This is a genomic window from Burkholderia sp. Bp8991 (assembly GCF_003853795.1).
GTDB lineage: Bacteria > Pseudomonadota > Gammaproteobacteria > Burkholderiales > Burkholderiaceae > Burkholderia.
Window position 1 is genome coordinate 1 of the sequence record NZ_QTQJ01000029.1, and the last position, 87,090, is coordinate 87,090.

Annotated in this window: 75 protein-coding genes, 2 tRNA genes and 2 pseudogenes; 25 read left to right on the forward strand and 54 right to left on the reverse strand. The window is 65.1% G+C overall.

Annotated features, from left to right (window positions below; all coding sequences use genetic code 11):
• Positions 1–260: 260 nt before the first annotated feature.
• Positions 261–376: pseudogene (locus tag DIE02_RS36155) on the forward strand (carbohydrate kinase); the annotation flags it as partial.
• Between the two features lie 50 nt (positions 377–426).
• On the opposite strand, the gene DIE02_RS26970 reads toward DIE02_RS36155, so the two are convergent.
• From DIE02_RS26970 to DIE02_RS26980, 3 genes are all read right to left on the reverse strand, one after another.
• Entirely contained in the window at positions 427–2,145 is a 1,719-nt protein-coding gene (locus DIE02_RS26970; protein ID WP_124488927.1) for a SulP family inorganic anion transporter, read from the reverse strand.
• 25 nt (positions 2,146–2,170) lie between these two features.
• Positions 2,171–2,797, reverse strand: coding sequence for a ParB-like protein (locus tag DIE02_RS26975; RefSeq protein WP_124488926.1), 627 nt, complete (start codon positions 2,795–2,797; stop codon positions 2,171–2,173).
• Between the two features lie 125 nt (positions 2,798–2,922).
• Positions 2,923–3,465, reverse strand: a complete 543-nt coding sequence (locus DIE02_RS26980) for a GNAT family N-acetyltransferase (RefSeq protein ID WP_124488925.1) — start codon at positions 3,463–3,465, stop codon at positions 2,923–2,925.
• 279 nt (positions 3,466–3,744) lie between these two features.
• Here DIE02_RS26980 and DIE02_RS26985 point away from each other — a divergent pair, with 279 nt between their 5' ends.
• The 4 genes from DIE02_RS26985 to DIE02_RS27000 all read left to right on the forward strand — a co-directional run bounded on the left by DIE02_RS26985 (position 3,745) and on the right by DIE02_RS27000 (position 9,028).
• Positions 3,745–4,965, forward strand: coding sequence for an MFS transporter (locus DIE02_RS26985; RefSeq protein ID WP_124488924.1), 1,221 nt, complete (start codon positions 3,745–3,747; stop codon positions 4,963–4,965).
• A gap of 216 nt (positions 4,966–5,181) precedes the next feature.
• On the forward strand, positions 5,182–6,000 hold the full coding sequence (locus tag DIE02_RS26990) for a TetR/AcrR family transcriptional regulator (RefSeq protein WP_044849270.1): 819 nt from the start codon (positions 5,182–5,184) through the stop codon (positions 5,998–6,000).
• Between the two features lie 329 nt (positions 6,001–6,329).
• Positions 6,330–8,084, forward strand: a complete 1,755-nt coding sequence (locus DIE02_RS26995) for an AMP-binding protein (protein WP_124488923.1) — start codon at positions 6,330–6,332, stop codon at positions 8,082–8,084.
• Between the two features lie 29 nt (positions 8,085–8,113).
• Complete coding sequence (locus tag DIE02_RS27000) at positions 8,114–9,028, forward strand: DUF1571 domain-containing protein (RefSeq protein ID WP_124488922.1); 915 nt, start codon at positions 8,114–8,116, stop codon at positions 9,026–9,028.
• 33 nt (positions 9,029–9,061) lie between these two features.
• On the opposite strand, the gene DIE02_RS27005 is transcribed toward DIE02_RS27000, so the two are convergent.
• A complete protein-coding gene (locus DIE02_RS27005) occupies positions 9,062–9,367 on the reverse strand; it encodes a hypothetical protein (protein ID WP_124529836.1) in 306 nt (101 codons plus the stop codon).
• Between the two features lie 293 nt (positions 9,368–9,660).
• On the opposite strand from DIE02_RS27005, the gene hfq reads away from it, so the two are divergent.
• Positions 9,661–10,227 carry an RNA chaperone Hfq gene (gene hfq, locus DIE02_RS27010; RefSeq protein WP_124488931.1) on the forward strand — a complete coding sequence of 189 codons (567 nt, stop codon included), beginning with the start codon at positions 9,661–9,663 and terminating at the stop codon, positions 10,225–10,227.
• Positions 10,228–10,310: 83 nt separating this feature from the next.
• On the opposite strand, the gene DIE02_RS27015 is transcribed toward hfq, so the two are convergent.
• The 14 genes from DIE02_RS27015 to DIE02_RS27080 all read right to left on the reverse strand — a co-directional run bounded on the left by DIE02_RS27015 (position 10,311) and on the right by DIE02_RS27080 (position 24,073).
• The gene (locus DIE02_RS27015; protein WP_124488921.1) at positions 10,311–11,018 is read right to left on the reverse strand and encodes a DUF2968 domain-containing protein; all 708 of its coding nucleotides are present in this window, start codon (positions 11,016–11,018) and stop codon (positions 10,311–10,313) included.
• Between the two features lie 54 nt (positions 11,019–11,072).
• Positions 11,073–12,464 carry a sigma 54-interacting transcriptional regulator gene (locus DIE02_RS27020; protein WP_124488920.1) on the reverse strand — a complete coding sequence of 464 codons (1,392 nt, stop codon included), beginning with the start codon at positions 12,462–12,464 and terminating at the stop codon, positions 11,073–11,075.
• An 11-nt stretch (positions 12,465–12,475) separates the two neighbouring features.
• On the reverse strand, positions 12,476–14,521 hold the full coding sequence (locus DIE02_RS27025; RefSeq protein ID WP_124488919.1) for a pilus assembly protein TadG-related protein: 2,046 nt from the start codon (positions 14,519–14,521) through the stop codon (positions 12,476–12,478).
• A gap of 5 nt (positions 14,522–14,526) precedes the next feature.
• Positions 14,527–14,853: a DUF3613 domain-containing protein gene (locus DIE02_RS27030; protein WP_124488918.1), complete on the reverse strand. Its 327-nt coding sequence runs from the start codon at positions 14,851–14,853 to the stop codon at positions 14,527–14,529.
• Positions 14,854–14,873: 20 nt separating this feature from the next.
• Complete coding sequence (locus DIE02_RS27035; RefSeq protein ID WP_124488917.1) at positions 14,874–15,716, reverse strand: tetratricopeptide repeat protein; 843 nt, start codon at positions 15,714–15,716, stop codon at positions 14,874–14,876.
• A gap of 18 nt (positions 15,717–15,734) precedes the next feature.
• The gene (locus DIE02_RS27040) at positions 15,735–16,727 is read right to left on the reverse strand and encodes a type II secretion system F family protein (RefSeq protein ID WP_124488916.1); all 993 of its coding nucleotides are present in this window, start codon (positions 16,725–16,727) and stop codon (positions 15,735–15,737) included.
• 4 nt (positions 16,728–16,731) lie between these two features.
• Positions 16,732–17,724, reverse strand: a complete 993-nt coding sequence (locus tag DIE02_RS27045; RefSeq protein WP_124488915.1) for a type II secretion system F family protein — start codon at positions 17,722–17,724, stop codon at positions 16,732–16,734.
• Complete coding sequence (locus DIE02_RS27050; RefSeq protein ID WP_124488914.1) at positions 17,717–19,063, reverse strand: CpaF family protein; 1,347 nt, start codon at positions 19,061–19,063, stop codon at positions 17,717–17,719. Before DIE02_RS27050 ends, DIE02_RS27045 begins: the two co-directional genes overlap by 8 nt.
• A gap of 3 nt (positions 19,064–19,066) precedes the next feature.
• Entirely contained in the window at positions 19,067–20,338 is a 1,272-nt protein-coding gene (locus tag DIE02_RS27055; protein ID WP_124488913.1) for a fimbrial protein, read from the reverse strand.
• Positions 20,339–20,398: 60 nt separating this feature from the next.
• Positions 20,399–21,730: a type II and III secretion system protein family protein gene (locus DIE02_RS27060; protein ID WP_124488912.1), complete on the reverse strand. Its 1,332-nt coding sequence runs from the start codon at positions 21,728–21,730 to the stop codon at positions 20,399–20,401.
• Positions 21,731–21,794: 64 nt separating this feature from the next.
• The gene (gene cpaB / locus DIE02_RS27065; protein ID WP_124488911.1) at positions 21,795–22,724 is read right to left on the reverse strand and encodes a Flp pilus assembly protein CpaB; all 930 of its coding nucleotides are present in this window, start codon (positions 22,722–22,724) and stop codon (positions 21,795–21,797) included.
• A gap of 81 nt (positions 22,725–22,805) precedes the next feature.
• Positions 22,806–23,339: a TadE/TadG family type IV pilus assembly protein gene (locus DIE02_RS27070; protein WP_260427340.1), complete on the reverse strand. Its 534-nt coding sequence runs from the start codon at positions 23,337–23,339 to the stop codon at positions 22,806–22,808.
• Positions 23,303–23,800, reverse strand: coding sequence for a prepilin peptidase (locus tag DIE02_RS27075; protein ID WP_124488929.1), 498 nt, complete (start codon positions 23,798–23,800; stop codon positions 23,303–23,305). The genes DIE02_RS27070 and DIE02_RS27075 overlap by 37 nt, the downstream gene beginning before the upstream one ends.
• 75 nt (positions 23,801–23,875) lie before the next feature.
• Positions 23,876–24,073 (reverse strand): Flp family type IVb pilin, encoded by a 198-nt coding sequence (locus DIE02_RS27080; RefSeq protein WP_124488910.1) that lies wholly within the window; start codon positions 24,071–24,073, stop codon positions 23,876–23,878.
• Positions 24,074–24,751: 678 nt separating this feature from the next.
• Between DIE02_RS27080 and DIE02_RS27090 the strand changes: the two genes are divergently transcribed.
• The 4 genes from DIE02_RS27090 (at position 24,752) to DIE02_RS27105 (ending at position 30,168) form a co-directional block, all read left to right on the forward strand.
• Positions 24,752–26,320, forward strand: a complete 1,569-nt coding sequence (locus tag DIE02_RS27090; RefSeq protein ID WP_124488909.1) for a collagen-like triple helix repeat-containing protein — start codon at positions 24,752–24,754, stop codon at positions 26,318–26,320.
• 40 nt (positions 26,321–26,360) lie between these two features.
• On the forward strand, positions 26,361–27,710 hold the full coding sequence (locus tag DIE02_RS27095; RefSeq protein ID WP_124488908.1) for a collagen-like triple helix repeat-containing protein: 1,350 nt from the start codon (positions 26,361–26,363) through the stop codon (positions 27,708–27,710).
• 144 nt (positions 27,711–27,854) lie between these two features.
• Complete coding sequence (locus tag DIE02_RS27100) at positions 27,855–29,540, forward strand: ShlB/FhaC/HecB family hemolysin secretion/activation protein (protein ID WP_044846020.1); 1,686 nt, start codon at positions 27,855–27,857, stop codon at positions 29,538–29,540.
• A gap of 166 nt (positions 29,541–29,706) precedes the next feature.
• Positions 29,707–30,168, forward strand: coding sequence for a DUF2147 domain-containing protein (locus DIE02_RS27105; protein ID WP_124488928.1), 462 nt, complete (start codon positions 29,707–29,709; stop codon positions 30,166–30,168).
• Positions 30,169–30,271: 103 nt separating this feature from the next.
• Here the strand turns inward: DIE02_RS27105 and DIE02_RS27110 are convergent, their stop codons facing one another.
• From DIE02_RS27110 to typA, 6 genes are all read right to left on the reverse strand, one after another.
• A complete protein-coding gene (locus tag DIE02_RS27110) occupies positions 30,272–30,682 on the reverse strand; it encodes a transposase (protein WP_124488907.1) in 411 nt (136 codons plus the stop codon).
• 144 nt (positions 30,683–30,826) lie between these two features.
• The gene (gene zapE / locus DIE02_RS27115) at positions 30,827–31,924 is read right to left on the reverse strand and encodes a cell division protein ZapE (protein ID WP_124488906.1); all 1,098 of its coding nucleotides are present in this window, start codon (positions 31,922–31,924) and stop codon (positions 30,827–30,829) included.
• A gap of 98 nt (positions 31,925–32,022) precedes the next feature.
• Positions 32,023–33,453: a dihydrolipoyl dehydrogenase gene (lpdA, locus tag DIE02_RS27120; protein WP_044846024.1), complete on the reverse strand. Its 1,431-nt coding sequence runs from the start codon at positions 33,451–33,453 to the stop codon at positions 32,023–32,025.
• A gap of 81 nt (positions 33,454–33,534) precedes the next feature.
• The gene (odhB, locus tag DIE02_RS27125) at positions 33,535–34,812 is read right to left on the reverse strand and encodes a 2-oxoglutarate dehydrogenase complex dihydrolipoyllysine-residue succinyltransferase (RefSeq protein WP_044846025.1); all 1,278 of its coding nucleotides are present in this window, start codon (positions 34,810–34,812) and stop codon (positions 33,535–33,537) included.
• Positions 34,813–34,948: 136 nt separating this feature from the next.
• Complete coding sequence (locus DIE02_RS27130) at positions 34,949–37,813, reverse strand: 2-oxoglutarate dehydrogenase E1 component (RefSeq protein WP_124488905.1); 2,865 nt, start codon at positions 37,811–37,813, stop codon at positions 34,949–34,951.
• A 316-nt stretch (positions 37,814–38,129) separates the two neighbouring features.
• Positions 38,130–39,956: a translational GTPase TypA gene (gene typA, locus DIE02_RS27135; protein ID WP_044846027.1), complete on the reverse strand. Its 1,827-nt coding sequence runs from the start codon at positions 39,954–39,956 to the stop codon at positions 38,130–38,132.
• 334 nt (positions 39,957–40,290) lie between these two features.
• On the opposite strand from typA, the gene DIE02_RS27140 reads away from it, so the two are divergent.
• The 4 genes from DIE02_RS27140 (at position 40,291) to DIE02_RS27155 (ending at position 45,223) form a co-directional block, all read left to right on the forward strand.
• Positions 40,291–40,782: a MarR family winged helix-turn-helix transcriptional regulator gene (locus DIE02_RS27140; protein ID WP_014897211.1), complete on the forward strand. Its 492-nt coding sequence runs from the start codon at positions 40,291–40,293 to the stop codon at positions 40,780–40,782.
• A gap of 87 nt (positions 40,783–40,869) precedes the next feature.
• On the forward strand, positions 40,870–42,366 hold the full coding sequence (locus tag DIE02_RS27145; protein ID WP_124488904.1) for an efflux transporter outer membrane subunit: 1,497 nt from the start codon (positions 40,870–40,872) through the stop codon (positions 42,364–42,366).
• 52 nt (positions 42,367–42,418) lie between these two features.
• Positions 42,419–43,636 (forward strand): efflux RND transporter periplasmic adaptor subunit, encoded by a 1,218-nt coding sequence (locus DIE02_RS27150; RefSeq protein WP_044846029.1) that lies wholly within the window; start codon positions 42,419–42,421, stop codon positions 43,634–43,636.
• Positions 43,637–43,663: 27 nt separating this feature from the next.
• Positions 43,664–45,223: a DHA2 family efflux MFS transporter permease subunit gene (locus DIE02_RS27155; RefSeq protein WP_124488903.1), complete on the forward strand. Its 1,560-nt coding sequence runs from the start codon at positions 43,664–43,666 to the stop codon at positions 45,221–45,223.
• Between the two features lie 91 nt (positions 45,224–45,314).
• Here DIE02_RS27155 and truB read toward each other — a convergent pair whose 3' ends face one another.
• The 9 genes from truB to DIE02_RS27200 all read right to left on the reverse strand — a co-directional run bounded on the left by truB (position 45,315) and on the right by DIE02_RS27200 (position 57,374).
• Positions 45,315–46,247, reverse strand: coding sequence for a tRNA pseudouridine(55) synthase TruB (truB, locus tag DIE02_RS27160; protein ID WP_124488902.1), 933 nt, complete (start codon positions 46,245–46,247; stop codon positions 45,315–45,317).
• A gap of 13 nt (positions 46,248–46,260) precedes the next feature.
• Positions 46,261–46,659: a 30S ribosome-binding factor RbfA gene (gene rbfA / locus DIE02_RS27165; protein WP_006495346.1), complete on the reverse strand. Its 399-nt coding sequence runs from the start codon at positions 46,657–46,659 to the stop codon at positions 46,261–46,263.
• Positions 46,660–46,772: 113 nt separating this feature from the next.
• The gene (infB, locus tag DIE02_RS27170; protein ID WP_124488901.1) at positions 46,773–49,694 is read right to left on the reverse strand and encodes a translation initiation factor IF-2; all 2,922 of its coding nucleotides are present in this window, start codon (positions 49,692–49,694) and stop codon (positions 46,773–46,775) included.
• A 91-nt stretch (positions 49,695–49,785) separates the two neighbouring features.
• Positions 49,786–51,261, reverse strand: coding sequence for a transcription termination factor NusA (gene nusA, locus DIE02_RS27175; protein ID WP_044846033.1), 1,476 nt, complete (start codon positions 51,259–51,261; stop codon positions 49,786–49,788).
• Entirely contained in the window at positions 51,261–51,719 is a 459-nt protein-coding gene (gene rimP, locus DIE02_RS27180) for a ribosome maturation factor RimP (RefSeq protein WP_014897219.1), read from the reverse strand. The genes nusA and rimP overlap by 1 nt, the downstream gene beginning before the upstream one ends.
• A gap of 418 nt (positions 51,720–52,137) precedes the next feature.
• Positions 52,138–53,847: a 23S rRNA pseudouridine(2605) synthase RluB gene (gene rluB / locus DIE02_RS27185; protein WP_044846034.1), complete on the reverse strand. Its 1,710-nt coding sequence runs from the start codon at positions 53,845–53,847 to the stop codon at positions 52,138–52,140.
• 60 nt (positions 53,848–53,907) lie between these two features.
• Entirely contained in the window at positions 53,908–54,930 is a 1,023-nt protein-coding gene (gene scpB, locus DIE02_RS27190) for an SMC-Scp complex subunit ScpB (RefSeq protein ID WP_124488900.1), read from the reverse strand.
• Between the two features lie 272 nt (positions 54,931–55,202).
• Entirely contained in the window at positions 55,203–56,405 is a 1,203-nt protein-coding gene (locus DIE02_RS27195; protein WP_124488899.1) for a pyridoxal phosphate-dependent aminotransferase, read from the reverse strand.
• 66 nt (positions 56,406–56,471) lie between these two features.
• Positions 56,472–57,374 (reverse strand): LysR family transcriptional regulator, encoded by a 903-nt coding sequence (locus DIE02_RS27200; protein WP_124488898.1) that lies wholly within the window; start codon positions 57,372–57,374, stop codon positions 56,472–56,474.
• Between the two features lie 430 nt (positions 57,375–57,804).
• Here DIE02_RS27200 and DIE02_RS27205 point away from each other — a divergent pair.
• Positions 57,805–58,200 (forward strand): annotated as a pseudogene (locus DIE02_RS27205) (transposase); the annotation flags it as partial.
• Between the two features lie 202 nt (positions 58,201–58,402).
• Positions 58,403–58,654: a hypothetical protein gene (locus DIE02_RS27210; RefSeq protein WP_124488897.1), complete on the forward strand. Its 252-nt coding sequence runs from the start codon at positions 58,403–58,405 to the stop codon at positions 58,652–58,654.
• 181 nt (positions 58,655–58,835) lie between these two features.
• Here the strand turns inward: DIE02_RS27210 and DIE02_RS27215 are convergent, their stop codons facing one another.
• On the reverse strand, positions 58,836–59,153 hold the full coding sequence (locus DIE02_RS27215; protein WP_044846039.1) for a hypothetical protein: 318 nt from the start codon (positions 59,151–59,153) through the stop codon (positions 58,836–58,838).
• 198 nt (positions 59,154–59,351) lie between these two features.
• Here DIE02_RS27215 and DIE02_RS27220 point away from each other — a divergent pair, with 198 nt between their 5' ends.
• The 3 genes from DIE02_RS27220 to DIE02_RS27230 all read left to right on the forward strand — a co-directional run bounded on the left by DIE02_RS27220 (position 59,352) and on the right by DIE02_RS27230 (position 60,922).
• Positions 59,352–60,026, forward strand: a complete 675-nt coding sequence (locus DIE02_RS27220; RefSeq protein ID WP_185702658.1) for a YdcF family protein — start codon at positions 59,352–59,354, stop codon at positions 60,024–60,026.
• 223 nt (positions 60,027–60,249) lie between these two features.
• Positions 60,250–60,528, forward strand: a complete 279-nt coding sequence (locus DIE02_RS27225) for a hypothetical protein (protein ID WP_059608570.1) — start codon at positions 60,250–60,252, stop codon at positions 60,526–60,528.
• Between the two features lie 136 nt (positions 60,529–60,664).
• Positions 60,665–60,922 (forward strand): hypothetical protein, encoded by a 258-nt coding sequence (locus tag DIE02_RS27230; RefSeq protein WP_006486090.1) that lies wholly within the window; start codon positions 60,665–60,667, stop codon positions 60,920–60,922.
• Between the two features lie 712 nt (positions 60,923–61,634).
• Here the strand turns inward: DIE02_RS27230 and bamC are convergent.
• The 3 genes from bamC to DIE02_RS27245 form a co-directional block, all read right to left on the reverse strand.
• Positions 61,635–62,843, reverse strand: a complete 1,209-nt coding sequence (gene bamC, locus DIE02_RS27235) for an outer membrane protein assembly factor BamC (RefSeq protein ID WP_124529838.1) — start codon at positions 62,841–62,843, stop codon at positions 61,635–61,637.
• Positions 62,844–62,983: 140 nt separating this feature from the next.
• A tRNA-Pro gene (locus DIE02_RS27240) sits at positions 62,984–63,060 on the reverse strand.
• A 172-nt stretch (positions 63,061–63,232) separates the two neighbouring features.
• Positions 63,233–63,946 (reverse strand): methyltransferase domain-containing protein, encoded by a 714-nt coding sequence (locus tag DIE02_RS27245; RefSeq protein WP_124488894.1) that lies wholly within the window; start codon positions 63,944–63,946, stop codon positions 63,233–63,235.
• 446 nt (positions 63,947–64,392) lie between these two features.
• On the opposite strand from DIE02_RS27245, the gene DIE02_RS27250 reads away from it, so the two are divergent.
• Positions 64,393–65,154 (forward strand): tyrosine-protein phosphatase, encoded by a 762-nt coding sequence (locus DIE02_RS27250; protein ID WP_260427341.1) that lies wholly within the window; start codon positions 64,393–64,395, stop codon positions 65,152–65,154.
• 355 nt (positions 65,155–65,509) lie between these two features.
• Entirely contained in the window at positions 65,510–67,726 is a 2,217-nt protein-coding gene (locus DIE02_RS27255; RefSeq protein ID WP_124488892.1) for a hypothetical protein, read from the forward strand.
• An 82-nt stretch (positions 67,727–67,808) separates the two neighbouring features.
• Here the strand turns inward: DIE02_RS27255 and DIE02_RS27260 are convergent, their stop codons facing one another.
• The 13 genes from DIE02_RS27260 to DIE02_RS27325 all read right to left on the reverse strand — a co-directional run bounded on the left by DIE02_RS27260 (position 67,809) and on the right by DIE02_RS27325 (position 80,780).
• Positions 67,809–68,222 carry a MerR family transcriptional regulator gene (locus DIE02_RS27260; RefSeq protein ID WP_124488891.1) on the reverse strand — a complete coding sequence of 138 codons (414 nt, stop codon included), beginning with the start codon at positions 68,220–68,222 and terminating at the stop codon, positions 67,809–67,811.
• A 61-nt stretch (positions 68,223–68,283) separates the two neighbouring features.
• Positions 68,284–68,670 (reverse strand): integration host factor subunit alpha, encoded by a 387-nt coding sequence (locus DIE02_RS27265; RefSeq protein ID WP_006486093.1) that lies wholly within the window; start codon positions 68,668–68,670, stop codon positions 68,284–68,286.
• A gap of 72 nt (positions 68,671–68,742) precedes the next feature.
• Positions 68,743–71,172, reverse strand: a complete 2,430-nt coding sequence (pheT, locus tag DIE02_RS27270; protein ID WP_124488890.1) for a phenylalanine--tRNA ligase subunit beta — start codon at positions 71,170–71,172, stop codon at positions 68,743–68,745.
• 96 nt (positions 71,173–71,268) lie between these two features.
• Positions 71,269–72,282: a phenylalanine--tRNA ligase subunit alpha gene (gene pheS, locus DIE02_RS27275; protein WP_006753318.1), complete on the reverse strand. Its 1,014-nt coding sequence runs from the start codon at positions 72,280–72,282 to the stop codon at positions 71,269–71,271.
• Positions 72,283–72,431: 149 nt separating this feature from the next.
• Positions 72,432–72,791 carry a 50S ribosomal protein L20 gene (gene rplT, locus DIE02_RS27280; protein ID WP_004192938.1) on the reverse strand — a complete coding sequence of 120 codons (360 nt, stop codon included), beginning with the start codon at positions 72,789–72,791 and terminating at the stop codon, positions 72,432–72,434.
• Positions 72,792–72,821: 30 nt separating this feature from the next.
• Positions 72,822–73,019, reverse strand: a complete 198-nt coding sequence (gene rpmI / locus DIE02_RS27285; protein ID WP_004191477.1) for a 50S ribosomal protein L35 — start codon at positions 73,017–73,019, stop codon at positions 72,822–72,824.
• A gap of 190 nt (positions 73,020–73,209) precedes the next feature.
• Positions 73,210–73,734, reverse strand: a complete 525-nt coding sequence (gene infC, locus DIE02_RS27290; protein WP_071734130.1) for a translation initiation factor IF-3 — start codon at positions 73,732–73,734, stop codon at positions 73,210–73,212.
• Between the two features lie 49 nt (positions 73,735–73,783).
• Positions 73,784–75,691, reverse strand: coding sequence for a threonine--tRNA ligase (thrS, locus tag DIE02_RS27295; RefSeq protein ID WP_124488889.1), 1,908 nt, complete (start codon positions 75,689–75,691; stop codon positions 73,784–73,786).
• A gap of 272 nt (positions 75,692–75,963) precedes the next feature.
• Positions 75,964–76,040, reverse strand: a tRNA-Val gene (locus tag DIE02_RS27305).
• 96 nt (positions 76,041–76,136) lie between these two features.
• On the reverse strand, positions 76,137–78,371 hold the full coding sequence (locus DIE02_RS27310; RefSeq protein ID WP_044846048.1) for a bifunctional (p)ppGpp synthetase/guanosine-3',5'-bis(diphosphate) 3'-pyrophosphohydrolase: 2,235 nt from the start codon (positions 78,369–78,371) through the stop codon (positions 76,137–76,139).
• Between the two features lie 39 nt (positions 78,372–78,410).
• Positions 78,411–78,764, reverse strand: a complete 354-nt coding sequence (locus DIE02_RS27315; RefSeq protein ID WP_006758848.1) for a RidA family protein — start codon at positions 78,762–78,764, stop codon at positions 78,411–78,413.
• Positions 78,765–78,845: 81 nt separating this feature from the next.
• Positions 78,846–79,742: an alpha/beta fold hydrolase gene (locus DIE02_RS27320; RefSeq protein ID WP_124488888.1), complete on the reverse strand. Its 897-nt coding sequence runs from the start codon at positions 79,740–79,742 to the stop codon at positions 78,846–78,848.
• Positions 79,743–79,874: 132 nt separating this feature from the next.
• Positions 79,875–80,780, reverse strand: a complete 906-nt coding sequence (locus DIE02_RS27325; protein WP_124488887.1) for a LysR family transcriptional regulator — start codon at positions 80,778–80,780, stop codon at positions 79,875–79,877.
• Between the two features lie 138 nt (positions 80,781–80,918).
• Here DIE02_RS27325 and DIE02_RS27330 point away from each other — a divergent pair, with 138 nt between their 5' ends.
• The 3 genes from DIE02_RS27330 to DIE02_RS27340 are packed head-to-tail and all read left to right on the forward strand — an operon-like array spanning position 80,919 to position 83,258.
• A complete protein-coding gene (locus DIE02_RS27330; RefSeq protein WP_124488886.1) occupies positions 80,919–81,473 on the forward strand; it encodes an ester cyclase in 555 nt (184 codons plus the stop codon).
• A gap of 11 nt (positions 81,474–81,484) precedes the next feature.
• Complete coding sequence (locus tag DIE02_RS27335) at positions 81,485–82,498, forward strand: polysaccharide deacetylase family protein (protein WP_124488885.1); 1,014 nt, start codon at positions 81,485–81,487, stop codon at positions 82,496–82,498.
• A gap of 46 nt (positions 82,499–82,544) precedes the next feature.
• The gene (locus DIE02_RS27340) at positions 82,545–83,258 is read left to right on the forward strand and encodes an SDR family oxidoreductase (protein ID WP_124488884.1); all 714 of its coding nucleotides are present in this window, start codon (positions 82,545–82,547) and stop codon (positions 83,256–83,258) included.
• Positions 83,259–83,354: 96 nt separating this feature from the next.
• On the opposite strand, the gene DIE02_RS27345 is transcribed toward DIE02_RS27340, so the two are convergent.
• Positions 83,355–83,996, reverse strand: coding sequence for a CoA transferase subunit B (locus DIE02_RS27345; protein ID WP_124488883.1), 642 nt, complete (start codon positions 83,994–83,996; stop codon positions 83,355–83,357).
• A gap of 1 nt (position 83,997) precedes the next feature.
• On the reverse strand, positions 83,998–84,702 hold the full coding sequence (locus tag DIE02_RS27350; RefSeq protein WP_044846055.1) for a CoA transferase subunit A: 705 nt from the start codon (positions 84,700–84,702) through the stop codon (positions 83,998–84,000).
• Positions 84,703–84,925: 223 nt separating this feature from the next.
• Between DIE02_RS27350 and DIE02_RS27355 the strand changes: the two genes are divergently transcribed.
• A complete protein-coding gene (locus DIE02_RS27355) occupies positions 84,926–85,471 on the forward strand; it encodes a LuxR C-terminal-related transcriptional regulator (RefSeq protein WP_044846056.1) in 546 nt (181 codons plus the stop codon).
• Positions 85,472–85,570: 99 nt separating this feature from the next.
• Here the strand turns inward: DIE02_RS27355 and DIE02_RS27360 are convergent, their stop codons facing one another.
• Positions 85,571–86,002 carry a thioesterase family protein gene (locus DIE02_RS27360; RefSeq protein ID WP_044846057.1) on the reverse strand — a complete coding sequence of 144 codons (432 nt, stop codon included), beginning with the start codon at positions 86,000–86,002 and terminating at the stop codon, positions 85,571–85,573.
• Positions 86,003–86,034: 32 nt separating this feature from the next.
• Positions 86,035–86,811, reverse strand: a complete 777-nt coding sequence (locus tag DIE02_RS27365; protein ID WP_044846058.1) for an SDR family oxidoreductase — start codon at positions 86,809–86,811, stop codon at positions 86,035–86,037.
• Positions 86,812–87,090 lie beyond the last annotated feature (279 nt).

Below are 87,090 nucleotides of genomic sequence, written 5' to 3' on the forward strand. Positions count from 1 at the left end.
AGCCGGCCAACCCGATGATCCTGATCGAGCCGACGCTCGTCACGCGCGACAACGTGAAGGCTTACAAAGGCTGGAGCAGCCCGCGCTGATCGCGCGACGCGACCCGCGATTCCTGGCGGTGCCGGTCGGTGTCGGGCGCGTCGCCGCGCGCGGACACCGGCCCTGCCCGTCCGTTCACCCCAACCGCCGCGCGACACGCCGCGGCACATGGTCTCGACACAACGACGACGTTCCCCCGCCGGGCCGTATTCGGCGAAGCGCTGACCGACTTCATCCGTGATGACCCGCGGCATTGGCGCAGCGTCGCCGGCGGTTCATGCTGGAACGTGGCGCGCGGCTCGGCGTGCCGACCGCCTTCGCCGGCATGGTCAGCCGCGCTGATTCGGCGGCACGGGAAACACCAGGCAGAGCATGCTCGCCACCCGGTCACGCACCACGCTTCCCGCCGTTACCGCGCGCCTGCAGCAGTTGCAGGCTCTCGTCGACACTCAGTTCGGACATCGCATCGTCGCGCAGCGTATCGTCGGTCGCGCGGCGCAGCGCATGCAACGCGTGCTCCTTGAGCCGCACGATCGCGAACTGCAGCCCGCGTGCCGCGCATTCGGCGGCGAACGTGCGCAACGACTCGATCGTCGTGCCGTCGACGTCCGGCGTTTCCTCGAGACTCAGCATCACGGTATGCGTATCGGGCGCGGCCTTCATCAGCACGCGCACGCGATTGAGCATCCGGTCGGCGTTCGCGAAGAACAGCTGCGCCTCGGGCCGCACGATCAGCACACCGGGGATCGGCTTCGCATCGGCGTGATTCGCGACGTCGACGAAATCGTGGCCGTCGCGCAGCCGGCCGAGTACGCTCACGTTCGGCTCCGACAACTTGCGCAGCGTCAGCAGCAGGTTCACGCCGATGGCCGCGAGCAGCCCGTGCAGCACGCCGAGCACGAGCACCGCGAGCAGCGCGGCGATCACGACGAGCCGGTCGCGATGCCAGACCCAATACGGCCGGAACACCGACGGATGCAGCGAGTGGCTGACCGCGAAGATCACGATCGCGGCGAGCACGGGCTCCGGCGTGCGCGCGAGTTGCGGCAGCAGCAGCCACACGATCAGCGCGACCACGCCGGCCGCCCACAAGCCCGCGAAACGCGACTGCGCGCCGGCCGCCTCGTTCGCGGACGTCGCCGAATAGCCCGCGCCGACCGGCATTCCGTGCAGCAGCCCCGACACGAGGTTCGCGCAGCCGATCGCGACCAGGTCGCGGTTCGCCGACACGCTGTCGCCGTGCTTCAGCGCGAAGTTGCGAATCGAACCGTACGACTCCGCATACAGGATCAGCATCAGCGCGAAGGCGAGCTCGACCGTCTGCATCCATGCGTTCCGGTCGAGATGCGGCAGCCCGAATTCGAGATGCCGGAAATCGATGTGTCCGACGATCGCGATCCCGTAGTGCTGCCAGTCGAACACATAGCCGGCCGCGATCGACAGCACGATCACGACGAGCGTCGCGGGCACGCGCGAGCGCCGCCCGAGCACGAACAGCAGCGCGAGCGCGGTCGCGCCGAGCGCGACGCTCGCGAGGTTTGCATGCGGTGCGCCGGTGACGAGGTCGAGTGCGACGCGCGGCGCATCGCTGTGCTGCACGGAGATCGCGAGAATCTTCGGCAGCTGCTTGATGACGATCGTCAGCGCCAGGCCGAACGTGAAACCGCGCAGGACCGGACGCGCGACGAAATCCGACATGCCCCCGAGCCGCGCGACGCCCGCCAGGATGAACAGCACGCCGGTCATCGCGACGAGCGCGGCCGCGAGCGCGAGTTGCGCGGCAAGCGCCATCCCCGACTCGGCCAGCACGGTCGCGGCGAGCACGGCCGCCGACGACGACGTCGACGACACGATCGCAAAGCGACTGCTGCCGGTCAGCGCATAGACGACGAGCCCCGACAGCAGCGCGATCAGACCGGCCTGCGGCGGCAGGTTGGCGAGACCCGCGTATGCGACCGCCTCGGGAATCAGCAACCCGGCGATCGACAGGCCAGCCAGCGCATCGAGGCCGATGCGCTGCGTGGGCGGCGGCGGCGCCGCATCGAGTGCAGCAAAATGCTCGGGATGCTGCAAGCCGGCATCCGGACGGGTCGGGGCAGTCGTCATGAGGCGGTAGGCGCCGGGGTGCGGGTCAGGGTTTGACGGCGATGACACCCGACCAGCCGGGCAGATAGCGCGCGTCCTGCTCGTGTGCGCGGCGCAGCGAGATGTCGAGCGCCTTCGCGAAGTTCTTGCGGATCTGATCGAGCGTCACGTGCTGGCGCAGGTAGTCGGCCCACAGGAATTCGCTGAACGGCGTCGCATCCTTCGCGTAGCCGCCGGCCGTGCGCAGCTCGCCCGCGAGGCTTCGATACGGATCGTCCTCGAGCCCCGTCAGCGCCTTCGGCAGTTGTGCGTAGTCGCGACGCGAGCCGTCCACGCCGAACGGATGCACCCACTGGTTGTGTTCCATCATCCGCCAGAAGATCGTGTCGTCGAGCCAGGACAGATCCTTCAGCAGCATCGCATTCACGCGCGCCTCCCCTTCCTCGATCAGCGCCAGGCCGAGATGGTGATGGTCGGTGATGTAGTGCACCCCGCCGGGGCCGAGGACGGCCGGAAACCAGTGCGACTCGATCGCCGCCTTGCGGGCACGCTTGTCGAGCGTCTTCCAGTGCTTGCGCTTCGCTTTCACTTCGCGATAGCCGACCGTCATTTGCGTCGGACGCAGCGCGTCAAGGCGGACGGGAATGAGATGAACGTCGTTGCCGAGTGCCATGGTCGTACCCCATGTTGCGAATTTCCGGCAACGATACTCCTGATCGTGCGAGCCGTTAATACGTCGCGACCTCGATACGCGTGCGCTTGACCATCTCTGACAACCGGTCGCGCCCGCACGCGACGCTATGCACGCAGGTCGTCGCGCTCGAGACGATGGCGAACGTAAGGAATGCCGTCGTGAACGACGCTCACGCGCCGCATCCCGAGCTTGCGCGCGACGTTCAGCGAACCCGAGTTCGCCTCCGCGATATCGGCGATCACGCGCGGCAGCCGCACGGTGTCGAACGCGTGTCGCACGACGGCCGCGGCGGCCTCGCACGCGATGCCGCGCCCCCACGCCACGCGCACGAGCCGCCAGCCGATCTCGACGTCGCGCGCGCCGCCCGCATAGTCGGGAATCAGCAGGATCCAGCCGATGAACGCGTCGGGCGCGGCCTTCTCGAAGATCGACCAGTAACCGAGGCCCGGCGGATAGGCGCGTGTGATCCGGTGCGTGACGAAGCGGCGATGTTCGTCGGGGTCGTGCCACGGCCCCGCGATGTAGCGCGTGACCTCCGGATCGCGATCCATCGCGATGCTCGCGTCGAGGTCGGCCAGCACGCGCGGGCGCAGCCACAGTCGCGCGGTCTCCAGGGCGGGCAGCGCGGCAACGGACGGTTCGGTCATCGGGGCTCCTGATTCGGTGGCGATGCGCATCGCGTGCATTACGTATCTGATACAAAAAACCTTCCGGAATGATACAGACGACTGTCGCTCGTCACGCACACGCTCATTTCCGTTTTCTCAACAGTTCATTTCGTAGGGATTATTCCCGATGCGCGGTTATCGCGCCCCGCATCGCACGGCGCCGCGGCCTACACTCGATCCATGCCCCCGCGCCGCGCGCCGGCCGGGCCGGCATCCGCCGGCAGAGTGTGCGCACAAGCCAACGAGGAGACCTCGGACATGAGCTGGACCCGCGAGCAACGCAACGTCACGATCGCCGCCTACCTGGGCTGGACACTCGACGCATTCGATTTTTTCCTGATGGTCTTCGTGCTGAAGGACATCGCCGCCGAATTCGCGTCGACGATCCCCGCCGTCGCGTTTGCGCTTACGCTCACGCTCGCGATGCGCCCGATCGGCGCGCTGATCTTCGGGCGGCTCGCCGATCGTTTCGGCCGCCGCCCGACGCTGATGGTCAACATCGCATGCTATTCGCTGCTCGAGCTCGCGTCGGGCTTCGCGCCGAGCCTCACCGCGCTGCTCGTGCTGCGCGCGCTGTTCGGCATCGCGATGGGCGGCGAATGGGGCGTCGGCTCCGCGCTGACGATGGAAACCGTGCCGACCCATGCGCGCGGCTTCGTGTCGGGCCTGCTGCAGGCCGGCTATCCGAGCGGCTACCTGCTCGCGTCCGTCGTGTTCGGCCTGCTCTACCAGACCATCGGTTGGCGCGGGATGTTCATGGTCGGCGTGCTGCCTGCGCTGCTCGTGCTGTACGTGCGCACGCACGTGCCCGAATCGCCGGCCTGGAAGCAGATGGAAAAGCGCCCGCGCCCGAGCCTCGGCGCCACGCTGCAGCAGAACTGGAAGCTCACGATCTACGCGATCGTGCTGATGACCGCGTTCAACTTCTTCTCGCACGGCACGCAGGATCTCTACCCGACCTTCCTGCGCGAACAGCATCACTTCGATCCGCACACCGTGTCGTGGATCACGATCGTGCTGAACATCGGTGCGATCGTCGGCGGCCTGTCGTTCGGCGCGATCTCGGAGCGGATCGGCCGCCGCCGCGCGATCTTCATCGCCGCGCTGATCGCGCTGCCGGTGCTGCCGCTGTGGGCGTTCTCGAGCGGCCAGCTCGCGCTCGCCGCCGGCGCGTTCCTGATGCAGATCTCGGTACAGGGTGCGTGGGGCGTGATCCCCGTCCACCTGAACGAGATCTCGCCCGACGAGATCCGCGCGACCTTCCCCGGCGTCGTCTACCAGCTCGGCAACCTGCTCGCGTCGGGCAACGCGACGATGCAGGCATCGCTCGCGGTCTCCCAGGGCAACAACTACAGTTTCGCGCTGGCGCTCGTGGCCGGTATCGTCGCCGTCGTGATCGCCGTGCTGATCCTGTTCAGCCGCGAACGGCGCGGCGTCGACATGACGCAATCGGTCAATACGCGTACCACCGCCGGATGAAGCCGCGCATTGCCGCGACGCACCATCGCGCGTGCCCCGTCCCGCCGGGGCCGCGCGACAGACTTTCCGCATCCGCACATCGAACTAGAGGAATTTGTCCAGATTCCGCGCTTGCCCGCGCCGTACGCGTTTTTTTATCTTAATAAAAACGGCTGTTTGAATCAGATAATCAAATCACCTGTTCGCGGCCGGGCAACCGGCATTGGGAGGCGGGACATGGCAGTCAGTCAGGAGGGGCGAGCGTCCGCGGGGCGACCGTCCGGGACGCGGTCATCCGGCAATCGGCAGACCGGCGGGACGAAGGCGCGCATTCTCGATGCGGCCGAGGACCTGTTCATCGAACATGGCTTCGAAGCGATGTCGATGCGGCAGATCACGTCGCGCGCGACGGTGAACCTCGCCGCGGTCAACTACCACTTCGGCAGCAAGGAAGCGCTGATCCACGCGATGCTGTCGCGTCGGCTCGACCAGCTCAACCTTGAACGCCTCGGCATCCTCGACCGCTTCGATGCGCAGCTCGGTGCGCACATCACCTGCGAGCACGTACTCGGCGCGATGTTCATTCCCGCGCTGAAGGCATCGCGCGACCCCGAGCGCGGCGGCCCCGCGTTCCTGCGGCTGATCGGCCGCGCGTACACCGATCCGTCGCCGTTCGTACGCAACTTCCTGACCGCGCACTACGCGAGCGTCGCCGGCCGCTTCTTCGATGCGTTCCAGCGCGCGCTGCCGCATCTGCCGCGCACCGAGCTCGGCTGGCGGCTGCACTTCGCGATCGGCGCGCTGTCCGGCGCGCTGGCCGGTGCCGAAACCGAAAGCCTGATCGACGAATTCTCGCAAGGCCGCACGATGAACGACGTGCAGATGATCGCGCGGCTGTCCTCGCTGATCGTCGCCGCGCTGAAGGCACCGATGCCCGACAGCGCGCAGTTGTCGATCTTCGCGGCCGTGCTCGACGATGCGGGCGCGAGCGAAGCGTTCGGGCTGTCGTCGAGCACGGCTGCTGCCGATACGGCGACGGCGCCTTCGGCGAGCTGATCGCACCAGGCCGCGCAGGCGGCGTTTCACGATTTGGGCGGCCCGGGCCGGCGTTGATGCGCCGGCCCGGGCCGAACGAATGTCATGCGGCGGGAGTCAAGGCAGGCTTGCTTTCGTCGACGAAAAGCATGGAGTACGAGTAAGCGCTGGAGTGCTGACTCTCACTGACTGCGAAGCATGGGCCGGGAGTAAGCGCTGAAGTGCCAACTCTCACCGACCGCAAAGCACGGGTGAGCGTAAGCGCTGAAGCGCCAACTCTCACCGACCGCGAAGCATGGGGTACGAGTAAGCGCTAAAGCGCTAACTCGTACCGACACCGGAGACACATCATGGCCTCATCCGCAGCAACCGCAGCGGCCCAGCTCCCGCCGAACAGCGACGGCATCTGGTACGCGTCGTATCCGCCCGGCGTGCCGCACGAGATCGACGTCACGCAATACGCATCGCTCGTGCAGTTCTTCGACGAATGCACGACGCGCTTCGCCGAGCGGGTCGCCTACGTGAGCGCCGGCGCATCGATGACCTACCGCACGCTCGCGCAGAAAGTCGACGCGTTCGCGTCGTATCTGCAAAGCACCGGCGTAAAACCGGGCGACCGCGTCGCGATCATGCTGCCGAACACGTTCCAGTACCCGGTCGCACTGTTCGGCACGCTGAAGGCCGGCGCGATCGTCGTCAACGTCAATCCGCTCTACACCGCGCGCGAACTCGCGCACCAGTTGAAGGACAGCGGCGCGCAGACGATCGTCGTGTTCGAGAACTTCGCGCGCACGCTGCAGGACGCGCTGCCGGAAACGCAGGTGAAGAACATCATCGTCACCGCGCTCGGCGACCTGCTCGCCGACGGTTTCAATGCGAAGGGACGCCTGATCAATTTCGTGCTGAAGCACGTGAAGAAGCTCGTGCCGGCCTACAACCTCCCGCGGGCGATCCGCCTGCGCTCCGCCCTCGCACTCGGCGCACGCGGCAAACCGCAGCCGGTGCAGACGACCCGCGACGATCTCGCGTTCCTGCAGTACACCGGCGGCACGACCGGCGTCGCGAAAGGCGCGATGCTCACGCACGGCAACCTGATCGCGAACCTGCTGCAAGCGAAGGCGTGGATCGCCGACCAGGTGTCGGGCGACGTCGAGACCGTGCTCACGCCGCTGCCGCTCTATCACATCTATTCGCTGACGGTGAACGCGTTCATCTTCATGGGGCTCGGCGGACGCAACATCCTGATCGCGAACCCGCGCGACATGAACATGGTGATGAAGATCATCCGCAACGAAACGTTCACCGGGATCACCGGGATCAACACGCTGTACAACGCGTTCCTCGACAACGACGAATTCCGCAAGCGCGACTTCTCGAAGCTCAAGCTCGCGATGGCGGGCGGCATGGCGATGCAGCGCGCGGTCGCGGAACGCTTTCAGCAAGTCACGGGCCGGCCGATCGTCGAGGGCTACGGGCTCACCGAATGCTCGCCGATCGTCACGATGAATCCGGTGAACCTGAGCGACATGGCCGGGTTCAGCGGCTCGATCGGCCTGCCCGCCCCGTCGACACTCGTGCGCTTTCGCCGCGAAGACGGCACCTGGGCCGCCGTCGGCGAGCCGGGCGAGCTGTGCGTGCACGGCCCGCAGGTGATGCGCGGCTACTGGCAGCGGCCCGACGAGACCGCGAAGGTGATCGACGCCGACGGCTGGCTCGGCACCGGCGACATCGGCGTGATGGACGAGCGCGGCTTCATCCGCCTCATCGACCGCAAGAAGGACATGATCCTCGTGTCGGGTTTCAACGTGTATCCGAACGAGATCGAGGAAGTGCTGGTCATGCATCCGGGCATCAGCGAAGCCGCTGCGATCGGCATCCCGGACGAAGTACAGGGCGAACGGATCAAGGTCTTCGTCGTGCGCCGCGACCCGACGCTGACGGTCGACGACGTGCTCGCGCACTGCCGCAAGAACCTGACCGGCTACAAGATGCCGAAATTCGTCGAGTTCCGCGATGCGCTGCCGCAGACCAACGTCGGCAAGATCCTGCGCCGCGCGCTGCGCGACGAGGAACTCGCCAGGATCAAGGCCGCGAAGCAAGGCTGAACGATCCAACGCGCCCGGAGACGCTGTCGATGAACGAAGGAACGAAGCGCCGCGCGCGGTACGCCGCCGCGGCACTCGCGTGCGTGCTGTCGCTCGCGCAAGCCGGCCTGCACGCCGAGGAAACCGCCGATGCCGCGAGCGCGGTACAGGAGGCCGCACTGCCGGCGGAGCTGGCGAAGGTCACGCGCGAGCCGGTCGCGCAGCAGGCGCGCTGGCTGCGCACGGCCGCCCAGCGCGGCGTGCTCGCGCAACTCGACGACGCGACGCTCACGGCCCTGTTCAAGGCCCTCGATCCGCTCGCCGTGCCGCTCTATATCCGCAATGGTCCCAACGGCTATCCGTCGTACCAGTTCACGATGGTGCGCCAGGAACGCATCAGCGGGAAATGGTCCGACACGCCCGACCGCATGCTCGTGAAGACGACCCGCGAACCGTTGCGCGTTTATGCGAAATGGCTGCCGGGCGGCGCGCATGCGGGACAGGAGACGATCTACGACACGACGCGGCGCAAGGACGAGATGTACGGCCATCTCGGCGGCCTGCTCGGCAAGATTCCGTTGTGGACGGCGCTCGACGGCGCACTCGCGCGTGCGCAGTCGAATCACCAGGTGAAGGATCTCGGCACCGAGTTCATCACGAACCTGTACCTGACCGAAGGAAGGAAATACCAGGAAGCCGGCGTGCAGCGGCCGACCCAGGTGGAGGCGAAGACGATCGGCGGTGTGCGCGTCGTCGCGCTCACCTACGAGACGCCGACCGGCCGGCCGCAGTTCTACGCGAAAAAGGAAATCCTCGGGCTCGACCTGCACGCGCCCTACTTCAGGACCATCGAATCCTATGACAACGACGGCAGGATCTTCGAACGGATCGTCGTCGAGAAAATCGCGCCGGCGACGCTCGACGAATCCGCGTTCGACCCGAAGAACCCGGACTATGCGTTCTGATCGTCACCGGCGCCGGCGCCACGCAGGTCGCGCTCAATCATCATCGTCGTCGTGGTGATGCTTGTGCCAATGCTTGTAATAGTGCTTGCGCCATTTCCGGTAGCCGTCGTCGTCCTCGTCGCCGTAGTAGCCGTATCCGTAACCCGGATAAGCGACCACCGCAGGCTGGGGCGCCACATAGACCGGTGCCGGCTCGACATAGACCGGTGCCGGCTCGACATAGACCGGTGCGACCGGCACGCCAATGCCCACCGACAGGTCGACGCGCCCCGCCATTGCACTGCCGGAAGCGAGCAACGCCACACTCCCGATCCACACCGCCAATCCCCTCTTGTTCATGTTCCCCTTCCCGGATCCGCCGGCCTGCCCGGCATGCGCGTGGAATGTAATCCCGCCGCGCGCCCCCAGGTGCTACGCCATTGCGAGATTCGTAACGCGACGTAACGAAACGGCACTAGCCATTCGACCGAATCGCGAAAATGCACGGGAACGTCTATAGTGGGTTACGGTTCGACACAATCACGACTGCGCGCTGGTGGAACGAACAGGGTAAAATCCCGCCAAACACTTGGTGGGCAACCACGCCACACACGCACAACATATTCTCTGACGCAGGCTCCTGCCGCACCTCAATGGCCAATCCCGCAGAATCCCATCCGCAAAACGACTTCATCAATTCGGCGCGCAAGGAACGTAAGCGCGTTGAAATCTATCTCGTCAACGGCATTCGTCTGACGGGATGTATCGAGTCGTTCGACCAGTACCTGGTGATGCTGCGCACCCCCGTGGGTCTGCAAGGCATCTACAAGCGTGCGATTTCCACGATCCAGCTCGACACGGGCGGCTCGCGCCCGGGCGGCGGCGGTCCCCGCGGCCCGCGGCCCGGCGGTCGGCCGGGCGGCCGCGAAGGCGGCGGCCACAGCCCGTACGGCTCGCATGGCGGCTCCCGCGAATCGCGTGGCGACGGCGGTGGCTACGGCTCGCGCGAGCCGCGTGAAGGTTACGGTTCCCGTGAACCGCGCGAGGGTTATGGCGCGCCGCGCGAGCCCCGCGAAGGCTATGGCTCCCCGCGCGAAAGCTACGGCGCACCGCGCGATGCCGGCGACGCATCGGGCAACACGTCGCCGTCCGACGCACGCGGCGGCAACGGGCCGGTGATCGTCACGCGCCGCCGGCGAATCGTGCCGGACGGCCAGTAAAACAAAAGGGCAAGCCAGGCGGCTTGCCCTTTTTTCTGGCGGATCGGCGCGGCATGTCGCCGCACCGGCCGTGCCGTGACCGCTCAGTGTGCCGTCGTCGGCAAACCTGCGTCGGCCTCCCGCTGCAGCGAACGCACCTGCTGCTGCAACGCGCGCAGTTGCGACTGAAGCGCCGCCTGTTGCGCCTGCAGCGCCGCCGTTTCGTTGCGGACGCTCTTCTGGCGATCCGCAACCGCCGCCTGCTGCTCGCGGGCGATCGAGATATCGGCCTGCAGACGCCGCGCCCGCTCCTGCGCGACTTCGATCTGCCGGTCCGTCTGCACCTTCTGCGACTCCAGCTTCGCCGCACGCAGCTCGTTGACGGACAGCCGTTCCGCCTGACGCGAGAAATCGCGATAGATCGCTTCCGCGCGCGCTTCGTCGTAAGTCTTGATCACGCGCCAGAACGCCTTCTGCTGGAACAGCGCGACGAAATAGGAACCGTCCTTCACGCTGAACAACTGGCTCGCGCCGTAGCTGCCGTTATAGCTGGTGCGCATTTCCGTCAGCGAATGCGCCTGGATCTGGCGCTGCAGTTCGTCAACCGTGCTCTGCCCCGTCGTCTCGCCTGCCTGCGGCTGTATCGAGGTTTGAACCTGTTGATCGATCACCGGAATCGCCGCCACCGGTGCCGACGCCTGCTGTACCGCCGGCGATGCATTGCCCGCCAATCCCTGCGCGAACGCGCCCTGCATGCCTCCCATCATCGCGAGCAACACCCACGCCCGCCCCAACCCCGTCATATGGCTCATGAATTTTGATTCCTGCCCGTGTCGTTGTAATTCAGCGCGATTTTATCGCATTAATTATTCGCTTTCGCGGGTCTCGGGCTCTTCGTCGAAGATCTGATATTTGCGCATCTTTTCCCACAGCACCTTCCGGCTGATGCCGAGCTGCTGCGCCGTATCCTGGCGTCGCCAGCCGTTTGCGTCGAGGGCCGCGATCACGCGGCTGCGCTCGTTCATGTCCCACTTGCTGCGGTCGACGAAGACCTCCGCCGCGCTCTCCGCCGGCACCGGCTGCGCCGCATTGCGCGCATGCGCGACCAGCCGCTGGAGTCGCGCGGCGTCCCAGCCGGCCGTTTGCCGCACCGTCACGCCGACGCGCTCCGCAAGGTTGCGCAGTTCGCGCACATTGCCGGGGAAATAGCTGTCCGCGACCGCATCCGCGAGCCAGTAAGGCAGGTCGGACAGTTGCGCGAGCCGTTCGTCGCCCACCACCTCCGCGACGAACGACTTGAACAGCGCGATCTTGTCGACCGCGCCCCGCTCTTCCAGCGACGGAATGCTCAGTTCGATCACCGCGAGCCGGTAATAGAGATCCGCGCGGAACAGGCCTTCCTTCACGAGCTGCGGCAGCTTCTTGTTGCTGGCCGCGACGAGACGGAAATCGACCTTGATCGGCGTCGTCGCGCCGACCCGCAGCACGGCGCCGTCCTCGAGCACGCGCAACAGCTTGACCTGCTGATACAACGGCAGATCGCCGACTTCGTCGAGGAACAGCGTGCCGCCCGCCGCCTGCTCGAAATAGCCTTTATGCGCAACAACCGCGCCGGTAAACGAGCCTTTTGCGTGCCCGAAGAACAGCGATTCGAACAGGCCGTCCGGAATCGCACCGCAGTTGACCGGCACGAATTCGCCGTCGCGGTAGCGCGAATGCTTTTCGTGGAGTAATTGCGCGATGCGTTCCTTGCCGACGCCGGTTTCGCCGTGCAGCAGCACGTTGGTGTCGCAGTCGGCGAACATATCGACCTCGTGCAGCAGCGCCTGCATCGACTCCGAGTGCGCGACGAGTTCGGACGGCCGCAGCGTATCGGCCGCATGCGCGCGCAGCTGCGTGACGAGCTTGCCGATCATCCCGCGCAGCTCGGCGCACGTGAAGTCGAGCGGCAGGATGTGCGAATAGTCGGGCGGATACTGCGACGCGTCGTGGTCGCGCGCCGCGCCGACCCAGACGACCGGCATGCCGATGTTGGCCTGCCAGTCGCGCAGGAACGCCGCACCGGTCTCGATCATCGTCACGCTGATGATCGCGAGCGATGGCCGCAAGGCGGCGCGCTCCGGCGAGATTTCCGCATTGTCGGCGCGGATCACCTCGACGTCGAAGCTCGCCATGCAGCGGGCAACGCGGTCGACAATGTCCGCCTTGCCTTCCCAGACGTACAGGTCGAGTTCTGCGATTGCGGAGGGGGTTCTCATCGTTGATGCTTTCAATGAACGATTTGCGGGGCGTTGCAAGTCAGACTGTGTTGTATCACGGTCAGCTGGCCGATCTGCAATCCCAATGCCGTCAGCAATGGTGTCACCAGCGTATTGAGCAACGGATTGACTAGGCCGAGCAGCAACGGAATGAGCTGCCCCGTCAGCGGCTGAAGAATCACGGTCAGGATCGATAGATCCAGCCCCAAGACATTCAGTTGAAGCGAGGTTGTATTCAACAGATTGGTCAGTTGCACATTGAGCGTATTGGTCGCCGTCGACGACGTGGTCCAGTTTGGCCCCGGCGACCATGAGGACGACGTGCACGCGCCGTTACTCGGCTTAGTATTGCAGAACGAGTATTGCGAATTGTTCGGATAAACGATCCCCGGCCCGCTTAACGCCAGGTTCGCGTTCAGCGCGCCCGCGCTCGAAGGCAACGGCGGCCCGCTGTAGATTGGTGTGCTGGTACTGCTCCCTACGTACGCGACAGGATTGGACAGCGTCAGGCCGACTTGCAGGGCCGAAAAATTGCCGAGAATTCCCGACGCCGACAACTTCGCAACAGGAATCGTGCCGGAGCTGGACGCGCAGCTCGGGGAATTGAGGTCGAGCTTGCCTCCGGTATTTTGTCCGGCGCAAATCATCGCCACACCCGGCAACGCCCCGAACGTCGCAGTGCTCGATGCAGGGGTCGACTGGCAACTCGTACTAGCCAGCCACGCGCGGCCGGGACCACCCGCGATGATATAGAGCGGTAAATGCGGCCCGGAAAGCTGTATCGTCAACAGCGGCAACAAGGGGGGAATCTGTAGAGGCAGCGGATCCGCCAGCACCTGCACGTCTGCGTAAATCCCGATCTCCGCTTGCGACGCCTGTGTGCGCCAGATGCCGTTCACTTGTCCGGCCTCGCCGATCCCGATCGACGGCGGTGCCAGCACCTGCAATTGCAGGCTGTTGACTCGAACCAGCGACGACACCGCTGAAATGAGCGGGCAAAACGGACTGCCGGGGCAGTTGCCTTGGCCGACCGACACCGTCAGCGCGCTGTTGTATGCCCCGACCTCCGCCGTCGTCAGCAACAGTTGAAGCACATTGATGCTTGCGTTCGCGGCCGCTTCCGCATTGCTGCCCGAGTATTGAAGGAGACTTCCCAAAGAGATCTTGTTGGCATTGACGTTGGCGCCAACACCGTTCTTCAGCGCGGTGAGTACCGTGCCCACCGTGGTATTGCTGCCGACCGCGGTGGCGGTGAGGTTCAGGATATCCGCTACGGTCAGATCGAGACCGAGCAACTTCCCGACGCTGGCTGTATTCGACATTCCGGCCGTGCCGAGCTGCACCGCCGCATTCGCCAACTGCCCAAGCGTGACGTTTGCTCCGGCCAACGCCTGGTAACTCGCCAAGCCAACATTGACGTTGGTCGTGGAACCCAGCAATCCGGTGAGTAGCGGATCGAGTATCGCGGACGACGAAGTATTCAGGTTGGCAAGCGTCGAACCGACGCTAAACGTGTCGATCGCCGCCGCACGCGCGGTAGCCGTCGCGGACACCACCGCTTGCCGCCCGCTCAACTGATACAACAACCCCAGGAAGAAGTAATTCACCTGCCGGTAGGCCGTAACCTGTGCCGCATTCGCCACGGACGACGCTGGCGTCACGTAAGCGGTCGACGGATCCCATCTTCCGCAGCTGACGGCAATCTGATCGTTTCCCGCGGTAGGATTTGCCGTCGCCGTGGTGCTGATCAACACAAATGCATAACCGTTGTCGTTGATGGTCGCACTCGTCGTCACATTGTGTTTCGCATCAGTCAGGCAACCGTTCGGATCGCTCGTCATCGGCTGCACTGCCGCCAACGCGGCGAGGTCCGCGATCCGCTGCAGATCCCGTTTCTGCAAATACAAATTCGCGATGTCGATCCCCCCGAGCACGACGACCGCGACCGTGACCCAGATCGCCGCCATGACGACGATGGAACCGCGTTGACGTCGCTTCCCCGGCCAGCGAGCCCCCCGCCGCCGAGGTCCATATGCTTGATCTGCCCGCATCGCCATCTCGCTTACTGCGCACCCTGCACGCCACCCGACATGCCGCCGGACGAACCGAGCTGCGTGCTCATCGACTGCGGAATCTTGTTCTTGAACGAATCGAGATAGCGCTGATAAACGACCGATGCGACGTCGCCGAGCATCGGCTGCGTCGGTGCCGCTGCTCGATTGTCTCGTTGCATCGACAGCCACTCCTTCGTCGAACGGTCGACGTCGGATGCAGCCGGTGCCGTTCCCTGTTGCGCCTGTGCGGCTGCAGTGCCCATCGCCACGCCCATGATCGCGCTCAACACCGCGACGCGGCCCGCAAGCGTGTTTCGATAATGTCTATTGTTCATGTCGTTCCCCGCCTGTCTATTCATTGTGCAAACCGTTGCAGCAGCGGCACGGTCTGGTCATAGCCGAAATTGTTTGCCATCGGCGTGATCGGTGCGGCCGCGGAGCGCCGCGACACCACCGGCGGAGTCGCGACCGCACGCTGCTGCGCACGTGCCGCGGCAGCGATTTTTGCGGCATCGCCGACGATGTCCTTGCGGATATCCGTCGGAAGATGCTGCTGGTTCATCAGCCGCTGCGCGTCTTGGGTGCGCCCGGCAGCAAGCAGATACAGCGCGAGGTTGCTGACGATTTTCGGGTTGCGTTGATCCAGTTCCGCCGCCTTCATCAGCGGCACCCGCGCGCCGACCACGTCGCCATTACGCAATTTCGCATAGGCGAGATCGGACAGCAGCGACGCGTCGGTCGGCGCGAGTTCGGACGCCTGCGTCAGTGCCTGAACTGCCTGACCGAAATCGCCGGCCGCACCGGCGATCAGCCCGAGCCCGCGGTAACCACGCGCGGCGAGCGGCGTCTTCAGCAACTGTGTGTATGCAGCCGCGCTCGCAGCCGGCTGGTCGGTCATGCGCAGCGCATCCGCGCGCAGCAAGATCGAGTCCGGCGACACGCCGTACGCCTTGTCGTATGCGTCGATGTGCGCAAGCGACGCGTAATAGAGACCCTGTGCCTGCATCCGCTGGATCAGACCGAGATACATCGCGGGCGTATCCGGCACCGCCTGTTTCTGGTCAGCCGCCTGAATCAGCGCCGCGCGTTCGGTCTGGGCACCGACGCCGTACCCGCTTTCCTTGGTCGCACACGCGGCAAGCAGCAGCACCGCCGTCGCCATACTTGCATGCCTCGCCACCCTGCTTATCCGCTTCATCGTCTTTCCTTCCAACCATCAATGACGCGCCGACAGCGCATGCGTCACTGCCAGAAACCCGGGGCCCGCCGTCACGATCAGCAGTGCGGGCAACAGCGTCAGGACCATGACACCCGTCATCTTCACGGTCAGCCGACCGATCCGCTCGCGCAGCATCGCGCGGCGCGTCTCGCGCAGCCGGTCGCCGAACTGCTTGAGCGGCTCCTGCACCGCACCGCCGTGCTTGTCGACCTGCACCATCAACCGGGCAATCGCGCGCAAGTCCTCGTTGTCGAACCCGCCGGACAACCGCTGCATCGATTGGTCGCGAGTGCGTCCCGCCGCAAACTGGCGCTGCGCGATTCCGACCTCGGACGACAGCACCGGCATCATCCCGCGGAAATCGTTCGTCACGACCTGCAGGCTCTGATCCAGCGACAGTCCGACGCCCTGTAACAGGCGCAGCATGTCGACGAACAGCGGCAGTTCATCGACGACGCTTTGGCGACGGGCGGCGGCACGGCGCTGCACGAATAGCTTCGGCAGCATGAAGCCGAGCCCGAATGCAGCGAACATCCCGACCATCCAGTAGCCGCCCTTCATTCGTCCGCTTGCGAATATCGCGAACAGAAGCGGCAACCCTATCCCGCACGCGATCCGCGCGCTCAGGAACAGTCCGCGCGTGCGCGTGTCGACGTAGCCGCATTGCTCGAGAAGACGGCAATCCTCGTCCGCGACGATATGCTTGCCAACTCCGGTATCGAGCCAGCGCATCCCTGCCGCCGACAATCGTGCAAACAGTCGCTCGATGCGCTGGCGGCCGCGCGTGTCCGGCTTCGCGTCAGCGCTGTCATCCGCCGCGCTCCGTACCTTGGCCGCTTCGAGTGCTGCCATACGCTGGTCGAGCGCCGCGGCCAGCGCACGTTCGGCACGCGACGCGGCGCTCGCACGCAGCAACGCGACCACTCCAAACAACAGGACACCCAGCGCGCCGAGCGCCAGAGCAATTGATCCGATCTGAGTTGCCGTCATCGCATCACCTGAGTCGAGCCATTCGATACAGCCACACGCTCCCCGCAACCTGCAGCAGAAACGCGAAGATGAGAAGCGTGCGTCCGCCCGGATCAAGCCACATGCCTTGCAGATACTTCGGATTGTTCATCACGACAAAGCTGCCGATCGCGATCGGCAGCATCACGAGCACGAACGCCGACAGCCGTGTCTCCGCCGACATCGCCGTCAGTTCGCGTTCCGCTTGCTCCAGGTCGCGCATGAACACGGCCATGCGCTCGAGCATCACGTCCGCACGGCCGCCATATTTGACCGACAATCGCAGCACGGATCCGAGAAGTTCGAATTCCTTCGTCCGGTAGATCTTCGCGATATGAAGCATCGCGCGATCGATCTCGACACCCGTGCGCAACATCCGGGACACGTGGTCGAGACACCCCCGCAGCGGCTCATCCGTCGTCAGCAGCGCTGCCTGGAATGCGGCCGGCACGCTGTTGCCGAGCGTCACCAGTCGCACGATCCCGTCGAGAAACGATGGAATCTGCCGGACGATTTTCAGTCGACGCCGCTGGATGCGCGATGTGAGCCAGATGCCGAAAATCGCGCTCCCGCAGACAAGCGCAGCGAAACACGCGAGCACGCCGCCGCGGCTGCCCGCGATTGCCGCAACCGTCACGAGAGCCGCCAGCGCGACGATCGCCTTGCCGCGTGCCCCTTCGATCCCGGCACGGTTCACGAGGTCGGTCAGATACTCCGTCGCCATCGCAAGCCAGTGCACCCAGAAAGCACCGGATGCCGCATTGCGCGCGCCACTGGATGACGACACGGCACGCGGCGCCGCGGATGCTGCCGGTCTTGCAGCCGGTGCCGCCGCGCGTGCGCCGGGCTCCAATCGACTGTCGATGAAGCGCTTCGCATCAGTCCGCACGCGCCGGGTTTCCGCATGTCGCCACAGCATCAGTGCCGATGCAACACACAGCATCGCGACCGCGAGCATCCAGATCGTCGCGCTATACATTGAAGCCCCCGCCGCGACCGAAACCGCCGCCGAACCCGCCCAGGCCGCTGTTCGTCAGCGTCTGGCGGAAACGCGCGAGCTTCGGCGAATGCGGATGAATGCCCAGCGACTCCCAGTGATCGACTTCCTCGCCCTCCGGCGTGACGCGCGCTTCGTAGCGATACAGCTCCTGCGTCGCGATGATGTTGTCGGACAGCCCAGTCACTTCGGTGATCGACAGAATCCGGCGGCGCCCATTCGACAGGCGTCCGATCTGCACGATGAAGTCGATCGCGTTCGCGATCTGGCGACGCAGGCTCGATTCGGTCCCCTGGAAGCCCGCGAAGCCGGCGAGCATCTCGAGACGGTACAGGCACTCGCGCGGCGAACTCGCGTGCACGGTGCCCATCGAGCCGTCGTGGCCCGTGTTCATGGCCTGAAGCATTTCGAGCACTTCACCGCCGCGCACTTCGCCGACGATGATCCGGTCCGGACGCATCCGCAGCGTATTGCGCAACAGATCGCGAATCGTCACGACGCCACTACCGTCGAACCCGCCCGGCCGGCTTTCGAGCCGCACGACGTGCGGGTGGTTCAGCGACAGTTCCGCCGTATCCTCGATCGTCACGACACGCTCGGCCTCCGGAATGTGGAACGCGAGCGCATTGAGCAGCGACGTCTTGCCCGAGCTCGTGCCGCCCGACACGAGCACGTTGCAGCGGGCCTCGACCGCCGCCTCGAGCAATGCACCGATCTCTTCGTTGTACGTGCCGTTGCCGAGCAGGTCCGAGGGCTTGAGCGGGTCCTTGCGGAATTTCCGGATCGACACGATCGGGCCGTCGATCGACAGCGGCTCGATCACGACGTTCACGCGGCCGCCGTCGGGCAGTCGCGCGTCGACCATCGGGTTCGATTCATCGAGACGGCGCCCGATCGGCGCGAGGATCCGGCGCACGATTCGCAACAAATGCGCGTTGTCGGTGAAGCGCACCGGCAGCTTCGCTAGTATCCCGTGACGCGACACGTACACGTCGTTGTAGCCGTTGATCAGGATGTCCTCGACCGCCGGATCCGCGAGCAGATCCTCGATCGGCCCGAAGCCCGCGAGTTCCTTCGTCAGCGCTTCCGCAATCGCACGCACCTCGTTCTCGTTGAGCGGAATGCGGCGCAGGCGCACGAAGCTGTCGATCTCGAGATCGACGAACTGATTGATCGCCTGGCGCGACCATCGGCCGAACTCGGCGCCCAGCTCCTCGATACGCGTCAGCAGGTGCTCGTGCGCGGCATTCTTGATGTCGTGGAATTGCTGCGTCTGGGAGAACGGCGCTGCGCCGTCGGCGAATTGAATGTCGTGTGCCATCGGTTACGACCGCTTGGACGAAGGTTGAATGAAACGTTTGAGCGCGGACAGGCCGGGCGCCGCGCGCGACGCGCCCGCCATGCCCGATACGCCGGGCAACCGCGCGGCGAGGGATTCGAGTGCGCGCACGTAAGGATCACGCTCTGCCGCATCGACGATGAGCCGCCCCTGGTTCGCCGCATGGCCGATCGCGACGCGGCGCGCGGGCAAGCTGCCGACCAGCGACAACCCGAGACGCTCGGCGATCTGTCCGGGCATCAGGCCCAGCGCGGGATCGTACTGGTTGACCACGAGCTTGACGCGATCCGTATCGACGCCCCCATCGCGCAACCCGGTGATCAGGTCGACGGCCGAAACGATCGATGCGACGCCTTGATCGCAGACCAGCCACGCCTCGTCGGCCGACGCGGCGATCTGCGTGACGAACTCGCGATTCGAGAACCCGCCGAGATCGACGACCTGCTGGTCGAAGAACGCGCGAAGGCGGTTCAGCAAACCGATGCATGACGCATAGGACACATCGCGCAACGCGCCGAGGTCCGGCGGCAGCGTCGTCAGCGCGACACCGCTCTGATGCCTCGTGAGTGCGGTGTTCACGAACGTGCGGTCGATGCGGCGCAGGTTCTGCACCGCATCGATGAAATGAAATTCGCAACGCGTGTTCAGAAACAGCGCGCCGTCGCCGGCCGGCAACCCCAGGTCGATCAGCGCGGTCTGGCGGCCGGCCGGCGCACCGCCGTCCGTGCCCGCCGCACCCGGCCCGAGTGCCCGCTTCTGAAGCCAGACCGCGAGATTCGCTGCGAGCGTGCTGACCCCCATGCCCGCGCGCGCGCCGAGCAACGTGACGACCTTGCCGTGACGGCTCGTCGGCTCGCCGACGTGGGATAGCAATCCACGCGTCGTCCGCAGTGCGTCCTCGGCCGATGCCGACACGTCGATGAAATCGCGCACGCCCGCGCGCAGTGCGGCAAGCGTGCTCTCCGGCTGGGTGAGCGAGCCAAGTGCGACGATCGGCAACCCCGGATGTGCCGCGCGTACCGTGGCCGCAGCGACGCTCGCCGCTTCGCTGCGTTCGGAGAAATCGATGAACACGAGCGCCGGATTGAGCCCCGTGATGCGCTGCGCAAGCACGCCCGGCTCCAGCGACGCGGCCTCGACCGCACCGGCCGACACCAGCGTATCGGCCAGCCAGCGCACATGCGCTTCCTTTGTCGATGCGCAAACGAAGTAGTCGGTCACGGCGGGTTCACACAACGATTGGGTTCGTGCATTCATGTCGAACACCCCCGATTACGCAAGGCGTAGCAATGTGCCACGACGCGCAATGCCTCAGATTCATTTCGAAAACCCCGGTGCCGCATCCGGCGATGCCGCACCGCCCAGGTAGGATCGCCATACCGGCCCGTCGCGCTGCTCGGACAATTCGCCGGGCGTCGCAGGCAGCACCGCCCCCTTCGCAATCGGTGCGACGAGATGCGGTGTCACGATGATCAGCAATTCCTTGTCGTTCTGCTGGTAGTTCAGGTTCTTGAAGAACGTGCCGATGATCGGCAGGTCGCCGAGCAGCGGCACCTTGCTCACGTTCGACATCGTCTGGCGATCGATCAGGCCGCCGATCACGAAACTCTCGCCATCGCCGAGTTCGACCGTCGTGTCGGCGCGACGCGTCGTGATGCCCGGCACGGCGACACCGCTGATCGTCACGCTGTTCACGAAATCGAGCTGGCTCGATTCCGGCGCGACCTTCAGCGCGATCCGGCTCGGGCTCAGCACCGTCGGAGTCAGCGACAGCCCCACACCGTATTGTTTCCACTGGATCGCGGTCGAGCCAAGTCCCTGCGGCGACGGCACCGGGATTTCGCCGCCGGCGAGGAAGCTGGCGCTCTGGCCGGACAGCGCGACGAGCGTCGGCTCCGCGAGCACGCGCGCCAGATTGTTCGCTTCGAGCAACGACAGGTCGGCGAAGATGCCGCGGCCTGCTGCATTCACGACCAGGTTGAATGCAGACGCAACCGGTGCGCCGAGCGTCGGAATATACCCGGCCGTACCCGGGCCCGACGCGCCGTTATACGACTGCACGCCGCCCGGCGAAAACGAGCCGAACGAAAAGCCGTTGCTCTGCTTGAAGAAGTTGAAGCCGACCTGCTTGAGCACCGAGCGGCTGAATTCCACCACTCGCACGTCGACCTGCACGACATTCTTGCCGGCCAGCGTCGAACGATCGATCACCGTGCCTTTCGGGCTCATGTTCTTGGCGACCGCCACGGCACGTTCGTGCGCATCGAGCGATGCCGACGTTCCTCGCAGCACCGACGTCCCGCCGTATGCCTTCACCTGCGGCGTCGAACCGTCGAGCACCGCTTGCGCAGCAGCATCGACGACTTCGACGCTCCACACCGTCGGCTCGTCGTGACCGCGCTCCCATAACATCACGTTCGTTGTACCCGGCGCTTTCGCAGTCAGCAGCACCGAACCGGAACGACTGCCCTTCATGATCAGCACGTCGGCGATCGCCGGATCGCCGACGGCAACCCGCTGCAATGCGTGGCCAGCGGAAATCTGCCGCTGCGTGCCGACCGCGAGTTCGATCGTGCCGCTCGCGCTTGCAATGGAGGCGAAGGTCAGGGTCCAGAGCGCAATCGCGAATGCAATCAGTTTATTTTTCATTGTTTGTTGGACCGTCGCACGGCCTTTACTTGTCGTCGCTGATATCGATGGCCATCGATGTTGTTCAATACGCAACCGTTTCCGCCCGGCCGCCGCGGATCACCTCGATGCTGCCCCCGCCCCCGCCGCCGGGCCGCGTGGCGGGCGGCAGGCGCGACGGCAGTGGCGGCACGTTCACGTTGGCCACCGCGGTCCTCGACGTACCGGACAGTTGTTGCAGCGATACGCCAGCCGCAGCAAGCGCCGACGGCGACAGCTTGTTGTCCGTGCGTACCGCCACCGTCTGCATCGCAAGCTCGTCGTCGCGCGGATTGCGCAGTGCAAGCGTCAGGCGACCGCTCGCCTCGCCGAGCGTGAGTGCATCGACCTGCGCCGTCGGCACCGCGAGCACCGCGATGCGCGTGTTGCTCGGCTGACCGTTATTGCCGTTCGTGTTGCTGCCGCTGTCGCGCTCCGGCGTCGCGTCGCCGAACGACAGCACGCGCACCTTCGACATCAGCAATCGCGCCTGCGTCTGCGAGACTTCGCCGTCGAGCATCGAATTGCCTTCGCGCTTCAAATTCAGGAACACGTCGACGAAATTGCCGGGCCGCAATCTGTTGCCGACCGCATTGGTCTCGTCGACACGAACCGCAATCGCGCGCTCCCCCGGTTGAACGTCCTCGGCCAGCCCTGAAACCAGTGCGTCCGAGACGACCGGAGCCGATGCCGGGATATCTCTCGCCGGAACGCGACCGACCAATGCGGTCGGATCGGAAAACGCGCCTGTTGGTGCGGGTGCGGTCGGCTGGACCTTCAACCCGTCGGCAGCAATCGGTTGACCGACGGGCAGCGTGCGCGTGGCAACCACGACCGGCACAGGGTTGGCCGCAACGGCCTGCTGTGCCGGAACGACATGCGGTGCGCTACGTCCGAGCATCCATGCGTAGATTCCCAGCAGAACAGCAATCGCAATCAGCAGCCCCGCGATGATTTTTGTCAGGTTATTGGCCATGTTGGTATTGGAATGCTGGAAGCAGATTCTGGAGCGCAAATTCAGCGAGCCGACTGATTCAAATGGAGCAGACTCGCTGCATCAAAGCATGCTTGGGGTGACTTGTACCGTTGCACTGCCCTGCAATTGCGGCGGGGCAAATATAAACAGCCAAGGGATCAACGGCTTCGTCGCGTATGAATATGTCACCGTTACCATTACATTGAACGTCGATGTTGCCGTAGGCACGAATACATATGCGTCGCAAGTCACGCCCGTTGCTGAGGTTGTGGACGGTGTCGATGTTGAAACCTGCGCGGAGAACTGAACATCCCCCCCCCACGGCGAACCGTTCAGCGCCTGCGTCACGGCCGTTCCCGCGTTCACTTTTAACCGGTCACACGGAGTCAGCGTGTAATTCAATACCGCACGCGCGCCTTCGGATGCAGCAAACGTCAGGCTCTGCTGAATGACGAAAATCAGCCCGAATGTGACGATCGCGTAGAAAATCAGGAAGAACAGCGGAAAAGTAAGGGCAACCTCGATTGCTGCCGCTCCTCGTTGACGCTCCAATCCGCACAACCGCAAGCGGCGAGCCCTCATATTGCCCTCTGCACCATAAGGTATCCAAGCCATCCAACCGCCGGCATCACGAGAAATGCGGCATAAGGCGTTGCGCGACGATTACCGACTACCATCGTCGGCATACCATGGCTAAACAATTCACCGACCGACATTCGGGATATAAACATCATGCCAAGCGCATGCACGCACGCAGCGATACTGGCCGCAATCCAGATCCACAACAACGCCTGCGTGCCGCACCATGCGCCCATCACGGCAAATATCTTGACATCTGCCGCACCCATTAATCGCAATGCAAAAAAAGGGAAAAGGCAAATCAAGCCACACAAGGCCCCGATGAGTGCCTGAACGAGCGAAACACCGAATGGATTTTCGTTTGCAAGCGCACATAACAACGCGCCAACCAAACCCGCGACAGCTAGCGAATTTCGAATACGCCGAAAACGAATATCACTGATCGCAACAAGTGCCGCCCAAGCCACGAACGCGCCCGCAAAAAACAAGGACTTCATATCGATCATCGATACAAGTGCAAGAAAGCGGTGAGCGAGTCAACAACCTCGTCGCTCACCGCCTTGGCGGGATGCTTATGGTGAACACTGGGCAGTAGCACCCGAAGCTGGCGATACGCAAAGCGCGATCTTATGGAACATGCCTTCGAGACCCGTCCCGATCGATGTAACGCTCGCCAGGATGACGACAGAAATCAATCCCGCGATCAGACCGTACTCGATCGCAGTAACCCCGCTCTCTTCCGTCAGGAAGCGCTTGATGAGTGCTTTCATTTTTGTTTCCTCGTGCCTGTATATACGTTTTTTGGCCTTTTATACGTCGTACGTCCCCGCATATCTGGCCGCTTGCCCCGCGTCGTTCGTCATCACGACTACAACAACGACAACGACAACCGGGTGCGCTTTCTTTATAGTTCGCCCCGAGGGGCATGTATCACAATTTGATGCAAGTTAACATTCGCAATAGGAATCCTCCTCGAACGTCGTGTACCGATCTGTACATTTGCTTACATCTAGCCTTAATCTTATCTCCGATCGCACCTGATTTCCAACCCCTTTTAGCGATCGCGATCGAAAATTTTCCGTAAGCACAGCGTATTTGTACGGCGTTTCGGTACGACTTACACATAGGACTTACGATAGGTTAGATGTGCACACCTAATCCACCAGTAAAACAGCCGGAGCTCCCGCCAGGCCTGCACGCCCGCCCACGTTACGCCGCACGCGTAACGCCAATGTTGTGACGTTACGTTACGAAACGGCCGAAACCGTTCTCATTCGACCGTTCTTAAACAGATTCAACAATCTTTCAGTTTGCCTAAATCCCTTTTCCGACAAGGAATTGCCCCGTTTAAAACCAATCGTCGAACCGTCGGCCATCGAAATGGCACGACAGTTGCAGAGTAATCCCCGCATCACTCAACACAACATCAGCTTCAATGCGAGGACGAAATGGACATTAAGGTTATCCCTCATGGCACGCTCCGGACGACTATGATCGCGGCCACCGTGGCAGCCATGCTTTCCCTCTCCGCGTGCGGCGGCTCCGGTTCCATCAGCAAGGGGCTCAGCGGCGGCTCCAGCTCGGGCGGTGGCGACTCCGTCTCGACGTCGGGCGGCGGCACCTCGGGCGGCACGTCCGGTTCGACGAGCGGCAGCACGTCGGGCGGCACCAGTGGCTCGACCAGTGGCTCGACCAGTGGCAGCACGAGCGGCTCGACGAGCGGCAGCACCAGCGGCACGACGAGCGGCACGACGAGCGGAACGTCCAGCGGAACGAGCGGCACCTCCGGTGTGTCGTCGAACGCAGTGGGTCAGGTCCTCGCAAGCGGCAGCAATCTCGTCACCAATCTCGGTGGCACCGTGTCAAACCTCGGCGGCGTCGTCGCAAGCCAGTCGTTGCCCGGCGTCAACCCGGCCACGACGCAGGCGGCGGGCGGCATCATCCAGAACGTCGGCGGCGCGGTCACTGCACTCGGCAATGGCCTCGGCAACGGCCTCGGCCAGCTCGGCGCAACGAAAGACCCGGTCGGCGTCACGGTCGCCAGCACCGGCGGCGTGGTGAACCAGCTCGGCGGCGCAGTCACGCAGACCGGCAACCTGGTCACGAGCCTCGGCAGCGGCCCGTTGTCGCCACTCGCTCCCGTCACCGGCGCCGTCGGCGGCCTCGTGACGCAGGTCGGCAACGCGGTTTCGAACGGCGGCACCACGCTGTCCAACGTGCTGTCGACCGGCCCGATCCAGCAGGTCACGCAGACGGTCAGCTCGGCGATCACGCCGATCACGACGATGGTCGGTCAGACGACGCAGACGATCGGGACGGCCACCGGCCTCGGCGCCCCGGTCAACACGCTGCTCGGCACGATCGGCAACGGCCTGAACCAGGCCGGCGCGGTGATTGCGTCGACGGGCGGCAATCCCGTCACGACCGGCCTCGGCAGCACTGTTTCGTCGACCGGCAATACCGTGAAGGCCGTCGGCGGCCTGCTCACGGGCGCCACCGGCGGCGCGACCAACCCGCTCGCGCCGCTCACGGGCCTGCTCACGACCGTCACCGGCACGCTCGGCGGCGCAACGGGCGGTACGAGCGGCGGCCCGCTCGCTCCGGTCACCGGCCTCGTCTCCACCGTCACCGGCGCACTCGGCGGCGCAACGGGTGGCACGAGCGGCGGTCCACTCGCTCCGGTCACCGGCCTCGTCTCCACCGTCACCGGCGCACTCGGTGGCGCAGCCGGCGGCACGAGCGGTGGCCCGCTCGCTCCGGTCACCGGCCTCGTCTCCACCGTCACCGGCGCGCTCGGCGGCGCAACGGGTGGCACGAGCGGCGGTCCGCTCGCTCCGGTCACCGGCCTCGTCTCCACGGTTACCGGCGCGCTCGGCGGCGCAACGGGCGGCGCGGGCGGCAGCAACCCGCTCGCTCCCGTGACGGGCGCCGTCACGAATTCGGGCTCGGGCTCGAACCCGCTCGCGCCTGTCACGTCGCTGCTCGGCGGCCTGCTCGGCGGCACGCACGGCAAGTAATCGAACATCCATTCATCGACAAGACAGCGAGGAGTCCATCATGTCCCAGCAACGTTCCATCACGACGGCCGCCCTGCGCCAATGGCGCGCGCCCCTCACCGCTTTCGCCGCAGCGTGCCTGCTGGCCGCCTGCGGCGGCAACAGCGTCAGCACGCCGCCGACGAGCAGCAATGCCGGCAGCAGCAGCGGCACGAGCGGCACCAGTGGTACGAGCGGCACCAGCGGCTCGTCCACCGGCACCAAGGGCGCTGTCAGCACGATAGGCCAGACGGCAACCGACCTCGGCAGCACGGTCGGCAACATCAGCGTGCCCGGCCTCGGCGACGGCGTGACGAAGGGTGTCGGCAGCACCGTCTCGAGCACCGGCACGATCATCAACGCGGCTGCCGATGCGTTGAGCAACGGGCTGGGACAGACCGGCTCGATCAAGGATCCCGTCGGCACGACGGTCGCCGGCCTCGGGAACGTCGTGGGCGCGACGAGCAACACCGTGTCCGGACTGAGTTCGACGGTCAAGGCGCTCGGCACGGGTCCGCTCGCGCCGCTCGCCCCTGTCACGACGCCGGTCGGAACCGTGCTCGACACGGTTGCCAACGGCCTGTCGGCAGCCGGCACGACGATCGGTTCGACGCTGTCGTCGGGTGCCGTGCAGCAGGTTACGCAACCGCTCAGCTCGGCGATCACGCCGCTGGTGATCACCGCAGGCCAGGTCACGCAACAGGTCGGCACGACCACCGGCCTCGGGCAGCCCGTGTCGGGCCTGCTCGGTCAGGTCGGCGGTGCAATCAGCTCGGCGGGCACGAAGGTCGCAAGCACGTCTAACCAGCCGCTCGTCGGCGACGTCGGCCAGCTCGTCACCGCGGTCGGCAACACCGTGACCAACGCGGGCGGCCTCGTGAACCCGAACGGTCCGAACGGCGCGGCACCGATCCCCGGCCTGCTCACCAGCCTCGTCGGCGGCTCGACGGCTACGGTCCAGAACGGCACGTCGTCGGGTTCCGGCTCGACGAACCCGCTCGGCGGCCTGCTGTCCGGCCTCGGCTCGACGCCGCTCGGTTCGCTCACGGGTGCGGTCGGCGGCGCAACGGGCAGCTCGGGCAGCAATCCGCTCGCGCCCGTCACGGGCCTCGTGTCGACGGTCACGGGCACGCTGGGCGGCGCAACGGGTGGTGCAGGCGGGGCAAACCCTCTCGCGCCCGTCACCGGTTTGCTGAATACTGTCACCGGAACAGTCGGCGGTGCAGCGGGAACCGGGGGTTCGTCGAGCCCGCTCGCACCAGTCACGTCGCTGGTCGGCAGCGTGACGGGTGCGGCATCGTCGGGCAGTTCGACGGGTCTGCTGGCACCGGTCACGGGGCTGCTGGGCACGCTGGGTAGCGTCGGCAAGTAAGGAGGACGATCGCGCCTTTGCAGCCGGAGCAGGAGGCGCGGCCGTACCAATACAACCGGCAATGCGGCACGCGGCGCGCGACACCCTGGTGTCGCGCGCCCGCATTAGAAAGAAGATGAAAAGCAAGGCCTACGAGGAAGAACAATGAAATCCAGACTCGACAGATGGATGATGCTGCTCGCTATCGCGGCAGCAGGCACGGCACATGCACAAACGCGCGCGGCTGGTAACCCGCTCGATTCCCTCCCCCAGATCAACGCACCGCAGAAAGGCCCGAGCGTCACCGTGCAGGTCGCGCCGCAGGCACCGCAACTGCAGGAATTGCTGTCACGGCACCTGACGCCGACGACGTTCCAGGTCGAAGGCGTGAAGTCGGTGCCGTTCGACGAGATCTCGCGTCGCTTCACGCCCCTCGTCGGCAAGGACATCACGATCGGCGAGCTGATCGAAACCGCCAACGGCGTGACCAAGCTGTACCAGGATCGCGGCTATGCGCTGTCGTTCGCGTTCATTCCCGCGCAGACGTTCGAGAACGGCGTCGTGCGCGTCACGGTCGTCGAAGGCTATGTGTCGGACGTCAAGGTGACCGGCAAGCCCGGCGCGATGGAATCGAAGATCCGCGCGATCGCCGCGCACATCACGGCCGATCGCCCGCTGCGCCGCGCGACGTTCGAACGCTACGTGAACACGTTCGGTCTCCTGCCCGGCGTGTCGGTGAAGGCCAATGTGCCGCCGCCGCAGACGACCGACGGCGCAACGACGCTCGAACTGGCCGTCGACCGCAAGGCATTCAACATCAGCACCGGCATCGATTTCAATCACCCGGGCGTGCAGGGGCTCATCACCGCAACGGAGAACGGCCTCACGTCGTTCGGCGAGCAATTGAGCATTTCCGCGCTGGTGCCACCCGGACGCGACAAGCAGACCTACGTCGCATTCAGCGGTGCCGTGCCGGTCGGCAGCAGCGGCCTGGTCACGCGCCTCGACGCCAGCACGTATCGCGGCAAGCCGACCGACAACCCGGGCCTGCCGTCGACCGTCGAGCGCACCGTCAAGAACGAGAAGCTCGGTCTTTCGGCATCCTATCCGTTGCTGCTGAACAACCAGCGCAGCCTGCTCGGCACCGTGTCGGGCTATGCGTCGCACAACGAAGACCGCTACCAGAACAAGATCAGCGGCAACAGCATCGATACACGCTCGCAGGTCCGCGTGCTGCAGATGCAGCTCGACTATACGAGCGTATCGGCCAAGCAGGTACAGAAGCTGAGCGTGAACGTCGCGAAGGGCTTCAACATTCTCGGCGCGTCGAAATCGCAGGACATCACGATCGGCTCGAACACGACGTCGGTGGACAGCCCGATCTCGCTGACGTTCGTGCGCACCGGCGCGACCTTCACGCAGACCAACGAATGGCCGTTCAAGATCGGCACGTCGGTCTCGCTGACCGGCCAGTACAGCCCCGACTCGCTGCCGACGTCGGAGCAGATCTCGTTCGGTTCGACACGCTATGCCCTCGGCTACCAACCCGGCGAAACGTCGGGCGATTCGGGCTGGGGAATGTCGCTGGAGGTCAACCGCGGGTTCACGCCGGGCTGGACGTACATGAAATCGATCACGCCGTACATCGCGTACGACATGGCGCGCGTGTATCTGCATACCGGCACGCCGTCGCCGAGCCGCCTGTCGTCGGTCGGTATCGGCGTGCGGTTTACCGACAGCCGCTACTACAGTCTCGACCTGAACATCGCGAAGCCGGTCGGCGATGCACCGGTTGAAAGCGCATCGCGCAGCCCGCGCGTGAATGCCGCGTTCTCGTATCAGCTCAACTGATCGGTCACCAAACAGCCTGCGTCTCGCGGGCCGTTTGGATTAGAACCCCCTCTATCAAACGCAGCGTGCGGTTTCACGTATTCTGGCAAAGCTCGCAACATGCCACCGCCCCATGCAGACGGTCGTGCGGGCACATCGAACACGACATGAAACAAGGAGGAAGACGATGATTCAACTGACCCGCCCGTTGCGCGCGCTGGCCGTCGCAAGCGCCCTGCTCGCTTGCGCCGCCCCAACCTTCGCCCAGGCCGACAGCCCCGTCGGCATGTGGCAAACGATCGACGACAACACGCATCAGCCGAAGGCGCTCGTACAGATCGCCGACGACGGCGAAGGCTCGCTGTCGGGCAAAGTCGTCAAGGGCCTCGGCGCCAATGACACGCCCGATCGCCGCTGCACCGCATGCACGGACGAGCGCAAAGATCAGCTCATCAAGGGCATGACGATCATCAAGGCGATGAAGAAGGACGGCGATCACTGGGACGGCGGCAACATTCTCGACCCGGAGAACGGCAAGGTCTACAAGTGCAAGATGTCGCTCGAAGACGGCGGCCAGAAGCTCGTCGTGCGCGGCTATATCGGCGTATCGCTGCTCGGCCGGTCACAGACCTGGGTTCGCGCACAATGACGCAACGCGCGTCGACACGCTCGACGCGATAAAAAAATCGGCCTGCGACGACGTCGTCAGGCCGATTTTGTTTTGACGCCGACGTGCATGAAACCGATCGACATCACGCTGCGCGCTTCAGCGCATCCGCCGTGTAGCTGCGCGGTGCGCGATAGACCGGCGCCACGGCACTGCGCACAGCTGCCGCCTTCGATTGCGCGTGCTTGCGCATCCGCGTGGCCAGCTGGTCGCACAGATCCGCGCCTGCGTCGCCATATAACGCATGCATCACCTGCCGCAGCGTGCCGGTCTCGTGCCAGACCTTGAAACGGCGGTGGCAGGTTTGGTACGAAGGGTAACGACGCGGCATCGCGGACCAGGTCGCGCCGCTATAAATGACCCACAGCACGCCGTTCAGGACGGCGCGTGTGTTGGCCAATGGTCGGCCGCGCAACTCGGTGCGCGGCTGCATTTCGGGAAAAAACGGCGCGACGCAGCGCCACTCATGGTCGGTCAGATCGCGGTACGGTGTCATGGATATCTCCAGCCTTGGGAACCATGACACAACGATATCGGCTGACCTCGACCGTGAACATAAGACAAGTCCGAAAATACCCGGAGATTGCGGGAATTTGACCGGAATTGACCTTTGAAGCCCGCCGCTCGCCGGCAACCGCGATCAGGTCAGCGAAGTATCGACGATACGACGCGGCGTTTCGAGGTATTCCTTCGACTGCATCTCGACGATCCGCGACACCGTGCGCGTGAACTCGTTCGCCATCGGCCCTTCGACGTACAACTGCTCCGCCGGCACCGCCGCGGACATCAGCAGCTTGACCTTGTGGTCGTACAGCACGTCGATGAGCCAGGTGAAGCGTCGCGCCTCGGACGCCATCCGCGGCGACATCTGCGGCACTTCCGACAGCACGATCGCATGGAAGCGGCTGGCAAGCTCGAGATAGTCGTTCTGTGAACGCGGGCCGCCGCACAGCGTCGCGAAGTCGAACCAGACGACCCCGTCGGCCTTGCGCAGCGCCTTCAACTCGCGCTTCTCGATATGCAGGAGCGGGCTTTCGTCCGGCACCGCGGCGAGCTTCGCGAACGCATGACGCAGTTCGCGATCGGCGTCCGCGCCGAGCGGCGTGTGGTACATCTGCACCTGCGCCAGCGTGCGCTGACGATAGTCGACGCCCGCGTCGACGTTCAACACGTCGAGCTTTTGCTTGATCAGCGCGATCGCCGGCAGCATGCGGTCGCGATGCAGGCCATCGGGATACAGATCGTCGGGATCGTAGTTGGACGTCATCACGAACTGCACGCCGTTGTTGAAGAGGCGATCGAGCAGCCGGTACAGGATCATCGCGTCCGCGATGTCCGACACGTGGAATTCGTCGAAACAGATCAGCCGGTAGCGCTTCGCGATGCGCCGCGCGAGTTCGTCGAGCGGATCGGCCTGCCCTTTCAGCTCCTCGAGTTCGCGGTGGACTTCACGCATGAATTCGTGGAAATGCAGGCGCGTCTTGCGCTGCACGGGCACCACCGCATAGAAGCTGTCCATCAGGAAGCTCTTGCCGCGGCCGACGCCGCCCCACATGTAGACGCCGCGCGGGAGGTCCGGATGATTGATGAGCTTCTTGAACGCGTTCGAGCGACGCGCCTTGTACTCGACCCACTCGTCGAAACAGCGCTGCAGGCGATCGACGGCCGCGCGCTGGGCGGGATCGGACTGATAGCCGCGCGTGGTCAGTTCGCGCGTGTAGTATTCGGTGACGTTCATCGGGCAAACCGGAAAGAACGAAGGCGAGCGGGAAACCCCGCCCGCCTTCGTCATGAGACGGCTGCACCGGCCAATGGCCGGCCGGCGCTATACCGCGCTCAGCTGTTCAGCGAGCGCTTGTCGACGGCGAGCGCCGCTTCGCGCATCACTTCCGACATCGACGGGTGCGGATGGCAGATGCGGGCGATGTCTTCCGACGCCGCCTTGAACTCCATCGCCACCACGGCTTCCGCGATCAGGTCCGACGCGTTCGCGGCGATCACGTGCACGCCGAGCAGTTCGTCGGTCTTCGCGTCCGCGATCATCTTCACGAAACCGTCCGGCGCGTTCATGCCGAGCGCGCGGCCGTTGATCGAGAACGGGAACTTGCCCGACTTGATCTCGCGGCCTTCGGCCTTCAGCTGCTGTTCCGTCTTGCCGACCCATGCGATTTCCGGGTACGTGTAGATCACCCACGGAATGCAGTTGTAGTCGATGTGCGGCTTCTGGCCGTCGATCACTTCCGCGACCAGCACGCCTTCGTCTTCCGCCTTGTGCGCGAGCATCGGGCCGCGCACCACGTCGCCGATCGCGTAGACGTTCGGCACCGCGGTACGGCAGTGGTCGTCCACGTCGATGAAGCCACGCTCGTTCGCCTTCAGGCCGATTGCCTCGAGGCCGAGGTTGTCGGTGTTCGGCACGCGGCCGACCGACACGATCAGGCGGTCGGCGTCGAGCGTCTGCGCGTTGCCGTCCTTGTCCGTGTAAGCGATCGACACGCCGTCGGCGGTCGTCTTCACTTCGCCGATCTTCACGCCGAGATGGATGTCGAGGCCCTGCTTCTTGAACAGCTTGGCCGCTTCCTTCGCGAGCGCTTCGTCGGCTGCACCGAGGAATGCCGGCAGCGCTTCGAGCACCGTCACTTCGGCACCCAGGCGACGCCACACCGAGCCGAGCTCGAGGCCGATCACGCCTGCGCCGATCACGGCGAGCTTCTTCGGCACCGAGTCGAACGTCAGCGCACCTTCGTTGTCCGACACGATCTTGTTGTCGACCGGGATACCCGGCAGGTGACGCGCCTTCGAGCCCGTCGCGATGATCACGTTCTTCGCGGTGACGACTTCGGTTTCACCCTCGCCGCTCACTTCGATCTGCACGCCGGCATCGGTCTTGCCGGTGAACTTGCCATGGCCCTTCAGCCAGGTGATCTTGTTCTTCTTGAACAGGAACTCGATCCCGCTCGTCATTTTCTCGACGATCGCATCCTTGCGGCCGAGCATCTTCGCGACGTCGATCTTCACGCCGTCGACCGTGATGCCGTGGTCGGCCAGGTGATGCGACGTGTTCTCGAACTCTTCCGACGAGGCGAGCAGCGCCTTCGACGGGATGCAGCCGACGTTCAGGCAGGTACCGCCGAGCTTCAGCGCGCCGGCCGGGTTCTTCCACTTCTCGATACAGGCAACGGTCTTGCCGAGCTGCGCGGCGCGAATCGCGGCGATGTAGCCGCCGGGGCCGGCGCCGATCACGACGACGTCAAATTCCTTGGACATGACAATCCTTTCTACTTGTACGCCCGCACGCTCGCGCAAGTGCGCGAGCGTGCGGGGCGGGTCAATGCAGTGAGACTCGGCTTACAGGTCGAGCAGCAGGCGTGCCGGATCTTCCAGCGCATCCTTCATCGCGACGAGCGACAGGACTGCTTCGCGGCCGTCGATGATGCGGTGGTCGTACGACAGGGCCAGGTAGTTGATCGGACGGATCACGATCTGGCCGTTTTCGACAACCGGGCGCTCCTTCGTCGCGTGCACGCCGAGGATGGCCGATTGCGGCGGGTTGATGATCGGGGTCGACAGCATCGACCCGAACACGCCGCCGTTCGAGATCGAGAACGTACCGCCCGTCATTTCCTCGATCGACAGCTTGCCGTCCTTCGCCTTCTGGCCGAATTCGGCGATCTTCTTCTCGATCTCGGCGAGGCTCAGCTGATCGGCGTTGCGCAGGATCGGCACGACCAGGCCGCGCGGCGAACCGACCGCGATACCGATGTCGAAGTAGCCGTGGTAGACGATGTCGTTACCGTCGATCGACGCGTTCACCAGCGGGAACTTCTTCAGCGCGTGCACGGCCGCCTTCACGAAGAACGACATGAAGCCGAGCTTCACGCCATGTTCCTTCTCGAACTTGTCCTTGTACTTGTTGCGCAGTTCCATGACCGGAGCCATGTTCACTTCGTTGAACGTCGTCAGGATCGCGTTGGTCTGCTGCGACTCGAGCAGACGCTCGGCGATACGCGCACGCAGGCGCGACATCGGCACGCGCTGTTCCGGACGATCGTTCAGCCACGTCGCTGCCGATGCCGGCACCTTCACTTCCGGCAGCGCCGGCTTCGCAGCAGCGGCCTTCGCCGGTGCGGCGGCCGGAGCAGCTTTCGGTGCGCTGCCTGCGGCCAGCGCGTCGCCCTTCGTGACACGGCCGTCACGGCCCGAACCTGCGACGTCGCCTGCCGACAGGCCCTTCTCGGCCAGCAGCTTCGCTGCGGCCGGCGATGCGGCGGCCGAGCTCGACGCGGTCGCGACGGCCGGCTGTGCTGCCGGTGCGGCTGCAGCAGGGGCTGCCGCCGGCTTCACTTCGGCGGCGCCTGCCGCTGCTTCGGCAGCACCTGCCTTCGCTTCGGTGTCGATCGTCGCGATGATCTGGTCGGCGACCACGGTGTCACCGTCGTTCTGCAGCACTTGCGCGAGCACGCCCGCGGCCGGTGCCGGCACTTCGAGCACGACCTTGTCGGTCTCGAGTTCGATCAGGATTTCGTCCTGCGCGACTGCTTCGCCCGGCTTCTTCTTCCACTGCAGCATGGTGGCTTCCGAAACCGACTCCGAAAGCTGGGGGACTTTGACTTCTACGATAGCCATGTGATTTTCCTGGATGCTTAATCTGGGGTATGACGAGGTTCGTGCGATTCCTTCGGCCGGTGCGGCGCGCGACGCGCCCGGCAGGCCAAAAGAGACGGGAAAGCGCAGTGCGCCTTCCCGTTTCGCTTGACGTCGGTTATTTCGCGATCGATGCGCTCTTCAGGCGGCCGAATGCACCTTCGATGAGGGCCTTCTGCTGCTCGTAGTGCTTCGCGTAGTAGCCAACCGCCGGCGAGGCCGAAGCCGGACGGCCGCTGTACGCCAGCTTCTGCCCTTCCTTCATGCCTTCCTTCAGGTGGTGCTCGACGTAGAACCAGGGACCCTGGTTCTGCGGCTCGTCCTGCACCCAGACCACTTCAGTCGCGTTCTCGTACTTCTTCATTTCGGCTTCGAACTGCTTGTGCGCGAACGGATACAGCTGCTCGATACGGATGATCGCGACGTCGTTCGCCTTCGCTTCGCGGCGATGCGCGACGAGGTCGTAGTACACGCGGCCCGAGCAAGCCAGCACGCGCTTGACCTTCTTCGCGTCGATGCCGCCGTCGGTTTCGCCCAGCACCGGCTGGAACGAACCCTTCGCGAGTTCCGACAGGTCCGACACCGCTTCCTTGTGGCGCAGCAGCGACTTCGGCGTGGCGACGATCAGCGGCTTGCGGAACAGGCGGATCATCTGGCGACGCAGCAGGTGGAAGATCTGCGCCGGCGTCGTCGGCTGGACGACCTGCATGTTGTGATCGGCACACAGTTGCAGGAAACGCTCGATACGCGTCGACGAGTGTTCCGGACCCTGGCCTTCGTAGCCGTGCGGCAGCAGCATCGTGAGACCCGACACGCGGCCCCACTTCACTTCGCCCGACGAGATGAACTGGTCGATCACGACCTGCGCGCCGTTGACGAAGTCGCCGAACTGCGCTTCCCACAGCACGAGCGTGTTCGGCTCGGCGGTCGAGTAACCGTATTCGAAGCCCAGCACAGCTTCTTCGGACAGCACCGAGTCGATCACCGTGAACTTCGCCTGACCGTCGGCGATGTTCTGCAGCGGCACGTACGTGCCGTCGTTCCAGCGCTCGCGGTTCTGGTCGTGCAGCACCGCGTGACGGTGCGTGAACGTGCCGCGGCCCGAGTCCTGGCCCGTCAGGCGCACCGAGTAGCCCGATGCGACGAGCGACGCGAACGCGAGATGTTCGCCCATGCCCCAGTCGAGCGGCTGGTCGCCGCGCGCCATGTTGCGGCGGTCGTTGATCACGCGCTCGACGAGCGGGTGAACCTTGAAGTTTTCCGGGACCGTCGTGATGCGTTCGCCCAGGCGCTTCAGTTCGGCGAGCGGCACGGCCGTATCGGCTGCGTCCGTCCACTTGCGGTTCAGGAACGGAACCCAGTCGACCGCGTACTTGCTCTTGTAGTTCGACAGGACCGGATCGACGGTGTGGTGGCCGTCGTCCATCGCCTTGCGGTACGCCTTCACGTAGTTGTCGGCGTCTTCCGCGGTGATCACGCCCTGCTGCACGAGCTTCTCGGCATACAGCGCACGGGTGCCCGGGTGCTGCGCGATCTTCTTGTACATCAGCGGCTGCGTGACCGCCGGCGTGTCCTGCTCGTTGTGGCCCAGCTTGCGGAAGCAGACGATGTCGATCACGACATCCTTGTGGAACTGCATCCGGTAGTCGATCGCGATCTGGATCGCGAGCACGACGGCTTCCGGATCGTCACCGTTCACGTGCAGCACCGGCGCTTCGATCATCTTGACCACGTCGGTACAGTACAGCGTCGAGCGCGCATCGCGCGGGTCCGACGTCGTGAAGCCGATCTGGTTGTTGATGACGATGTGCAGCGTGCCGTGCGTGCCGTAACCGCGCGTCTGCGCGAGGTTCAGCGTTTCCATCACGACGCCCTGGCCGGCGAAGGCCGCGTCGCCGTGGATCTGCACCGGCAGCACTTGCAGGCCGTCTTCGTCGCCGCGACGGTCCATCCGCGCCTTCGCGGAACCTTCGACCACCGGGTTCACGATTTCGAGGTGCGACGGGTTGAACGCGAGCGACAGGTGGACCGGACCGCCTTCGGTCGACACGTCCGACGAGAAGCCCTTGTGGTACTTCACGTCACCGGCCGGCAGGTCGTCGACGTGCTTGCCTTCGAATTCGGCGAACAGGTCGGCCGGCATCTTGCCCAGCGTGTTGACCAGCACGTTCAGACGGCCGCGGTGGGCCATGCCGATGATGATTTCCTGCACGCCGCGCTTGCCCGCGTGCTGGACGACTTCGTCCATCGCCGCGATGAAGCTTTCGCCGCCTTCGAGCGAGAAGCGCTTCTGGCCGACGTACTTGGTGTGCAGATAGCGCTCGAGGCCTTCCGCTGCCGTCAGGCGATTCAGGATGTGCTTCTTCTTGTCGACCGAGAAGGACGGCGTCGCGCGGGTCGATTCCAGGCGCTCCTGCCACCAGCGCTTCTGCTCCGGATCGCTGATGTACATGTATTCGGCGCCGATCGTGCCGCAATACGTGTCACGCAGGCCCTTGACGATGTCGCGCAGCGAAGCCTGGTCGAAGCCGAAATACAGGTTGCTTGCGCTGTACGTCTGGTCGAGGTCGCCTTCGGAGAAGTCGTAGAACGCGGGTTCGAGTTCGGGAATGGCGGGACGTTCGCGACGCTTCAGCGGATCCAGATTGGCCCATTGCGAGCCGAGGAAGCGATATGCGCTGATGAGGGACTGGACGTGGACCTGCTTGCGCGCGGTCGCCAGATTGCTGGTGCTTTCGCGCGGGATGAAGGCATTGGCCTTCGCGCGCTCGGCGAACGATTCGACGATCGGAAAATGAGCGACGTCATTGGCATTCGAGCCGTCGGTTGCAGGCACGTTCTGCAGCGCGTCGAAATACTCTCGCCAGTTCTCCGGCACCGATGCCGGATTGTTGAGGTATGCATCGTACAGTTCTTCAACGTACGAAGCATTGCCGCCGAACAGATAGGAGTTCAGCTGAAACTGCTTCATTACATCTGACATTTTACGCTCACCTTTCTTCGAGCTTCTCGAGAAATAGCGGGTTACTCAACCTTCCGCGACACGGCCTGACCGTTTAGCGGATTGCGAATCAAGTCTTGCTTGGAAGGACCTAAAACTTGCGTGCGCGCAGCATATCACAGAACCGTTACCGAAGTTCACGACGAAATGTGCCCGAAAGCACCGCGCGACGGGGTTTTGCCGGATTGCCACGACCCGCGGGAACAGTGTTTTGCAGCCCGCCCGATTGCGCATCGCGCAGATGCAAAAAAGGCCGCCCGAAGACAGCCTTTTTCATCACGCAAGGGAACGATCGAACTTAGTCGACCGCGCCTTCGCGGCTCGCGCGGCGACGCTCGTGCTCCTTCAGGAAGCGCTTGCGCAGGCGGATCGACTGCGGCGTCACTTCCACGAGTTCGTCGTCGTCGATGAATTCGACCGCGTATTCGAGCGACATCTGGACCGGCGGCACGAGGCGCACGGCTTCGTCGGTGCCCGACGCGCGCACGTTGGTCAGCTGCTTGCCCTTGATCGGGTTCACGACGAGGTCGTTGTCGCGGCTGTGGATGCCGATGATCATGCCCTCATACAGCGCATCGCCCGGCTTCACGAACATGCGGCCGCGATCCTGCAGCTTCCACAGTGCGTAGGCGACCGCGGCGCCGTCATCCTGCGAGATCAGCACGCCGTTGCGGCGCTCGAAGACCGAGCCGTCCTTGACCGGTGCGTACGAGTCGAAGATGTGGCTCATCAGGCCCGTGCCGCGCGTGAGCGTCAGGAATTCGCTCTGGAAGCCGATCAGGCCACGTGCCGAGATCTTGTATTCCAGGCGCGTGCGGCCGCGGCCGTCCGATGCCATGTCGAGCATTTCGCCCTTGCGGCGACCGAGCTCTTCCATCACGCCGCCCTGGTGTTCGTCTTCGACGTCGACCGTCAGCAGCTCGTACGGCTCGTGGCGCACACCGTCGATTTCCTGCATCACGACGCGCGGACGCGACACGGCCAGCTCATACCCTTCACGGCGCATGTTCTCGACGAGAATCGTCAGGTGCAGTTCGCCGCGGCCCGACACTTCGAATACCGTTTCGTCGCCCGTGTCCTTCACGCGCAGCGCGACGTTGTGATTCAGTTCCTTCATCAGGCGGTCGCGGATCTGGCGGCTCGTCACGAACTTGCCTTCGCGGCCTGCCAGCGGCGACGAGTTGACGAGGAAGTTCATCGTCAGCGTCGGTTCGTCGACCGTGATCATCGGCAGCGCTTCCGGCGTGTCGACCGCGCAGATCGTCGCGCCGATGCCGACGTCTTCAATACCGTTGATCAGCACGATGTCGCCGGCTTCAGCCGACTCGACCTGCACGCGCTCGAGGCCCTTGAACGACAGCACCTGGTTGATCTTGCGGTTCAGCACGTCGCCTTCCGGACCGAAGCGCATCACGACCGGCTGGCCCGGCTTGATGCGGCCGCGCGTGATGCGGCCGACGCCGATCCGGCCGACGTACGTCGAGTAGTCGAGCGACGTGATCTGGAGCTGCAGCGGCGCTTCCGGATCGGCCGGGCGAACCGGCACGTGCGCGAGGATCGCCTCGAACAGCGGGCGCATGTCGCCTTCGCGGGTCGCCGGATCGAGCGACGCATAGCCGTTCAGGCCCGATGCGTAGACGATCGGGAAGTCGAGCTGCTCTTCGGTCGCGCCGAGCTTGTCGAACAGGTCGAAGGTCTGGTTGATGACCCAGTCGATCCGCGCGCCCGGACGGTCGATCTTGTTGACGACCACGATCGGCTTCAGGCCGAGCGCCAGCGCCTTCTTCGTGACGAAGCGCGTTTGCGGCATCGGGCCCTCGACCGCGTCGACGAGCAGCAGCACCGAGTCGACCATCGACAGCACACGCTCCACCTCGCCACCGAAGTCCGCGTGCCCCGGCGTGTCGACGATGTTGATGTGCGTGCCTTCGTATTCGACCGCGCAGTTCTTCGCGAGAATCGTGATCCCGCGCTCTTTTTCGATGTCGTTCGAGTCCATCACTCGCTCGGCAATCTGCTGGTTCTCGCGGAAGGTGCCGGACTGGCGGAGCAGTTGGTCGACGAGCGTGGTCTTGCCGTGGTCGACGTGAGCGATGATGGCGATATTGCGAAGGGCGCGGGTCATAGAAACCTGGAAATCGTTGAACGCGCAAACGCGCACGCTCGTCAGTCACCGGGACACGTGCGCGCGCGTTGCAGCTTGGAAAGCCTCAAATTATAGCACGTGAGAATGTCGAGAGCCGGACCGTGTGTTGCAACGCGAAAGATGATGCGCCCCGCCCTCACCTCGCAGAGGGCGATTTCGCCTGCCGACACACTGCCCACGAACGAAGACCCTGACGCCCGCAAGGGAATTTCGGGCCGCGCAGCGCCCGCCCGGCCGTTCGATTAATATTTGCCGCGGCAAGCAAATAGCGCCTATACTGCTGCCTAGTCAACTATTGCAGCTTCAGGGTTTTATGTCGGATTCTCCTTCCCAACCGCCCGTTTCACCGCTGTCCTCGTATCAGATGAACGACAGCGTCGGTTATCTGATGTCGCGTGTGAAGTCGGTGATGACCAACCTCGTCACGCAGCGCACGCAGGAAGAGCTCGGCATTACGGGCACGCAGGCGAGCATGCTGTTCATGATCGCCGTCGGAAAGTGCTCGACGGCCGCCGAACTCGCGCGGGAATACGGGATCGACGCGAGCGCGGTCACGCGCCTGCTCGATCGCGTCGAGAAACGCGGCCTGCTGTCCCGCGTGCGCAGCATCGAGGATCGGCGGGTCGTACGCCTTGAGCTGACCGATGAAGGCCGCGCGCTTGCCGAGCGTTTGCCGCCGGTGTTCCGTAGCGTGCTCGACGAGCTGCTGGACGGATTTACGCCGGAAGAAGTCGGGTTCCTGAAGAGCATGCTGCGCCGCATTCTCAGCAACTACTGCGAAACCGCGGGCGGCAGCATCACGTAATAGTTGCCATAACAATTACTTTTGACAGATTAATGTAAGGAAATCCTTGCAGTGTCCATCATTCATTCCGAGTCAGGGAACAGCGCGATGAAATCCTCCCCGTTGTCCGTGCGCGCCGGGTCGTGCCGCGCCGCCGTCGCCGCCGCGGTTGCCGCGCTGGCGCTGGCGGGCTGCGCAAACTACATCGGCATCAAGAGCGACAAGCAGATCGCACCCGCATCGCAATTCGAAACCGCCCAGAGCCTGCCGGCCCAGGGCGGCCAGTGGCCGGCGCTTGACTGGGCCAACCAGTTCGGCGATCCGCAGTTGCCGAAGCTGATCGACGAGGCGCTCCAGGGCAACCCGTCGATCGCGCAGGCACAGGCGCGCATCGCGAAGGCGTCGTCGTACATCGAGTCGTCGCGCTCGAACCTGATGCCGAAGGCCGAAGCCAGCTACTCGTGGACACGCGAGCTGTATTCGTCGAACGCGCTGTTCCCGCCCCCGTACGGCGGCCAGTGGTACAGCGAGAACAACGCGCTCGCGAGCGCGTCGTGGGATCTCGACCTGTGGGGCAAGAACCGCGAGCGCCTGCACACCGCCGTGTCGCAGGAAAAGGCCGCCGAGGCCGACATGCAACAGGCGCGCATCACGCTCGCGTCGTCGGTGGCCCGCACCTACAACTCGCTCGCCCAGCTGTATGCGCTGCGCGACATCGCGCAGCGCGAGATCGCCAACCGCCAGACGGTCGGCAGGATCACCGACGGCCGCGTGTCGGCCGGTCTCGACACCAACGTGGAACGCCAGACGGCGCGCGGCAACATCGCGACGACCCAGGCATCGCTGTCCGACCTCGACGGCCAGATCACGACCGTGCGCTACCAGCTCGCCGCACTGCTCGGCAAGGGGCCGGATCGCGGGCTGCAGATCGCCGCGCCGGTGATGAACCCGACCGGCGAAGTCGCACTGCCCGGCAACCTGCCGGCCGACCTCGTGTCGCGCCGCCCCGACATCGTCGCCGCGCGCTGGCAGGTCGAGGCCGCGATGCACGACGTGAAGGAAGCGAAGGCCGAATTCTTCCCCGACGTGAACCTCGCGGCCGGCTTCGGCTTCGATGCGTTCGGCTGGGGCAAATTCCTGAATTTCGCGAGCCGCCAGGCGCAGTTCGGCCCGGCCATCCACCTGCCGATCTTCGATGCCGGTGCGTTGCGCGCGCAGCTCAAGGGCCGCTACGCGGACTTCGACCTGTCGGTCGCGAACTACAACCAGACGCTGATCAGCGCGCTGAACGACGTCGCGACGCAGGTCGCGTCGATCCGTGCGGTCGATCGCCAGATGGATGACGCGCAGCGTGCGCTCGATGCGTCGACGCGGGCGTACGACCTCGCCGTGATCCGCTACAAGGCGGGCCTGTCGCCGCAGCTCCAGGTGCTGACCGCGGACACCAACCGCCTCGCATCGGAACAGACGGTGACCAACCTGAAGATGCGCCGGCGCGACATGCAGCTCGCGTTGATCAAGGCGCTCGGCGGCGGGTTCGACGCGACCGGCACGCGGCTCGCCGCGCCCGACGCCGACAAGCAGACAAGACAGGCCGCCAACTGATCCGGCGCCACCACTACGCAGACACTCGAAATAACGGACGGAGAAAATCGCCATGAGCGACCCTCAACAAAACGCCGCCAGCGCACAGCCGCAGAACAACGGGAAGCGCAAACGGATGATGACGCTGCTGATCGCGGTCATCGTGATCGCGGCCATCGCGTACGGTCTGTACTACTTCCTCGTCGCGCGCTTCCATGAAGAGACGGACGACGCATACGTGAACGGCAACGTCGTGCAGATCACGCCGCAGGTCACGGGTACCGTGATCGCCGTGAAGGCCGACGATACGCAGACGGTCAAGGCCGGCGATCCGCTGGTCGTGCTCGACCCGGCCGACTCGCAGGTCGCGCTGCAGCAGGCCGAGGCCAACCTAGCGCAGACGGTGCGCCAGGTGCGCGGCCTGTTCGTCAACGACGACCAGTACCGCGCGCAAGTCGCGCTGCGCCAGTCCGACCTGTCGAAGGCGCAGGACGACCTGCGCCGCCGGATGGCCGTCGCACAGACGGGCGCCGTGTCGCAGGAAGAAATCTCCCATGCACGCGACGCGGTGCGCGCCGCGCAGGCGTCGGTCGACGCCGCGCAACAGCAGCTCGCATCGAACCGCGCACTGACCGCGAACACGACGATCGCGTCGCACCCGAACGTGATGGCCGCGGCAGCGAAGGTTCGCGACGCGTACCTCGCGAACGCGCGCAACGTGTTGCCCGCACCGGTCACCGGCTATGTCGCGAAGCGCTCGGTTCAGGTCGGCCAGCGCGTGTCGCCGGGCAACCCGCTGATGTCGGTCGTGCCGCTGAACGCGGTGTGGGTCGACGCGAACTTCAAGGAAGTCCAGCTCAAGCACATGCGCATCGGCCAGCCGGTCGAATTGACCGCCGACATCTACGGCTCGTCGGCCGTCTACCACGGCAAGGTCGTCGGCTTCTCGGCCGGCACGGGTTCGGCGTTCTCGCTGCTGCCGGCGCAGAACGCGACGGGCAACTGGATCAAGGTCGTGCAGCGCCTGCCGGTGCGTATCGAGATCGATCCGAAGGAACTCGAGAAGCATCCGCTGCGCATCGGCCTGTCGATGCAGGTCGACGTCGACATCAAGGACGAGCGCGGCGACCAGCTCGCCAACGCGCAGAACACGGTCTACGAAACGAACGTGTTCGCGAAGTACGGCGACGAAGCCGACGCCGAGATCGCGCGCATCATCGCCGAGAACGCCGGCGGCAACGCGCCCGCACCGGCCGCGGCGAAGTCGAACGCCGCCGCCAAGATGATGTAACGGTTCCGACTCCGGAAAACTATCGACATGGCACAGGCTCCTGTCTCCCACCCGCCGCTGCAGGGCGGGCAACTCGTGCTCGGGACGATCGCGGTATCGCTCGCGGTGTTCATGAACGTGCTCGACACGTCCATCGCGAACGTCGCGATCCCGACCATCTCGGGCGACCTCGGCGTGTCGTCCGACCAGGGTACGTGGGTCATCACGTCGTTCGCCGTCGCGAACGCGATCTCGGTGCCGCTGACGGGCTGGCTGACCGACCGCTTCGGTCAGGTCCGCCTGTTCCTCGCGTCGATCATCCTGTTCGTCATCTCGTCGTGGATGTGCGGGCTGTCGCCGAACCTGCCGTTCCTGCTCGGCTCGCGCGTGCTGCAGGGCGCGGTCGCGGGCCCGATGATTCCGCTGTCGCAAGCGCTCCTGCTGTCGAGCTATCCGCGCGCGAAGGCACCGATGGCGCTCGCACTATGGGCGATGACGACGCTGATCGCGCCCGTCGCGGGCCCGATTCTCGGCGGCTGGATCTCGGACAACTATTCGTGGCCGTGGATCTTCTACGTCAACATCCCGGTCGGCATCGCCGCCGCCGCCGCGACGTGGGCGATCTATCGCAATCGGGAGTCGGCCGTGCGCCGCGCGCCGATCGACGGCGTGGGCCTCGCGCTGCTGGTCATCTGGGTCGGCTCGCTGCAGATCATGCTCGACAAGGGCAAGGATCTCGACTGGTTCGCGTCGACGACCATTATCGTGCTCGCGCTGACCGCTGTCATTGCGTTCGCGTTCTTCGTGATCTGGGAGCTGACCGCCGAGCACCCGGTCGTCGACCTGTCGCTGTTCCGCATGCGGAACTTCACCGGCGGCACAGTCGCACTGTCGATCGGGTACGGCCTGTACTTCGGCAATCTCGTATTGTTGCCGCTGTGGCTGCAGACGCAAATCGGCTACACCGCGACCGACGCCGGCCTCGTGATGGCGCCGGTCGGGTTGTTCGCGATCCTGTTGTCGCCACTCACCGGGAAGTATCTGCCGCGTACCGATCCGCGCTTCATCTCGACGGCGTCGTTCCTGACGTTTGCGCTGTGCTTCTGGATGCGTTCGCGATACACGACGGGCGTCGACGAATGGTCGCTGACGCTGCCGACGCTCGTGCAGGGTATCGCGATGGCGGGCTTCTTCATCCCGCTCGTGTCGATCACGCTGTCCGGCCTGCCCGGCAACCGCATTCCCGCGGCGTCCGGCCTGTCGAACTTCGTGCGGATCATGTGCGGCGGCATCGGCACATCGATCTTCCAGACCGCGTGGGACCACCGCAACAACTTCCATCACGCGCAGTTGGCCGAGCAGGCGAACCCGTACAACCCGACGTTCAACCAGGCCGTCACACAGATGCGCAGCCTCGGGCTGACGCAGGACCAGGCGCACGGCCTCATCAACAACATGGCCACGCAGCAGGCCGCGCAACTCGGCGTGAACGACCTGTTCTACATCTCGGCGGCGATCTTCGTGCTGCTGATCGGACTGATCTGGATCACGAAGCCGGAGCGCGCGGGCGGCGGCGATGCGGGTGCGGCGGCGTCGGCTGCACACTGAGCACCGCGCTCGAACGAGCGCGCCCAACAAAAAACCCGGTCGATTTCGACCGGGTTTTTTCGTTCCGACGACGGCGCTTGCGCGCCGCGCATCATGCAGCCGTCACGACGAGGCGTTCGGGCGCGAGCACGCCGTTGGCCTTGCGCGCCACGCCGAGCAGTCGCTGCGCGTCGTACACGCGCACACGCTCGCCCTCGGCCGCATCGATCGAATCGAGCGCCGACAGCGGCAAGCGCTGGCCGTGCAGGAATCGCTTCGCGCTGGCTTCGTCGAGACGTACCAGCGGAAACGTCGACAGCAACGCGTCGACCGGCTGAAGCCAGGCGTCGCGCGCCGCTTCGGCAGCGTCGGACAGCGCGTCGAGCGTCACCGCATGTTCGAGCGTCAGCGCGCCGACACCCGTGCGACGCAGCATCGTCAGATGTGCGCCGCAGCCGAGCGCTTCGCCGATGTCTTCGGCCAGCGTGCGCACATACGTGCCCTTGCTGCAGGTCACGCGGAACGTCACGTCGGGCAGCTCGCACGCGAGCAGATCGAGCGCATGGATCGTCACGTTGCGGCCTTCCCGCTCGACGGTCTGGCCCGCACGCGCGTATTCGTACAGCGGCTTGCCGTCGCGCTTGAGCGCCGAATACATTGGCGGCACCTGCACGATCTCGCCGGTAAAGCGCGCGAGCGCCGCTTCGACCGCCGCACGGTCGCATTCGACGGCGCGCGTGTCGAGCACGTCGCCTTCCGCGTCGCCGGTGGTCGTGCGCACGCCGAGACGCATCGTCGCTTCGTAGGTCTTGTCCGCTTCCAGCAAGTCCTGCGAGAACTTCGTCGCTTCGCCGAAGCACAGCGGCAACAGGCCCGAGGCCAGCGGATCGAGCGTGCCGGTATGGCCGGCTTTCTTCGCGAGAAGCAGGCGCTTCGCGCGAATCAGGGCGTCGTTGCTCGACAGGCCGACCGGCTTGTCGAGCAGAAGGACGCCATCCAGCGCGCGCCGCGGCACGCGTGGACGCTGGGGAGCTGCAGTCGTCATGGGGCGTGCGCGCTCAATCGTCCTTCGCGGGCGCGTCGGCTTCGTCGTCGTCCTTCGCGCGCGTCGAGTTGGCTTCCTTGATCAGGCGCGACATTTCCACCGCCTTCTCGATCGTCTGGTCGTAATGGAAGTGCAGCGTCGGCACCGTATGGATGTGCAGGCGCTTGAACAGCAGGTTGTGCAGGTGGCCCGACGCGTGGTTCAGCGCTTCCTGCGTCTTGTCCGGATCGCCGGTCAGCGCCGTGAAATAGACCTTCGCGTGCGCGTAGTCCGGCGTGAGCTCGACGCTCTGGATGGTCACGATACCGATGCGCGGGTCTTTGACCTCGCGCATGATGAGTTCGGACAGATCGCGCTGAATCTGGTCGGCGATCTGAACGTTGCGATTGGGGGAAGTACGTTTCCTGGACATGATCGATCCGTGATCCGTTTATCAGGATAAAGCGACGCGCCGTTGGCACGCCACCATGAAAATGGGCGGGACAGGCCCAAGCCTGCCCCGCCCCATGAGCCGATACGCGACGATTACAGCGTCCGTGCGACTTCGGTCACTTCGAAGACTTCGAACTGGTCGCCTTCGATGATGTCGTTGAAGTTCTTCACCGACATACCGCACTCGAAGCCTTGCTTGACTTCCTTCACGTCGTCCTTGAAGCGCTTCAGCGATTCGAGTTCGCCCGTGAAGATCACGACGTTGTTGCGCAGCACGCGAACCGACGACGAGCGCTTGACGATACCGTCGGTGACCATACAGCCGGCAACCGTACCGACCTTCGGCACCTTGAACACCTGGCGCACCTCGACCATGCCGGTCACGACTTCGCGCTTCTCCGGCGCCAGCATGCCCGACATCGCGGCCTTCACCTCATCCACTGCGTCGTAGATGATGTTGTAGTAGCGGATGTCGATACCGTTCGCTTCGGCCAGCTTGCGCGCCTGTGCATCCGCACGCGTGTTGAAGCCGATGATGACCGCCTTCGATGCCGTTGCCAGGTTGACGTCGTTCTCGCTGATGCCGCCCACCGCGCTGTGCACGATCTGCACGCGCACTTCGTCGGTCGACAGCTTGAGCAGCGACTGCACGAGCGCTTCCTGCGAGCCCTGCACGTCTGCCTTGATGATGAGCGGCAGGTTCTGCACTTCGCCTTCGCCCATCTGCTCGAGCATGCTTTCCAGCTTCGCGGCCTGCTGCTTCGCCAGCTTGACGTCGCGGAACTTGCCCTGACGGAACAGCGCGATTTCGCGCGCCTTGCGCTCGTCCGGCAGCACGATCACTTCCTCGCCTGCACCCGGCACTTCCGACAGACCCTGGATTTCGACCGGGATCGATGGGCCGGCTTCCTTCGTCGGCTTGCCGTTCTCGTCGAGCATCGCACGCACGCGGCCGTAAGCCGTGCCCGCGAGCACGATGTCGCCGCGATTCAGCGTACCCGACTGCACCAGGATCGTCGCGACCGGGCCCTTGCCCTTGTCCAGCTTCGCTTCGATCACGATGCCCTTCGCCGGCGCCTCGACCGGTGCCTTCAGTTCCAGCACTTCCGCCTGCAGCAGCACGTTCTCGAGCAGGTCGTCGATACCGGCGCCCGTCTTGGCCGACACCGGCACGAACGGCGAATCGCCACCGTATTCTTCCGGCACGACGCCTTCCGCGACCAGCTCCTGCTTGACGCGGTCCGGGTTCGCTTCCGGCTTGTCGATCTTGTTGATCGCCACGACGATCGGCACGCCACCCGCCTTCGCGTGCGCGATGGCTTCCTTCGTCTGCGGCATCACGCCGTCGTCGGCAGCCACCACCAGCACCACGATGTCGGTCGCCTTCGCGCCGCGTGCACGCATTGCCGTGAACGCTTCGTGACCCGGCGTATCGAGGAACGTGATGACGCCGCGCGGCGTTTCGACGTGGTATGCGCCGATGTGCTGCGTAATGCCGCCCGCTTCGCCCGCTGCAACCTTCGCGCGGCGGATGTGGTCGAGCAGCGAGGTCTTGCCGTGGTCGACGTGACCCATCACGGTGACGACCGGCGGACGCGGCAGCTGTTCCGCATCGGTACCGGTCTCGCCTTCGACCAGCAGTGCTTCCGGATCGTCCAGCTTCGCGGCAACCGCGCGGTGGCCCAGTTCCTCGACGACGATCATCGCCGTTTCCTGGTCCAGCACCTGGTTGATCGTGACCATCTGGCCCATCTTCATCATCACCTTGATGACTTCGGAGGCCTTGATCGACATCTTGTGCGCAAGATCGGCAACCGAGATGGTTTCCGGCACGTGCACTTCACGCACGATCGGTTCGGTCGGTGCCTGGAACGTCGATGCGCTGTCCTGGTGACGGCCGCGACCCTTCGGGCCGCCGCGCCAGCCGCGGTCGACGCCGCCGCTCGAATCGCCGCGCGTCTTGATGCCGCGGCGCTTCGCTGCGTCGTCCTGCCAGCCGCCCTTGCCGCCGCCCGGCTTCTTGTTGCGGTCGCCCGCGCCTGCCGGTGCCGTCGTGGCCGCCGGCGCTGCACCGGCCGGCTTCTTCACGGCCGGACGTGCCTGCGCGCCTGCGCCCGCCGGCTTTGCCGGCTTGTGCAGCGTGCCCTTCGCTTCGGCCGGCTTCGGCGGTTCCACCGGCTTCGGCGGCTCGACTGCCTTGACCACGGCCTTGCGCGGCGTGTTCATCATTTCGCGGATCGCGCGTGCTTCGGCTTCTGCCGCCGCGCGACGCTTGCTGATCTCTTCCTGCTCGGCGCGCGCCTTGTCCGCCGCCTCGCGGGCAGCATCCTCGGCCTTCTTCGCCGCTTCGCGCTGGGCCGCACGTTCGGCGGCCGCGCGTGCTTCATCCTGCGCGGACTGCGCACCGGCTGCTTCCTGCTGAGCCTCGGCGGCCTGCTGGGCAGCCGCCTGCTGTGCCGCTGCGGCTTCGGCCGCGGCACGCTTCGCCGCCGCTTCTTCCTCGGCACGGCGGCGCTCGGCTTCGGCCGCTTCCTCACGGGCACGGCGCTCGGCTTCCTCGCGCTCGAGGCGCTCCTGACGCTCGCGCAGTTCCTGCGCCTGCTTCTCGAGCAGCTCGGCCTCGCGGCGCGCTTCTTCCTCGCGACGCTTCAGTTCCGCATCGTCGTCCGCTTCGGCGACCTGCGCCTGACCCTGTTCCGCACCCTCGGCCACGTCGTCGCGCTTGACGAACGTACGCTTCTTGCGGACCTCGACCTGAATGGTGCGAGCCTTGCCCGTCGCGTCAGATTGCTTGATCTCCGACGTATGCTTGCGGGTCAGCGTGATCTTGCGCTTGTCGCCGTCGGTTGCGCCGTGTGACTTGCGCAAATGATCGAGCAGACGCGCCTTGTCCGCTTCGGACAGCGCATCGTCTTCACTCGCTTTCTGGACGCCCGCTGCCTGCAGCTGTTCGAGCAGCACACCAGCAGGCATTTTCAGTTCCGCGGCAAATTGGGCTACGTTGTTACTCGCCATTCATTCCTCTTAGTGCAAGGACCGATTCCTTGCGGTTAGCATCGGGTCAGGCCATACGGCCGCCATCAAATCAGTGCGCCATGGTCATTTCTCACTGGAACCAGTGTTCACGTGCTTTCATGATCAACGCCTTAGCGGCATCCTCTTCCATCCCGGTCATATCGACCAGTTCATCCACGGCCAGCTCGGCGACATCGTCGCGCGTCTGCATGCCGTGTTCGGCCAGCTTCGCGAGCAACTCCGGCGTGATGCCGTCGAGGCCCTTCAAATCCAGCGCTGCATTTTCAACCTTTTCTTCGTTCGCGATCGCCATCGTCAACAGTGCGTCGCGTGCGCGGTTGCGCAGTTCGTGCACGGTGTCCTCGTCGAACGCCTCGATTTCGAGCATTTCGTTGAGCGGCACGTACGCGATTTCTTCGAGGCTCGTGAAGCCTTCGTCGATCAGGATGTCGGCAACTTCTTCGTCGACGTCGAGACGCGCCATGAACAGCGAACGCAGTCGGTCGCGCTCTTCACCCTGCTTCAGGGCGGATTCGTCCGGCGTCATGATGTTGATCTGCCAGCCGGTCAGTTCGCTGGCAAGGCGAACGTTCTGACCGCTGCGGCCGATCGCGACAGCCAGCTCGTTTTCGTCGACGACGACGTCCATCGAGTGCTTTTCTTCATCGACGACGATCGACTGGACGGCTGCCGGCGCGAGCGCGCCGATCACGAACTGGGCGGGATCCTCGGACCATAGCACGATGTCGATGTTTTCGCCACCGAGCTCGTTGCGCACGGCCTGCACGCGGGAACCGCGGATGCCGACGCAGGTGCCGATCGGATCGATCCGCTTGTCGTAGGCGATCACGCCGATCTTCGCGCGCACGCCCGGATCGCGAGCGGCTGCCTTGATCTCGAGCAGGCCCTGCTCGATTTCCGGCACTTCCATCTCGAACAGCTTCATCAGGAACTCGGGCGCCGTGCGCGAGAGTTCGATCTGCGGGCCGCGCGCGGTGCGGTCGACCTTCGCGATGTAGGCACGCACGCGGTCGCCCACGCGCAGGTTTTCCTTCGGGATCAGCTGGTCGCGGCGCAGCAGCGCTTCGACACGGCCCGATTCGACGATGAAGTTGCCCTTGTCGAGGCGCTTCACCGTGCCGGTCATGATCTTTTCGCCGCGCTCGAGGTAGTCGTTCAGGATCTGCTCGCGTTCGGCATCGCGCACCTTCTGCAGGATCACCTGCTTCGCGGCCTGCGCGCCGATACGGCCGAACTCGATCGACGGCACCGGCTCCTCGATGAATTCGCCGACTTCGACGTCGGGCTTCTGCTCACGTGCTTCGAACAGCAGGATCTCGCGATCCGGCTCCTGCAAGCCTGCCTCGTCGGGCACGACGAGCCAGCGACGGAAGGTTTCGTGCTCGCCGCTTTCGCGATCGATATGGACGCGGATTTCGGCGCCTTCGTCGAACAGCTTCTTGGAAGCGGAAGCGAGCGCGGCCTCGAGGGCGCCCAGCACCACATCCTTGTCGACGTTTTTCTCGCGCGCCAGCGCATCCACCAGCATCAACACTTCGCGACTCATTATTTGCGGCTCCTAAAGTCAACTTGCGGAATCAGGCGGGCTTTGTCGATATCGGCCAGCGTGAAATCCAGCATGGCTGCCTCGCCCTTCTTCCTCTCAAATTCCAAACCGATCGTTTCGCCATTCGGCGCGTGCAGAATGCCCCGGTACGTCTTGCGCCCGTCCAGCGGCTTTTTCAAGGTCACGGAAACTTCGCTGCCGGCGAAGCGCTCGAAGTCGGCCAGCTTCTTCAACGGGCGGTCGAGCCCCGGGGACGAGACTTCGAGCCGTTCGTAATCGATGTTTTCGACCGTCAAGACGTGCTGGAGCTGACGCGTGACCTTTTCGCAATCTTCGAGCGAGATGCCGGCAGGCTGATCGATGTAGATGCAAAGCATGCCGCGCCCGGTGCGCTCGAGATCCACCAGCTCGTAGCCGAGCCCGGTGACCGTGGTTTCTATCAGTTCCGTCAGTTGCACAGTGTCCTCTCAGGTGTTCGCGCCCGCCGCTCGCGATTCACCCGCGGGCGCGCGCCTTAGCCGGCGCAGGAAGCGCTACCCGAGATGCCTAACCGTTTCAGCAAAAAAAAATGGGCGGAACGCCCATCTTCTTACTGGTGGTCGCACCTGAGCCGCACATTGAATCCGTACGCCCAGCGACTCCGCGATTATAGCGATTTTTGGCGCAAACGCCAAGCCAGCCGGTAAAAGCAGCGTCCAGCCCGCCTTTACCGACCAAAAATGCGAAACCGGACTGTCCGACCAGGCGGCATAATCCGGCAGCGCGATATATATACAGTCAAAAGCAAACCACGCAGGGCGAGGTGCCGACCCAACCGGACTCGTGCCGATTTCGCCGGCACACCGGCGGCTTCACGCCGCCGGACGCCGCAAACGCTCAGCGGCCCCGCGAGCGATTGCGCTGCGGACGCTGACCGCCGCGCGCACCGCCACCGCCGTTGCCGGCGCCTTCGGCGCGATTGCCGTTGGGATTGCGGTTGCCGCCCTTGCCGCCGCCGCGCTTGCCGCCAGCGCCTTCACGCTTGGGGCCCGCGCCATACGACGCACGATTGCCGTCGACATCGCGACCGCCACCCGAGCGGTTGCCATAACCCGACGGCGAAACCGGCAAGCTGCCGTAACCGCTCAGGCCGGGCAGGCCCGGGGCGCCGCGCCGGCCGCCACCGCGACGCGGCTGGTCGAGCTGACCATGCGTCGTCAGCACCGGCTCGCGGCCGATGAAGCCCATCGACGTCTGCATCGGATCCGGCTGGCGGCGCTCGGCCTGCCCGCCACCACCGCGCTTGCCCTTTTCCTCGGACGGCGCCTTCAGGCCGACGGTCGCCATCAGCTTGCGCACCTGCGCCTCGTCGAGCTCTTCCCAGCGGCCGCGCTTCAGGCCGCGCGGCAGCGGGATCGGACCGTGACGCGTACGGATCAGGCGGCTCACCATCAGGCCGGCCGCCTCGAACATCCGGCGCACTTCGCGGTTGCGGCCTTCGGCCAGCGCAACGTGATACCAGTGGTTCGTGCCTTCGCCGCCGCCGTCGCGGATGCGCAGGAAGTTCGCCGGGCCGTCATCGAGCTCGACGCCATGCAGCAGTTTCTGCCGCATCCCTTCGGACAGTTCGCCGACGACGCGCACCGCGTACTCGCGTTCGACGCTGTAGCGCGGATGCATGAAGCGGTTCGCGAGATCGCCCGACGTCGTCAGCATCAGCAGGCCTTCGGTGTTGAAGTCGAGACGGCCCACCGCGAGCCATTTCGCCGTCTTCATCGGCGGCAGGCGGTCGAACACCGACGGACGACCTTCCGGGTCCGCGTGGCTGACGATCTCGCCGGTCGGCTTGTGGTACAGCAGCACGCGCGGCGGCTTGTTCGGCAGCTTGCGCTTGACCGGCTTGCCGTTGATGCGAACCTGATCGGTCGGCATGATGCGCTGGCCGATATGCGCAGGCTCACCGTTCACCGACACGCGGCCGGCGACGATCAGCTCTTCCATTTCGCGGCGCGAACCCATGCCGGCTTCCGCGAGCACCTTGTGGAGCTTCGGCGCGTCGTCGTCCGGCGACAGCACGCGCTTGTTCGCCGGCTGGCTGCGGCCGCGACGCAGCATCGGCGCACGTACGCCGCTGCCGCCCGCCGAATTGTCCGCGTCGAATGCCGGCGACGTCACATAGGCGAACAGATCGTCCTGCGACGCTGCGTCGCCTTCGGCCTTCGCCGCGCCGCCCTCGGCCTTCGCCGAACCGCCGCGTCGCCCCTGGCCGCCTTGCCCGCCCTGGGCACCCTTGGCTGCGCCTTCGCGCTTGCCGGCCGGCTTGCGGCCACCCTTGGCCGCACCTTCCTTGCGCGGCGCGCGTGCGGGCTGCGCTTCCGCCGCGTCGGCCGGCTGCGCTTCCGCGCCCTCGCCGCCCTGCGACTCGCCATCGCCCTTCGACTTGGCTGCCGCGCGGCGACGCGCGATCAGGCTGCGCGGGCCGCGCCGCAGGCCGCGGCGGGGACGCTCGTCACCACCCGCGGCCGGAGCGTCCTGCTCCGGCGCATCGTCGGCACGCGCGGCCTGCACGGCAGGCGCGGACGATTCAATATCGTGGATATCAGTCAAAACAACCTCAAAATGTCAGGTCTCGCGCCCGACTCGGGCGCGGCAAGAAGTCGGCCGCGATCAGGCGCGGCGCTGTTCGGGTTCTGCTTCGTCGTCCGGCAGCGCGTCGGCGCCGATGGGCGCGCTGGCACTGCGTACGGCGTCGGCGAGGCTGTCGGACGTATCGTCCAGCAACTCGCCGTCCGCGGGACGGGAGCGTGAGGCGTCGGCCTGGCCAGCCTCGCCCGGCATGTCGCCGGCCGCTTCCGCTCCGTCTCCGGCAACCGCGTCGGCAGCCGGCTTGCGATCTTCCTCGTTCCACACCGCGTGCAGCGGCTCGGGCTGCTCGCCGGCCGGCGCTGCTTCGGCGCCGCCCTGTTCGCTCTGAACGCGATCCGCTTCCAGCGTATCGCGGTTCGGCATTTCCTGCGTCGGCGCGCCTTCCGTTGCGGCGTCGCCCGGCAATTCGTCCGGCCGAACGTGCGACTCGTCCGCCGCCGCCTCGCCGGCTTCCGGCACCGCGTCCGCCGCCGGCGCATCGCCGTCGAAGTCCATCGCCTGCTGCGCGAGCAGCGCGGCTTCGATGTTCGCCGCCGGCTCCTCGAGCGCCGGCAGGTCGTCGAGCGCCTTCAGGCCGAGATCGTCGAGGAACTGCTTGGTCGTCGCGTACAGCGCCGGGCGGCCCGGCACGTCGCGATGCCCGATCACCTCGATCCAGCCGCGATCCTCGAGCTGCTTGACCACCTGCGTATTGACCGTGACGCCGCGAATCTCTTCGATGTCGCCACGCGTGACGGGTTGCCGATACGCAATGATCGCGAGCGTCTCGAGCACCGCACGCGAATATTTCGGCGGCTTCTCGGGATGCAGTCGGTCCAGGTAATGGCGCATCGCCGGCTTGCTCTGGAAGCGCCATCCGGTTGCCAGCGCCACCAGTTCGACACCGCGGCCGGACCAATCCTGTTTCAGATCTTCGAGCAACGTGCGGACCGTGTCAGCCGACACGCCGTCGGCAAAGAGCTTGCGCAAATCGCCGAGCTTCAGCGGTTCCTGCGCGCAGATCAAAGCAGTCTCGAGGACGATCTTCGCCTCTTGGGTATTCATGCAGCTAGGCCAGACCCTGTGGTCAAACGAACCGGATCAACAAACAGACGAAAGGAACGGAAGACGCGCTCGCCCGATTCTGATCGGTCATATTGATGGGAGCACGAACCGGGGGCGGCGAACCAACTTCAAGCCAGGCCCAAACCGGACGGAACAGCACGGTTCAACGACGGAACCGCGTGACTGAGCGCCATCTTACGCAAAATTGCCCGGTGCGTAAAGATGAGCCGAAAGGCCCGCCGCCCGCACGCCGCACCCGCTCCGCCCCCGCTTCAACGCAGGCCTGCGCCGCGCGCGAGGAACGCCCGCAAGCGCTCGACGCCTGCCTCGAGCCGCACCGGATCGCACGCGTAGCACCAGCGCACGAACCCTTCCCCCTCCGGGCCGAACGCGCGGCCGGGCGCCAGCCCGAGCCCCGCCTCGCGCACCAGCGACTTGCAGAACGCAAGACTGTCGTCCGCGCCCGGCAACCGCAGGAACAGGTACATCGCACCCGGCGGAGGCGGCACGTCGACGCCCGGCAACGTGCGCAGCGCGGCGACCAGGTGGTCACGCGCACCGCGCAGCGCCGCGACGAACGACTGCACGAACGGCTCGCCGTCACGCAGCGCGACTTCTCCCGCGGCCTGGATGAAACCCGGCGCGCACGATGTGTTGTACTCGACCAGCTTCGACAGATCGCCCATCACCGACGCCGGCGCGACCAGCCATCCGAGCCGCCAGCCCGTCATCGCCCAGGCCTTCGAGAACGAATTCACGACGATTACCCGCTCGTCGCGCGATGCGATGCCCAGGAACGACGGCGCGCCGTCCGTGCCGAACACGAGCCGCTCGTATACCTCGTCGGCGACCACCCAGATGCCGTGGCGCCGGCAATGCGCGAGCACGACCTGCTGGTCGTCGCGGGACATCACCCAGCCGGTCGGATTGTTCGGCGAGTTGACGAACAGCATCCGCGTGCCGGGCGTCAGCGCCGCGATCAGCCGGTCGACGTCGAGCCGCCAGCCCGCATCGCCATGGCGGAGCGACACGCACTCGACCTGTGCACCGAGGATCTTCGGGATCTCGACGAGGTTCGGCCAGAGCGGCGTGACGGCGACGACGCGGTCGCCCGGGCCGACCAGCAATTGCGCGGCCAGCATCAGCGCGCTCACGCCCGAACTCGTCACGGCGATCGTATCGGCCGCCGTCGCACCGTGACGCGCACCGACATAGGTCGCAATCGCGTTGCGCAGCGGCACGGTGCCGAGGTTGTGCGTGTAGAAGGTCGCACCGTCGCGCAGTGCCGCGGCAGCCGCGTCGCGAATGAATTCGGGCGTCACGCGATCGGATTCGCCGAACCAGAACGGCAGCACGTCGGGTACGCCGAAGCCGGCGTTCGCCACTTCCCGGATCAGCGACGGACGCAGCGCCTGAACTGCGCTGCGCGCCGCCGGCTCGCCCGTCGCCGGGCCGACATCTGCGGAATGCGTCATCGAGAACCGCCACCGAGGAACACGATCCGCGTAGTGTACCGGCGTGCGCGCCCGATCCGCACCCTTTCAGTCGAGATCCTCCGCCCGCGCCGGCATCTGGCGCACGAGTTCCCAGATCGCCTGCGCGGCCGGCGACAGCGAGCGGTCGCGGCGGCGCACCAGCTCGACGGTGCGCTCGGTACGCGGCGTCAGCGGCCGCGCGACCAGTGTCGATCCGGCCGGCAGCGGCAGCGACAGCCACGGCTGCACGCTCACCCCGACGCCGGCCTCAACGAGCCCGAACACCGTCGCCGAATGCCCGAGCTCCTGCATGACCGTCGCATTGACCCGATGGGCGGCCAGCGCGGCGTCGATCAGCGGCCGGCTTCCGGACGCATGGTCGAGCAGCACGAGACGCTCGCCGTCGAGCGCCGTCCACGGCACCTCGGCCCGCGCCGCGAGCGGATGATCGGCGCGCGCGACCAGGCAGAACGAGTCGGTCATCAACGGTTCGCATACGAGATCGGCAACGGCGAGCGGCCCGATGACGACGCCGAAATCGACTTCGCTCGACTTCACCTTGCGCAGGACGTCGCTCTGCACGTCGTCACGCAGGCCGAGCGTGACGAACGGGAACTGGCGCTCGCACGACGCGACGACGCGCGGCATCAGCCGGCACGCGATCGTCGGGCTCGCAGCGACGATCACGCGCCCCCGCCGCTGCTCGCCGATCTCGCGAATCTCGCGCAGCGTGTCGTCGAGATCGGCGATCAGGCGGGACACGCTCGCGATTAGGTTCGTCCCGACGTCGGTCAACTGCACGTCGCGCGTCGTCCGGTCGATCAGCTTCAGTCCGAGCTCGGTCTCGAGTTCGCGCACGCAACGGCTGACCGCGGACTGCGTGAGCCCGATCTCGTCGCCCGCGCGACTGAAGCTCCGGAGCCGCGCAACCTCGATGAATACGCGAAGCTGGCGCAGCGTAACGTTCATCCCCTCTCCTCATCAATCGTCGATACCGATGCGCGATTTTAATGCGCGCCATCGTCTTCGATGTGCGAATCCGGCACCGGCAGCACATGTTTCGCTGCGGTGCAATATCGACGCAAACGCACGTAGCACGGGCGACTTGCACAAGATTGGTGATTGTCCTGATTTGCTGGCGGGTTATTTTGGCGTCTTATACGCCCCTAGCTGACTTAGCCGTCAGCCCGCTGCCAAGCGGCTCTCGCGGGAATCGCCTCAGACATGGCACACATCGTGCTTTATCTGACGTACAGGGCGCAGGTCGAGTCGGACAGAGGGCAGAAACGCCGCTGCCGGCCAACCGGAAGCCCCCACCCGGCACTCGACGCTCGAGTGCTTGAAGAGTGCGCGGCGCAGGGCAGCGCACCGGAGTTAGCTTCGCTGAGGTGAGGACATGATGCTGTTCGACGATTTGAGAGATAACGAGTGGGCGCTGGTCGAAGGTCTGTTTTGCTCGGAACCCGCACGCAGTGAACGGCGCGGCCGTCCCCGCGTGGAGGCCCGTTCGGTGGTAAACGCCGTGCTGTGGGTACTGTCGACGGGTGAAGGCTGGTCGAAGCTGCCGGGCCGCTATCCGTCGCCGCCGACCTGCCGCCGTCGCTTCGACGAATGGCAGGCAGACGGCACGCTCGCCGAAATCGTCAAGCGACTCGGCACGAGCGGCCGCCAGATCTCGCTGCGCGGGCGCATTGGGGCGAGCGCGACGAAGCCGCCAGCACCGCCGAGCCGCGACCGGCTGCGCGGCGCCTTCTGGACCAACCCGGAATCCTGGCGCGCCCCCGTGAAGATGGCGTAACGCATGCTCGATCGGGCGGCTTCGGCCGCCCGGTTTCTTTCAGTGCCACGCGCTTTTGCGCGGCGCTCGCGTCGTCGTCGATTGCGCCTGTCGTGCGGCGATACATCTATTTACGATTATTTACAGCAAGCCTGCACTCCCACGCTTACCTTAGCGAAATATCAACAGGCCGCGCCGGTGGCTTGAAGGGAGCCCCGCCATGAAACCAATGTCACTGCTCGTCGCATGCGGCATTGTCATTTCGCTGGCGCTGACCGCCCCCGCTCGCGCGGACGATCGCGCGAAGCCGCCTCACCACCAGCAGGATCATCGGAACACCCTTCGCCAGCAACCGCCCGCCGCGCCGCCCAATCGGCAGACCGTGCCGCGCGGCGATTTGCGCGGCGACATCGCCAGCAACGCGCGCGCGCGCACTGGCTCGCAGCCGACCGACCTGCCGCGTCATCCGTAGTCCGCAGGATTTCGTCAAAGAAAATTACCGGATTCGGGAACTGCCCGACATGCGACGAGTCACATTCGTTGCCATGAGCACAGCGTGGCAACAGCAAAAGTATCCGGTACGCCCGTATCCTCGCGATACGGGCTTTTTTTTGCGTCGCCGGTGGCCAGCGCGCGAGAACGGGAGTGCGCCGCTACAGGCGGCTTTCGAGAATCGCCACGGCGCTCGCTTCGCTCAATGCGTAGTCGTCCATACGGCGATCGGTCCAGGAAAGCAGTTTCTCGTCACGCTCGAGGCGCGCGCATTCGGCACGACCGTTGTCGGTCAGCACCGCGATGTCGACCGGCGCATGGAAACCCGGTGCGGGAGCAACGGTCTTCTGCCTGACCGTGTCCATCAGCCCCAGCGACCGGAGATACTCGAACACGCCCGGGCGGCGCGCCCACGGTACCTGGCGGTACTGCACTCGTCTCAATGCGTCGAGCACCGCTTCGTTGGAATACGTGGTCATCTCGATTCTTTCTTAAAGTGCAGCGACAATGCGAAGCGGCGCGCCGGGCGGGAGCTCCGCCCGCCGATACCGCCACCGATTCTGGGGCCGACGTTCGGCGTCGCGTCAGGGCCGGATCGTCAGCCGTCCATAAAAAGACACCATACCCCAATCAAATTGATTCTGTTCGATTCATTTGTACTTCTCTTCATCGGTTTCATGCTCTGCCGCAAGCGGCGGCGACTCATCGCGATCGCGAGCGTCGCGCTGCTCTGGCTGCTCGCGACAGGCTGGCTCGCCGCGCCGCTCATCGCGTGGACCGAGGCGGGCGTGACGCCGGTCCAGCGCGCCGACATGCATGGCCGGACCACGCTGATCATCATCGGCGCCGGCACGCGGCGCAGCGACACCGGCCTGCGACCGCCTCCCGACGGGGAAGCACGCATCCGCGCGACCGCGGCGCTCTACCGCACGTGCCGGCAGCAGGCGACCGGCTGCACCGTGGTGATGTCGGGCGGCGACCCGCAACGTCACGGCGAAACCGAGGCGGCCGTCTACGGGCGCCTGCTGGTCGCGGCGGGTGTCGCTTCCAGCGACCTCGTCCTCGAGCCGAACAGCCGTACCACCTACGAAAATGCGAAATTCACTGCATCTATACTACGCTCACAACATGACGACACGCGCATTCTCGTCACGTCGTCCTATCAGATGCGCCGCGCATTGCTCGATTTCCGCCGCTTCGGCATCGATCCGCAACCCGTTTATGCGAACCGCCGGCGCGCGCAAACGGGCTGGCTGCCCCGCTGGCACAACCTGGAAGACGCGAATCAGGCATTGCACGAACTGATCGGCATCGCACAGTTCCACGTCTACCGATGGCTCGGCTGGTTTTGATGGCGACGCTTGCACCGGCGGCGAACGCGACGGTGCCGCCCCGGAATGGCATGCGCATGACGGAATGCACGAAGTGTTGCGCGACTTCAACGGGGCCTTGCGCTGTGCCTCGATCCGGTGCACATTGATCCGTCACTTTTGTTACACTCGACACGCACTCGATTGCAGTCGCCAGACAAAACGGCAACATTCGGGTTCATCACCACTTAGCGGAGGTAAAGCAATGAAGAAGACGTCCCTGGCTATTCTGGTCGCGATGTCGGCGCTGACTGGCGCAGCGTATGCGCAAGAGAGCACGCAAATCCAGACCATCACCGACCCGGCGAAGATCGCCGAGATCGAGCAGCGCGCACAGGCACTGCAACAGCAGCAAGCAGCCGAGGCTGCACAGCCGGCGGCGCAGGAAGAGCACCACGGCAAGAAGGCTGCTCACCACAAGGCAGCGAAGAAGGCTGGCAAGAAGGCCGCCAAGGCCGCTCCGGCAGACGCTGCCAGCCAGTAAGTTCGGCGGCACCGCACAAGCGAAAAGCCGAATCCGGGCAACCGGGTTCGGCTTTTTTGGTTGCGGCGCCTGCGCGCTGTGCTAAAGTCGCGCACCGAAATTTTCCACCCGTGCGCACCCCGGTGCGGAGGACAGCATGAGCAACATTCAACTCGACATCGAGTGGACCGAAGCAGCCACTCGCAAGATCAAGCAACTGATGCCGCGCGGCTCGGACGACGCCTTTCTCGCGCTGCCGCCGATCGAGTGCCTGCCGATGGAGGGCGACGTGCTTTTCCTCGGCCCGCAAGGCAAGCAGCAACCGTTCATCGTCGCCGAACGCCAGTATCACCACGACGGCGATGCCGACTGGACGATCATCCTGATCCTTGACGTACCCAGCGCGTCGCACTGACGCGTCGCGGCGGCCGGCAACGCGTCCGGCCGCACCGCCCTGCTCGCACGCGCTGCGACTGCACGCGAACCCCGGGCCGATCGAGCCGGTCCGCGTCCGTTTCGCGATTGAGCGGCGTGTGAGCGGAACGCTCACACACCGCCAACGCGACCTCGCCCTACCGGCGCTCGCCGGATGCGAACCGCGCCGCCCCCACTCCAATTGATTGCGAATCACCGAATCCCGCACAGGCCGGATCGGCGCCCTCGCATTGCGGCCCCACCAAAAAAAATTGCCCGCGCTTCATACGAAGCGCGGGCGAAACCGTCGCCCTACGAGGATAGGCGACGGGGCCATCGAGACCCGCGCGCGGCGCGGATCATCATCGGTTGTGCCCGCGCTCGCAGCGCCGGCATCTGGGGACGTCGAAACCGTTGGTCGGGCGTTCGCGACGCCTGCCCGGTCTCTGGCAGCACCCTCCCTGTCCTAACGATTCGAACTAATAAAGCAGTTTGCGTGCCAGGTGCATTTTCGAAAGCACATCATTGATCCATAAGGATATTTTTCGGGACCATGACGATGTAACACCCGTTCCGCCGCCGTAACGCGCGGATGTTACGTAACGTCACAAGGCGGAGCAGCCGAACGTCCCGCACACGCCGACGTCACGGCGCGCGACCATAAAAAAAGCCCGCCGGGCGGCGGGCTTGTTCGACGAGCGGGATCGTCGCGATCAGCGCAGCTGATTCACGAGCAGCCCCATGATCTGCCGGGCCGGCGACGACGAATCGATCGCACCCGAATCGTCGACGACTGCCACACGCGTCTGGTCGGCCGTCAGCGCCTTCACGTTGACGCGATACTGCTTCGCCTGCTTTTCCTTCTTGCCGTGGAACAGTTGGCTCCAGAAGCCCTGCTCGGCCGCGCTCAGATCCTTCGGATCGACATAACGCACGAAATACAGACCCTTCGTGCGATCGCGATCGTCGACCGTGAAGTTCGCGCGATCGAGTGCGAGGCCGACGTGCAGCCACGACCGGTCGTACGGCTCGCCGAGCGTGACTTCGGACGGCACCGCACTCGTGTCGACGTCGTTCGCTTGCGACGACGTACGCGCGACGTTCTGCGCAGCGATCGCCGCGGCAGCCGCCTTCGATGCGTCGGTATCGGCCTTCTTGTCCTTCGGCACCGTGTTGTCGTTGATGTTCGCGACCGGCGGCTCGCCGTTCTTCGCACGCTGCTCGTTCTGCGCGAGCACCGCCATCAGCCGCTTCAGGTATTCCGTCTCGAGCGCCGGATCGTTCGGCTTCGCTTCCCACTTGCTCGAATCGTTGTTCGCGCCGGTGATCGCCTCGCGCATGCCCTTCTGGCTGACGAACACATAGGTGCCGCCGTTCGGCGCCGAATCGAGGCGCGTGCGGTACTTGTTGCGCTCGGCCGTCACGTACGAATTGCCCATCGCCTTCGAGATCACGCTGCGGATCAGGCCGCCGTTGATCTGCGGATGGGTCTCGTTCCAGTCGGTTTCCATCACGCCCTTGTCGCGCTGGTCGACGACGAGCAGGAAGCCCTGCTCCTGCCAGAAGCGGCGCACTTGCGGCCAGATGTCGCCGGGCTTCTTGCCGTCGATCACGAGCCAGCTCTCGGTGCCGTCGCGCTGGATATGCATGCCGGCCACGGCGGGCGCGACGGTATCCGTCGCGGGCGCCGTGTGCTGGACCTGCTGAAGCGCGGACAGGGAAGTCGCGCCGCCCTGCGGCGGCAGCGAACGCTGATCGGCCGTCTCGTCGAGCATGTTGGGCGGCACTGCGAGCGACGCTTCCTTCGATTTCGAATCGCTCTTGTAGTCCACTTTCGTGGGCGACGACGTACCGCAACCGGCGACGAGCGCGCCAGTGGCGAGCACTGCAGCGAACCGCATGGTAAGACGAAGATCAGTCATGTTCGGGGAATCCTCTTCCGCTAAATCACGGCGCTTTCCGTGGATCAACCTTGCATTTTACCGGGGCCGCGCCGGGATGTGCAAAAAAGCGACGGGCAAGAAAAAACCCGCGTCAGCCTGAACTGACGCGGGTTCTTATCTGGTCGGGGCGAGAGGATTTGAACCTCCGACCACCTGCACCCCATGCAGGTACGCTACCAGGCTGCGCTACGCCCCGAAAGAAAAAAATTATAACAGAGAGTTGGCCGGTTTAGAACGGGTCGCATGCATTTTGTGCATGTTCCTGCCGAAATTTTTTGTGGCGCACGTGGCGTGACCGATTCGACACGAACGGCGACGCACATGACGCCCCGCCGGTCCGTCGTCCGTCCACGCGATCCGCCTGACGCTCACGCGCTGCGCGCGACACAGATCACCGTGAGCCCCGCCAACCGGTTGAACCGGAACATCGGCAACTCGGCGCGGCAGATCAGCTTGAGCAAACCATTGACTACCGGATTGTGTCGACGCAGTTGCGACGCGGGTTCGCGTGGCTGGCGACGCGCTCGCTCGCTCAGTCGCAATGCCGCCGCGAGCGGAAACGTGAAGCCGAAGTAGTAAGCGCCGCGCTCGACCTCGAGCCCCGCACGGCGCACGACGTCTTCGAGGCCGTCGAGCGTATACCTGCGCTTGTGTTCGAGAAAGTCGTCGTGCGCGCTCCAGAGGAACTGAAACGCGGGAACGGTGATCAGGAAGCGGCTGCCCTTCGGCACGCCGGCCACATATTGTGCAAGCAGCCCGACATCGTCATCGACGTGCTCGAGCACGTCCATCAGCAACACGAGATCGGCATCGAGCCGATTGACGGCGCGGCGAAAATGGACGGGCTTGCCTGCCGCCTCGCCGTCGGTATCGTCGGCGTAGCTCGTGTCGACACACCACGCTTCCGTCGCCTGCGTGCGCTCGAGCAAATGTTTCGAAAAGAAACCCGAGCCCGCGCCGACATCGAGTATCCGGTTCGCATCCGCCGCGCCCAGGAACCGGCGAATCGCGCTCGCCTTCGACGCGTAGTACCAGTGATCGCCGACGTCCGCTCCCAATACGTCGAGTTCCTTCAGATCCATGACGCCTCCCCCGTGTCGGCCACCATGCTTCGATCATCAAGCTACTGACGCCGATCTTACCGCGCCGCAGCCGTCGCACGCATCGCAAGTTGCGCGAATTGCACCGCGCCCGCATCGCGTCCTAGTCGAAAAGGACGATGGCCGTTTCGCCGCGAATCGCTACCGTGCGCTTACCCGGCGAGAGATCGACGCGCCCGGCGCATCGTCCGACTGCAGGCCGATCGAGATCGCAGATCTGCGCGTTGCCGCGCGGCGCGCCGGGCCGGCAGCGACTTCGATCGCAACGGCGGTCGCAACTTCCCGTGACAGTCTCCGACAAAGGTCAGTGAATGCATCAGAAAAACGAAATTTCCCGACGACACTTTCTCCGGCTGGGCGCCGGCACGTTCGGCATCGCGCTGGGAAGCGCGTCGTTTCTGTCCGCGTGCGGCGGCGATTCGATCGCGATCGCCCCCGTCACGACGCCCAGGCTCGCCTCGGTAGCGAATTTTCGCGATACCGCAGGACCGGACGGAACGGGCTATGCCACCCCGAGCGGCGCAGCGATGAAAAAAGGCGTGATCTACCGGTCGTCCGCGCTCACGTTTTCCGCGGCCGACGTCGCAACGGTCGATACGCTCGGCATCACGCAGGTGTGCGACCTGCGCACGACCTCCGAGATCCAAGCGCAGCCGGATGTACCGTTGGCTGGCGCCATTTGGCAGAACCTCAACGTGCTCGGCGCCGCCAATCTCGGCCCGCTGCCGACCAGCGGCGCGACGGCCACGGCCTTCATGATGAGCATGTATCGGGCGTTCGTGACGTCGGAAACCGCACGCACGAGCTACCACGCGTTGTTTGCCGGCTTCGCGTCGTCCGGCGGCAATCTGGTCTTCCACTGCACGGCCGGCAAGGATCGCACCGGCTGGGCGACGGCCATCCTGCACACGATCCTCGGTGTCCGCCCGCAGACGATTCTCGCCGACTATCTGCTGACCAACGTCTACAGCGCGTCGGAAATCGCCGCCTATGTCGCGCAGGCGCAGAAGCGCGGCGGGCAGGATGCGGCCGACATGATGGCCGCGCTGCAAGGCGCGCAAGCCGCCTATCTGCAGGCGGCGTTCGATCAGGTCGTCGCGTCGTATGGCTCGATGACGTCGTACATCGAGAACGGCCTGCAGCTCGACGCGTCGACGCAGAATGCGATCCGGCAGCGCATGCTGGTCTGACCGATCACGCAGGCGGCGCTGGCGACAGCGCGGCTGTCATCGCACTGCCGCCGCGCCCGGACCGGACACGGCCTTCATCCGGCACGAAACCCGGCGTCAACCCACGCCGCCGGGTTTGCCGATCCGGCGCAATGCGCGCCGCCCGCCCCTCGACCGCAAAACCAAACGACCGTTTGATATTGCCGCCCCGACGCCGCGAATCCTTTGCCCTGTCGTGCGCCGACCGGTGTTGCCCGCACGCCCGCTGTTTGGTAACGCCGCTCTAGCGCGCTATGCCACACTGCACGGCATCGACGACTGCGCCGCGCATCGATCGCGCGCCCTCGCCGGTCACGACAAGACATGGAGACAGACGATGCGGAATTCGGTCCGGCGCGGCCATCGCACGCCCTTGGCAAGTTTCGACTGGATGGCCGGCCCGCGACGCGCGGCCGCCCCGGTTTCACACGGCACCGCTCGCGCATTCGGCTGCGGTGCGCTTGCGCTTGCGCTCGCGCTGCTCTGCACCGGCTGCGCGGAACCGGCCGCGCAGCGCGACGGCAACGCGTCGGTCGCATCGACGAAGATCGAGCGCGCCAAAGCCGAACGCCTCGCTCACGAACAGCAGATCGCCCGCACGGTGCCGTCGCTCGCGTCGATCAACCTCACGCAGCCGCGCCCGTTCACGCTGCGCGACTCGGGCCAGAACGGCGCGATGACGTTCCTGCGCGACGTCGATTTCCGCATCGTCAACAACCTCGGCTTCTTCATCCATCAACTGTCCGCGACGCTCGTGCCGACGCAGGCCGGCGCCCCCATCGTGTTCGACGACCCGACGAGCTTCGAGATCGACGTACACGAAGGCGCGGTCACGCTCGACAACGCAAAGCTGACCGCGCTCTTCGACACTTACATCTTCGGTTACCGCAACGCGCCGCTGCGCAAGCTCGCCGTATCGGCCGGCGACGGCGTGATCCATCTTCAAGGCGAGATGCAGCGCGACGGCTGGGTGCCGTTCTCGCTGACCGGCACGCTCGCGATCCGCGACGGCAGCCAGCTCGTATTCCACCCGACCGGCGTGCGCGTGTCGGGCATCAACGCGCAGCCGGTCATGCGCGCGGCCAACGTGAAGATGGCCGATCTGCTGAAGGTGGAAACACCGATCGCGCGGCTCGCCGGCGACGACCTCGTGATGTCGGTCGACAAGCTGATGCCGCCGCCACGGCTGAAGATCCGGATCACCGCGCTGCGCGTTACACCGGCCGGCCTCGACCTGACGCTCGACGACGGCTCGCACGCCGGCTTCGCGCTCCCCGCGAACGCGCCGCAACAGGCGATGTACATCCGCGGCGGCGACGTGAAATTCATGCGCTCGATGCCGATGAACGCCGACATCCTGATCGGCCCGGTCGATCCGACGAAGCGCGACCAGCACTTCGTGTTCGACCTGTACCACTATCGCGACCAGGTTTCGGCCGGCTATTTCAATTTCGACGAAAGCGGCGCGATGGCGATCCGGATGCCGTCGTACGCGGGCCCCGCGAGCGGCGCCGCGCTCGGCAATGCAGCCGCTCGCCTGAACGACAGCTTCCTCGCCGCGCAGCAGAACGCGTTGCGCGACTCGCGCCAGCACTGGGAAGCGTTTGCACTCGCGGCCAGCGCACCGCAACCCGGCATGCAGAAAGTCGCGATGCGGCGCTCGTCGACCGCTCCGTTCAACGAACGGCACGTGTCGAACCGCAACCCGACGATCCACCTGCACAACGTCGACTTCAACCTGTCCGGCGACATCGGCTTCCATGTCGAGGATCTCGACGTGCAGCTGATCGCGAAACGCCCGGGCGAACCGGTCGATCTCGACGATCCGAACCAGTACGACATCCGCATTCTCGGCGGAACGGTCGTCGAATCGTGGAAGGCGATGTCGGCGCTCTTCAACAACTACCTGCTCGACTACTCGCCGCGCTCGCTGAACGACCTGCAGTTGAGCGCAGATGGCCAGGACCTGCGCGTCCAGGGCGGCATCAAGCTCTGGAATCACGTGCCCGGCGTGTGGCTGCCGACCGACATGAAGGGCACGCTGTCAGTGCTCGACGACCGGCACCTCGCGTTCAAGCCGGCGCAGGTATCGGTGCTCGGCATCCCGCAGGCGAAGCTGCTGCGCTCGCTCGGCATCGAGCTCGCGTCGCTGACGCCGCTGCAGCGCCGCGGCGCGGAGCTGCGCGGCGACACGCTCGTGCTCGACCAGTACACCGTGTTTCCGCCGCCGGTGCTGAACGGCAAACTCGGCCAGGCGACGGTCGAACGCGACGGGCTGCGCCTCACGTTCCGGCGTGCCGCCGACGCGCCCGCGACGAAGCGGCCGCAGATCGACGCGCCGAGCTACATGTGGATGGAAGGCGGCGACATGAAGATGTTCAACGTGCTCGAACTGAACGTGCGCGCGCTGATCCGGAACTCGGCCGAGGCCGGCCCGATGCGTTTCGACCTATACGGCTACCGCAGCCAGGTCGCGCAGGGCTCGGTGCGGATGCTGCCGGACGGCACGCTGGTCGTCGACATGGGCAAGCCGAACCCGCTCGCATCGCGCTGACCCGCCGAGCACGAGCCCCCGTGCATGAAAAAACCCGGCGGCGCATCGCCGACCGGGTTTCCTGTTGATTCGAGCGTTGCGCTCAGTCGTGTTTGAGTCCGTCGATCACATCGAGGAGCGCCTGCCGCAACGCGATCACGTCGACCGTTGCACCCGGCTTGCCCGATACTCGCACGTCGCCGGCCGGCACATCGGGCTCGGCCGGCGCCGCGGCAGCGCGCTCGCCGCCCGGCGAATCGAGCCGGTTGCGCGCCCCGTTGATCGTGAATCCCTGTTCGTACAGCAACTCGCGAATCCGCCGGATCAGCAGCACTTCGTGGTGCTGATAGTATCGGCGATTGCCACGCCGCTTCACCGGCCGCAACTGCGTGAATTCCTGTTCCCAATAACGCAGCACGTGCGGCTTGACCCCGCACAGTTCGCTGACTTCACCGATCGTGAAATAGCGCTTCGCGGGAATCGGAGGCAAGACGACTTTCTCAACCGTAGTGGTCATCGTCGGTTAACCGTCGGTAAAGAATGCGCGGCGGCCGCGCGGAGACTTCGGCGCGCGGGCGTTACTCCGCGCCGTTTTCGACCAGCGCCTTCAGCTTCTGGCTCGCGTGGAAGGTTACCACCCGGCGGGCCGCGATCGGAATCGCCTCGCCCGTCTTCGGGTTGCGGCCCGGACGCTGCGGCTTGTCGCGCAGCTGGAAGTTGCCGAACCCCGACAGCTTGACGCTTTCGCCGTTTTCGAGCGCGTCGCGGATCACTTCGAAAAACGCCTCGACCATGTCCTTCGCTTCACGCTTGTTCAGCCCGACGCTGTCGAACAGCAGCTCCGCCAGCTCCGCTTTCGTCAGCGTCGGCGTCTCGGTGGACGCCGGCGCCGAAGCGTCGCGGTTCATGGCGCTGCGTTGCGCCGTCAGGAGGGCTTCGAATTCACTCGAGGTCATGTCGTTCATATCTGCCATACAGCGCGTTAAACCAAAACTCACGATGGGGAAGCGCCACCCGCGAACGGGCGGCTCCTCTCCTTAGCCGCGCAGGCGGGCACCCGCACGAGCCATCCGCTCGACCAGCGTCTGGATCGCCTGATCGACGACCTCGTCCTGTAGCGTGCCAGCCGCATCCTGCAGCGTCACGCGGAAGGCAAGGCTCTTCTCGTGCGCGGCAAGACCACCGGAAGTATTTGATTTTGCACGAAATTCGTCGAAGAGTACAACCTTCTGAACGAATCGGCAGGCGTCTTCGGCCAGCGCCTTCTTCATTTCATCGAAAAGTGCCTGAACCTCGACCGCCTGATCGACGACAACGGCGATATCGCGCCGTACCGGCGGGAATTTCGACACGTCGGTCGGCGCCGGCAGTGCACGCGCGATCAGCGCATCCGCGTCGATTTCGAACATCACCGGCGCGTGCGGCAGCTCGTACTTCTGCATCAGGCGCGGATGCAGCTCGCCGATCCAGCCGACCGCGCGGCCATCCACTTCGATGCGTGCGCTGCGGCCCGGATGGAGGGCCGGATGCTCGGCCTTCACGAAGCGCGCGGCGGCCGGCGCGAGCAGTGCCTCGAGGTCACCCTTCACGTCGAAGAAATCGACCGCGCGGGTCGCGACGCCCCACTGCTCGTCGACTGCCGGGCCGTACGCGAGCGCGCCGACACGCTTCGGTTGCGTGTAGCCTTCGACGGTCAGCTCGCCGGCCTTCACCGACGAATCCGCGAGGAACACGCGCCCCGTCTCGAACACGCGCACGCGATCCGCGCGACGGTTCAGGTTGTGGCGCAGCACGGAGATCAGGCTGCCGAACAGCGTCGTGCGCATCACCGACAGCTGGCTCGCGATCGGGTTCAGCAGGCGGATCGGATTGTCGTTGCCGGCGAAGTCGTGCTCCCACTCCGCATCGACGAAGCTGAAGTTGACCGTTTCCGCATAGTCGCGCGCCGCGAGCGCGTGACGGATATCGTGGATCGAGCGCCGCGTCTCGTTGGTCGCGCGCATCTCGCTCGTCGCGACCGGCGGACGCGCGGGAATCTTCTCGAAACCGTAAATGCGCGCCACTTCCTCGATCAGGTCTTCCTCGATCTCGATGTCGAAGCGGTGCGACGGCGGCGTGACCAGGAACGCGTCGTCGTCACGCTCGAACGGCAGGCGCAGGCGCGTGAAGATGTTCGCGATCTCGTCGGCGTCGATCTTCACGCCGATGATGCGGTTCGCGCGCGATACGCGCATCTTCACCGGCGCACGCTGCGGCAGGTTCACTGCCTGGTCGTCGACCGGGCCGGCCTTGCCGCCGCAGATCTCGAGAATCAGCTGCGTGATGCGCTCGACGTGTTCGACGGTCGTCGCGTAGTCGACGCCGCGCTCGAACCGATGGGCCGCATCGGTCGAGAAGTTGTACTTGCGCGCGCGGCCACGGATGCTGTCCGGCCACCAGAACGCGGCTTCCAGGTAGATGTTGGTCGTATCGAGCGTGACGGCCGTGCTGTCGCCGCCCATGATGCCCGCGAGGCTTTCGACCTGACGGTCGTCCGCAATCACGCCGACCGTTTCGTCGAGCTCGACCGTGTTGCCGTTCAGCAGCTTCAGCGACTCGCCGCGCTTGCCCCAGCGCACTTCGATGCCGCCGTGGATCTTGTCCAGATCGAACACGTGCGACGGACGGCCGAGCTCGAACATCACGTAGTTCGAGATGTCGACGAGCGCCGACACGCTGCGCTGGCCCGAACGCTCGAGGCGCTCGACCATCCATTGCGGCGTCTTCGCATGCGCGTTCACGCCGCGGATCACGCGACCCGAGAAGCGGCCGCACAGATCGGGCGCAGCGATGCGCACGGGCAGCGTTTCGTCGAGCTCGACGCGCACCGGACGGATATCGACCGGCGTCAGCGGCGCACCGGTGATCGCGGCCGTCTCGCGCGCGATGCCGAACACCGACAGGCAATCGGCCTTGTTCGGCGTCAGCTTGATTTCGAAGATCGTGTCGTCGAGATTGAGCGTATCGCGGATGTCCTGGCCGACCGGCGTGTCTTCCGGCAGGATCAGCAGGCCGCTGTGGTCCTCGGACAGCTTCAGCTCGCGCGCCGAGCACAGCATCCCCTGGCTCTCCACGCCGCGCAGCTTCGACAGCTTGATCGCGAACGGCTTGCCGCCCTCTTCTGCCGGCGGCAGTTCCGCGCCGACCAGCGCGACCGGCACCTTGATGCCGGGCGCCACGTTCGGTGCGCCGCACACGATATTCAGCGTCGCGCCGGTGCCGGCGTCGACCTGGCAGACATTGAGCTTGTCCGCATCCGGATGCTTGACGACTTCGAGCACGCGGCCGACGACGATCTTCGATGTCGGCGGCGCAGCCTTGCTCAGCGATTCGACTTCGAGCCCCGCCATCGTCAGCGCGTGCGACAGTTCGTCGGTCGTCAGCTGCGGGTCGACAAAGGTTCTCAACCAGGATTCAGGGAATTGCATGGATGTCTACGTTCGAAACAGGTTAGATCGGCGCCCGGCCCCCATCGGAAACGTCCGGCGGGGCATGCGCGGGCACATGTCGGCGCGGCGCGTGCGTTATGCGAACTGGCGCAGGAAACGCAGGTCGTTCTCGAAGAACAGCCGGAGATCCTGCACGCCGTAGCGCAGCATCGTCAGGCGCTCGAGGCCGCTGCCGAACGCAAAGCCGATGTAGCGCTCGGGATCGAGGCCCATGTTGCGGATCACGGTCGGATGCACCTGCCCCGAGCCCGAGATCTCGAGCCATTTGCCGGCGTTCTTGCCGTGCTCGAACATCATGTCGATCTCGGCCGACGGTTCCGTGAACGGGAAATACGACGGGCGGAAGCGCACGAGGATGTCGTCGCGCTCGAAGAATTTCTTCAGGAAGTCGGTATAGACGCCCTTGAGGTCGGCGAAGCTGATGTTCTCGTCGATCCACAGCCCCTCGACCTGATTGAACATCGGCGAGTGGGTCGCATCGCTGTCGACGCGATACGTGCGGCCCGGCGCGATCACCTTGATCGGCGGGCGGTTCATGCGCGCGTAACGCACCTGCATCGGGCTCGTGTGCGTGCGCAGCAGCAGCTGGCGGCCGTCGGCATCCTTGCCTTCGACGTAGAAGGTGTCCTGCATCGAACGCGCCGGATGGTTCTCCGGGCTGTTCAGCGACGTGAAGTTGTACCAGTCGGTCTCGATTTCGGGACCGTCGGCCACGTCGAAGCCGATCGAGCGGAAAATCTGTTCGACGCGCTCCCACGTGCGCATCACGGGGTGCAGGCTGCCTGCGCCGGCGCCGCGGCCCGGCAGCGTCACGTCGATCGCCTCGGCGGCGAGGCGCTGGTTCAACAGCGCGTCGGCGAGCGCCTGGCGGCGTGCGGTCAGCGCGGCTTCAACCTGCTGCTTCGCGACGTTGATGCGTGCGCCTTCGGTCTTGCGTGCTTCGGGATCGAGCTTGCCGAGGCCCTTGAGCAACTCGGTCAGCGCACCCGACTTGCCGAGAAAGCGTGCTTTCTCGTTTTCGAGCGTGGTGATGTCGGCAGCCTGTTCGAAGGACTGCTGCGCGTCGGCGACAATCTGGTCCAGATCCATAGATCCCATCATTTCCAACGTCATTCGGTCTTGGCGAGCGAAACTGCTCCACCAAACAAAAAAGGGGCTCGGAAGAGCCCCGTTTTCGCTGCAGCGGCCGAGACTACCGGAACGTCGCTGCAACTAACCACGCAGTGCTAATTTCGCAATTAGGCTGCAACGGCGGCTTTCACCTGCTTGACGATCGCAGCAAAAGCAGCCTTGTCGAACACCGCCATGTCGGCCAGAACCTTACGGTCGAGTTCGATCGACGCCTTCTTCAGGCCGTTGATGAACACGCTGTAGGTCATGTCGTGCTGGCGAACTGCCGCGTTGATACGCGTGATCCACAGTGCGCGGAACACACGCTTCTTGTTGCGGCGATCGCGGTACGCGTACTGACCAGCGCGCATCACCGCCTGCTTGGCGATGCGGTAGACGTTATTGCGACGGCCGCGATAACCCTTGGCCAGGTTGATGATCTTCTTGTGGCGGGCCCGTGCGGTTACCCCACGTTTGACTCGAGGCATGTTTCTCTCCTTGGAGTATCAGTTGAGGGGTTACGCGAACGGCAGCATTGCGCGGACGGAGTTCAGATCGGAATCATGAACTGCCGTTGCGCCGCGCAGGTGACGCTTGTTCTTCGTGGTTTTCTTGGTCAGGATGTGACGCTTGAAGGCTTGACCGCGCTTGACGGTACCGCCCGGACGCACCACGAAGCGCTTTGCAGCACTCTTCTTGGTCTTCATCTTAGGCATGACGAACAACTCCAGTTTATTTGATGGCGATGGGTGTGCGGTTGGCTTGCGCCCTTGACCCGCCCTTCGAAACCCAGTCCACTTGTGTACGGCGAACCGCTTGCGCAGCCGCCGTCATTGTTGGTGCGCCGCCCTGACCGGGCCACGCACCGAACCACTTTCGAACCTGCGCGCGTGGCGCGCGGGCCCGTTACTTCTTTTTCTTCGGCGAGAGCACCATGATCATCTGGCGCCCTTCCATCTTCGGCATCTGCTCGACCTGGCCGACTTCCTCGAGATCCGTGCGCAGACGCTCAAGCATCCGCATGCCGATCTCCTGGTGAGCCATTTCGCGGCCGCGGAAACGCAACGTGATCTTCGTCTTGTCGCCCTCTTCGAGGAAGCGCACGAGATTGCGAAGCTTGACGTTGTAGTCACCGTCATCGGTACCCGGGCGGAATTTGACTTCCTTCACCTGGATGACCTTTTGCTTCAGCTTCGCTTCGTGCTGCTTCTTCGATTCCTGGTACTTGAACTTGCCGTAATCCATCAGACGGCAAACCGGCGGAACCGCTTGCGGCGCGATTTCCACCAGGTCAACATCCAGTTCTTCCGATTTACGGAAAGCATCAGCGAGTTTTACGATACCGAGCGGTTCGTTCTCGATCCCGACCAGACGCACTTCCGGCGCAGTGATTTCACCGTTGATGCGGTGCGACGACTTATCAGTAGCGATGTTACGTTTCCTCTAAAAATTAAAAAAACGAGCCGCGCTGCCAGGGCGGTTACTTGAACGAGCGCAGGTCTTCCTGCAGACGCTCAACGAAGGCTTCGATCGGCATAACGCCAAGATCGACGCCGCCACGGGCACGCACGGCTACCGTTTGCGCATCACGCTCCTTATCGCCCACGACGAGGAGATAAGGCACCTTTTCCAGCGTGTGCTCGCGTATTTTATAGCTAATCTTCTCGTTGCGCAAATCGGCCGCCACTCTAACCCCTTGTTTTTGCAACGTTTGGGCCAGGGACTGCGCATATTCGGCCTGACTTTCGGCGATATTGAGCACAATTGCCTGGAACGGCGCGAGCCAGACAGGCATTGCACCAGCATGGTGCTCGATCAAAATGCCGAGGAAACGCTCCATCGAACCGACGATCGCGCGGTGCAGCATCACCGGCCGGCGGCGGCTGTTGTCTTCCGCAACGTACTCGGCGCCGAGGCGCTCCGGCAGGACCATGTCGAGCTGCAGCGTGCCGCACTGCCACGAACGGCCGAGTGCATCCTTGATGTGGTACTCGATCTTCGGGCCGTAGAACGCACCTTCACCCGGCAACTCTTCCCACGTGAGGCCGCAGGCCGTCAGCGCGTCGCGCAGGCCCTGCTCCGCGCGATCCCACGTCTCGTCCGTGCCCGCACGCTGCTCGGGACGCAGCGACAGCTTGATGTCGATGTGATCGAAACCGAAGTCCTTGTACACGCTCATGGCCAGCGTGTTGAACGCGATCGATTCCGAAATGAACTGGTCTTCCGTACAGAAGATGTGCGCATCGTCCTGCACGAAGCCGCGCACGCGCATCAGGCCATGCAACGCGCCCGATGCCTCGTTACGATGGCACGACCCGAATTCCGCGTAGCGCAGCGGCAGGTCGCGGTACGAGCGCAGGCCGTGCTTGAACACCTGGACGTGCCCCGGACAGTTCATCGGCTTGATCGCGTAGTCGCGCTTCTCCGACTCCGTCGTGAACATGTTCTCGCGGTAGTTCTGCCAGTGGCCCGACGCTTCCCACAGCGAGCGGTCCATGATCATCGGCGTCTTGATCTCGAGGTAGCCGGCTTCGTTCACGCGGCGGCGCATGTACTGCTCGACCTGCTGCCACAGCGCCCAGCCCTTCGGATGCCAGAACACCATGCCCGGCGACTCTTCCTGCATGTGGAACAGGTCGAGCTGCTTGCCGAGCTTGCGGTGGTCGCGCTTTTCCGCTTCCTCGAGCATGTGCAGGTATTGATCCTGGTCTTCCTTCTTCGTCCAGGCCGTCCCGTAGATGCGCTGCAGCTGCTCGTTCTTCGAGTCGCCGCGCCAGTACGCGCCCGCGACCTTCATCAGCTTGAAGACCTTCAGCTTGCCGGTCGACGGCACGTGCGGGCCGCGGCAGAGGTCGGTGAAGCCGCCGTGCGAGTACAGCTTGATTTCGTCGCTTTGCGGAATCGATTCGATGATCTCGGCCTTGTACTTCTCGCCGAGGCTGCGGAAATAGCCGGCCGCCTCGTCGCGCGACACGACGCGGCGCGTCACCGGCTCGTCCTTCTTCGCGAGTTCCTGCATGCGCTTTTCGATCTTTTCCAGATCTTCAGGCGTAAACGGGCGGTTGTACGAGAAGTCGTAATAGAAGCCGTTGTCGATCACCGGACCGATCGTCACCTGCGCATCCGGATACAGATCCTTCACCGCATAGGCGAGCAAGTGCGCGGTCGAGTGACGAATGATGTCGAGACCGTCGGCATCCTTGTCGGTGACGATCGCGAGCGATGCGTCGCGATCGATGACCGTGGACGTATCGACCAGCTCGCCATCGAGCTTGCCACCAAGCGCAGCCTTCGCAAGGCCGGGACCGATCGAGGCCGCAACCTCGGCAACTGTCACCGGATGCTCGTATTGTCGAACTGAGCCGTCAGGCAAGCGTATCGAAACCATAGCAATCTCCGTGATGCCGACAGTGGGCGGCAAACCAAGCACGCGATATCAAAGTCACGCGCGAAAATTTCGCGACAAAAAAAATGCGGCCCCGCTTTCGAGGGGCCGCATTCGATACTTCACTCAAACTGAAAGGGCGAAAACGTTCCTCGACTAGCGTCGCTCCGAAAAGGTTTCGGTCAACGTTCGCGGTGTCATAACCGTATTCGCCTTGTTCGCGTTGAGTTATTTACTGCATCGAACACCCGAAAAACCGGGCATTCTCAATTCGTTGGTAGGCTCGATTGGACTCGAACCAACGACCCCCACCATGTCAAGGTGGTGCTCTAACCAGCTGAGCTACGAGCCTAGAGAAGCTAAGATTATATGGAGCCAACGCAGACTTGGCAAGCGTTTTTATGCGGCCGCAGCAAAATGATCGGGCTCCAACCCCATTACAGGGACATCAAGCCTTGCGCCCCGCCCGCACGACGCCCGGCACTTCGCCGAGCAGCGTGCACGCCCGCTGCACCTGCGCGGAATTCGACACCTCGACCGTGAACTGCATGAATGCCGCGTTGCGGCGGCTCTGCGTCTTCACGCCCACCACGTTCATCTTCTCGCGCGCGAACACTTCAGAGATATCGCGCAGCAGGCCTTGCCTGTCGCTCGCCTCGATCATCAGGTCGACCGGATAGACGGACACACCACGGCCGCCCAGCACGTCGGCCGACCAGGTCGTCTGCAGTACGCGCTCCGGCGCCCGCTCGGCCATCCGCCGGAACGTCGGGCAGTCGCTGCGGTGGATCGACATCCCCTTGCCGCGCGTCACGAAACCACTGATCGGGTCGGGCGGCGCCGGACGGCAGCAGCGCGCAAGCTGCGTCAGCAACGCATCGACACCGACCACCAGCACGCCGGTCGACGCGCCGTGCGCGACGCTCGCCCCGCTGCTGCGCTTCTCGAAATCGGCGGGCGCCTCGGGCGCATGGTCGGGCGGCGGCGCATCGGACAGCGCGTGCTCGACGTTGCGCAGGCTGAATTCCTCCTTGCCGACGACCGAGAACAACTCATCGGGCGACTTGAAGCCGAGCTTCGCGGCCAAATTGTCGAGGTTGACCGACGTCTTGCCCTCGCGCTGCAGCGTCTTTTCGACGAGCGCGCGACCATGCGCGATGTTCTCTTCCTGCTCGATCGAGTTGAACCACGCACGCACCTTCTGTCGCGCGCGCGGGCTCTTCAGGTAGCCGAGCTGCAGGTTCAGCCAGTCGCGCGACGGCCCGCCCTCCTTCACCGCGACGATCTCGACCGTCTGGCCGTTGGCGAGCGACGTGTTCAGCGGCACCATCACGCCGTCGACGCGCGCGCCGCGGCAGCGATGGCCAAGCTCGCTGTGCAGGTGATACGCGAAATCGACCGGCGTCGCGCCCTGCGGCAGCGCGATCACGCGCGCCTGCGGCGTCAGCACGTAGATATGGTCGTCGTCGAGCGATGTCTCGCGCAGTTGCGCCCACGCCTTGTCGCCCGAGACTTCGGTGCCGTCCTCGACGTCGTCCTTCCATGCGAGCAGCTGGCGCAGCCACGCGATCTTCTCGTCGTACTTGTCGCTCGCCGAGAACTGGCCGCCATAGCCGCGCGCGCCCGCTTCCTTGTAGCGCCAGTGCGCGGCGACGCCGTACTCCGCGAAGCGGTGCATTTCCTGCGTGCGGATCTGTACTTCGAACGCGCGACCGTCGTCGCCGATCACGACCGTATGCAGCGACTTGTAGCCGTTCGGCTTGGGACGCGAGATGTAATCGTCGAATTCCTTCGGCACCGGCTGCCACAGGTGATGCACGATGCCGAGCACCGCGTAGCAATCCTTGATGTCCGGCACGATCACGCGGAATGCGCGCACGTCGTACAGCTCGGAGAAGTCGAGCTCCTTGCCGCGCATCTTGCGCCAGATGCTGTAGATGTGCTTCGGCCGACCGCTCACGTCGGCCGGGATGTGCGCTTCCGCCAGTTCGTGCTGCAGCCGCTCGATCGCCTGCGCGACGTACGCCTCGCGTTCGATGCGCTTTTCGTCGAGCAGCTTGGCGATGCGCTTGTAGGTGACCGGATCCTCGAAGCGGAACGCGAGGTCCTCGAGCTCCCACTTCAGTTGCCAGATACCGAGACGGTTCGCGAGCGGCGCATAGATCTCGAGCGTCTCGCGCGCGACGTCGGGGGGCGGGTCGATCTTCGCCGCCGCGTAGTAGCGCAGCGACTGCAGCCGCGACGCCAGCCGGATCAGCACCACACGGATGTCCTGCGCGAACGCGAGCAGCATCTTGCGCAGCGCCTCGATCTGCGTGCGCCGCTCTTCCGCGGCGTCGCGCCCGGCGTCGGGCATCGCGTTCTGCGCGGCGCGCAGGCTCACGGTGCCGAGCCGCAGCAGCTTGCGCACGTCGGATACGAGCCGCGCAACCTCTTCGCCGAAGCGTTCGGTCAACTCCCGCTCCGGGTCGTTCAGGTGCGGCGTCAGCACGAACAGCGCAGCCGCCTGCATCGCGTGCGGGTCGACGTTCAGCGTGCGCATGATCGACGCCGTGCCCGCCGAATGATCGGCGAGCAACTCGCCCGTCGACAGGCGCGCGTCGCCGGCCCGCTCGCGCACGAACGCGAGCACGTCGTCGAACGACGGCGCCGCGACGGAAGAAGCGGAAACGGACTCGGTCATTGCACGGCCTGGCGTATTGCGGTCATCGTGATGCTTCGCTCAGCTCCGCTGCGCGGCGACGACAACGATCTCGACGAGCAGCGCCGGATCCGCGAGCTTCGCCTCGACGGTCGCGCGCGGCGGCGTATTGCCGGGCGCGACCCACGCGTCCCACTCCGCATTCATGCCTTCGAAGTTCGCGAGATCCGAAATGTAGATCTGCACCGACAGCAGATGCGCCTTGTCGCTGTTCGCTTCGGCGAGCAGGCGGTCGATGTGGCCGAGCACTTCGCGCGTCTGGCCCTTGATGTCCTGGGTGGTGTCTTCGGCAATCTGGCCGGCCAGATACACGGTACCGTTGTGGATCGCGGTTTCGGAGAGACGGGCCCCGACGTGGTGACGAATGACTGCCATGGAATGTTCCGGTCGTGTGAGTAGGTGAAGTATCGGCGACGACACGGCCCGCGTGCCGCCGAACCGCATATTATGACGCGTTTATGCGCCGCCTTCGACGAAAAACCGGCGGGCGAGCGCAATCTGGTCGGCACTGATGAACGCCGGCGCATGGCCCGCGTCCTGGATCTCGGCTTGCGTCACGTGCCGGCCGCGCCGCACCATCTCGGCCGCCGTGTCGCGCGACAGCAGGTCGGAACGCTCGCCGCGCACGACCAGCAGCGACGCATCGGTGGTCTCGATCGCGCGCCACAGCGCGGCCTCGCCGAGCGCGGCCAGTTCGGGCGTCGTCGCCTTGAACGGCTCCGCGATGCGCGGATCGTAGCGCATCGTCCAGCCGCCGTCGGGCAACTCGCGCAGCAACGGCCCGTTGATCTCGCGCCACTCGTCGCCGCTCAATGCGCCGAACGGCAGCGACAGCGACGTCAGATAGTCGATGCCCTCCTGCTCCGTCGCGAAGCGCGGCTGCACGCCGAGGTATTCGCCGATGCGCGTCAGCGAATCGGGTTCGATGCGCGGGCCGACGTCGTTGACGATCATCCGGCGCAGCGGCGAACCGGGCAGCCCCGCGAGCGCCATGCCGATCAGCCCGCCCATCGACGTGCCGAACCAGTCGACCGACTCGACGTCGAGCCGCGCGATCAGCGTCACCATGTCGGCCACATATTGCGGAATCGCATAAAGCCGCGGATCGGCGAGCCAGTCGGAGCGCCCGCGCCCGACGACGTCGGGGCAGACGACGCGATACGTATCGGACAGCGCGGCGGCGAGCCGGTCGAAGTCGCGCCCCGAACGGGTCAGGCCGTGCACGCAGAGCAGCACGCGCGGATTGGCGGGGTCGCCCCATTCGGTATAGGCGACGTGGTGAAGGCCTGCGGCGCTCGCACACTGCACCCGTCGCTGACGGGGAACCGGAGGATTCGCTGAGGTTGTTGGCATCGTTGGCATCCTGTCGAACGTGGACGGTGCGGCGGGCAATGCTTGCACCACCCGATGCAAACGATTGTAAACCGCTTCTTAACGGCGGGTCGTCACGCGCCTGCGGTCATCCGGCGCATCGTTCGCACCGGCTCACGCGCCGCGGCGCCACGAGGCGCGCAACTGCTCGCGCAGGAAGTCGATGAACGCCCGCACGCGCAACGGCACGTGACGCCCGCCGGGATAGACTGCATGAAGCGGCGCCGCGGGTGCGGCGAATGCCGGCAGCACGCGGACGAGCCGGCCAGCGTCGAGGTCGGCACCGACATCCCAGATCGACTTCAGCGCGATGCCCGCGCCCTCCAGCGCCAACGTACGAGCCGCACCGCCGTCGTTCGTCAGCAGCGCGGCCGTCACTTCGACCGCAACCGCGCCCTGTACACCGTCGAACCGCCACTCCGCACGCGGCTGGTCGCCCATCACGATGCATCGGTGCATGCGAAGCTCGGCGGGATGGGCCGGCAGCCCGTGCACGGCGAGATAGCTCGACGACGCGCACAGCACGCGATGATTCGGCGCCAGCTCGCGCGCGATCATCGTCGAATCGGCGAGGCTGCCGATCCGCACGGCAACGTCGATGTCCTGCGCGAGCAGATCCACGATCGCGTCGGTCAGCATCAGGTGCACGGTCAACTCCGGATGTTGCCGTTGAAACGCGGCGACGAGCGGCGCGATCCGCAGCCGGCCGAGTTCGCCGGGCGCCGTCAGGCGCAGCACGCCGCTGACCGTGCCGCGACGATCGCTCATCAGCGTTTCGGCGCGATCGACCTCGGCCAGGATGCGCAGCACCTGCGCATGGAACTGCGCACCGTCGTCGGTCAGCGTCTGCTGTCGCGTCGTCCGGTGCAGCAGACGCACGCCGAGCTGCGACTCGAGATGCGCGAGCCGCTTGCTGACGACGGACAGCGACAAGTCCAGCTCGCGCGCCGCCGCGGACAGGCTACCGGCCGACACGATTCTCGCGAAGGTATCGAGCGCCGGGAGATCGTCGATCAGCATCGCGGCACCCGCTTCGCCTCGACCTTTCCTTTTTTCGAATAATCCATTCGCTTTTAGACCGTATTTGTGTTCAGAACGGAAACCTACCATACCTGTTCCGCGTCGTCCCGCGACGCCATTCACAGGACATCCGAAACCATGTCGATCCTTCCTTCGATCGTGCGCCCGCTCACCCGCGTCATCGCCGCGGCGGCCTGCGTCGCCGCGCTGTCGCCTGTCGCGGCCCGCGCCGCCGACCTTCTCGACCCACACGGCCTGACCGTCGCGACCGACGTGCGGGCTACGCAGGCGCGTGCGCAGCTCCTCGCCGCGCGTCGCTACGGCACGTTCTGGGATACCGGTGATGCGACCCTCGCCCGCGCCGCACTCGCGGCCGATTTCGTCGACCGGACGTTGCCGGCCGGCCGTGAACAAGGCGTAGCGGGGCCACTCGCGGCGTCCAGGACGATGCGCACGGCCATCCCGGACCTGCATTGCGACATCGAACAGATGATCGTGGCGGGCGACCGTGTCGTCGTGCACCTGCACTTTCGCGGCCATTTCACCGGCACGTTCAACGGAACGACCGGAAGCGGACAGGCGATCGACTTCATCGCGACCGACATCTACCGCATCGTCCAAGGTCGGATAGCGGAAAACTGGCACATCGAGGACAACCTGACGCTGATGCGTCAGCTCGGGCTCGTCGGCTGACGGAGGGGACGATGACTGACAGCGACTACGATTCTTCGGCGATGCGTCCGGCGCGCCGCAAGTTTCTTGCACAAGCAGGCGCCGGGGCGGCCGCCGGCATCGCGATGGCCACGGGCGCCTCCCGGTCGGCAACTGCCGCGCCGATATCGGATGCTGCCGGGACGAACGCCAGCGGGTTCTGGCCGGACAACACGCGGCTCGCCATCTCGATCTCGATGCAGTTCGAGGCCGGCGGACAACCGTCCAAGGGCGCGGACAGCCCGTTCCCGCCCATCGAATTTCCACCGTCGGTCCCGGTCGACCTCGCGTCGGCCACGTGGTTCGCATATGGCTACCGTGAAGGGATCCCGCGTCTTCTCGACCTGTGGGACCGGCATGGCGTGAAGGTCACGTCGCACATGATCGGGGAAGCCGTGCGCCGGCATCCCGAACTGGCACGCGAGATCGTGTCGCGCGGCCACGAAGCGGCCGCGCACGGCCCGACCTGGCGGTCGCAATTCGCAATGAGCCGCGACGACGAGCGCCGCTTCCTCACCGAAGCCCGCGACATGGTCGAAGCGGCAACGGGACGGCGCCCGATCGGCTACAACTGCAACTGGCTGCGGCGCGGACCGCACACGCTGCCGCTGCTGCAGGAACTCGGCTACGTGTATCACATCGACGACGTCAGCCGCGACGAGCCCTTCATCGAAACCGTCGACGGCCGCGATTTCGCGGTCGTTCCATACACGTTGCGCAACAACGACATCCTGCTGATCGAAGGCCGCAATTACTCGCCGACGATGTTTCTCGAGCAGATCAAGCTCGATTTCGACCAGTTGTACGCGGAAGCCGGCCAGCGGCGACGATTGATGTCGATCAGCGCGCACGACCGGATCAGCGGCACGCCGCAGATGGTCCGCGCCTGGGACGCGTTCCTGCACTACGCTCGATCGCATCCGGGCGTTGCCTTCATGCGCAAGGACGACATCGCCCGCTTTGCGCTGCGCAGCCCGTCGACGTTGCGCGAAGCCGAAACGATCTGACCGGATTGCGCTCACCTGCTCACCTCCTCACCTCGGAAGGACCACCATGAACGATTCACTCCACGGAAAGAAGGTACTCGTCGTCGGCGGTAGCTCCGGCATCGGTGCCGCCGCCGCGACCGCATTCGCACGACTCGGCGCTGTCGTGACGATCGCATCGCGCAACCCGGACAGGGTCGATGCAGATGCCGCGCCGGGCGCGCAAGTACGCACCGAAGCGCTCGACATCACGGATACGGCGGCCGTCGATGCGTTCTGCGCGCGCGCCGGCCAGTTCGACCACGTCGTGATTTCGGCCGCGAAGACAGCGACAGGCCCGATCCGCGCGCTGCCGCTTGCCGACGCGCAGGCCGCGATGGATAGCAAGTTCTGGGGCGCATACCGCGTCGCACGCTCGATCGATATCGCACCCGGCGGTTCGCTGACGTTCGTGTCGGGCTACCTAAGCGTGCGACCGAACGCGTCGTCGGTACTGCAGGGGGCCATCAACGCGGCACTCGAGGCGCTCGCCCGCGGCCTTGCGCTCGAGCTGTCGCCCGTGCGGGTGAATACCGTATCACCGGGCCTGATCGCGACGCCGCTGTGGGACAAGCTCGCCCCCGATGCGCGCGACGCGATGTACGCGGGCGCCGCGCAGCGCCTCCCGGCACGCCGCGTGGGCCGGCCGGAGGACGTCGCGAATGCGATCGTGTATCTGGCGGCAACGCCTTATGCAACCGGCTCGACGGTGCTGATCGACGGCGGCGGCGCGATCGCGTGATTAGCGTGATTCGGGTGACGTATGCGGTCATGACAAAACGCCCCGAGTTCCACAGGGGAACGCGGGGCGTCGAGCGTCGAGACGCAAGGCCGGCGCTTACGCGACCGCGCTCACGTCGAGCGGCGCGCCCGTCTTCGCCTGGATCTCTTCCGCGCTTACGCCGTCGGCGAGTTCGAGCACCTTCAGGCCGGCCGGCGTCACTTCGATCACGCCGAGATCTGTGATGATCAGGTCGACCACGCCGACACCCGTCAGCGGCAGGTTGCATTCGTCGAGGATCTTGTGCTGGTCGCCCTTCGCGACATGCTCCATCAGCACGACGACGCGCTTCACGCCCGCGACGAGGTCCATCGCGCCGCCCATCCCCTTGATCATCTTGCCCGGGATCATCCAGTTCGCGAGGTCGCCCTTCTTGCTGACCTGCATCGCGCCGAGGATCGCGAGGTTGATGTGGCCGCCGCGAATCATCGCGAACGAATCGGCCGACGAGAAGATCGACGAGCCCGGCAACGTCGTGACGGTCTGCTTGCCGGCGTTGATCAGGTCGGCGTCGACCTCGTCCTCGGTCGGCGACGGGCCGATGCCGAGCAGCCCGTTCTCCGACTGCAGCCACACTTCGACGCCTTCCGGCACGTGGTTCGCGACGAGCGTCGGCAGGCCGATGCCGAGGTTCACATAGAAGCCGTCCTGCAGTTCCTTCGCCGCGCGCGCGGCCATCTGGTCACGATTCCAGGCCATGTCAGTCTCCTTTCGCGCGTACGACGCGTTGTTCGATGCGTTTTTCGGGCGTCGCGTTCAGCACGATGCGCTGCACGAAGATCCCCGGCGTGTGGACATGGTCCGGATCGAGTTCGCCGTTCTCGACGATCTCCTCGACTTCCGCCACGGTGATCTTGCCCGCCATCGCGCACATCGGGTTGAAGTTGCGCGCGGTGCGGCGATAGATCAGGTTGCCGGACTTGTCGGCCTTCCATGCCTTCACCAGCGCGACGTCGGCCGTCAGCGACGGCTCGAGCACGTAGTGGCGATCGCCGAACTGGCGCGTTTCCTTGCCTTCCGCGATCACGGTGCCGTAGCCGGTGTTCGTGAAAAAGGCGGGGATGCCGGCGCCGCCCGCGCGCAGCTTCTCGGCGAGCGTGCCCTGCGGCGTGAATTCGAGCTCGAGTTCGCCGGCCAGGTACTGGCGCTCGAACTCCTTGTTCTCGCCGACGTACGACGAGATCATCTTCCGGATCTGGCGCGTTTCCAGCAACAGGCCGAGACCGAAGCCGTCGACGCCTGCGTTGTTGCTGATGCAGGTGATGCCCTTGACGCCGGAATCGCGCAGCGCCGCGATCAGCGCCTCGGGAATCCCGCACAGGCCGAAGCCGCCCACCGCGAAGGTCTGTCCGTCGCGGACGATCCCTTCCAGCGCGGCGGCCGCGCTTGGATAGACTTTGTTCATCTGTATGTCCCTTCCTCTATGGAAACCAGCAAAACCGGTTCACGCGCCCACTGGGCCGCAAGCCCGCCGCATCATTCTATGCATGCACGGCGATACCTGCGTCGAGGCGCGCTGTTTTTATATCGCGGCACACCGCCGCGAGATGCCTGAAAGGGTACGATGTGACGCCGATACGGCACAATACGCAAAAATACATAAGCATTTGCCTCCGCTTGCCCGCGCCATGCCCGCTCTCGATTACCAGACTGCCTTTCACCTCGCGCCGCTCGGCCTCGTGATGTCGCGCGACCGCGTGATCGAGGACTGCAACGACGCGCTCGCGGCGATCTTCCGCTGCGCGCGGGCCGATCTGATCGGCAAGTCGTACGAGGTGCTGTATCCGTCGCCGGACGAATTCCAGCGCATCGGCGAGCGCATCTCGCGCGTGATGATCGCGAACGGCACCTACGCCGATGACAGAATCATGAAACGGGCCGACGGCGAGCTGTTCTGGTGCCACGTGACGGGCCGCGCGCTCGACCGCACCGCGCCGCTCGCGGCGGGCGTCTGGACCTTCGAGGACCTGAGCGCGACGCGCCGGGTCGCCGTCGAGCTGACGCCGCGCGAACGCGAGATCGCCGCGCAGCTCGCGACCGGCAAGACCAGCAAGCAGATCGGGCGCGTGCTCGACATCAGTTCGCGCACGGTCGACATCTATCGGGCGCGGCTGATGCGCAAGTACGGCACGAACAATACGCCGGAGCTGCTGCAGCGCCTGCTCGGCCAGTAAGACGCGCCCCGGAATGGCAATCGGCCGCGTGAAGCGGCCGATTCGGGGGATCATCGGGAAATGGCGACACACCGGGCGCCGGCTTCGGCGCCGCCGCGCTCAGCCGACCTGCGCCGCGAGCGCGCGCTCGATCGTATCGCGCAGCAGTTGCGGCAGCGGCACCGACTTGCCGAGCGCGTAGTCGACCCACACGCAGCGCGCGTTGCCGCGCGCATACACGTGCTGCGGATCGTCCGCGCGCGTCAGCTCGAAACCGGTGTCGAAGCTGCTGCGGCCCGGCTTCGCGGCCGACATCTTCGCGATCACGTCGCCCGGATAGTGCAGTTGCTTCAGGAACTCCATCGACGCCGTGACGATCACGGGCCCCTGCCCCTCGCCGTTGCCGCCCGCGATGCCGAGTTCCTCGAACCACGAGATCCGCGCCTGTTCCATGTAGCGGAAATAGACCGTGTTGTTCACGTGGCCGAACGCATCCATGTCGCCCCAGCGGATCGGCATCGACATTTCAAATACGGGGGAATATTCGCTCATTGCAGTCTTCTTTGTTGCTGAATGTCATCCACTCAGGCGAGGCCGAAGCCATCGTCGGCGGAGATAATCGAGCCATTGATGAACTGCGACTCGTCGGCCGCGAGCAACAACAACAGCCCGTCGAGATCCTGCGGCTTGCCGACGCGCCGGCGCGGCAGCATCGACTGCAGCTTCTGGCCCTGCTCGGTTTCCCACAGGTAATGATTGATTTCGGTATCGATATAGCCCGGACAGATCGCGTTGACGTTGATCCCGTGGCGGCCCCATTCGAGCGCCATCGCGCGCGTCATCTGCACGACCGCCGACTTGCTCATCGCATACAGCCCGATCTGCGGAAACACGCGCAGCCCCGCCACCGACGCGATGTTGATGATCCGGTAAGGCGGTTTGCCGTTGCCGTTCGCGCGCATGATCATCCGCTTCGCGACTTCCTGCGCGACGAAAAACGCGCCGCGCGTATTGGTGTCGAACACGAACTCGAAATCGGACGGCGTGACGTCGACGAGCTTCTGCATCGTCGAGACGCCCGAATTGTTCACGAGGATGTCGATCGTGCCGGCTTCCGTCTCCGCGTGCGCGATGGCCGCCTTGATGCTCTGCACGTCGGTGACATCGAGCGACACCACGTGCGCGGCACCGCCCGCCGCCTCGATCTCCGCGCGCAGTTCCTTCAGGCGCTCGACGCGGCGGCTCGCGAGCACGACCTTCGCGCCGGCCTGCGACAGCACCTGCGCAAAGCGTTGCCCGAGGCCGCTCGATGCGCCCGTGACCAACGCGACCTTGCCTTCCAGATTGATCGATCGACCCATTGCACATCCCCTTTCGATGTCGTTTCGCCGCCGCGGGCGCCCTGTCCCACGCAGCATAACCCTAGCACATAAAATAGAACGATCGTGCTAATGTATCCGCATGCTGTTGCGGCAAGCGTTTCGTTTCGCAGACAATACGCTCCCGAATAAAAGCATTCTAACGGTTAGAGGAACGCCAATGACCCCCGCAAGCCTCATCGAGCAATACGGCCCGCGCGAATCGATGGAATACGACGTCGTGATCGTCGGCGGCGGCCCGGCCGGGCTGTCGGCCGCGAT

Excerpts from the sequence above, each read along its gene's own strand:
- DIE02_RS26970 (WP_124488927.1), bottom strand. The coding sequence starts at position 2,145 with ATGACGACTGCCCCGACCCGTCCGGATGCCGGCTTGCAGCATCCCGAG.
- DIE02_RS26975 (WP_124488926.1), bottom strand. The coding sequence starts at position 2,797 with ATGGCACTCGGCAACGACGTTCATCTCATTCCCGTCCGCCTTGACGCG.
- DIE02_RS26980 (WP_124488925.1), bottom strand. The coding sequence starts at position 3,465 with ATGACCGAACCGTCCGTTGCCGCGCTGCCCGCCCTGGAGACCGCGCGA.
- DIE02_RS26985 (WP_124488924.1), top strand. The coding sequence starts at position 3,745 with ATGAGCTGGACCCGCGAGCAACGCAACGTCACGATCGCCGCCTACCTG.
- DIE02_RS26990 (WP_044849270.1), top strand. The coding sequence starts at position 5,182 with ATGGCAGTCAGTCAGGAGGGGCGAGCGTCCGCGGGGCGACCGTCCGGG.
- DIE02_RS26995 (WP_124488923.1), top strand. The coding sequence starts at position 6,330 with ATGGCCTCATCCGCAGCAACCGCAGCGGCCCAGCTCCCGCCGAACAGC.
- DIE02_RS27000 (WP_124488922.1), top strand. The coding sequence starts at position 8,114 with ATGAACGAAGGAACGAAGCGCCGCGCGCGGTACGCCGCCGCGGCACTC.
- DIE02_RS27005 (WP_124529836.1), bottom strand. The coding sequence starts at position 9,367 with ATGAACAAGAGGGGATTGGCGGTGTGGATCGGGAGTGTGGCGTTGCTC.
- hfq (WP_124488931.1), top strand. The coding sequence starts at position 9,661 with ATGGCCAATCCCGCAGAATCCCATCCGCAAAACGACTTCATCAATTCG.
- DIE02_RS27015 (WP_124488921.1), bottom strand. The coding sequence starts at position 11,018 with ATGAGCCATATGACGGGGTTGGGGCGGGCGTGGGTGTTGCTCGCGATG.
- DIE02_RS27020 (WP_124488920.1), bottom strand. The coding sequence starts at position 12,464 with ATGAGAACCCCCTCCGCAATCGCAGAACTCGACCTGTACGTCTGGGAA.
- DIE02_RS27025 (WP_124488919.1), bottom strand. The coding sequence starts at position 14,521 with ATGGCGATGCGGGCAGATCAAGCATATGGACCTCGGCGGCGGGGGGCT.
- DIE02_RS27030 (WP_124488918.1), bottom strand. The coding sequence starts at position 14,853 with ATGAACAATAGACATTATCGAAACACGCTTGCGGGCCGCGTCGCGGTG.
- DIE02_RS27035 (WP_124488917.1), bottom strand. The coding sequence starts at position 15,716 with ATGAAGCGGATAAGCAGGGTGGCGAGGCATGCAAGTATGGCGACGGCG.
- DIE02_RS27040 (WP_124488916.1), bottom strand. The coding sequence starts at position 16,727 with ATGACGGCAACTCAGATCGGATCAATTGCTCTGGCGCTCGGCGCGCTG.
- DIE02_RS27045 (WP_124488915.1), bottom strand. The coding sequence starts at position 17,724 with ATGTATAGCGCGACGATCTGGATGCTCGCGGTCGCGATGCTGTGTGTT.
- DIE02_RS27050 (WP_124488914.1), bottom strand. The coding sequence starts at position 19,063 with ATGGCACACGACATTCAATTCGCCGACGGCGCAGCGCCGTTCTCCCAG.
- DIE02_RS27055 (WP_124488913.1), bottom strand. The coding sequence starts at position 20,338 with ATGAATGCACGAACCCAATCGTTGTGTGAACCCGCCGTGACCGACTAC.
- DIE02_RS27060 (WP_124488912.1), bottom strand. The coding sequence starts at position 21,730 with ATGAAAAATAAACTGATTGCATTCGCGATTGCGCTCTGGACCCTGACC.
- cpaB (WP_124488911.1), bottom strand. The coding sequence starts at position 22,724 with ATGGCCAATAACCTGACAAAAATCATCGCGGGGCTGCTGATTGCGATT.
- DIE02_RS27070 (WP_260427340.1), bottom strand. The coding sequence starts at position 23,339 with ATGGCTTGGATACCTTATGGTGCAGAGGGCAATATGAGGGCTCGCCGC.
- DIE02_RS27075 (WP_124488929.1), bottom strand. The coding sequence starts at position 23,800 with ATGAAGTCCTTGTTTTTTGCGGGCGCGTTCGTGGCTTGGGCGGCACTT.
- DIE02_RS27080 (WP_124488910.1), bottom strand. The coding sequence starts at position 24,073 with ATGAAAGCACTCATCAAGCGCTTCCTGACGGAAGAGAGCGGGGTTACT.
- DIE02_RS27090 (WP_124488909.1), top strand. The coding sequence starts at position 24,752 with ATGGACATTAAGGTTATCCCTCATGGCACGCTCCGGACGACTATGATC.
- DIE02_RS27095 (WP_124488908.1), top strand. The coding sequence starts at position 26,361 with ATGTCCCAGCAACGTTCCATCACGACGGCCGCCCTGCGCCAATGGCGC.
- DIE02_RS27100 (WP_044846020.1), top strand. The coding sequence starts at position 27,855 with ATGAAATCCAGACTCGACAGATGGATGATGCTGCTCGCTATCGCGGCA.
- DIE02_RS27105 (WP_124488928.1), top strand. The coding sequence starts at position 29,707 with ATGATTCAACTGACCCGCCCGTTGCGCGCGCTGGCCGTCGCAAGCGCC.
- DIE02_RS27110 (WP_124488907.1), bottom strand. The coding sequence starts at position 30,682 with ATGACACCGTACCGCGATCTGACCGACCATGAGTGGCGCTGCGTCGCG.
- zapE (WP_124488906.1), bottom strand. The coding sequence starts at position 31,924 with ATGAACGTCACCGAATACTACACGCGCGAACTGACCACGCGCGGCTAT.
- lpdA (WP_044846024.1), bottom strand. The coding sequence starts at position 33,453 with ATGTCCAAGGAATTTGACGTCGTCGTGATCGGCGCCGGCCCCGGCGGC.
- odhB (WP_044846025.1), bottom strand. The coding sequence starts at position 34,812 with ATGGCTATCGTAGAAGTCAAAGTCCCCCAGCTTTCGGAGTCGGTTTCG.
- DIE02_RS27130 (WP_124488905.1), bottom strand. The coding sequence starts at position 37,813 with ATGTCAGATGTAATGAAGCAGTTTCAGCTGAACTCCTATCTGTTCGGC.
- typA (WP_044846027.1), bottom strand. The coding sequence starts at position 39,956 with ATGACCCGCGCCCTTCGCAATATCGCCATCATCGCTCACGTCGACCAC.
- DIE02_RS27140 (WP_014897211.1), top strand. The coding sequence starts at position 40,291 with ATGTCGGATTCTCCTTCCCAACCGCCCGTTTCACCGCTGTCCTCGTAT.
- DIE02_RS27145 (WP_124488904.1), top strand. The coding sequence starts at position 40,870 with ATGAAATCCTCCCCGTTGTCCGTGCGCGCCGGGTCGTGCCGCGCCGCC.
- DIE02_RS27150 (WP_044846029.1), top strand. The coding sequence starts at position 42,419 with ATGAGCGACCCTCAACAAAACGCCGCCAGCGCACAGCCGCAGAACAAC.
- DIE02_RS27155 (WP_124488903.1), top strand. The coding sequence starts at position 43,664 with ATGGCACAGGCTCCTGTCTCCCACCCGCCGCTGCAGGGCGGGCAACTC.
- truB (WP_124488902.1), bottom strand. The coding sequence starts at position 46,247 with ATGACGACTGCAGCTCCCCAGCGTCCACGCGTGCCGCGGCGCGCGCTG.
- rbfA (WP_006495346.1), bottom strand. The coding sequence starts at position 46,659 with ATGTCCAGGAAACGTACTTCCCCCAATCGCAACGTTCAGATCGCCGAC.
- infB (WP_124488901.1), bottom strand. The coding sequence starts at position 49,694 with ATGGCGAGTAACAACGTAGCCCAATTTGCCGCGGAACTGAAAATGCCT.
- nusA (WP_044846033.1), bottom strand. The coding sequence starts at position 51,261 with ATGAGTCGCGAAGTGTTGATGCTGGTGGATGCGCTGGCGCGCGAGAAA.
- scpB (WP_124488900.1), bottom strand. The coding sequence starts at position 54,930 with ATGAATACCCAAGAGGCGAAGATCGTCCTCGAGACTGCTTTGATCTGC.
- DIE02_RS27195 (WP_124488899.1), bottom strand. The coding sequence starts at position 56,405 with ATGACGCATTCCGCAGATGTCGGCCCGGCGACGGGCGAGCCGGCGGCG.
- DIE02_RS27200 (WP_124488898.1), bottom strand. The coding sequence starts at position 57,374 with ATGAACGTTACGCTGCGCCAGCTTCGCGTATTCATCGAGGTTGCGCGG.
- DIE02_RS27210 (WP_124488897.1), top strand. The coding sequence starts at position 58,403 with ATGAAACCAATGTCACTGCTCGTCGCATGCGGCATTGTCATTTCGCTG.
- DIE02_RS27215 (WP_044846039.1), bottom strand. The coding sequence starts at position 59,153 with ATGACCACGTATTCCAACGAAGCGGTGCTCGACGCATTGAGACGAGTG.
- DIE02_RS27220 (WP_185702658.1), top strand. The coding sequence starts at position 59,352 with ATGCTCTGCCGCAAGCGGCGGCGACTCATCGCGATCGCGAGCGTCGCG.
- DIE02_RS27225 (WP_059608570.1), top strand. The coding sequence starts at position 60,250 with ATGAAGAAGACGTCCCTGGCTATTCTGGTCGCGATGTCGGCGCTGACT.
- DIE02_RS27230 (WP_006486090.1), top strand. The coding sequence starts at position 60,665 with ATGAGCAACATTCAACTCGACATCGAGTGGACCGAAGCAGCCACTCGC.
- bamC (WP_124529838.1), bottom strand. The coding sequence starts at position 62,843 with ATGACTGATCTTCGTCTTACCATGCGGTTCGCTGCAGTGCTCGCCACT.
- DIE02_RS27245 (WP_124488894.1), bottom strand. The coding sequence starts at position 63,946 with ATGGATCTGAAGGAACTCGACGTATTGGGAGCGGACGTCGGCGATCAC.
- DIE02_RS27255 (WP_124488892.1), top strand. The coding sequence starts at position 65,510 with ATGCGGAATTCGGTCCGGCGCGGCCATCGCACGCCCTTGGCAAGTTTC.
- DIE02_RS27260 (WP_124488891.1), bottom strand. The coding sequence starts at position 68,222 with ATGACCACTACGGTTGAGAAAGTCGTCTTGCCTCCGATTCCCGCGAAG.
- DIE02_RS27265 (WP_006486093.1), bottom strand. The coding sequence starts at position 68,670 with ATGAACGACATGACCTCGAGTGAATTCGAAGCCCTCCTGACGGCGCAA.
- pheT (WP_124488890.1), bottom strand. The coding sequence starts at position 71,172 with ATGCAATTCCCTGAATCCTGGTTGAGAACCTTTGTCGACCCGCAGCTG.
- pheS (WP_006753318.1), bottom strand. The coding sequence starts at position 72,282 with ATGGATCTGGACCAGATTGTCGCCGACGCGCAGCAGTCCTTCGAACAG.
- rplT (WP_004192938.1), bottom strand. The coding sequence starts at position 72,791 with ATGCCTCGAGTCAAACGTGGGGTAACCGCACGGGCCCGCCACAAGAAG.
- rpmI (WP_004191477.1), bottom strand. The coding sequence starts at position 73,019 with ATGCCTAAGATGAAGACCAAGAAGAGTGCTGCAAAGCGCTTCGTGGTG.
- thrS (WP_124488889.1), bottom strand. The coding sequence starts at position 75,691 with ATGGTTTCGATACGCTTGCCTGACGGCTCAGTTCGACAATACGAGCAT.
- DIE02_RS27310 (WP_044846048.1), bottom strand. The coding sequence starts at position 78,371 with ATGACCGAGTCCGTTTCCGCTTCTTCCGTCGCGGCGCCGTCGTTCGAC.
- DIE02_RS27315 (WP_006758848.1), bottom strand. The coding sequence starts at position 78,764 with ATGGCAGTCATTCGTCACCACGTCGGGGCCCGTCTCTCCGAAACCGCG.
- DIE02_RS27320 (WP_124488888.1), bottom strand. The coding sequence starts at position 79,742 with ATGCCAACAACCTCAGCGAATCCTCCGGTTCCCCGTCAGCGACGGGTG.
- DIE02_RS27325 (WP_124488887.1), bottom strand. The coding sequence starts at position 80,780 with ATGCTGATCGACGATCTCCCGGCGCTCGATACCTTCGCGAGAATCGTG.
- DIE02_RS27330 (WP_124488886.1), top strand. The coding sequence starts at position 80,919 with ATGTCGATCCTTCCTTCGATCGTGCGCCCGCTCACCCGCGTCATCGCC.
- DIE02_RS27335 (WP_124488885.1), top strand. The coding sequence starts at position 81,485 with ATGACTGACAGCGACTACGATTCTTCGGCGATGCGTCCGGCGCGCCGC.
- DIE02_RS27340 (WP_124488884.1), top strand. The coding sequence starts at position 82,545 with ATGAACGATTCACTCCACGGAAAGAAGGTACTCGTCGTCGGCGGTAGC.
- DIE02_RS27345 (WP_124488883.1), bottom strand. The coding sequence starts at position 83,996 with ATGGCCTGGAATCGTGACCAGATGGCCGCGCGCGCGGCGAAGGAACTG.
- DIE02_RS27350 (WP_044846055.1), bottom strand. The coding sequence starts at position 84,702 with ATGAACAAAGTCTATCCAAGCGCGGCCGCCGCGCTGGAAGGGATCGTC.
- DIE02_RS27355 (WP_044846056.1), top strand. The coding sequence starts at position 84,926 with ATGCCCGCTCTCGATTACCAGACTGCCTTTCACCTCGCGCCGCTCGGC.
- DIE02_RS27360 (WP_044846057.1), bottom strand. The coding sequence starts at position 86,002 with ATGAGCGAATATTCCCCCGTATTTGAAATGTCGATGCCGATCCGCTGG.
- DIE02_RS27365 (WP_044846058.1), bottom strand. The coding sequence starts at position 86,811 with ATGGGTCGATCGATCAATCTGGAAGGCAAGGTCGCGTTGGTCACGGGC.